104 protein-coding genes and 4 pseudogenes (1 of these 108 only partly in view) are annotated in these 113585 nt (G+C 72.1%); 49 read left to right on the top strand and 59 right to left on the bottom strand.

Annotated elements, in window-relative coordinates:
- Both OG917_RS04915 and OG917_RS04910 read left to right on the top strand, forming a co-directional pair.
- A protein-coding gene (locus tag OG917_RS04915; protein WP_328316290.1) for a helix-turn-helix domain-containing protein crosses the window boundary here: on the top strand, positions 1-1153 show its 3' portion. It extends 29 nt beyond the left edge of the window; 1153 of the gene's 1182 nt are visible here — the last part of the coding sequence; the start codon falls outside the window, past its left edge; it ends in the stop codon at positions 1151-1153.
- Between the two features lie 397 nt (positions 1154-1550).
- Positions 1551-2713 (top strand): IS3 family transposase gene (locus tag OG917_RS04910; RefSeq protein WP_328316289.1). Its coding sequence is split into 2 segments (ribosomal slippage): positions 1551-1835 and positions 1838-2713, totalling 1161 coding nucleotides; the frame shifts between segments, so codons are not numbered across the junction.
- A gap of 169 nt (positions 2714-2882) precedes the next feature.
- Here OG917_RS04910 and OG917_RS04905 read toward each other — a convergent pair.
- Positions 2883-4325, bottom strand: coding sequence for an MFS transporter (locus OG917_RS04905; RefSeq protein ID WP_328316288.1), 1443 nt, complete (start codon positions 4323-4325; stop codon positions 2883-2885).
- A gap of 156 nt (positions 4326-4481) precedes the next feature.
- Here OG917_RS04905 and OG917_RS04900 point away from each other — a divergent pair, with 156 nt between their 5' ends.
- Entirely contained in the window at positions 4482-5312 is an 831-nt protein-coding gene (locus OG917_RS04900) for a helix-turn-helix domain-containing protein (protein WP_328316287.1), read from the top strand.
- A gap of 110 nt (positions 5313-5422) precedes the next feature.
- Here OG917_RS04900 and OG917_RS04895 read toward each other — a convergent pair whose 3' ends face one another.
- The 10 genes from OG917_RS04895 to OG917_RS04850 form a co-directional block, all read right to left on the bottom strand.
- Positions 5423-6529: a zinc-binding dehydrogenase gene (locus OG917_RS04895; RefSeq protein ID WP_328316286.1), complete on the bottom strand. Its 1107-nt coding sequence runs from the start codon at positions 6527-6529 to the stop codon at positions 5423-5425.
- The gene (locus OG917_RS04890; RefSeq protein ID WP_328316285.1) at positions 6526-7344 is read right to left on the bottom strand and encodes a phytanoyl-CoA dioxygenase family protein; all 819 of its coding nucleotides are present in this window, start codon (positions 7342-7344) and stop codon (positions 6526-6528) included. The genes OG917_RS04895 and OG917_RS04890 overlap by 4 nt, the downstream gene beginning before the upstream one ends.
- A 58-nt stretch (positions 7345-7402) precedes the next feature.
- Complete coding sequence (locus OG917_RS04885; RefSeq protein ID WP_328316284.1) at positions 7403-8137, bottom strand: SDR family NAD(P)-dependent oxidoreductase; 735 nt, start codon at positions 8135-8137, stop codon at positions 7403-7405.
- Positions 8138-8168: 31 nt separating this feature from the next.
- A complete protein-coding gene (gene panD / locus OG917_RS04880; RefSeq protein WP_328316283.1) occupies positions 8169-8585 on the bottom strand; it encodes an aspartate 1-decarboxylase in 417 nt (138 codons plus the stop codon).
- 69 nt (positions 8586-8654) lie between these two features.
- On the bottom strand, positions 8655-9176 hold the full coding sequence (locus OG917_RS04875) for a flavin reductase family protein (RefSeq protein ID WP_328316282.1): 522 nt from the start codon (positions 9174-9176) through the stop codon (positions 8655-8657).
- A complete protein-coding gene (locus OG917_RS04870; RefSeq protein ID WP_328316281.1) occupies positions 9170-10360 on the bottom strand; it encodes an acyl-CoA dehydrogenase family protein in 1191 nt (396 codons plus the stop codon). Before OG917_RS04870 ends, OG917_RS04875 begins: the two co-directional genes overlap by 7 nt.
- 29 nt (positions 10361-10389) lie before the next feature.
- A complete protein-coding gene (locus OG917_RS04865; RefSeq protein ID WP_328316280.1) occupies positions 10390-11550 on the bottom strand; it encodes an acyl-CoA dehydrogenase family protein in 1161 nt (386 codons plus the stop codon).
- Positions 11547-11810, bottom strand: coding sequence for an acyl carrier protein (locus OG917_RS04860; RefSeq protein ID WP_164267140.1), 264 nt, complete (start codon positions 11808-11810; stop codon positions 11547-11549). Before OG917_RS04860 ends, OG917_RS04865 begins: the two co-directional genes overlap by 4 nt.
- Positions 11807-13462, bottom strand: coding sequence for an AMP-binding protein (locus tag OG917_RS04855; protein WP_328316279.1), 1656 nt, complete (start codon positions 13460-13462; stop codon positions 11807-11809). Before OG917_RS04855 ends, OG917_RS04860 begins: the two co-directional genes overlap by 4 nt.
- On the bottom strand, positions 13459-14262 hold the full coding sequence (locus OG917_RS04850; RefSeq protein WP_328316278.1) for an alpha/beta fold hydrolase: 804 nt from the start codon (positions 14260-14262) through the stop codon (positions 13459-13461). Before OG917_RS04850 ends, OG917_RS04855 begins: the two co-directional genes overlap by 4 nt.
- A 564-nt stretch (positions 14263-14826) precedes the next feature.
- Between OG917_RS04850 and OG917_RS04845 the strand changes: the two genes are divergently transcribed.
- Positions 14827-15681, top strand: a complete 855-nt coding sequence (locus tag OG917_RS04845; RefSeq protein WP_328316277.1) for a LysR family transcriptional regulator — start codon at positions 14827-14829, stop codon at positions 15679-15681.
- A gap of 77 nt (positions 15682-15758) precedes the next feature.
- Here OG917_RS04845 and OG917_RS04840 read toward each other — a convergent pair whose 3' ends face one another.
- The 9 genes and pseudogenes from OG917_RS04840 to OG917_RS04800 form a co-directional block, all read right to left on the bottom strand.
- A complete protein-coding gene (locus tag OG917_RS04840) occupies positions 15759-15995 on the bottom strand; it encodes a hypothetical protein (RefSeq protein ID WP_328316276.1) in 237 nt (78 codons plus the stop codon).
- A gap of 63 nt (positions 15996-16058) precedes the next feature.
- Complete coding sequence (locus tag OG917_RS04835) at positions 16059-16370, bottom strand: cation:proton antiporter domain-containing protein (RefSeq protein WP_328321660.1); 312 nt, start codon at positions 16368-16370, stop codon at positions 16059-16061.
- An 83-nt stretch (positions 16371-16453) separates the two neighbouring features.
- A complete protein-coding gene (locus OG917_RS04830; protein WP_443058910.1) occupies positions 16454-16900 on the bottom strand; it encodes a DUF6282 family protein in 447 nt (148 codons plus the stop codon).
- Positions 16901-16913: 13 nt separating this feature from the next.
- Positions 16914-17270: pseudogene (locus tag OG917_RS04825) on the bottom strand (methyltransferase, FxLD system); the annotation flags it as partial.
- A 23-nt stretch (positions 17271-17293) separates the two neighbouring features.
- Positions 17294-19256 (bottom strand): annotated as a pseudogene (locus OG917_RS04820) (ABC transporter ATP-binding protein).
- Positions 19257-19279: 23 nt separating this feature from the next.
- The gene (locus OG917_RS04815; protein ID WP_328316274.1) at positions 19280-19744 is read right to left on the bottom strand and encodes an NUDIX domain-containing protein; all 465 of its coding nucleotides are present in this window, start codon (positions 19742-19744) and stop codon (positions 19280-19282) included.
- Complete coding sequence (locus OG917_RS04810) at positions 19741-20628, bottom strand: aminoglycoside phosphotransferase family protein (protein WP_328316273.1); 888 nt, start codon at positions 20626-20628, stop codon at positions 19741-19743. The genes OG917_RS04815 and OG917_RS04810 overlap by 4 nt, the downstream gene beginning before the upstream one ends.
- Positions 20629-21047: 419 nt before the next feature.
- On the bottom strand, positions 21048-21182 hold the full coding sequence (locus OG917_RS04805; RefSeq protein WP_328316272.1) for a hypothetical protein: 135 nt from the start codon (positions 21180-21182) through the stop codon (positions 21048-21050).
- Between the two features lie 175 nt (positions 21183-21357).
- Positions 21358-21528, bottom strand: a pseudogene (locus tag OG917_RS04800) (class I SAM-dependent methyltransferase); the annotation flags it as partial.
- 398 nt (positions 21529-21926) lie between these two features.
- On the opposite strand from OG917_RS04800, the gene OG917_RS04790 reads away from it, so the two are divergent.
- The 6 genes from OG917_RS04790 (at position 21927) to OG917_RS04765 (ending at position 26336) form a co-directional block, all read left to right on the top strand.
- The gene (locus OG917_RS04790; RefSeq protein WP_328316271.1) at positions 21927-22778 is read left to right on the top strand and encodes a HipA family kinase; all 852 of its coding nucleotides are present in this window, start codon (positions 21927-21929) and stop codon (positions 22776-22778) included.
- Entirely contained in the window at positions 22775-23173 is a 399-nt protein-coding gene (locus OG917_RS04785; protein WP_328316270.1) for a DUF3037 domain-containing protein, read from the top strand. Before OG917_RS04790 ends, OG917_RS04785 begins: the two co-directional genes overlap by 4 nt.
- A gap of 145 nt (positions 23174-23318) precedes the next feature.
- Entirely contained in the window at positions 23319-24080 is a 762-nt protein-coding gene (fabG, locus tag OG917_RS04780; protein ID WP_328316269.1) for a 3-oxoacyl-ACP reductase FabG, read from the top strand.
- Between the two features lie 26 nt (positions 24081-24106).
- Positions 24107-24862: an SDR family oxidoreductase gene (locus OG917_RS04775; RefSeq protein ID WP_328316268.1), complete on the top strand. Its 756-nt coding sequence runs from the start codon at positions 24107-24109 to the stop codon at positions 24860-24862.
- Between the two features lie 138 nt (positions 24863-25000).
- Positions 25001-25684: a uracil-DNA glycosylase gene (gene ung / locus OG917_RS04770; RefSeq protein WP_328316267.1), complete on the top strand. Its 684-nt coding sequence runs from the start codon at positions 25001-25003 to the stop codon at positions 25682-25684.
- 196 nt (positions 25685-25880) lie between these two features.
- Complete coding sequence (locus OG917_RS04765) at positions 25881-26336, top strand: hypothetical protein (protein ID WP_328321658.1); 456 nt, start codon at positions 25881-25883, stop codon at positions 26334-26336.
- 94 nt (positions 26337-26430) lie between these two features.
- On the opposite strand, the gene OG917_RS04760 is transcribed toward OG917_RS04765, so the two are convergent.
- Together OG917_RS04760 and OG917_RS04755 are read right to left on the bottom strand one after the other, a co-directional pair.
- Positions 26431-26919 (bottom strand): hypothetical protein, encoded by a 489-nt coding sequence (locus tag OG917_RS04760; protein ID WP_328316266.1) that lies wholly within the window; start codon positions 26917-26919, stop codon positions 26431-26433.
- A gap of 74 nt (positions 26920-26993) precedes the next feature.
- On the bottom strand, positions 26994-27506 hold the full coding sequence (locus OG917_RS04755) for a DinB family protein (RefSeq protein ID WP_328316265.1): 513 nt from the start codon (positions 27504-27506) through the stop codon (positions 26994-26996).
- Between the two features lie 273 nt (positions 27507-27779).
- On the opposite strand from OG917_RS04755, the gene OG917_RS04750 reads away from it, so the two are divergent.
- Positions 27780-28685 carry a Gfo/Idh/MocA family protein gene (locus OG917_RS04750; protein WP_328316264.1) on the top strand — a complete coding sequence of 302 codons (906 nt, stop codon included), beginning with the start codon at positions 27780-27782 and terminating at the stop codon, positions 28683-28685.
- Here OG917_RS04750 and lnt read toward each other — a convergent pair.
- Positions 28609-30180 carry an apolipoprotein N-acyltransferase gene (lnt, locus tag OG917_RS04745; RefSeq protein WP_328316263.1) on the bottom strand — a complete coding sequence of 524 codons (1572 nt, stop codon included), beginning with the start codon at positions 30178-30180 and terminating at the stop codon, positions 28609-28611. The genes OG917_RS04750 and lnt overlap by 77 nt on opposite strands.
- A 125-nt stretch (positions 30181-30305) precedes the next feature.
- Complete coding sequence (locus OG917_RS04740; RefSeq protein WP_328316262.1) at positions 30306-30833, bottom strand: nuclear transport factor 2 family protein; 528 nt, start codon at positions 30831-30833, stop codon at positions 30306-30308.
- 159 nt (positions 30834-30992) lie between these two features.
- On the opposite strand from OG917_RS04740, the gene OG917_RS04735 reads away from it, so the two are divergent.
- The 5 genes from OG917_RS04735 to meaB all read left to right on the top strand — a co-directional run bounded on the left by OG917_RS04735 (position 30993) and on the right by meaB (position 40894).
- Positions 30993-31772 (top strand): crotonase/enoyl-CoA hydratase family protein, encoded by a 780-nt coding sequence (locus OG917_RS04735; RefSeq protein WP_328316261.1) that lies wholly within the window; start codon positions 30993-30995, stop codon positions 31770-31772.
- Between the two features lie 147 nt (positions 31773-31919).
- The gene (locus OG917_RS04730; protein ID WP_328316260.1) at positions 31920-35627 is read left to right on the top strand and encodes a S8 family serine peptidase; all 3708 of its coding nucleotides are present in this window, start codon (positions 31920-31922) and stop codon (positions 35625-35627) included.
- A gap of 165 nt (positions 35628-35792) precedes the next feature.
- On the top strand, positions 35793-37694 hold the full coding sequence (locus tag OG917_RS04725) for a methylmalonyl-CoA mutase family protein (protein WP_328316259.1): 1902 nt from the start codon (positions 35793-35795) through the stop codon (positions 37692-37694).
- The gene (gene scpA / locus OG917_RS04720) at positions 37694-39895 is read left to right on the top strand and encodes a methylmalonyl-CoA mutase (protein WP_328316258.1); all 2202 of its coding nucleotides are present in this window, start codon (positions 37694-37696) and stop codon (positions 39893-39895) included. The genes OG917_RS04725 and scpA overlap by 1 nt, the downstream gene beginning before the upstream one ends.
- 3 nt (positions 39896-39898) lie before the next feature.
- A complete protein-coding gene (gene meaB, locus OG917_RS04715) occupies positions 39899-40894 on the top strand; it encodes a methylmalonyl Co-A mutase-associated GTPase MeaB (protein ID WP_328316257.1) in 996 nt (331 codons plus the stop codon).
- Positions 40895-40978: 84 nt separating this feature from the next.
- On the opposite strand, the gene OG917_RS04710 is transcribed toward meaB, so the two are convergent.
- On the bottom strand, positions 40979-42376 hold the full coding sequence (locus OG917_RS04710; protein ID WP_328316256.1) for a hypothetical protein: 1398 nt from the start codon (positions 42374-42376) through the stop codon (positions 40979-40981).
- Between the two features lie 193 nt (positions 42377-42569).
- On the opposite strand from OG917_RS04710, the gene OG917_RS04705 reads away from it, so the two are divergent.
- The 3 genes from OG917_RS04705 to OG917_RS04695 are packed head-to-tail and all read left to right on the top strand — an operon-like array spanning position 42570 to position 45462.
- Positions 42570-43859 (top strand): molybdopterin-dependent oxidoreductase, encoded by a 1290-nt coding sequence (locus OG917_RS04705; protein ID WP_328316255.1) that lies wholly within the window; start codon positions 42570-42572, stop codon positions 43857-43859.
- Positions 43859-44353: a hypothetical protein gene (locus OG917_RS04700; RefSeq protein ID WP_328316254.1), complete on the top strand. Its 495-nt coding sequence runs from the start codon at positions 43859-43861 to the stop codon at positions 44351-44353. The genes OG917_RS04705 and OG917_RS04700 overlap by 1 nt, the downstream gene beginning before the upstream one ends.
- Positions 44353-45462, top strand: coding sequence for a slipin family protein (locus OG917_RS04695; RefSeq protein ID WP_328316253.1), 1110 nt, complete (start codon positions 44353-44355; stop codon positions 45460-45462). The genes OG917_RS04700 and OG917_RS04695 overlap by 1 nt, the downstream gene beginning before the upstream one ends.
- Positions 45463-45537: 75 nt before the next feature.
- Here OG917_RS04695 and OG917_RS04690 read toward each other — a convergent pair whose 3' ends face one another.
- The 3 genes from OG917_RS04690 to OG917_RS04680 form a co-directional block, all read right to left on the bottom strand.
- Positions 45538-46032, bottom strand: coding sequence for a nucleotidyltransferase domain-containing protein (locus OG917_RS04690; protein WP_328316252.1), 495 nt, complete (start codon positions 46030-46032; stop codon positions 45538-45540).
- A gap of 51 nt (positions 46033-46083) precedes the next feature.
- Positions 46084-46959 carry an undecaprenyl-diphosphate phosphatase gene (locus OG917_RS04685; protein ID WP_328316251.1) on the bottom strand — a complete coding sequence of 292 codons (876 nt, stop codon included), beginning with the start codon at positions 46957-46959 and terminating at the stop codon, positions 46084-46086.
- Between the two features lie 123 nt (positions 46960-47082).
- On the bottom strand, positions 47083-47787 hold the full coding sequence (locus OG917_RS04680; protein ID WP_328316250.1) for a TVP38/TMEM64 family protein: 705 nt from the start codon (positions 47785-47787) through the stop codon (positions 47083-47085).
- Between the two features lie 367 nt (positions 47788-48154).
- Between OG917_RS04680 and tuf the strand changes: the two genes are divergently transcribed.
- Both tuf and OG917_RS04670 read left to right on the top strand, forming a co-directional pair.
- Positions 48155-49354 carry an elongation factor Tu gene (gene tuf, locus OG917_RS04675; protein WP_328316249.1) on the top strand — a complete coding sequence of 400 codons (1200 nt, stop codon included), beginning with the start codon at positions 48155-48157 and terminating at the stop codon, positions 49352-49354.
- Positions 49355-49431: 77 nt separating this feature from the next.
- Complete coding sequence (locus OG917_RS04670; protein ID WP_328316248.1) at positions 49432-50277, top strand: spermidine synthase; 846 nt, start codon at positions 49432-49434, stop codon at positions 50275-50277.
- On the opposite strand, the gene OG917_RS04665 is transcribed toward OG917_RS04670, so the two are convergent.
- Together OG917_RS04665 and OG917_RS04660 are read right to left on the bottom strand one after the other, a co-directional pair.
- Complete coding sequence (locus OG917_RS04665; protein ID WP_328316247.1) at positions 50239-51660, bottom strand: MFS transporter; 1422 nt, start codon at positions 51658-51660, stop codon at positions 50239-50241. The two genes, OG917_RS04670 and OG917_RS04665, sit on opposite strands and share 39 nt — an antisense overlap.
- Positions 51661-51773: 113 nt before the next feature.
- Positions 51774-52811 carry a hypothetical protein gene (locus OG917_RS04660; RefSeq protein WP_328316246.1) on the bottom strand — a complete coding sequence of 346 codons (1038 nt, stop codon included), beginning with the start codon at positions 52809-52811 and terminating at the stop codon, positions 51774-51776.
- 110 nt (positions 52812-52921) lie between these two features.
- Between OG917_RS04660 and OG917_RS04655 the strand changes: the two genes are divergently transcribed.
- Together OG917_RS04655 and OG917_RS04650 are read left to right on the top strand one after the other, a co-directional pair.
- Entirely contained in the window at positions 52922-53359 is a 438-nt protein-coding gene (locus tag OG917_RS04655; protein ID WP_328321656.1) for a DUF4442 domain-containing protein, read from the top strand.
- A gap of 160 nt (positions 53360-53519) precedes the next feature.
- Positions 53520-54173 (top strand): DedA family protein, encoded by a 654-nt coding sequence (locus OG917_RS04650; RefSeq protein ID WP_328316245.1) that lies wholly within the window; start codon positions 53520-53522, stop codon positions 54171-54173.
- Between the two features lie 55 nt (positions 54174-54228).
- Here OG917_RS04650 and OG917_RS04645 read toward each other — a convergent pair whose 3' ends face one another.
- The 3 genes from OG917_RS04645 to OG917_RS04635 form a co-directional block, all read right to left on the bottom strand.
- Positions 54229-54579 carry a DUF190 domain-containing protein gene (locus OG917_RS04645; protein WP_328316244.1) on the bottom strand — a complete coding sequence of 117 codons (351 nt, stop codon included), beginning with the start codon at positions 54577-54579 and terminating at the stop codon, positions 54229-54231.
- Positions 54576-55067 carry a fluoride efflux transporter FluC gene (locus OG917_RS04640; RefSeq protein WP_328316243.1) on the bottom strand — a complete coding sequence of 164 codons (492 nt, stop codon included), beginning with the start codon at positions 55065-55067 and terminating at the stop codon, positions 54576-54578. Before OG917_RS04640 ends, OG917_RS04645 begins: the two co-directional genes overlap by 4 nt.
- A gap of 254 nt (positions 55068-55321) precedes the next feature.
- Positions 55322-55846 carry a gamma carbonic anhydrase family protein gene (locus OG917_RS04635; RefSeq protein ID WP_328316242.1) on the bottom strand — a complete coding sequence of 175 codons (525 nt, stop codon included), beginning with the start codon at positions 55844-55846 and terminating at the stop codon, positions 55322-55324.
- 160 nt (positions 55847-56006) lie between these two features.
- On the opposite strand from OG917_RS04635, the gene OG917_RS04630 reads away from it, so the two are divergent.
- A complete protein-coding gene (locus tag OG917_RS04630) occupies positions 56007-56729 on the top strand; it encodes an acyltransferase (RefSeq protein WP_328316241.1) in 723 nt (240 codons plus the stop codon).
- 132 nt (positions 56730-56861) lie between these two features.
- Positions 56862-57446: pseudogene (locus OG917_RS04625) on the top strand (YbaK/EbsC family protein).
- A gap of 39 nt (positions 57447-57485) precedes the next feature.
- Here the strand turns inward: OG917_RS04625 and OG917_RS04620 are convergent.
- Positions 57486-57893: a CoA-binding protein gene (locus OG917_RS04620; RefSeq protein WP_328316240.1), complete on the bottom strand. Its 408-nt coding sequence runs from the start codon at positions 57891-57893 to the stop codon at positions 57486-57488.
- A gap of 58 nt (positions 57894-57951) precedes the next feature.
- Between OG917_RS04620 and OG917_RS04615 the strand changes: the two genes are divergently transcribed.
- Positions 57952-58572, top strand: coding sequence for a YigZ family protein (locus tag OG917_RS04615; RefSeq protein WP_328316239.1), 621 nt, complete (start codon positions 57952-57954; stop codon positions 58570-58572).
- A gap of 287 nt (positions 58573-58859) precedes the next feature.
- The gene (locus OG917_RS04610; protein ID WP_443058909.1) at positions 58860-60101 is read left to right on the top strand and encodes an IS701 family transposase; all 1242 of its coding nucleotides are present in this window, start codon (positions 58860-58862) and stop codon (positions 60099-60101) included.
- Here OG917_RS04610 and OG917_RS04605 read toward each other — a convergent pair.
- Complete coding sequence (locus OG917_RS04605; RefSeq protein ID WP_328316237.1) at positions 60055-62064, bottom strand: helix-turn-helix domain-containing protein; 2010 nt, start codon at positions 62062-62064, stop codon at positions 60055-60057. The genes OG917_RS04610 and OG917_RS04605 overlap by 47 nt on opposite strands.
- A 465-nt stretch (positions 62065-62529) precedes the next feature.
- Between OG917_RS04605 and wrbA the strand changes: the two genes are divergently transcribed.
- The 8 genes from wrbA (at position 62530) to OG917_RS04565 (ending at position 71875) form a co-directional block, all read left to right on the top strand.
- Positions 62530-63147, top strand: a complete 618-nt coding sequence (gene wrbA, locus OG917_RS04600; protein WP_328316236.1) for an NAD(P)H:quinone oxidoreductase — start codon at positions 62530-62532, stop codon at positions 63145-63147.
- Positions 63148-63230: 83 nt separating this feature from the next.
- Complete coding sequence (locus tag OG917_RS04595; RefSeq protein ID WP_328316235.1) at positions 63231-64001, top strand: 2,3-dihydro-2,3-dihydroxybenzoate dehydrogenase; 771 nt, start codon at positions 63231-63233, stop codon at positions 63999-64001.
- A gap of 34 nt (positions 64002-64035) precedes the next feature.
- Positions 64036-64659, top strand: a complete 624-nt coding sequence (locus OG917_RS04590; protein ID WP_328316234.1) for an isochorismatase family protein — start codon at positions 64036-64038, stop codon at positions 64657-64659.
- On the top strand, positions 64656-66620 hold the full coding sequence (locus tag OG917_RS04585) for an anthranilate synthase family protein (RefSeq protein WP_328316233.1): 1965 nt from the start codon (positions 64656-64658) through the stop codon (positions 66618-66620). The genes OG917_RS04590 and OG917_RS04585 overlap by 4 nt, the downstream gene beginning before the upstream one ends.
- A 166-nt stretch (positions 66621-66786) precedes the next feature.
- Positions 66787-68361: a class I adenylate-forming enzyme family protein gene (locus OG917_RS04580; RefSeq protein WP_328316232.1), complete on the top strand. Its 1575-nt coding sequence runs from the start codon at positions 66787-66789 to the stop codon at positions 68359-68361.
- The gene (locus OG917_RS04575; RefSeq protein WP_328316231.1) at positions 68358-69956 is read left to right on the top strand and encodes an FAD-dependent monooxygenase; all 1599 of its coding nucleotides are present in this window, start codon (positions 68358-68360) and stop codon (positions 69954-69956) included. Before OG917_RS04580 ends, OG917_RS04575 begins: the two co-directional genes overlap by 4 nt.
- Before the next feature lie 166 nt (positions 69957-70122).
- On the top strand, positions 70123-70566 hold the full coding sequence (locus OG917_RS04570) for an Rrf2 family transcriptional regulator (RefSeq protein WP_328321654.1): 444 nt from the start codon (positions 70123-70125) through the stop codon (positions 70564-70566).
- A gap of 112 nt (positions 70567-70678) precedes the next feature.
- A complete protein-coding gene (locus OG917_RS04565; protein WP_328316230.1) occupies positions 70679-71875 on the top strand; it encodes an MFS transporter in 1197 nt (398 codons plus the stop codon).
- A 141-nt stretch (positions 71876-72016) separates the two neighbouring features.
- Here OG917_RS04565 and OG917_RS04560 read toward each other — a convergent pair whose 3' ends face one another.
- From OG917_RS04560 to OG917_RS04540, 5 genes are all read right to left on the bottom strand, one after another.
- Positions 72017-74080 (bottom strand): FAD/NAD(P)-binding protein, encoded by a 2064-nt coding sequence (locus OG917_RS04560; protein WP_328316229.1) that lies wholly within the window; start codon positions 74078-74080, stop codon positions 72017-72019.
- A 58-nt stretch (positions 74081-74138) separates the two neighbouring features.
- Positions 74139-75404 (bottom strand): FAD-dependent monooxygenase, encoded by a 1266-nt coding sequence (locus OG917_RS04555; RefSeq protein ID WP_328316228.1) that lies wholly within the window; start codon positions 75402-75404, stop codon positions 74139-74141.
- Positions 75401-76975: a class I adenylate-forming enzyme family protein gene (locus OG917_RS04550; RefSeq protein ID WP_328316227.1), complete on the bottom strand. Its 1575-nt coding sequence runs from the start codon at positions 76973-76975 to the stop codon at positions 75401-75403. Before OG917_RS04550 ends, OG917_RS04555 begins: the two co-directional genes overlap by 4 nt.
- A 108-nt stretch (positions 76976-77083) precedes the next feature.
- Positions 77084-77626 carry an SRPBCC family protein gene (locus OG917_RS04545; RefSeq protein ID WP_328316226.1) on the bottom strand — a complete coding sequence of 181 codons (543 nt, stop codon included), beginning with the start codon at positions 77624-77626 and terminating at the stop codon, positions 77084-77086.
- A gap of 88 nt (positions 77627-77714) precedes the next feature.
- Positions 77715-78155, bottom strand: coding sequence for a GNAT family N-acetyltransferase (locus tag OG917_RS04540; protein ID WP_328316225.1), 441 nt, complete (start codon positions 78153-78155; stop codon positions 77715-77717).
- A 159-nt stretch (positions 78156-78314) separates the two neighbouring features.
- Here OG917_RS04540 and OG917_RS04535 point away from each other — a divergent pair, with 159 nt between their 5' ends.
- From OG917_RS04535 to OG917_RS04525, 3 genes are all read left to right on the top strand, one after another.
- Complete coding sequence (locus OG917_RS04535) at positions 78315-79304, top strand: NADPH:quinone reductase (RefSeq protein ID WP_328316224.1); 990 nt, start codon at positions 78315-78317, stop codon at positions 79302-79304.
- A gap of 344 nt (positions 79305-79648) precedes the next feature.
- Positions 79649-80815 carry an exonuclease SbcCD subunit D gene (locus tag OG917_RS04530; protein WP_328316222.1) on the top strand — a complete coding sequence of 389 codons (1167 nt, stop codon included), beginning with the start codon at positions 79649-79651 and terminating at the stop codon, positions 80813-80815.
- Complete coding sequence (locus tag OG917_RS04525; RefSeq protein WP_328316221.1) at positions 80812-83823, top strand: SMC family ATPase; 3012 nt, start codon at positions 80812-80814, stop codon at positions 83821-83823. Before OG917_RS04530 ends, OG917_RS04525 begins: the two co-directional genes overlap by 4 nt.
- Positions 83824-84011: 188 nt before the next feature.
- Here OG917_RS04525 and OG917_RS04520 read toward each other — a convergent pair whose 3' ends face one another.
- A complete protein-coding gene (locus OG917_RS04520; protein ID WP_328316220.1) occupies positions 84012-85703 on the bottom strand; it encodes a DUF885 domain-containing protein in 1692 nt (563 codons plus the stop codon).
- 153 nt (positions 85704-85856) lie between these two features.
- Complete coding sequence (locus tag OG917_RS04515) at positions 85857-86330, bottom strand: Lrp/AsnC family transcriptional regulator (protein WP_328316219.1); 474 nt, start codon at positions 86328-86330, stop codon at positions 85857-85859.
- 59 nt (positions 86331-86389) lie between these two features.
- Between OG917_RS04515 and OG917_RS04510 the strand changes: the two genes are divergently transcribed.
- Positions 86390-87628 (top strand): trans-sulfuration enzyme family protein, encoded by a 1239-nt coding sequence (locus OG917_RS04510; RefSeq protein ID WP_328316218.1) that lies wholly within the window; start codon positions 86390-86392, stop codon positions 87626-87628.
- Here the strand turns inward: OG917_RS04510 and OG917_RS04505 are convergent.
- Both OG917_RS04505 and OG917_RS04500 read right to left on the bottom strand, forming a co-directional pair.
- Entirely contained in the window at positions 87519-88982 is a 1464-nt protein-coding gene (locus OG917_RS04505) for a GNAT family N-acetyltransferase (protein ID WP_328316217.1), read from the bottom strand. The two genes, OG917_RS04510 and OG917_RS04505, sit on opposite strands and share 110 nt — an antisense overlap.
- Before the next feature lie 388 nt (positions 88983-89370).
- Entirely contained in the window at positions 89371-90201 is an 831-nt protein-coding gene (locus tag OG917_RS04500) for an alpha/beta fold hydrolase (protein WP_328316216.1), read from the bottom strand.
- Between the two features lie 327 nt (positions 90202-90528).
- Here OG917_RS04500 and OG917_RS04495 point away from each other — a divergent pair, with 327 nt between their 5' ends.
- Both OG917_RS04495 and OG917_RS04490 read left to right on the top strand, forming a co-directional pair.
- The gene (locus OG917_RS04495) at positions 90529-91413 is read left to right on the top strand and encodes an RNA polymerase sigma-70 factor (protein WP_328316215.1); all 885 of its coding nucleotides are present in this window, start codon (positions 90529-90531) and stop codon (positions 91411-91413) included.
- 321 nt (positions 91414-91734) lie between these two features.
- On the top strand, positions 91735-92502 hold the full coding sequence (locus OG917_RS04490) for a GntR family transcriptional regulator (RefSeq protein ID WP_328316214.1): 768 nt from the start codon (positions 91735-91737) through the stop codon (positions 92500-92502).
- A gap of 121 nt (positions 92503-92623) precedes the next feature.
- Here OG917_RS04490 and OG917_RS04485 read toward each other — a convergent pair whose 3' ends face one another.
- From OG917_RS04485 to OG917_RS04475, 3 genes are all read right to left on the bottom strand, one after another.
- Positions 92624-93784, bottom strand: a complete 1161-nt coding sequence (locus OG917_RS04485) for an ROK family protein (RefSeq protein ID WP_328316213.1) — start codon at positions 93782-93784, stop codon at positions 92624-92626.
- A gap of 89 nt (positions 93785-93873) precedes the next feature.
- Positions 93874-94524 (bottom strand): response regulator transcription factor, encoded by a 651-nt coding sequence (locus tag OG917_RS04480; protein ID WP_328316212.1) that lies wholly within the window; start codon positions 94522-94524, stop codon positions 93874-93876.
- Positions 94525-94528: 4 nt separating this feature from the next.
- A complete protein-coding gene (locus OG917_RS04475; protein WP_328316211.1) occupies positions 94529-95653 on the bottom strand; it encodes a sensor histidine kinase in 1125 nt (374 codons plus the stop codon).
- A 107-nt stretch (positions 95654-95760) separates the two neighbouring features.
- On the opposite strand from OG917_RS04475, the gene OG917_RS04470 reads away from it, so the two are divergent.
- Genes OG917_RS04470 through OG917_RS04460 form a run of 3 tightly spaced genes read left to right on the top strand, consistent with a single transcriptional unit; the run spans position 95761 to position 97948 of the window.
- Positions 95761-96693, top strand: coding sequence for an ATP-binding cassette domain-containing protein (locus OG917_RS04470; protein WP_328316210.1), 933 nt, complete (start codon positions 95761-95763; stop codon positions 96691-96693).
- Between the two features lie 3 nt (positions 96694-96696).
- On the top strand, positions 96697-97440 hold the full coding sequence (locus OG917_RS04465; protein WP_328316209.1) for an ABC transporter permease: 744 nt from the start codon (positions 96697-96699) through the stop codon (positions 97438-97440).
- A 40-nt stretch (positions 97441-97480) separates the two neighbouring features.
- Positions 97481-97948 (top strand): hypothetical protein, encoded by a 468-nt coding sequence (locus OG917_RS04460; RefSeq protein ID WP_328316208.1) that lies wholly within the window; start codon positions 97481-97483, stop codon positions 97946-97948.
- A gap of 21 nt (positions 97949-97969) precedes the next feature.
- Here the strand turns inward: OG917_RS04460 and mug are convergent, their stop codons facing one another.
- The gene (mug, locus tag OG917_RS04455) at positions 97970-98527 is read right to left on the bottom strand and encodes a G/U mismatch-specific DNA glycosylase (RefSeq protein WP_328316207.1); all 558 of its coding nucleotides are present in this window, start codon (positions 98525-98527) and stop codon (positions 97970-97972) included.
- 7 nt (positions 98528-98534) lie between these two features.
- Positions 98535-99968 carry an adenylosuccinate lyase gene (gene purB, locus OG917_RS04450; protein WP_328316206.1) on the bottom strand — a complete coding sequence of 478 codons (1434 nt, stop codon included), beginning with the start codon at positions 99966-99968 and terminating at the stop codon, positions 98535-98537.
- Between the two features lie 117 nt (positions 99969-100085).
- Here purB and OG917_RS04445 point away from each other — a divergent pair, with 117 nt between their 5' ends.
- Together OG917_RS04445 and OG917_RS04440 are read left to right on the top strand one after the other, a co-directional pair.
- Positions 100086-100712 carry an alpha-ketoglutarate-dependent dioxygenase AlkB gene (locus OG917_RS04445; protein WP_328316205.1) on the top strand — a complete coding sequence of 209 codons (627 nt, stop codon included), beginning with the start codon at positions 100086-100088 and terminating at the stop codon, positions 100710-100712.
- 149 nt (positions 100713-100861) lie between these two features.
- Positions 100862-102397, top strand: a complete 1536-nt coding sequence (locus OG917_RS04440; protein ID WP_328316204.1) for an ATP-dependent DNA ligase — start codon at positions 100862-100864, stop codon at positions 102395-102397.
- A 57-nt stretch (positions 102398-102454) separates the two neighbouring features.
- On the opposite strand, the gene OG917_RS04435 is transcribed toward OG917_RS04440, so the two are convergent.
- The 4 genes from OG917_RS04435 to OG917_RS04420 all read right to left on the bottom strand — a co-directional run bounded on the left by OG917_RS04435 (position 102455) and on the right by OG917_RS04420 (position 106384).
- Positions 102455-103306, bottom strand: coding sequence for an SGNH/GDSL hydrolase family protein (locus OG917_RS04435; protein WP_328316203.1), 852 nt, complete (start codon positions 103304-103306; stop codon positions 102455-102457).
- A 33-nt stretch (positions 103307-103339) separates the two neighbouring features.
- Entirely contained in the window at positions 103340-104374 is a 1035-nt protein-coding gene (locus OG917_RS04430; protein ID WP_328316202.1) for a hemolysin family protein, read from the bottom strand.
- The gene (locus tag OG917_RS04425) at positions 104371-105720 is read right to left on the bottom strand and encodes a hemolysin family protein (RefSeq protein WP_328316201.1); all 1350 of its coding nucleotides are present in this window, start codon (positions 105718-105720) and stop codon (positions 104371-104373) included. The genes OG917_RS04430 and OG917_RS04425 overlap by 4 nt, the downstream gene beginning before the upstream one ends.
- Before the next feature lie 244 nt (positions 105721-105964).
- Positions 105965-106384 carry a GNAT family N-acetyltransferase gene (locus OG917_RS04420; protein ID WP_328316200.1) on the bottom strand — a complete coding sequence of 140 codons (420 nt, stop codon included), beginning with the start codon at positions 106382-106384 and terminating at the stop codon, positions 105965-105967.
- 147 nt (positions 106385-106531) lie between these two features.
- On the opposite strand from OG917_RS04420, the gene OG917_RS04415 reads away from it, so the two are divergent.
- Both OG917_RS04415 and OG917_RS04410 read left to right on the top strand, forming a co-directional pair.
- Positions 106532-106768 (top strand): antitoxin, encoded by a 237-nt coding sequence (locus OG917_RS04415; RefSeq protein ID WP_328316199.1) that lies wholly within the window; start codon positions 106532-106534, stop codon positions 106766-106768.
- Positions 106765-107136: a fic family toxin-antitoxin system, toxin component gene (locus OG917_RS04410; protein ID WP_328316198.1), complete on the top strand. Its 372-nt coding sequence runs from the start codon at positions 106765-106767 to the stop codon at positions 107134-107136. The genes OG917_RS04415 and OG917_RS04410 overlap by 4 nt, the downstream gene beginning before the upstream one ends.
- 29 nt (positions 107137-107165) lie before the next feature.
- On the opposite strand, the gene OG917_RS04405 is transcribed toward OG917_RS04410, so the two are convergent.
- From OG917_RS04405 to bioB, 4 genes are all read right to left on the bottom strand, one after another.
- On the bottom strand, positions 107166-107846 hold the full coding sequence (locus OG917_RS04405) for a class I SAM-dependent methyltransferase (RefSeq protein ID WP_328316197.1): 681 nt from the start codon (positions 107844-107846) through the stop codon (positions 107166-107168).
- A 154-nt stretch (positions 107847-108000) separates the two neighbouring features.
- The gene (gene bioD / locus OG917_RS04400) at positions 108001-108693 is read right to left on the bottom strand and encodes a dethiobiotin synthase (RefSeq protein ID WP_328316196.1); all 693 of its coding nucleotides are present in this window, start codon (positions 108691-108693) and stop codon (positions 108001-108003) included.
- Between the two features lies 1 nt (position 108694).
- Positions 108695-109966, bottom strand: coding sequence for an adenosylmethionine--8-amino-7-oxononanoate transaminase (locus OG917_RS04395; protein WP_328316195.1), 1272 nt, complete (start codon positions 109964-109966; stop codon positions 108695-108697).
- On the bottom strand, positions 109959-111020 hold the full coding sequence (gene bioB, locus OG917_RS04390; protein WP_328316194.1) for a biotin synthase BioB: 1062 nt from the start codon (positions 111018-111020) through the stop codon (positions 109959-109961). Before bioB ends, OG917_RS04395 begins: the two co-directional genes overlap by 8 nt.
- Before the next feature lie 143 nt (positions 111021-111163).
- Here bioB and OG917_RS04385 point away from each other — a divergent pair, with 143 nt between their 5' ends.
- Entirely contained in the window at positions 111164-112321 is a 1158-nt protein-coding gene (locus OG917_RS04385; protein ID WP_443058908.1) for an 8-amino-7-oxononanoate synthase, read from the top strand.
- A 38-nt stretch (positions 112322-112359) separates the two neighbouring features.
- On the opposite strand, the gene OG917_RS04380 is transcribed toward OG917_RS04385, so the two are convergent.
- Positions 112360-112599 (bottom strand): DUF397 domain-containing protein, encoded by a 240-nt coding sequence (locus OG917_RS04380; RefSeq protein WP_328316193.1) that lies wholly within the window; start codon positions 112597-112599, stop codon positions 112360-112362.
- Between the two features lie 9 nt (positions 112600-112608).
- Positions 112609-113466 carry a helix-turn-helix domain-containing protein gene (locus tag OG917_RS04375; protein WP_328316192.1) on the bottom strand — a complete coding sequence of 286 codons (858 nt, stop codon included), beginning with the start codon at positions 113464-113466 and terminating at the stop codon, positions 112609-112611.
- Positions 113467-113585 lie beyond the last annotated feature (119 nt).

Genomic DNA, 113585 nt, shown 5'->3' with positions numbered 1-113585 from the left:
AAAGTGCCTGGCGCGCCATACACAGGGCCTCACACGCCAAAACGACCTGCATCACCAGGGCAAGCCGGAACACCTGGGCACCACGGATATCCCGCAGTCTCCCGGCACGGTGGCGGCAGCCTTCACCCGCCTGAACGCCACAGCTGCCACACGGCTTGGGGTCAGCTCGGACAAGTACGCCGACCTGGTCGGCATGGCCCCCCAGTATCTGGCGAACGACCGCTACCGCACTCCGGCATCCACCAATGTTCGCATCTGGGAACTCATGACCCTGCAGGCCCCATGGCATGAGGTCTCAATGCACATGGCCTACCAGAGCCCTCTCGGAACCCTGGGGCTCTGGGACTACCTCATCACCCAGGCGCCAACACCGCTGGAAGGACTCCGCGACGCAGCTCGTTTCGTCGCGACGGTGGCTGACGCCGGCACCGAGGCCCTCCGTATCGAGGAAAAGGGGCAGCACATCACTCTCAGCCACATCAACGCGGCTGACCTCACCGACGATGTCGCATCCGCTATACGGGCCTACTCCCTGAGCCTGTTCCAACTTCGGATCAGCGAGAGCGCTCGCCGAGCCGTCATACCTACCAAGGTCTCCCTCGCTGCCCGAGCCCCCCGATCCCACCAAGGCCTCATACACCTCTACGGCACTAACGCCATCGACTTCGCCAGCCCCGTCAACTCCATCACCTTCAAGACCGCGGACCTCATTACGTCCCAGCCACACGCCCCCGGCCTGTCCTCCCTTCTTCGAAGACATGCAGAACAGCAGCTCGCTGAAGCTGTTCCGCTGCGCGACTGGCTCGACATATTCCGCGCTACCCTCCGGGCCGCCCAGGACTCCGAGATGCCCACCCTCAAGGATGCGAGCCGGCAGATGTCTCTCAGCACCCGCACACTCCAACGCCGCCTTGAGGAACATCAGACCACCTGGTCGCAAGAACTCCAGGCACTACGCCGCGAACACACACTCCGTCTGCTCTCCATAACCGGCTTGTCCCTCAGCTCCATCGCCGACCGAGTCGGCTATGCCGACACCGGCGGCCTGCGCCGTGCCGTCCAGCGCTGGACCGGGCAACCTGTCTCCGCGGTCCGTGACCACGACGCCGACTGCCATACGACGAAACCGTCAATCGCTCGAGACGGCTCCTGACATCAGCAAATGGGCAGGACGGCCCGGTGCAGGTTCCGGGGTGTACTGGCACGTGAGTTCATCAGGAGCGTGCCGAGCCCTCCACCCGCCTCGAACATGGACGACGCGGCAATGGCCCTGGGTTCGGTCGCGGGTGCGCGGCCCGATGTGGCGTGGGGCGCCCGCTCCGTGGTTCGGCGACGCCCGCCAAGACGATGTCCTATGTGGTGAGGCGGATGTTGGTCCGTTGTGGCCTCGTCGGTATCTCCGCACAGCCCAGCCTTTTCACCAGGAACCGCCCCCAGTCGATGTAGCGTCCACTCCTACGACAGGACGTGCTCGAAAAAACGGGTCTGATGCACGAATGGGTGACATCTGAACTGGCTTTCCCTGTAGGGCAGGTGGGAAGGATGTCGCTGTGCCCAAGCCTTATCCGGAAGAGTTCCGCGAGGATGTCGTACGGGTCGCAAGGAACCGTGGCCCGGGCGTGACGGTCGAGCAGGTGGCCGCCGACTTCGGCGTTCACGCGATGACGCTGTGGAAGTGGATGCACCGGGCGGACGTCGACGCCGGGACGAAGCCTGGTACGACCGGCCAGGAGGGCACGGAACTGCGCGAAGCACGTCGGCGGATCAAGCTGCTGGAGCAGGAGAACGAGGTCTTGCGCCGGGCTGCGGCCTACATGTCGCAGGCGTATCTGCCGGGAAAAGGATCTACCCACTCGTGAGAGAGCTGGCCGTGGACGGGGTGCCCGTCACGGTCGCGTGCCGGGTCCTGAAGCTTGCCAGACAGCCCTACTATCGCTGGCTTGGCAAGCCGGTGACCGACGCTGCGGTCGAGGAGGCGTATCGCTCAAACGCGTTGTTCGACGCCCACGGCGAGGGCCTGGAGTTCGGCTACCGCTTCCTGGCCGACGAAGCACGAGTCACGGGAGCCGGCATGGCGGACCGGACCGCGTGGCGAATCTGCCGGGACAACCGCTGGTGGAGTGTGTTCGGCAAGAAGCGCGGCAGGGCCAAGAAGGCCGGTCCACCCGTGCACGACGACCTCGTCCGCCGCGACTTCACCGCAGATGGCCCGAACAGGCTCTGGCTCACCGACATCACCGAACATCCCACAGCGGAAGGGAAGCTGTATCTCTGCGCGGTCAAGGACGTCTTCAGCAAGAGGATCGTGGGCTACTTGATCGACGAACGGATGAAGTCCCGCCTGGCCGTCGCCGCCTTGGACAACGCTGTTGCCCGGCGCGACAGTGTCGCCGGGTGCGTCCTGCACAGCGATCGCGGGTCGCAGTTCCGGTCCCGGAAATCCGTCCGCGCACTCGGCCGCCACCAGATCGCCGGCTCGATAGGGCGGGTCGGAGCGGCCGGCGACAACGCAGCCATGGAGTCCTTCTTCAGCCTGCTCCAGAAGAACGTCCTCGATCGCCGCACTTGGGCCACCCGCCAGGAACTGCGGACCGCCATCGTGACCTGGATCGAGAAGACCTACCACCGGCGCCGTCGACAAGCCGCACTCGGCCGACTGACACCCGTCGAATTCGAAACCGTCATGACCACACCGGCCCTCCAGGCCGCGTGACCAAACCTGTCACCCAACCTTGCATCAGACCCGTCCGCCGGCCTGGGACGTCATCCCGAGCGACCTCGTCAACGCCCAGTCGAAAGTGCTGGACGCTGCCGGCCGAAGCGCGGCGGACTGGCGGGCCGACGGAGCAGAAGCTCCGACCGCCACCGAAACGGCGCGGGCGTCAGCCCCGGTCCGGACGCGTCACCCGGTCATAGCGCGCCCGCCCCACCCCCGCCGCGACCGTCAGCGGGATCGTGAGGAGGGCGGCCGTCAGGAACAGGCCCCTGTACGCGTGGTGTTCCGCGGGGCCGGCGGCGATGGCGCTCGCCAGGGCGCTGCCGACGTAAAGGGCCAGGCCGAACATCGCCACACCGGTGGCCCGGGCCGCCGGGGACAGGCCGGTGGCCCAGGACTGGATCGTGGAGTGCATGAACGACCAGCCGCCGCCGAGCAGCAGCGTGCACACCACCAGCGCGGGCAGCGACCGGCTGGCCGCCGCGAGGCCGAAGGCCAGGGCCATCTGCGCCCCGCCGACCACCATCAGCCGCACCGGCGTCCAGCGCCCCACCAGCCGCTTCACCGTCTGGGCCGCAGCCATGGAGCCCACCCCGTACAGCGCGGACACCGCGCCGGCCAGCGTCGCCGACGCCCCCTGGGCCTCCAGGGCGGGCGCGATGTACGTCAAAAAGCCCAGCAGGACCGCGCCTTCGAGCATGGCCACCGCCATCACGTACCACTGCCAGCGCGAGCGCAGGACGACCTTGAACGGGGCGAGCAGCGCCCCCGGCGCCGCACGCGGCGGCTCCGGCAGGCGGCGCAGGGCGAAGGCCAAGTAGGCGGCGATTACGCCGGGCAGCGCGAAGACGAGACGCCAGCTCACGAAGTGCGCCAGGGCGCCGGCGACGACGGTCGCCACGGCCGTGCCCAGGGCGAACGCGGTCATCAGCTCGCTCAGCGGGCGCTGGCGGACCGCCGCGGGCACGGTGTCCCCGATGTAGGTGATGGACGCGGCGATGGACGCCGCGAAGAACGCGCCGGCCGCGGCCCGCGCCACGATCAGCACCGTCGCGTCGGGCGCGAGCACCGAGCAGAGCGCGGCGACCGCGGCGCCGGCCAGGGAGATCCGCATGACGCGCACCCGGCCGAGCCGGTCGCTGGCCAGTCCCCACACCGGCTGCATCAGACCGTAGGCGAGGAAGTAGCCGCTGGCCGCGAGCATCACCGTCGGCAGCGGAACGCCCAGCTGGGCGCCGATGAGCAGCAGCATCGGGGTGATGCAGAAGCGGTCGAAGTTGCTGACAAACCCGGCGGCCCGCAGCAGCCGTAATGAGGCGGCAGGCAGGGCCGGCAGCGCGGGCGGCACGGGCAGCGCGGGCAGCGCGGGTGCCTCCGGCGGCGATACGGGAGCCTCCCCGGGCGCAGGGGCTGCCGCGCCACGCGCCGCCGAAGGGGCGGCGGCGTGCCCGGCTCCCTCGGCGGACCCGGACGGGGCAGCGGACCCGGACGGGGCGGCGGGCCCGGATACGGCGGCTGGCCCGGCCGAGTCCGCGGACCCGGCCGAGTCCGCGGGCCTCGCCGGGCCGGCGGGCCCCGCTGAGTCGGTGGTTTCCGTATGGGCGTCCATGACGGCTCTCCTTTGTGGCAATCCTGCGGTGGTCGCTCGGTCCCGCACCAGACCCGGCCTGGCTGGTGGTTCCACCCCATCACCGCCGGTGAGCGGCGCGGCCCCGCAGCCGATTACCCTTGCTCACACCCTGGGAGTGCGGGGCGAGGGGGGATCATGAACGGCGGCGCGGGCAGCGTCCGGGACCGGGAACTGGGCGCGTTCCTGCGCTCGCGGCGTGAGCGGCTGACGCCCGCCGAGCTGGGGCTGCCCGGGTCCGTACGGCGGCGCACCCCGGGGCTGCGGCGCGAGGAGGTCGCGGAGCTCGCCGGGATCAGCAGCTCCTGGTACGCGTGGCTGGAGCAGGGCCGGGTGCGCACGTCGGAACAGGTGCTCCGGTCGGTGGCGCGGGCGCTGCGCCTGGACGCGGACGAGACCGCGCACGTGCTGTCGTTCCTGGAGCACGCCGCGCCGGACGAACACCCGCCGGGATGGGTCTCGCGCAACCTGCTGACCCTGGTGGAGGCGCTGACGCCCAACCCGGCCGTGGTGCTCGACCCGCACTGGGACCTGCTGGCCTGGAACTCGGGGTACGCAGCCCTGCTCACCGATCCGGCCAGGCTCGCGCCCAAGCAGCGCAACCTGCTGTGGCTGGTGTTCCGCTGGGCGCCCGCCCGTACGCTGCTGGCCAGTTGGGAGCCCGAGGCGCGGAGCCTGCTGGGTCAGTTCCGGGCGAAGGCGGCCCGACATCCCGAGGGCGGCCGGTACGCCGAGATCACCGCGGAACTGCTCGCCGACCCGGACGCGGCGCGCTGGTACGGCCGCCGGGAGACCTCGGCGTTCCATCCCGCCGTACGCCACTTCCGGCATCCGGCCGCCGGCGATCTGCGGCTGCGCTACGTCAAGCTCGCCGCCGTCGACGAGCCGGGCCACCATCTGCTCGCCTACCTGCCCGACGACCCGGCGACGCAACAGGCCCTGGGAACGCTGGGGGCGCCGGGCCGCTGAGCGGGATGCGGCGCCGCCCCGCGTACCGACGGCACGCGGGGCGAGGCGGGGCGAGGCGGGGCGGGCCCGGGCGCCCCCCCCGCCCCGGCGCCCTCAGGTGCGCGACCCGCTCAGGAGGTGAGCACCGCCTTCATCACCGACCCGTCCGCGACCGCCCCGAGCGCGTCGGCGTGCCGCTCCAGCGGGAACGGCATGACCAGGCTCGCCAGGTCGAAGCGGGCGGTGAGCGCTGGCAACAGGCGTACGTACTCGACGAGATGGGCTCCGGTGAAGGCCCAGGAGCCGATGACGTCCAGCTGCCGGTGCACGATCTGGTGCGGGTTGATCAGGGTGTCGCCGGCGTCGGTGTACTGGCCGATGATCAGGTAGCTACCGCCCCGGCGGGGCAGGCTCAGCCCCTGGCCGACCGCGGCCGGCACCCCGGCGCACTCGATGACCAGGTCGGCTCCGTCTCCCCCGGTGGCGTCCTTGACCTGGCGCAGGACGTCCGCGGGGTCGGCCGCCCCGGCGATGTCCAGGTGGATGTCACCGATGCCGGCCGCCGCCGCCCGTTCGAGCCGCGAGGCCGGGCCGCCCACGACAACGACCGCGGCCGCACCGGCCAGTTGGGCGAACGCCGCCGCCGCGAGACCGACCGGGCCGCTGCCCTGCACCACCACGGTCTCGCCCAGACGCACCGGCCGCCGCTCGTACAGGGCGTGCGCCACCGTGGGCCCGGCGCAGGCCAGCGACATGGCGGCGAGCGGATCGATGCCCTCGGGCACCTTGATGACGGCGGTGCCGGGCTGCAGCACGATGTGGTCGGCCCAGGCGCCGGAGAGCTCGGGGCCGCTGTCCAGGGCGCGGTTGACGCCGTAGGTGCGGCGCTGCTCGCACAGGGTCGGTTCACGGTGCAGTCGGCAGGGCGGGCAGACGCCGCAGGCGATGGAGGAAGCCCACATCACCGTGTCACCGGTCGCGAGCGGCGCCCCGGTGGCGTCGCGGTGCGTCCCGGCCCCCAACTCCCTTACGGTGCCCAGGCCTTCGTGGCCGAGGACCAGCGGGACGGGGATGTCGAGGTGCCCCTGCCTCAGGTGCAGGTCGGTGCCGCAGACGCCGCCGTATCCACAGGCGACGATCATGCCGCCGTCGGGAGCGGGCGGGATCTCGAACTCCCGCAGTGCAAGAGGCGAGTTGAACTTTTCCAGGACGACGGCGCGTCCGGTGCGGGGCGTCACGACGCCACCGTAGGCAGGGCGAGTGTCTCGGAGAAGGGCGCGTCCAGGGGGCGCAGCGGCTCGGTGTCGCGGCACACCACGTAGTCCGGACGCGGCTCGCCCACGGGCTGCGGCAGGTTGGCCGTGTCGTTGTAGGTGGCGATCAGCAGGCGGCGGGCGAACGGCGACATGTTGGGGGCCGAGCCGTGCACGATCTCCGGCGAGAACAGCACCACGGACCCGGCCGGCCCCTTGGGGCTGGTCATACCGTGCCGGTCTACGAGCGTGGCGAGCTGCTCCGGGGTTAGTGAGATGTCGTCGGGGTCGAGGTGCTGGTCGGACTTGGCGGTGGCCGAACGGCCCTCGCGGACGAGACCCTCGCGGTGCGAACCCGGCAGGAAGATGACGGGACCGTTGAACTCGGTGACGTCGTCGAGGAAGACGCCGATGCTGATTTGACGCGGCGCGGGCAGCCCGTCGGACAGCCGCCAGGCGAGGTAGTCCTGGTGCCAGGCCCACTTGTCGCCGCCGAAGGCCGGCTTGGCGTTGATCTTGAACTGGTAGATGTACACGTCGTCGGTGAGCAGCTGCTGCACGGCCGGCAGGATGCGCGGATCGCGGACCAGGCCGGCGTACTCGGGCTGGCGCTGGTGCGAGGAGTAGACCGCGCGCACCTCGGTGCCGCCGTCCTCGGTCACCAGCTGCGGTCCGGGGACCTTGGTGTCGCGGTCGAGGGCCGCCCGCAGCGTGTCCACCTCCCGGGGGTCGAGGAGGGCTTCCAGCGTCAGGAATCCCTGGTCGTGGTACTGGTCGACCTGGTGCCGGGTCAGTCGCATGGGTGTGTTCTCCTGAGTGTGGGGTGTGTCGGTGCGTGTGGGGTGCAGTGGGGCGTCCTCACCCCATGAAGTGGCCGCCGTCCACGACGAGTTGCTGCCCGGTGAGGTAGCCGCTGCGGGTGGTCACCAGGTACTCCAGGGCGTCGGCCATGTCGTTGGTCGTGCCGAGCCTGCGGGCGGGGATGGTGCCGAGGACGCTGGCCAGCCGCTCCGGGTCGTCCAGGCCGTAGCGCTCGGTGACCTCCTCGGTGTCGGTGAAGCCGGGCAGCAGCGCGTTCACCCGGACGTGCGGGGCCAGTTCGAGGGCCAGGCACTTGGTGAGCTGGATCAGACCAGCCTTGCTGGCGCAGTAGTTGGCGCCGTTGCTGCGGGGACGGATCGCCGTGGTGGAGGCGATATTGACGATGCAGGCGCCGCCGGCCTCCACCATCGCGGGCGCGAGAGCCCGGCTCAGGTGGAAGGGGCCGGACAGGTTGGTGGCCAGCACCGTGTCCCAGTCCTCGGCGGTCATGGACAAAAAGGGCCCGTCGCGGTTGACCCCGGCGTTGTTGACGAGCACGGCGGGCGCGCCGTACTCGGCGGTGATCCGGGCGCAGACCGCGTGGATCTCCTCGGGCCGGGTGAGGTCGCAGCGCAGCGCCGTGATCCGGCCCTCGCCGGCCTTCTCGGTCTGCTCGGCGGACTCGCCGTCACCGCGGTAGAGGGCGATCACCTCGTGTCCGAGCGCGGCGAGCCGCAGGCTCAGTGCGCGCCCGATGCCGCGGGTGCCCCCGCTGACCACGGAAACCGTCATGCCGACCCCCTGAACTGGCTTGTAAGCATGCTCAGTTGGCGACGAGGTCGCCGCGCTTGAGGCCGGAGCCCTCAGGCACCGCGGCCGGGTCGCAGCCGAGGTCGACGACCGTGTTCCGCTCGTCGACGAAGACGACGTGCGGGACGAAGCCGGCGGTCTCCTCGTCCGTCATGGCGGCGTACGCGATGATGATCACCCGGTCCCCGGGGCTGATGAGACGGGCGGCGGCGCCGTTGATGCCGATGACGCCGGAGCCGGCCGGGCCCTCGATGACGTAGGTGGACAGCCGGGAGCCGTTCTCGATGTCGACGATGTCGACCTTCTCGCCGGGCAGCAGGTCCGCGGCCCTCATCAGGTCGGAGTCGATGGTCAGCGAGCCGACGTAGTGCAGGTCGGCCTGGGTGACGGTGGCGCGGTGAATCTTGGACTTCATCAGGGTGCGGTACATGCGCATTCCTCGGGTTCGGGTGGGACGTGGATGGGGAGGTGGGGCGAAAGCCGAATCGGAACGGCCGGGTCAGCCGGCCGGCCAGGTGGCGTAGCGGCGCATGCCGTACAGGAGCGGCGCCGCGTCGGTCGCGGGTGCGTGGGTCTCGGTGTCCAGCACCTCGCCGATGACCAGGGTGTGGTCGTCGGCCGGGATGAGCCGGGCCACGCGGCACTCGGCGCTGGCGTGGGCGTCCTCGGCGAGGACGGGGAGGCCGGTGGCCGGCCCGGGCCGCCAGGCGACCGAGCGGAAGCGTTCGGCCGCGGGCCCCGCGAAGACCTCGGCCGCGCGACGGCCCGCACCGTGCAGGAAGTTGACGGTGAAGGCGCCGCGGGCGGCGAGGATCGGCAGGGTGCTGCCGGTGTTGGACACCGACACCAGGAGTTGCGGCGGGTCGAGGGACAGGGAGCACAGGGCGGTGCAGGTGAAGCCGTACGGCGTGCCCTGCGCGTCGGCGGTGGTGATGACGGCGACGCCGCTGGGGTGCGAGCCCATCAGGGCCCGGTAGGCGTCGCGGGTGACGGCGGGCGCGTCCTGGACCGGGATCACCATGCGAAGGCCCGGGCGTCGTAGAGGTTGACGCCGACGGCGGCCTTGCCCAGGTACTCCAGGCAGTCCTGCGGCTTGGCCGGCATCACGTGCGCGAAGGACGCCTCGCGGATCAGCCGCTCCAAGGGGTGGCTGCGGCTGACGGCGGCCGAGCCGCACAGCCGCAGCGCGTCCTGCGCGAGCTGCGGGCCCACCTCGCCGACGACGTACTTGGCCGCGTGCACCATGGCGTTGGCCTCCAGACTGCCGCGCTCGGCGGTGACGAGGTCACCGGCCTCGTGCACCAGGGCGCGGGCGGCCCGCAGCCGGGCCGACATGCGCCCCAACTCCTGCTGCACCACGGGTGAATGGGCCCGCTTGGGGGAGGCCGTGACATGGTCGACGGTGTGCCGGAAGAGTGCCTCGGCGATGCCGAGGTAGGCACCGGTGTAACCGGCGATCATCCAGTGCGGCTCGCGTACGACCTTGAACAGCGACATGCCCTCGACGCCCATGTAGAGCCGGGAGCGCGGCACCGGAACCTGGTCCAGGGCCATGGGGGCGGTGCTGGTGCCGTACATCGCGGACATGCGGTGGACGCTGCCGAAGCTGACGCCGGGGTCGTCCGCGGCGACGACGAAGTGCGAGACCTCGGCGGTGTCCTCCGCGGTGTCCTCGGCCACGGCCGCGACGACGTAGTAGTCGGCGGCGCCCGCCAGCGAAACGAACGACTTGTGCCCGGTCAGGATGTAGTGGGCGCCGTCGTCGGAGAGCCGGTAGCGGGTCCGCAGCCCGCGGAGCTTGGCGCCCCGGCCGGTCTCCGAGGTGGCGGAGGCGAACAGCTTGCGGCCGTGCACCACCTCGTCCAGCATCCAGGCGCGGAACGCGTCGGCGGCCGGGGAGAGACGGGTTCCTGCGGAGTCGGCGAGCGCGCCCATCACCACGTGGTGCATGTTCACGCCGAGGGCCGCGGCCCCGTTGTGCGCGCCGAGTTCGGCGAGCACACGCCAGTAGTCGCCGAAGCCGAGCCCCGCGCCGCCCGCCTCCTCGGGGACGAGCAGGGCGAGCAGGCCGGATTCGCGCAGGAGGCGGTACGTCTCGTGGCCGTCGGCGTGTCCGGCGTCCACATCGGCGGCGAGGGGGGCGAGCCGGGCGCCGGTCTCCGCGGCGAGTTTGAGGAGATCCTCGAGTTGGGTCGGCAGCGTCATCGATGTCCTTCGGTTCGGGTCTCGATCGGTCAGTTCTCGACCGGTAGGCCGAGTTGCCGTGCGACGCCCACGCGCAGCAGGTCATTGGGGCCGGCGTAGGTCAGGGCCGCCATCGGGCTCGCCAGGTCGGCGGCCAGGTCCAAGTCGGGCAGGAAGGCCCGTACGCCGGACAGCGCGGTGGCGTGTTCGGTCAGCCGGACGTAGTCCTCGGCGACGGAGATCTTGGTGAGGGCGGCTTCCGCGGCGAACTTGCGGGCCGGGACCCCGGCGTCGAGCCGGGCGGCCATCGCGTAGAGCTGGACGCGGGAGCGGTGCAGGGCCATGGCCATGTCGCTGACACGGGCGGCGACCTGGTGGCTCGCGCCCATGCGGCGGCCGAAGTGCTCGCGCTGTGCGGCCCACTCGACGGTACGGGCCAGGGTGCGGCGCATCGGGCCGAGTGCGTAGCCGAGGATGACAGAACGCTCCCAGGCGGTAGTGGAGGCCATCACCGCGAGACCGGAGCCCTCCTCGCCCAGCAGCGCCTTGGGCCCCAACCGCACGCCGTCGAAGAGGAGTTCACCCATCGGCACGCTCGGCAGCGCGGTCTTGGTGAAGGACTCTCCGCGCCGGACGCCGGGCAGGTCGAGCGGGAACAGGAACGCGGACAGCGCGAAGGGGGAGCGTCCTTCGGCGGTGCGGGCGAAGACGATCGCCCGGTCGGCGACGGGCGCGGCGGTGATGAAGGTCTTGGCGCCGTCCAGGACGAAGCCGTCGCCCTCCCGCCGGGCCCGCGTCGCCATGGAGAACGGGTCGCTGCCGCCGCCGCGCTCGGTCAGCGCGTGGCACAGCAGCACCTCACCGTCCTGGACGTCGGCGACCGCGCCCCAGGCGTCCGCGCCGAGGACGGCCCGCAGCGGGAACTGCATGCCGAAGAGCTGCGAGGCCAGCGCGTAGCACAGGCCCGGATCGGCGCCCGCGAGCCCGAGGCCCTCGATCGCGGCGAGCGAGCGGGTGACGGGGCCGGGTCCGGACGCGTCCGGGTCGGCGAGCCGCAGCACACCGAGGTCGGCCATGGCCCGCCACTGGGCGAGGAAGTCGTCGCCCGCGGTCTCTTCCAGGACCGGCGCCGCCAGGTCCCGGTAGGTGTCGACGAGCCGCTCCGTCTCGGGCGGGCCGGAGCGCAGGGCCGCCAGGGCCACCGCGGTCACTTGCCGCCCTCGGCTTCGAGACGCTCGATGGCGACCCAAAGGGCCTTGGGGCTGCGGAAGTTGGCGGCGACGATCTCGGTGTCGGGCAGGCTGATCCCGGCCTCGGCGTCGAGCGCCGAGACGATCTCCATGATCGCCAGCGAGTCGACCAGGCCCATCTCGAGGAGTGGGGTGTCCGGGGTCAGGGACTGCGGGTCCTCGCCCCGGCCCCAGGTGATCCGGCGGGCGATGAGGGTGCAGAGGTCTTCGACGCTGTTCATGCGGGGATCTCCTCGATGAGTACGGGGCCGGTGGGTAGGGCGCCGGGGGGTTCGGTGCTGGTGAGGACGGGGTCGCCGTCGCCACTCAGGGCGCGGCGGTCGACCTTGCCGCTGGTGGTGGTGGGCAACGTGGTGACCGGGACGATCCGGTCGGGCAGCATCCGCTTGGGCAGTACGTCGCGCAGCGCGGCCATGAGCTCCGGCTCGGTGGCGCCGGTCTGCGCGTAGGCCCATATCTGGCCCGCGTAGGGACTGTTCTTGGCGACGACCGCGGCGGTGGCGACCCGCGGCAGATCGAGAACGGCGCTCTCCACGTCCATCAGGTCGATGCGGTGGCCGCGCCGCTTGATCTGGGAGTCGCGCCGGCCCCGCAGGAAGACCCGGCCGTCGGCGGTGATCCGCCCGATGTCTCCGCTGGCGTAGGCGCGGCGTGCCACGCCGTCGCGGAAGGTGACGGTGCGGGTGGGGTCGCTCGGTTCGCCACCGCGCAGATATCCCTGGAAGACGGTGGGCCCGGCGATGTGGATCTCACCTTCGCCGTCGGTGGGCCGGCCGTCCTCGTCGAGCACCTCGATGTGGACGCCGCCGATGCCGCGGCCGATGGTCAGCTCCTGGTCGGCGGTCCAGTCGGAGGGCACTCGGTAGGAGGTGCAGGCGTTCGTCTCGGTGGGCCCGTACAGGTTGTAGAAGGGGACGTCGTCGAGTAAATCCAGGTAGCGCGCGAGGAGTTCGGGTGCGAAGGCCTCCCCGCCGAAGGCCGCGACGCGCAAGTGTGCCGGCGGGGTGTCGGCGATGCCGCCCTGCTGGAGCATGCCGTGGTAGAGCGAGGGCACGGCCACGAAGTGCGTGATGCGCTGTTCGGTAAGCCAGCCGACGACATCGCGCGGGAAGGCGCGCAGCAGGTCCGGCATCAAGACCGTGCAGGCGCCCGCGGCGGCGGCGCTGAACAGGTCGAAGGTGGTCAGGTCGAAGGTGAGGGCGGCCTGGGAGCCGATCCGGTCGTCGGGGGTGAGCCCGAACTCGCGGGCGGCCCACAGGGCGTAGTGGGCGACGTTCTCGTGCGAGAGCAGGACGCCCTTGGGCCAGCCGGTGCTGCCCGAGGTGAAGAGGATGTAGCCGCCGCGGTCGGTGGGCGCGGGCAAGGGCGCGGGCCGCTCCTCGGCGCCGAGGACGCGCAGCCGGTGCAGGCCGTGGTCCAGGGCGGACTCGTCGGCCGGGGCGCCTTCGCGGGCCCGGGCGGCGGCGCGGTGGGCCCCGGCCAGGGCGCGGTCGCTGGTGAACAGCAGGGACAGCCCGGCGTTGTGGATCATGCGGGCGGTGCGTTCCGGCGGGTCGGCCACATCCAGGGGCGCGGCCACCGCACCGGCCCGCAGGGCCGCGTACAGGGCGATGACGGTGGCGGGGGCCTTGGGCGCGTAGACACCGACCCGGTCGCCCGGAGCGAGCCCGTCGGCGGTGAGCCGGTCGGCCAACTCCGTTACAGCGGCGTCTAGTTGGGCATAGGTCCAGCTCTGGCCGGCACCTTCGAGGGCAGTGCGCCCGGGATGCAGGCGGGCGGATCGGGCCAGGAGGGCGTCGAGGCGCACGGGGGCCTCCGTGGTCGCGGGGGTGCTCGCCTGCGGGGGCGTCCGCGCGCTCGTCGGCGCGGTCATCGGACGGCCTCCGCGGCGGGGGCGCCGGTGGTGGCTGCGGCGGCGGGGTCGGTGTGCGCGGCGAGGAAATCGCAGACGCTCTCGATGACGAGGTCGGGGCAGACCAGGTAGGGGTAGTGGTCGCAGCCCTCGGGCACCAGGCGCTGGAAGAGGCCGCTTACCACGCGTTCGACGGCGTCGACCTGGCCGAGCGAGCCGTACTCGTCCGCGTCGCCCTGGATCATCAGCACCGGCGCGGTGACGTCGAGGTCGTTCTCGATGTTCCAGTGGCGGAACCCGGGCGAGAGCCAGACGCCGGACCAGCGGTCGAAGACTCCCCGGGGGTCGTCGTGCACCAGGGCCAGCTTCTTGGCGAGCGGACCGGCCTCGTAGGAGGCACGGGCGGCCTCGATGCCGAGGCGGTTCTCCTCCTCGAAGTACATGTGCGGCCCCATCCCGATGACGGCTTCCACCGGACGCACCGAGGCGTGCAGCAGGGCGATCGAGGCGCCGTCGCTGTGGCCTACCAGGACGGGGCGCTCCAGACCGAGGGCGTCGAGCAGGCCCGGCAGTACGTCCTGGGCGTGCTCGTGCATGTAGCGCGGGGTGCGCGGCAGCGGGTCGGGGCCGCTGCCGCCGTTGCCGTGCCGGGAGTAGACCAGGGCGCGGCGTCCGGTGGAGGCGGCGAGCCTGGCGGGAAAGCGGCCCCACGCGGCGACGCAGCCGAGTCCGCCGTGCAGGAAGACCAGCGGTGCCAGGTCCGGATCCCCGTCGACGATGACGTGTTCCACCGGACCGTTGCATGTATCAATTACCGGCACATCAATATCCTTCTCGGTGATTACGGCAGCGGAACAGGCATTCCGGAAGGGTCGGCCAGAATTACGTCACACCGATGTACCGCGCGGCGCGGAGTGAAATCCGCGCAGCCCGGACGGAAAGGCGGCGCAAAAAAGTTGAGAAAAGAACTTCCGCAGGTGACGGAGGTCACCGCCGAAGAAGAGACGCGAGGCCGATACCTCGTCGGAGATCACACCGCGCAGGCGTCCGCCGGAGCGGACGGCGCGGGCCATTGCCCTATCGACGACCCATGGGGCACCAGGGGCGCCGGGTCGGAACGGTGCCGGGAGCACACGTCCGCGGCACAGAGCTGTCCCCTGTGGATTTCTTTGCTGTTAGTTGAACCGGTTTTGGCGCCAGCCCGGTTGACGGCGCGCACCAGTATTCACTCATGACGTACCCCCGTTTGAGTGTATGGCAGCACACCAGCATTTCGCGAATGCCGGCCCTGCCGGTCATCCCGTCCGCTCGGTGACATCAAGCAGCCTATGCATACGATCGCGCCTTGAGAAATGACAGTGCGGAGCCACCTATAGGCTTCCCGAATGAATATAGATCTGCGTCACCTGAGATGCTTTCTGGCCGTCGCCGAAGAGGGGGGCTTCACCGCCGCCGGCCGCCGCCTGTACCTGGCCCAGCCGACCCTGACGCGCAACATCCGCACGCTGGAGGAGTCTTTGGGGGTGCGGCTCTTCGAACGCACCACGCGCCGAACGGAGTTGACCGAAAAAGGCGCCGCCTTGCGCAGGAAGGTCACCCCTCTGCTGCGTCAGCTCGACGCGGCGCTGCGGGAGGTGCAGGAGGGGGAGACCCTGCGCATCGGGTTCAGCTGGGGACTGCCCGAGGGGTTATCGCGGATCGCCGCGCGGTTCGGCGAGGAGGCGGGCGTGGCCGTCGAGTTCATCCGCTGCGACACCCCGCAGGCCGGGCTCGACACCGGGCAGGTGCATCTGGGTCTGCTGCGCTGTGCGGAACTGCCCTCGGGGCTGCGGGGCGTGCTGCTGTGCGAGGAGCCCCGCATCGCCGCGGTCCCCGCGAGCTGGCGACTGGCCGAGCGCACCGAGCTGGACTGGGCGGAGCTCGCGGAACTGCCCCTGATCATCAACACCGTGAGCGGCACCACGTTCCCGGACATGTGGCCGGACGGGAACCGGCCGGAGGTCGGGGCCGAGTGCCGCAACTTCGACGAATGGCTGGAGCAGGTGGCGGTCGGCCTCGGTGTGGGCACCGCGCCCGTCTCCGCGGCCCGCCGCTACACCCACCCCTTCGTCCGTCTGGTCCCGCTGACGGGGGCACCCAAGGTCCCCGCCTACCTCGCCCACCCCTCGCACGGCGCCCATCCCCAGGCCGTTCGCTTCGCCGACCACGCCTGTCGGGCGGCGGACGAGCTCCAGCTCTAGCCCGGCCGCGACAAAGCCCGCCGCGGGCGCCCACAGCACCCGCGGCGGGCCCGTCCCGCCTCTGCCCATCCGGCCCTCTACTCGGCGGTGTGGGTCGGGTAGACCCGCACGTCGGTGTACGCGCCCTCAACCGACGCCGAGCCGCCGCCGTCCGTCGTGGCGGTGCCGCCGGAGGGCGTGGAGGGCGCGGCCGTGGAGGCGGGGCTCTTGGCGGACGCGTCGCTGCCGGAGTCGTCGTTGCCGCCACACGCGGTGAGCGAGAGGGTGGCGGCGAGCCCGACGGCGGCCAGAGCGGCGATGCGGGTGTACTTCACGGTGTTCCCCCAGGAATGGCGGCGCGGTCCACGCGGTCAGAACTATTGGTAGCGCGCACCGAGTTACGGCAGGCTCCGTAGGGGCCCCACAGCACGAGCGTGAGGAGCAACTCCGCACACCAGGGGCACGATCAGGCCCGCCAGGCCCACCGTGAGGGCCGTGCCGCGCTCGCCGCGCACCTGCTTGGCGTCCAGTTCCCGGCCGAGCGGGAACATGAAGCACGGCAGGCCCAGTTGGCCGAGCGCGTCACGGACCGGGGCGAGATCGAGAGGGAAGAGGGCGGCCGTCCCCGCGGGCCACACACGGCCGAGCAGCGTCGGGCCGAGCAGGATGCCCGCGGCCATCTCCCCGATGACGGGGGGGGGCTGGCCCAGGCGCCACAGCGCTCACCCCGCCCAGCATGCAAGGAGCACGAGGGGCAGGGAGAGCAGCAGCGCCGACAGGACCGTCGGTGCGGTCAGAGGCTCAGCATCTTCAGCGGGCCGGTGTGAGTGATGTCGATGACGCGCTCGGACGCCAACCCGGCGTCCGAGTGAGCCTTCTGATTCCACGTCAGCCAGTCCGCGATGTCCATCTGGGACGGCTGTCCCAGGTCCGAGCTGCAGACGACGCGGGGCAGCAGGGACAGCACGTCGGCGAAGTCCGTCCAGTCCTGGTAGCCGAGGAGGCGGGTCAGCGCGGTCTGTTCGGTCCACACCTGCTCCGCCGCCGCCACCTCCACCAGGTCCTTGCAGCTGAGCCCGGTCATCGGGTTGGCGGGCTGGTTCAGCATCAGGCGCGGCACGTCGAGGCGTACGACCTCGTCGACGAGCAGCCGCACCTCGTGGCCGTCGGCGTGCCCGGTGGAGATGACCACCGGCAAGTCTCTTGCGACGCGCAGGAGTTCGGTGACCTCCGGGCGCAATGTCGAGGGTGGTGACGCTGCCGCCGGGGCCGACGAGTTCGGCGATCAGCGCGGCGTTGTAGCCGCCGGAGCCGATCTCCAGGACGCGGTGGCCGGGCTGGATGCGGGCTGCTTCGAGCATGTCGGCCTGCAGCCACGGCGCACTGATGGAACTGATGGTCCGCCCGTCTGGCGCGTAGCGGGTCGGAATGGTGTCGTCGGCGTACGCCTTCTCGACCGGCACTTCGGGGGCGAACGCGTGACGGGGCACGGTGCGGAAGGCGGCCTCGACCGCTGTGGTGCGGATGTGCCCGGCGGCCTGCAGTCGGTCGGCGAGCTGATGGCGCAGGGCGCTCGCTTCGTGAAGTGCGGTGGTGGGAGGAGTCGTCACGGAGGGCCTTTCGTCTTCAGGGGTCACGCGGGATCCGTGACGGTCGCAGAGGCGGGGCTCGGGATGTTCGGGGTGGGGGCGTACTGGTCTGCCTGTGCGCGGAACATGGATGCGTAGCGTCCCTGGGCTGTGATCAGTTCGTCGTGGTGTCCCTGTTCCGCGAGGCGGCCCCGGTCGAGGACGTAGATGTGGTCGGCGTGCCGTACGCCGGACATGCGGTGCGTGACGAGGACCACCGCCCGGTGGGGCCCGGCGAGCCTGCGGATGCGGTCGAAGGCGGCGATCTCCGCTTCGGGATCGAGGGCCGAGGTGGGTTCGTCGACGATGAGGACACTGTCCGCGTCCGATGTGGAGCTGCGCCAGTGGGTGCGGGCCAGGCCGATTTTCTGCCACTCACCGCCGGAGAGTTCCGTGGCGCCGCGGAACATCCGGGCCAGCAGGCTCCGCAGGCCGTCGGGCAGCTTCGCGATGACCGGGGGTGGCCCCGGCGTAGTCGATCGATGACTGCAGTTCGTCGTCGGTCGCCGGCTGTCCGGGGCGGCCGATGCGGATGTTCAGGGCGGCTGTCACCGGCCAGCGCTGGAAGTCCTGTGTCAGCAGCGAGACACGGTCGAATACCTCGGAGCGGTCCAGGCCGGAGAGCTCGGCTTCGCCCCAGCGCACGGTGCCGCTCTGCGGGAGGAGGAGGCCCGCCAGGACCTTCATCAGGGTGCTCTTACCCGTCCCATTTTCACCCACCACCGCCGTCACCGACCCCATGGGGAGGGTGAGCGAGACCCCGTCCAGTGCGGGTTCGTCGCGGTCCGGATAACGGTAGGTGACCTTGTCGAGGACGATCTTTCCGGCCTGGCGCGGTACCTGCCCGCCGCCTGCGGGGATGGCCCGCTGGGCGGCTACGTCCAGGAACCGGTCATGGTCCTGGACGTAGAGGGATTCCTCGTGGAGCTGGTTGACGTTCATGACCAGCGCGCCCAGGCTCGCCGAGCCTGAGCGGACGGCGATCACGGCGGTCCCGGCCACGGCGAGACTCATGCGCCCGGTCGTGACCAGCCAGAACATCACCGCGTACGTGCAGGCCATCGCCACCCCGGACAGGGCGGCGGCCACCAGCTCCGTGAGGGCCTTGCCGTTGGCGAGGCGCTTCTGCTCGTCCTCGGCGCTCTCGGCCATGTCACGGTACTTGTCGAGCAGGAACGGGCCGACCGCGTGGATGCGCACTTCCTGGGCCGCGGTCCGCTCGGTGAGCAGGTTGCCGATGAGGCGGCTGGCGCGCACGTGCTCGATCCAGTTCATCATCGACACGTAGCGCTCCTGGGCCACCCGCATGGCCCCCCAGCCGCGCGGGGCCGCGATGAGGATCAGCATCGGCAGCAGGGCGGGATGCAGCACGGTGAGGATGCTCGCCGTGGCGATCAGGGAGATCGTGCCGTTCAGTGCGGCGACGCAGGCACTGATCATCCGGCGGGCGGACGCTGCGCCGTACTGCGCGACGTCGATCAGTCGGCGGAACTCGGGGTCTTCGATGGCCTCCAGCTCCACCGCTGCGGCGGCGGCCAGGTACTCGGTCGTCGCGACCCGCTCCACCAGCGGCTCCAGGCGGCCGGCCCGGGAGGTGGACCAGCCGGCGAGGCCGGCGTTGGCGACCGCGACGACAGCGGCAGCGATCAGCGCGGGCAGTGCCTGGTGCAAGCGGGCGGCGGGTGTTCCGCCGCCGAGCAGGGCGTGCATAACGGAGTTGACGGCCAGCAGGCTGACGGCCGCGGCGATGCCCTGCCCGATTTCACTGAACCCGACGGTGAGCAGGGCCGGCCGGTCGACAGACCAGGCACGGCGCAGGGTGCCGCCCACCAGCCGGGGCATGGCCCGGATGGCGGAGAGCATCGTCAAGTCAAGCCGTGCGTGCTCGTGTTCGGCCCAGCCCATGTCGTAGCGCAGCGGGCCTCCGAACAGTTCCCGCTCTGCCTCCGACACCTTCGGCTCAGCCATCCGTACACGGCTTAGAAACCTTTTCACGAAGCACCTCCAGCAGTGGCTGCCGGTACCTGGGCGTAGAGCACTCCGGCGGCGAAGTTCTGCAGGACCGCCTCGGTGAACGGGTGGCAGTCGTTGGGGGGATTGCCGGGGTCGACCCAGACCAGCGCGGTGTGCTTGCCCTGCTCGCGGTTGTACGGCTCGCCCTCCCACCGCTGTGCGGTGAACGCCACACCGATAACGAGATCGTCCTTGGTGCGGAAGTGCGCAAGCTGACAGAACTCCAATGCCCCTTCGTCGACGTACACTCCGCTCTCCTCCAAGAGCTCGCGAGCCGCGCCCTCGTCGCAGAACTCTCCTTCTTCCAGGTGTCCGCCGATCACAGTGAGCCGCCCTGCTGAGTAGGAGGATGCCGGTCCGTGCCGCACGGTCAGGACCCTTCCGTCGCTGGGACGCTGGAGCAGGACCATGACGATCGCGATGCTGCGGTGCCGCTCAGTCACGGGTGGTCCCTCCGCATCAGTCGGTCAAGGGTGCGTTGTCCCCGTGCTGTGACCTCGTCATCCCCGTGTGGCGGGCCCCAGGCCAGGCAGCTCACTGCGTCGAGAACGACCAGGCACTGCAGCACATGTCGCTCCTGGCTGGTCAGTTGGCGGCCGTAGCCGTGGAAGAAGGCACGTTCGAGGGCGGGGGCCTCAAGCCATGCGGTCGCGGCCAGGATCACGAAATCTTTGACGAGCGGGGCGAACTGCGCGCGCTCGAAGTCGATGACCGCGAGCCCGGACCGGCTCTCCCAGAGCCAGTTGCGTTCCTGAGCGTCGCCATGGATGAAGCCCAGGGGCACCGGGCCCGCGGTCCGCAGCTGCACGGCGTAGCAGAGGACGAGTTCTCGTTCGGCCGCCGTGAGGCGGTCCGCTGCAGCGGCCAGGTGCTTGCCGACGCCGTTGGCAGTGGCCGTCAGGACGTCTTCGGCCTCACTGCGGGCCTCTCGGTCGAGGCCACCGGCTTCGTGGAGCCGGGCGTAGAGGGCTCCGGCCTGCCGGTGTACGGCGCGCTGCCCGGCGTCGACCAGCGGCAGCTGGGTGACAGGGCTGCCGGGGACGGCGGTGAGAAGGAGGGCCAGGGCCTCTGCGCGGCTGTCGACCAGCTGCGGTGCCCGGTTGCGGAGCAGGGCGGGGACGGCGTGGCGGTAGGCGAAGGTCTCGCGCCGGTAGAAGGTGACACTGGGGCTGATCTTGATGAAGTGGCGGGCGTCGGCGGTGCTGTGGAGCTCCCACACCTGCGAGTTCGGCCGGGGCTGCGAGGCGTCACGCACCCTGATGATCTCGCCGACTCGGTGCTGGGCCCAGATGCGCAGTGAGGGCGGGAGGGTCTTCGGCTCTGTCATGCCCTCCACCTCGTATCCAGGCGGGCTGAGCGGCGGACGACGGCGTCAACATGGTGCACGGCCAGCTTTGTGGACGTCGCGGCAGACTGGAGTCGTTCGATTACGGCAAGCGTATGCACAGGGGCAGGGGTGGGATTCACGGTGTCCTCCGGAAGGGCGGGTAAGGGGTACTGGTGCTCTAAGAACGGTGCCCGGGAGGACCCGTAACGGCCCATGTGGGGGCAGATTGTGGACGCATGTTCTAGGAACCTGCTGGGGTCAAGTGCGGCCTTCGCTGAGGGATTCGGCGTTCGCTCGAACAGGTCGGCTCACTCCTTCGGGGGGTTGCCGCGACGGGAGGTGACCGCCGGTCAGGTACCGGAGCTCGGCGGAATACTGGGACGTGCTGTTGCCAGCCCCTCGGGGCGGCCGGTCGCGCGTCAGTGCTCGGGAGCCAGCTCAAGGCGGCCCGGGGTGCTGTCGCACGGGAAGCTCTGCTCGGGGCCGGGTGTTCGCTGCTTGGTGTGTCCGCGTGCGGACACCTGGTTCCGGGGGCCGGGATCGATGGGTTGCATCTCGACGTGGTGTGCGGTGCCGGCTTCGGGGCCGGTCCAGCCAGCTCCGGGGCGGCTTCGCCGACCGGCTCGGTGGTGATGCGGATGAAGCGGGCGTTCTGGGGGAGAAGGCGGATGGTCACGTACGCGGGCAGGCCGGCGTCAGACTTCCCGTGCATGGCGGCCTGCGCGAGGGCTATTTGGTGGCGACGACGTAGATGCTGCCCCACTGCCGTTTAGGGTTAGCGATGTTGGGATCGAAATCCCACGGTTCCACTGTCCGGAATCCTGCCTCTGTGAACAGCTGTGTGAGCTTGCTTTGGTCGTAAGACCACAGGTGAGGTGTGTAGTTGGGAGTCCCGTCCTGAGGTGGCTGATCCGGTCGCGGACGAAGGCGCGGGCGTGTCCGGGATGCAGGGTGGTATATCCACCCTGTGGAGGAGCGCGTCGAAATCCCCGGGGGCGGGTCGGAACTTCGGAGGTCGAACTTCCCGGCCATGGCCGGGAAGCTGAGGATGACCTTGGCGCGATGGCTTGGGCATTCCTCGCCGGCGATCACCCTCGGTTACTATGCTCACTTCATGCCGGAGGCCGGCAACAAGGGGCGGGGCACCATCGACGGACTGCTTGGGGAGCGGGGAGAGCGGCACGCCAGTCGAAACTCCCCAGATTCGCCCCAGCATCGGTGGCGGCCGATTGTCGCCCTCGCGCCTCGGAGCGGTCGGCCGTGGATTGCAAGGCTGAAGAGATGGGTGGCCTGGGAAAGTGCTGGAAGAAGTCGTAGCGACCCGTTACATCACGCCTCTGCGTGAGGGTGGTTCGCTCCCCGGGATCGTCGAGGCCGATGATCTCGGTACGTACGTCATGAAGTTCACCGGCGCCGGACAGGGCCGCAAGACGCTCGTGGCCGAGGTCATCTGCGGTCAGCTCGGCCGCCGGCTGGGGCTGCGGGTGCCCGAGCTCGTGCAGATGCAGCTGGACCCCGTCATCGGGCTCTCCGAGCCCGATCAGGAGGTACAGGAGCTGCTGAAGGCGAGTGGCGGGCTCAACCTCGGCATGGACTTCCTGCCGGGGTCGATCGGGTTCGACCCGCTCGCCTACCAGGTGGGCCCCGCGGAAGCCGGGCGGATCGTCTGGTTCGACGCGGTGATCGACAACGTCGACCGTTCCTGGCGCAACCCCAACCTGCTCGTCTGGCACGGCGATCTCTGGCTCATCGACCACGGCGCCACCATGATCTGGCACCACAACTGGCCCTCCGCGCAGAACTACGGCAGCAAGCCGTACGACGCGTCCGACCACGTCCTGGCGAGCTTCGCCCCCGATGTGGCCTCCGCCGCCGCCGAGCTGGCGCCGCTGGTCACCGAGGAACTTCTCACCGAGGTCACCGCCGACGTCCCCGACGTCTGGCTGGAGGAGGAGGCCGGGTTCGGCACCGCCGACGAGCTGCGCCGCGCGTATGTCGAGGTGCTGCTGGAGCGGGCCGCCGGGGTGCACACCCGGATCGTCCTCGGGCCGCAGACGCCCACCGGCCCGTCCCGGGCCCCGGGCTGGCTCTCCGGACGCCTGACCCCCGCCGCGCAGCAGCCGGGCCGCAAGCAGGACGGCACCCGATGAGCGCGCGGGGCCCCGCGCGCCGGGACGTCTATGAGTACGCGCTGGTACGCGTGGTGCCGCGGATCGAGCGCGGCGAGATGTTCAACGCGGGGGTGCTGGTCTACTGCCGGGCCGAATCGTTCGTCGTCGCACGTACGCACCTGGACGAGGCGAAGCTGCGGCTGCTCGACCCGCACGCCGACGTGGTCGGGGTCCGTGCGGCGCTGCGGGCCGTGGAGGGTGTCTGCCAGGGCGGCGAGGCGGCGGGCCAGGCAGGCCCCGACGACGCGGGACGGCGCTTCCGCTGGCTGATCGCACCCCGTTCGACGGTCGTGCAGCCCGGCCCCGTGCATACCGGGCTGACCACCGACCCGGCCGCCGAGGCCGACCGGCTGTTCGAGCTGCTGGTGCGCTGAGAGGGTGGCGCCCGGTGTGACGTTCACTGCTGATCCCGTGTGCCGTTGACACCGGGTGCCAGGCCTTCTAGCGTCACGTCTGCTGAAGGTACTAAGCGGTCGCTCAGTGATCGAGGACCGCCATCCGAGGGCGAGGAGAGCCAGTATGTCCACCACCGAGCAGCGCGTTGCCATCGTGACCGGGGCTGCGCGCGGCATTGGCGCAGCCACCGCGGTACGTCTGGCGGCGGAGGGCCGCGCCGTCGCCGTACTCGACCTCGACGAGGCGGCCTGCAAGGACACCGTCGAGAAGATCACCTCCGCCGGCGGCCGTGCCATCGCCGTGAGCTGTGACGTCTCGGACAGCGCCCAGGTCGAGGCAGCGGTGGCCCGGGTCGCGGCCGAGCTCGGTGCCCCGACGATCCTCGTCAACAACGCGGGCGTCCTCCGCGACAACCTGCTCTTCAAGATGAGCGAGTCCGACTGGGACATGGTCATGAACGTCCACCTCAAGGGTGCGTTCCTGATGTCCAAGGCGGTCCAGAAGCACATGGTGGACGCCAAGTTCGGCCGGATCGTCAGCCTGTCCTCCAGCTCCGCGCTGGGCAACCGCGGCCAGGCCAACTACTCCGCGGTCAAGGCCGGCCTGCAGGGCTTCACCAAGACGCTCGCCAAGGAGCTCGGCAAGTTCGGCGTCACCGCCAACGCCGTCGCTCCGGGCTTCATCGTCACCGAGATGACCGCGCAGACCGCGGAGCGCGTCGGAATGGGCTTCGAGGAGTTCCAGGCCGCGGCCGCCACCCAGATCCCGGTGCAGCGCGTCGGCAGGCCCGAGGACATCGCCAACGCCATCGCCTTCTTCACCGGTGAGGACGCAGGCTTCGTGTCCGGCCAGGTCATGTACGTCGCCGGCGGCCCGCTCAACTGATCAGGGAAGCAAGGGGAACAACGGACATGACTGCACAGGACAGCGGGAAGGTCGCGCTGATCACCGGCGCGAGCCGCGGTATCGGATACGGGATCGCCGAGGCGTTCGTCGCCCGGGGCGACCGGGTCTGCATCACCGGTCGCAACGAGGACGCGCTCAAGGCGGCGGTGGAGCGGCTCGGCGCCGACCGGGTGATCGGTGTCGCGGGCAAGGCCCATGACGAGGCGCACCAGGCGGCGGCCGTCGAGCGGGTCATGGAGGCGTTCGGCAGGGTCGACCACCTGGTCAACAACGCCGGTACCAACCCGGTGTTCGGCCCGATGGCCGAGATGGACCTGAACGTGGCGCGCAAGGTCTACGAGACCAATGTCATCTCGGCACTCGGCTTCGCCCAGCAGACCTGGAAGGCGTGGCAGAAGGAGAACGGCGGCGCGATCGTGAACATCGCGTCCGTCGCCGGGGTCTCCGCCTCGCCGTTCATCGGTGCGTACGGCATGAGCAAGGCCGCGATGGTCAACCTCACCCTGCAGCTGGCGCACGAGTTCGCCCCGGCGGTACGGGTCAACGCCATCGCGCCCGCCGTGGTGAAGACCAAGTTCGCCGAGGCGCTGTACGAGGGCCGCGAGGCGGAGGCAGCCGCCGCGTACCCGCTGGGCAGGCTCGGAGTCCCCGAGGACATCGGGGGCGCCGCCGCCTTCCTCACGTCCGGCCAGTCGGGCTGGGTCACCGGTCAGACGCTGGTCGTCGACGGCGGGATCTTCCTCAACGCCGGCGTCGGCTGAGCCGGCCCGCAACCCGGTCCACCGGCGGACGCCCCGGCCCCGCCCACCGCACGGCCCCGGACATCCGTCCGGGGCCGTTGTCAGTGGCCGCGGGTAGGTTCTGGAGGAAGAACGAATCGCACACCGGAGGTTGTTGACGTGACCGGAACCGACATGCTGCCCGCGTCGTGGCGCGGCGTCCTCGGCGATGAGCTGGAGAAGCCCTACTTCAAGGAGCTCACGGCTTTCGTCGAGGAGGAGCGGGCCAGGGGACCGGTCTACCCTCCGCGCGATGAGGTCTTCGCCGCCCTCGACGCCACACCGTACGACAGGGTGAAGGTGCTGATCCTCGGCCAGGATCCGTACCACGGGGAAGGACAGGGGCACGGGCTGTGCTTCTCGGTGCGACCGGGCGTCCGTACACCGCCCTCCCTGCGGAACATCTACAAGGAGATGAAGGAGGAGCTCGGCCACCCGGTCCCGGACAACGGCTATCTGATGCCGTGGGCCGAGCAGGGTGTCCTCCTGCTCAACGCGGTGCTCACGGTGCGCGCGTCGGAGGCCAACTCCCACAAGGGCAAGGGCTGGGAGCGGTTCACGGACGCAGTGATCAGCGCGGTGGCCTCGCGGCCCGACCCGGCGGTCTTCGTGCTCTGGGGGAACTACGCGCAGAAGAAGCTTCCGCTGATCGACGAGGAGCGCCATGTGGTGGTGAAGGGAGCCCACCCGTCGCCGCTCTCCGCGAAGAAGTTCTTCGGCTCGCAGCCCTTCACCCGGATCGACAAGGCAGTGGCCGGTCAGGGGCACGAGCCGATCGACTGGCGGATCCCCGACCTGGGCTGACCGGAGTCGCCCCGTGCGTCCGGCGGGCCCGTCGCGGTGGTGGTGCCCGCCGCCGTGCGGGGCACCGCACCGGACGCCACGGGCCGGTCCGTGAAGATCCGGCGGACAGGGCCTAGCGTCGGCGGTACGCCGGGGAGACCGCTCGCGGGCGTGCGCACGGGTACAGGAGGCAGTGGTGAAGGAGTCGCAGCAGGAGATGTCGGGGGACGCCGTCATGGGCAGGATCGGTCAGGTGATCATGCTGCTGCACGGAGGGGACCGGGAAGAGGCCCGGAACCGGTTCGCCGGGCTGTGGGAGGAGATCGGCGCGGCAGGCGACGCCCTGCACCGCTGCACCCTCGCGCACTACATGGCAGACACCCAGGACGACCCCGAGGACGAGCTGCTCTGGGACCTGCGGGCACTGGCCGCGGCCGAGAGCCTGGACGACGCGCGAGCCGGCCGCCATGACGCCACGGTCGCGGTCCGCGGCTTCTATCCCTCCCTGCACCTCAACCTCGCGGCGGACTACCTGAAGCTGAGGCGCAGGGAGGCCGCGCGCCTGCACCTGGGCCGTGCGCGGTCCGCGACGGGTGCGCTCGCGGACGATGGCTACGGGGACGGCGTGCGGGCGGCGATCGACCGCCTGGAGTGGAGGCTGGACGAGGGGTAGCGGCCTTGCCGCAGCCCGCTCGTCACGGCCTCCGGCCACCGTCCGCGCTCCGCGTGGGGGGCCTGCCCGGCTCGTACCGGCACCGGCGCCGGTGTCACCGCCCGTAGGTCTGGTGGCAGATCCGTGCCTGGGGGCTGTCCGGCCGCCAGCCTCCGTAGCCTTCGCCGAGCGCGCAGACATCCGCCGTGGCGCCGGAGGGGTGGGCCGCGTGTCCGCGACGGTGCCGTGGGGCCGGCTGTGCGGGGCGCGCGATCCGCGGGGCCGCGCGGGGGCGGGCGGGCCGGACCACGACGCCGGTCCGGGCGGAAGCCGTACCCGCACCGGACTCCGGAGCGCCGCCGGTGGGGTGCCCCGCGGGCGGGGCGGCGCCCCGGCGGGCCGTCCCCGGTCCGGGACCCACCGTCTCCAGCGCTTCGACCGGGGGGCCCTGCGCGATCTGGGGGCCGGCGCCCCGCGCGTGGTGGGCGGGTGTCCGTACCGGCCCGGACGGGGATTCCGCCGCCGGCGGGACGGCCACACAGCCGGAAGCGGCCGAGACGGCCACCCCCAGCAGGGCTAGAGCAATGATCTTCGTTCGGTGCACCCGCCCAACTCTGCTGCCGCACAGCCCGTTCCGGGTGGCAGAAGCACGGACAGGCCCCGCACGGGTGAGTGGGGCTACTCGCCGGTGACGCCGTCGATCCGCTCCCGGATCAGATCCGCGTGGCCGTTGTGGCGGGCGTACTCCTCGATCATGTGGGTGTAGATCCACCGCACACTGAACTGTTCGCCCCGGCGGCTGCGCCCCTTGGAGAGGTCGTCCAGCGCGTACCCGGCCGCCAGCTCACGGGCGTAGGCGATCTCCCGCTGCCAGGTGGTGTTCGCCTCCTCCCAGGTGTCCGCATCGGTGACATGGAAGTCCCCGTCCGGATCCTCCTCGCTGAAGTACAGCGGCGGGGTGTCCTCGCCCGCCAGCACCTCGCGGAACCAGCCCCGCTCCACCTCGACCAGATGCCTGACGAGCCCGAGCAGCGACAACTCCGAAGGCGGAATGGGTGTTTCGCGCAGCTGTTCGTCGTTCAGGCCCGCGCACTTGAGGGCCAGGGTGGCGCGGTGGTAGTCCAGCCACCCTTCGAGCATGGCGCGTTCGCCGGCGGTGAGCGACGGCTCATGGCGTTCCGGTGTTGTCATGCGGAGCATCATCACCCACCGGCCGGTGACCCCGCCACGCGATATCCGTGCGGCGGACGTGGGGCGCCGGGGGAGTGCAGGACCGGAGCCCCGCGGTGCGTCTCCCCGACAGCGAGGCTCTGTTCCGCGCTGCTCGGGGGCCCGCCGCCGCCGTGGCGCACGTATGCTGCCCAGCGCGGGACCAGGACACGACAGGCCGGGCGCTGGTCACCGGGCCGGTCATGAGTCCGGCGGACAGATCGGCACACCGGCGTACGGAAGAGAGAGATCCCTGTGAAGGTCGGCTGCATCGGGCTCGGGGACATCGCGCAGAAGGCATATCTGCCGGTACTGACGACCCTGCCCGGGATCGAACTGCATCTCCAGACCCGGACCCCGGCCACTCTCACCCGCACCGCTGACGCGTTCCGTATCCCGGCGGACCGGTGCCATCCCGATCTGGACTCGCTGCTCGGGCAGGGGCTCGACGCCGCGTTCGTCCACGCCCCGACCGGTGTGCACCCCGAGATCGTCACCCGGCTGCTCCAGGCGGGCGTGCCGGTCTACGTCGACAAGCCCCTCGCCTACGAGCTCGCCGACTCCGAGCGGCTGGTGGCTCTCGCAGAGGACCGCGGGGTGAGTCTCGCCGTCGGCTTCAACCGGCGGCTGGCACCCGGCTACGCCCAGTGCGCCGACCACCCACGCGACTTGATCCTGATGCAGAAGAACCGGACGGATCTCGCGGAGGACCCGCGCACCCTGGTGCTCGACGACTTCATCCACGTCGTCGACACCCTGCGGTTCCTGGCGCCGGGCCCGGTCGAGCAGGTCGACGTGCGGGCCCGGATCCGTGCGGGGTTGATGCACCATGTGGTGCTGCACCTCTCCGGTGACGGCTTCTCCGCGATCGGCTCGATGAACCGGGTGAGCGGCTCAACCGAGGAGATTCTCGAAGTCTCGGGCGGCGGCACCAAGCGGCAGGTCCTCAATCTCGCGGAGGTCGTCGACCACAAGGGGCAGCCGACGGTCCGCCGCCGCGGCGACTGGGTGCCGGTGGCCCGCCAGCGCGGGATCGAGCAGTCCGTACTGACCTTCCTCGAAGCCGTGTCGGCGGGCAGGCTGCTCAGCGCCAGGGACGCCCTGCTGACCCATGAGCTCTGCGAGCGTGTGGTCCTGCGGGCTCAGGAGCAGGCCGTCTGACCGATCGCACCCCCTCGACCGCGCACAGCACGGCGAGCACCCCGAGCGCACCCTGCACCGGCCAGTCGCCGAATCTGACGTAGAGCGTCGTGCCGTGGGCCAGCGGGATGTCGTACACCTGCGACGCGATGAGGCCCGTACCCAGCTGGGGGCCGACGCGCTCGCCTCCGGGGCCGTACACGGCGCTCACCCCGGTGAGCGTGGCGTGCACCATCGGGCGGCCGGTCTCGGCCGCCCGCAGCGCGGCCAGTGACGCGTGCTGCCCGGGCGCCCAGCTGTGCTGGAACGACGAGGTCGACGACTGCGCGACGAGGAGCTGTGAACCGTCCCTGGCCAACTGCCTGCTCATGTCAGGGAAGGCCGTCTCGAAGCAGATCAGCGGCCCCACCCGGAGTCCGCCCGGCAGCTTCATGACGACCTGGCGCGTGCCGTGCCTGCGGTCCTCGCCCGCTGCCCGGCCCACCGATGTGGCCCAGCCGAGCAGGGAACGCGCCGGGATGTACTCACCGAACGGGACCAGCCGCATCTTGTCGTAACGGTCACCGGTCAGCCCGGCAGGCCCGACGAGCACGGAACTCTTGTAGATCCCCGGTGCGTCGGATCGCCTGGCATCCACATTGACCAGGATGTCCGCGCCTGTCTCCCGGGACAGCCGGGCGATCCGGGCCGTCAGATCCGGACGGGCCGCCAGATCCTGGCCCACACTGCTCTCGCCCCACACCACCAGGTCGACATGGCTGCCGGCCAGCCGGCGGGTCAGGGCCTCGCTGCGGGCGAACCGGGCGTTGATGCCCCGGATGATCCCCGGCTGGACGACCGCGACCCTGGTCCCTCCGGCCGTCCCGGGGCGCGGCGCCCACACCCAGACGGCCCCGGTGAGAACGGCGCAGGCCAGTACTCCGGCCACCCCTGTCGTACGGGCCGACTCGACCACCAGCAGCGCCACGGCGCCGGTGTTGAGTGCCACCACGAAGAGGCTCACCAGCCAGACCCCGCCGACCGACGCCAGCCGGAGGGCCGGGGCGACCTGCCACTGGCTGGAGCCGAGCAGTCCCCAGGGCCCGCCGAGCCCCTGCCAGGACCTGACCAGCTCGACCATCAGCCATCCGGAGGGCACCACGACCAGGGCGGCCGCAACCCGCGCGGCGCTCGCCGCGCCGCCCAGCATCCACCGGACCAGCCACCCCCAGGGGGCCCAGAGCAGCCCGAGCAGCGCGGCCAGGATCACGATGAAGACATTCAGGCTGGGAATCAGCCAGTGGTGCACGGAGACCATGAACCCGGTACCGCCGAGCCAGCCGTCCAGCGCCGCCCGACGCCCCGTCGGCGCCCCGCGCGCCAGCAGCATCCAGGGCACCAGGGCCACATAGGCGAACCACCAGAGGGACGGTGCCGGGAAGGCGAGCGCCGGCAGCGCCCCGGCCAGCAGCGCCGCGGCGCCGCGCCACCAGGGCGAGCGGACGGCCCCTCGCAGCCGCTCCAGCGGAATCTGCATCCAGCGCCTCCTCGCTCCCGCCCCGTGAGCAGCCACGTGCGAACGGTCTCCGCCCGGGTTGTCGCTTCACACAGTGTGGGGGAGCGGGACCCTCACCGACAGTGCGCCCGTACGCGCACGGCGTGTCAGATCCCGTCCCGCGCCCCGGGAACGCGCCGCCACTTCTCCCGCACCACGACCCCGCGCAGCCGCCATCCCTCCTCCGTCCTCACCAGCGTGAAGACGTAGCGGCCGCCGGAGACGAAGTCCGGTGCGGCCGGGCCGGCGGTGGCTCCGGAACCGGGGGCGTCCGTACCCGTCCCGGCGCCGGTGCCCGTCGGCCCGGATCTCAGCAGCATGGGGTTGAGGTAGTCGGCCTGCAGCTCCGCCCGGTCTCCCGGGTAGCCGCCCAGGTCCTGGAACCGCAGCCGCCGGTTGACGATCAGGTGCTGGCGCACCGGAAAGAGCCGCATCGTACCGGCGAGCCAGCCCGCGATCTCCGCCGCCGGACCCTCCACTCCGCCCGCCGCGCGGTAGTCGGCCCGGCCGTCCGGTGCGAACAGGGCCCGGTAGCCGTCCCAGTCGCCGTCGTCCACGGCCACCGCGTAGCCGGTGATCAGATCGTCGATGTCCAGCCGGTCCATCACGGTAGCGAGTTCCACGCGCTGAGTCATCGCCTCAGTCTCCGGCAGCCGGCGCCCCTGGCCAAGGGGTCTGCACGACCGCCCGGGACGGCACCGCCGTGCTTGTGGGGCTGCCGGACCGCGTGCTAGAGCTGCTCGCCCGGACGGAACCCGGCCGGACCTGGCCGGAAGAAGAGGAGCGTGGCCCGGATGTCCGTACGCAGTGAACGCAACGGCGCTGTCACCACCGTGGTGCTCGCACGCCCCGGGGCGCGGAACGCGGTGGACGGCCCCACGGCTCTCGCGCTGGCCGACGCCTTCCGCGCGTTCGACGCCGACCCCGGTGCCTCGGTGGCCGTGCTCTGGGGCGAGGGAGGCACCTTCTGTGCGGGGGCCGACCTGAAAGCCATCGGCACCCCGCGCGGCAACACCGTCGCCGCGACCGGCGGCGGGGACGGCCCGATGGGGCCGACCCGGATGCGGCTGAGCAAGCCGGTGATCGCGGCCGTCTCCGGCCACGCGGTGGCCGGCGGGCTCGAACTGGCCCTCTGGTGCGATCTGCGGGTGGCCGAGGAGGACGCCGTGTTCGGGGTCTTCTGCCGCCGCTGGGGCGTCCCGCTCATCGACGGCGGCACCGTGCGGCTGCCCCGCCTCATCGGTGAGAGCCGGGCGATGGACCTCGTACTGACGGGCCGTCCGGTCGGTGCCGCCGAAGCGCACGCCATCGGACTGGCCAACCGCGTCGTCCCCACCGGTACCGCGCGGGAGGCCGCAGAGGAACTCGCCGCCTCCATCGCCGCGTTCCCGCAGACCTGCCTGCGGCAGGACCGGCTCGCGCTGCTGGAGCAGAGCGGCCTGTCCGAGGCCGACGCGCTCGCGGGTGAACTGCGGCACGGCCGGGTCTCGCTCGCACAGGCGCAGCGCGGGGCGGACGAGTTCGCCGCGGGAGCGGGGCGCCACGGCGCGTTCGGTCCGCCGCCCGGCCCCTGACCTGCCCGCACGTCTCCCCCTGGCAGTTAGCCGCCATGGCGCCTATCCGCCAGCGCATTCACCACACGGCCGCCGCGAGCGCCCCGAGACTCTTCGCAGTGCCCGGGACCACCCCCTTCAGCCCGGGCCACCGGAGAGAGGGGCACCATGACCAGAGCACCTGCGTGGCGCAGAGCCAGATGGCTCTCCGCCGGACTGGCACTCGTACTGCTCCCGGCAGGACAGGCGCTCGCGGCGACAGGAGCGGGCGGTACCCCCGCTCCGTCCCGCACCGCTTCGTCCGCCACCGCACACGCGGCGCACACCGTCACCCTGATCACCGGCGACCGGGTGTCCGTCACCGACCTCGGCGGCGGCCGCAGTACGGTCTCCGTGCAGCGGCCCAGGGGCGCGACGGGAGCAGTCCGCAGCCAGACGTCCGACGGCCGGGTCAGCGTGGTGCCCGACGAGGCCCTGCCCTATCTGCGCTCGGGCGTCCTCGACAAGCGGCTCTTCGACGTCACCGGTCTCGTCGAGCAGGGCCTCGGCACGGACAAGGCCGGCGGAGTCCCGCTGATCGTCACGTACGGCAAGGGTGTCCGCAGCGCCGCACCGCGTGGTGCCACGACGGTGCGTTCCCTGCCGAGCGTGGGCGGCGCCGCCGTGCGGGCCGCCGCATCCGGCGCCTTCTGGAAGTCGCTCACCGACTCCCGTACCCGGCAGGCCGGTTCCTTCGCCGGCGGCGTCAGTAAGGTCTGGCTCGACGGCCGGGTCAAGGCCGACATGGCGGAGAGCAACGCCCAGATCGGGACCCCCGAGGCCTGGCAGGCCGGACTCACCGGCAAGGGCGTCAAGGTCGCCATACTGGATACCGGTGTGGACTCCGACCACCCCGACCTGAAGGGCCGGATCAGCGCGTCCAAGTCCTTCATCGCAGGTGAGGAGACCACCGACCGCAACGGCCACGGCACCCACACCACATCGACCGTGGGCGGCAGCGGTGCGGCCTCCGACGGCAAGGAGAAGGGCGTCGCTCCGGACGCCGACCTGGCCGTCGGCAAGGTGCTGTCGGACGAGGGCTCCGGCACCGACTCCGAGATCATCGCGGGCATGGAATGGGCCGCCAAGGACATCCACGCCAAGATCATCAGCATGAGCCTGGGCTCCCAGGAGGCCAGCGACGGCACCGATCCCATGGCCGCGGCCGTCAACACCCTCTCCAAGGAGACCGGGGCGCTGTTCGTGGTCGCCGCGGGCAACACCGGGTCCCCCACCTCCATCGGCTCGCCCGGCGCGGCCGACTCGGCGCTCACCATCGGGGCGGTCGACTCCGCCGACCAGCCCGCCTACTTCACCAGCCAGGGCCCGCGGCTCGGCGACAACGCGCTCAAGCCCGACCTGTCGGCGCCCGGCGTGGACATCCTCGCCGCCCGCTCGCAGTACGCCGAGGGCAGCGGCTCGTACCAGACCATGAGCGGGACCTCGATGGCCACCCCGCATGTCGCGGGCGTCGCGGCGCTGCTCGCCCAGAAGCACCCCGACTGGACCGGACAGCAGCTGAAGGACGCGCTGATGTCGACGTCCAGGACGCTGCCGGACCCGGTGTACACGCTGGGCGCCGGCCGGGTCGACGTCCCCGCGGCCACCACCGCGAGCATCACCGCCACCGGCAGCGCCGACCTCGGCTTCTACTCCTGGCCGTACGAGGACGACAAGCCGGTCACCCGCACGGTGACCTACGCCAACTCATCGGACACCCCGGTGACTCTGGCGCTCGCCGCCGACGGGGCAGCCGACGGCGTGGTCGAGCTCGCCGACACGAGCCTCACCGTGCCCGCGCACTCCACCGCGCAGACCACCGTCACCGGTGACGGCGCCAAGGCCCCCGTCGGCAACACCTCCGGGCAGATCACCGCGAGTACCGGCGGCAAGATCGTCGCGCACACCGCCTTCGGCCTGGTCAAGGAGGAGGAGCGGTACACCCTCACCGTCCATGTGAAGGACCGGGACGGCGCACCGGCCGCCGCCGACCTCGCCGTGCAGGAACTGGCCGCGGGGACCGAGGCGTACAGCGCGGCCGTCGGCGAAACCGGCACGCTCACCCTCCGGCTGAAGCCCGGCACCTACTCGGTGGCGTCCTTCCTGGACGTACGCGGCGCCGGGGGGAAGGACTCGCTCGGCCTCGGCTTCCTCACCGACCCGCAGATCGCCATGGACCAGGACCGTGAGATCACCCTGGACGGAAGGCAGTTGCACCAGATCAAGGCCCAGGTGCCGCGGCGCACGGAGACCCGTCAGCTGCTGATGGAATTCGACCGCAAGGCCGGCGGCGCCGACTTCGGCGGCGCGGTGCAGGTACCGGTCACCTACGACAGCATCTTCGCCGCGCCCACCAGGAAGGTCACCGACGGGACCTTCGAGTACCGGACGGTCTGGCGCCTCGGCAAGCCCCTGCTCGAAGCGGTCGCGGGCGGCAAGCGCCTCGGCGCAACCGTCGTACAGGGCGGTTCCACCCTGCTGGAAGGCCGCCACAAGGCCGCCGTCGCCGACCTCGGGAACGGCACCGCCGCCGACTTCGAGGGCAAGAACGTACGAGGCAAGGCCGTCCTGGTCCGCGCCACGGCCGGTGTCACCCCGCAGCAGCTCGCCGCAGCCGCGCAGCAGGCAGGAGCGGTCTCGCTCCTCGTCACCGACGACACGCCCGGAAAGCTCAGTACCTGGTTCGGCGCGGACGACGGATCGGACATCCCGCTGCAGGTGGCATCCGTGAACGCCGCGGACGGCGCCCTGCTGGCCGCCACCGCGCGCCGCCACGGCACGGTGGAGCTCACCGGCACCCGTTACACGCCGTACGTCTACGACCTCTCCGACGGCCACCCGGGCGCGGTCCCGAAGGACCTGACGTACAAGCCGGGCACGAAGGATCTCGCCACCCTGGACACCACGTTCTACGCCCCCAAGCCCGTCGACGGCGGTGAGTTCCGCTACTCGATCACCGGCACCTTCCCGGTCGGCTTCGGATTCGCGGAGAGGACCCACTACCCGGCCGGGCGTACCGACTACGTCAGCACCGGCAAGGGCCAGACCTGGATGCAGTCCGTCACCGCCGGTCCCACCCTGTCGCTGGAGGAGCGGAGCGGCCTCGTCGCCTACAAGGGCGGCAGCCGCAGCGCGCTCGACTGGTTCAAGCCCGTGCTGCACCCCTGGCTGGGCACCGGACTGGGCTGGGGCCAGCAGCGGTCCGGCAACGACCTCCAGTTCAACACCCCGGGCTGGGGCGACTCCGGCCCCGACCACACCGGCTTCGGTGACGTGTGGGGCGACGACTCCATGACCCAGACCACCGATGTGTACGCGAACGGCGTCCAGGTCGACCACGCGACCAGCTCGGGCGCGTACGCCTGGGACGCCGACCCGGCCGAGACCACGTACAAGGTGGTCACCGACACCACACGCGACCCGGGCACCTGGGTGCTCTCCACGAAGGGCCACTCCGAGTGGACCTTCCGGTCGGCGCAGACCCCGGCGGACCGCTACACCTATCTGCCGCTGCTCAACCTGGGCTTCGACGTGGACACCGACCACGCCGGTGACGTCCGGGCCGGGCGCACCCTGCCCGTCGCCATCGCCGCCGAGTACGTCAAGGGCGCGGCGGGCACCGGAAAGATCAAGTCCGGGACGCTGGAGGTCTCGTACGACGACGGCAAGACCTGGAACTCCGTCGGGCTCAGCGCGGTCCACGGCCAGTCCGCCGGCTGGAAGGGCTCGCTGCGGGTCCCCAAGGACGCCGGGTACATCTCGCTGCGCGCCTCCGCCACCGACGACCGGGGCGGCTCGGTGAAGCAGGAGATCATCCGGGCCGTGGGGGTGAAGTAGCCGCAAGCGGGAGCGAAACAGCAGAACCAGTACATCTCCGGGCCGCCGGCCCGGACCGGGAGCCCGGTACGGCAGGCCGTGCCGGGCTCCCGCACGAACGAGAGAGTCCAAGGTCACAGTGGTTCTCTCAAGTGCACACCTGTCCCCCTCGCCTAGCATCTGAGCATGACGGTCCTGCCCGACAACGGGTTCCCCCTGGCCGCCGGATTCCCGCATGCGACCCATGAGCAGTGGCAGAGCCTTGTGGAAGGCGTGCTGCGCAAATCGGGTAAGGATGTCGCGGGTACGGCGGCGGAAGCAGCGCTCTCCACCGAACTGGACGACGGCCTGGTCGTCCGGCCGCTCTACACCGCACCGGACAGCGGCGGCGTACCGCCGGCGCCCGCGGGGCCCGCAGGGCTCCCCGGGTTCGCCCCGTTCACCCGTGGCAGCGCCCCGGCCGGCCGGGTGGCCGGTGGCTGGGACGTACGCCAGCGGCACAGCCGGCCCGACCCGGCGCGCACCAATGCGGCGGTAATCGCCGACCTGGAGAACGGCGTCTCGTCCGTATGGCTCACCGTGGGCGACGCGGGTGTCCCGGTGTCCGGGATCGGCGCGGCTCTCGAAGGTGTCCATCTCGACCTGGCACCGGTCGTCCTCGACGCGGGCGCCGAATCCGAGAGTGCCGCGCGGGAGTTGCTCCGGCTCTTCGACGAGCGCGGAGTCGCTCCCGGCGCCGCGCTCGGCACGCTGGGCGCCGATCCGCTCGGCCACACGGCCCGTACCGGCGCGCACGACGGCGTGGCGGAGCACACCGCGCAGGCCGCGGCCCTGGCGCACCTGTGTCACCAGCGGTACCCGCAGGTCCGGGCGCTGGTCGTGGACGCGCTGCCCTACCACGAGGCGGGCGGGTCGGCCGCGCAGGAGCTGGGCTGTTCGCTCGCCACCGCGGTGGCGTATCTCCGCGCACTGACCGCCTCCGGGCTCGATGTCGCGGCGGCCTGCGGACAGCTGGAATTCCGCTACGCGGCCACCGCCGACCAGTTTCTGACGATCGCGAAGCTGCGCGCGGCGCGCCGTGTCTGGGCCCGGGTGGCCGAGGCGTGCGGCGCCCCGGCGGCCGGGGCGATGCGCCAGCACGCGGTGACCTCGCCGGTGATGATGGCGCGCCGCGACCCGTGGGTGAACATGCTCCGTACGACGGTGGCCTGTCTGGCCGCCGGGACCGGCGGTGCGGACGCGGTGACCGTACTGCCCTTCGACCACACCCTCGGGCTGCCGGACGACTTCGCCCGGCGCATCGCCCGGAACACGTCGACCATCCTGGTGGAGGAGTCCCATCTGGCGCGGGTGATCGACCCGGCAGGCGGCTCCTGGTACGTGGAGCAGCTCACCGACGAGCTCGCGCAGGCGGCCTGGCAGTGGTTCCAGGAGATCGAACGGGCCGGCGGCCAGGAAGAGGCGCTGCGGTCGGGGCTGATCGCGGGACGGCTGGCGGAGACCTGGGAGCGGCGCAGCGAGAAGCTGGCCGGCCGGAGCGAACCGGTCACCGGGGTCAGCGAGTTCCCCCAGCTCGTCGAACGTGCCGTCGTCCGGGACCCGGCGCCCGCCGCCGCCGGTGGCGGCCTTCCGGTGGTCCACCGCGACGACGCCTTCGAAGCGCTGCGGGCCCGCTCGGACGCCCATCTGGCGGCGACCGGCGCCCGGCCGCGGGTGTTCCTCGCCTCGCTGGGCCCCGCTGCCGCGCACACCGCACGGGCCACCTTCGCCTCCAACCTCTTCCAGGCGGGCGGCATCGAACCGGTCCACGGGCCGGTGCCGGGCGCCCCCGGCACGGCCGCAGCGGCCTTCGCCGCATCGGATACCACCCTGGCCTGTATCTGTTCCAGCGACGCCGTCTACGCCGAACAGGCGGCGGACACCGCCACCGCGCTGAAGGCCGCCGGAGCGCGGCAGGTGTTCCTTGCCGGCCGCCCCGGCGACCGCCGGGACGCGTATCTGGAATCCGGGGTCGACGGTTTCGTCTTCGCCGGGGAAGACGTGGTGGCCGTGCTGACCTCCGTCCTCGACCGTATGGGAGTGGCGTAATGCAGATCCCGGACTTCACCGAGACCGACCTGGGGTCGGGTTCCCCCGGCGCGGCCACCGACGAGCAGTGGCGGGCCGCCGTGAAGGAGGCCACCGGCCACAGCGTCGACGAGCTGGTCTGGCAGACCCCCGAGGGCATTCCCGTCAAGCCCCTCTACACCGGACAGGACACCGAGGGGCTCGACTTCCTCGGCACCTACCCGGGGATCGCGCCGTATCTCCGCGGCCCGTACCCGACGATGTACGTCAACCAGCCCTGGACCATCCGGCAGTACGCCGGATTCTCCACCGCCGAGGAGTCGAACGCCTTCTACCGCCGCAATCTGGCGGCCGGTCAGAAGGGCCTGTCGGTCGCCTTCGACCTGCCGACCCACCGCGGGTACGACAGCGATCACCCCCGCGTCACCGGCGACGTCGGCATGGCGGGCGTGGCCATCGACTCGATCTACGACATGCGCCAGCTCTTCGACGGCATTCCGCTGGACCGCATGTCGGTCTCGATGACGATGAACGGGGCGGTGCTCCCCGTGCTGGCGCTGTACATCGTCGCCGCCGAGGAGCAGGGCGTACCGCCGGAGAAGCTCGCGGGGACCATCCAGAACGACATCCTCAAAGAGTTCATGGTCCGCAACACCTACATCTATCCGCCGAAGCCCTCCATGCGGATCATCTCGGACATCTTCGCCTACACCTCGCAGAAGATGCCGCGCTACAACTCCATCTCCATCTCCGGCTACCACATCCAGGAAGCCGGAGCGACGGCGGACCTGGAGCTCGCCTATACGCTGGCCGACGGCGTGGAGTACCTGCGGGCCGGTATCGCCGCCGGGATGGACGTGGACTCCTTCGCGCCCCGCCTCTCCTTCTTCTGGGCGATCGGCATGAACTTCTTCATGGAGATCGCCAAGCTGCGCGCGGCCCGGCTCCTCTGGGCCAGGCTGGTCAAGGAGTTCGATCCGAAGAACGCCAAGTCCCTCTCGCTGCGGACCCATTCGCAGACATCCGGCTGGTCCCTCACCGCGCAGGACGTCTTCAACAACGTCACCCGCACCTGCGTCGAGGCGATGGCCGCCACGCAGGGACACACCCAGTCGCTGCACACCAACGCACTCGACGAGGCGCTGGCCCTCCCGACCGACTTCTCGGCCCGGATCGCCCGCAACACCCAGTTGCTGCTCCAGCAGGAGTCGGGCACCTGCCGGGTCATCGACCCGTGGGGCGGCAGCGCTTACGTCGAGAAGCTCACCCACGATCTGGCGCAGCGCGCCTGGCAGCACATCGAGGAGGTCGAGGCGGCCGGAGGCATGGCGCAGGCCATCGACGCGGGCATCCCCAAACTCCGCGTGGAGGAGGCGGCGGCCCGCACCCAGGCCCGGATCGACTCCGGCCGCCAGCCCGTCGTCGGCGTCAACAAGTACCGCGTGGAGACCGACGAGGAGATCGACGTACTCAAGGTCGACAACTCCTCGGTGCGCACCCAGCAGATCGCCAAGCTGAAGCGGCTGCGCGAGGAGCGCGACGAGACGGTCTGCCAGGAAGCGCTGCGGGCACTGACCGACGCCGCCGGCCGCGCCCCGGGGCCGGACCTCGACGGCAATCTGCTGGCGCTGGCGGTCGACGCGGCGCGGGCGATGGCGACCGTCGGCGAGATCTCCGACGCCCTGGAGAAGGTCTACGGGCGGCACGCGGGACAGATCCGTACGATCTCCGGTGTGTACCGGACCGAAGCAGGGGAGTCGCCCTCCGTGGAGCGCACGCGCACGCTGGTGGACTCCTTCGAGGAGGCCGAGGGGCGCCGTCCGCGCATCCTCGTCGCCAAGATGGGGCAGGACGGCCACGACCGGGGCCAGAAGGTGATCGCCACCGCCTTCGCCGACCTGGGCTTCGACGTGGATGTCGGCCCGCTCTTCCAGACGCCCGGTGAGGTGGCGCGGCAGGCGGTCGAGGCCGATGTGCACATCGTCGGTGTCTCGTCGCTGGCAGCGGGGCACCTCACGCTGGTGCCCGCGCTGCGGGAGGAGCTGGCGGCCGAGGGCCGGGAGGACATCATGATCGTGGTCGGCGGGGTCATCCCGCCCCAGGACATCCCCGCCCTGCACGAGGCCGGCGCCGCCGCGGTCTTCCCGCCGGGCACGGTGATCCCGGACGCGGCGTACGACCTGGTGGTCCGGCTCGCCTCCGCCCTCGGCCACGAGCTGTAGCCGATGGCACCTCACATCGATCCCGACCGCTACGCCCAGGGCGTCATCGACGGGTCGCGGGCCACCGTCGCACGTGCCATCACCCTGGTGGAATCCACTCGTGCGGACCACCGGGCCCTCGCCCAGCAGCTCCTGACCGCCCTGCTCCCGCACGCGGGGAAGGCGCGCCGGATCGGGATCAGCGGGGTGCCGGGCGTCGGGAAGTCCACCTTCATCGACGCGTTCGGCACGCTGCTCACGGGTCTGGGCCACCGGGTGGCGGTGCTCGCCGTCGACCCGTCCTCCAGCAGGACCGGCGGCTCCATCCTGGGCGACAAGACCCGGATGGAGCGGCTGGCCGTGGACCCGGCCGCCTTCGTCAGGCCCTCCCCGACCGCCGGGACCCTCGGCGGGGTGGCCCGCGCCACCAGGGAGGCCATGGTCGTGGTGGAGGCGGCCGGCTACGACGTCGTGCTCGTCGAGACCGTCGGTGTCGGCCAGTCCGAGACCGCCGTCTCGGACATGGTGGACTCCTTCCTGCTGCTCACCCTGGCCCGCACCGGCGATCAGCTGCAGGGCATCAAGAAGGGGGTACTGGAGCTGGCCGACGTCATCGCGGTCAACAAGGCGGACGGCCCGCACGAACGCGACGCACGCTCGGCCGCCCGTGAACTCGCGGGCGCCCTGCGGCTGATGCATCCGTCCGACGCCGCCTGGACCCCGCCGGTCCTCAGCTGCAGCGCCCGGGAGTCACTCGGCCTCGACACCGTGTGGGAGCGGCTCGAACAGCACCGCAAGGTCCTGGACGGGTCGGGCAGGCTGGCAGCCAAACGCCGTGACCAGCAGGTCGACTGGGCCTGGACCATGGTGCGCGAGGGGCTGCTGAAGGAGCTGCAGGACCATCCGGACGTCAGAAGGCTCGCCCCGCAGCTCGAACAGGAGCTGCGCGACGGCACACTGACGCCGACCCTCGCCGCCGGGCGGATCCTCGGCGCGTTCCGCGGTACACCGCCTGCCTGAGCCGCCGGTACCCGGGTGAGCCGCCGGTACGAGGAGGGCGGCCCGGTGCGGAACTCCGCACCGGGCCGCCCTCTCCGCCCGCTATCACCAGGTGGTGAGCAGCAGATGGTTGACGAGCAGGGCGAGGACCGCCTGGAGCGTCAGCCAGCGGCGCCGGTCCGCGCCCGGCAGCAGCGCCGCCGCGGGCAGCAGCCAGAGCGCGAAGGGGATCCAGATCCGTTCCGTCTCCGCCTTGCTCATGCCCGACAGGTCCGCGGCGAGCAGTGCGAGCAGGACGGTCAGGACGAGGATGCCCAGCCGGTCGGCGGCGTCGTCCCGTCCGCCGTACCAGCGGCGGGCCGCACCCGGGACCGCGGCCCCGGCACGCCGCAGCCCCGCCACGGAGGCCAGACCGGTGATGATCACGGCGCAGGCCAGGTTGCCCCAGACCCAGTAGCTCTGCGGCCGGTCACCGCCCACGCCCTGGTAGTAGCGCTCGACCAGCAGGCCGTACGCCTCCCACCAGTCGAAGCCCGCGAGCGTGAACGCCAGGGCGACGAGGGCCACTCCGGACAGCGCGGGTGCCAGCGGGCGAGCCGAACGGGCGAGGAGCAGGACCGCCACTGCGGGCACCGCGAACAGGGCCAGCCCGTACGAGAGATAGAGGGCCCAGCCGAACAGCAACCCCGCGGACAGGGCGACGAGTGCGGGGCGGCGGACCGCGCGGGTTGCCGACAGGGCCAGCAGGGCGACCGCCCAGGCGGCGACCGCCGCGAAGTACCCGTCGGCGGATGTCCCGATCCAGACGGCGGCCGGTGCCAGGACGAGGAAGGGCGCCGCCCGGCGCGCGGTCCGCTCGCTCGTCAGCGCGCGCAGGGCCACCAGCACGGCGACCGCGGCCGATCCGCCGACCATGATGCACCAGGTGCCCGCCCAGCCCCCGCCGCCCAGCCCGATCCGGTCAAGCCAGACGAAGGTCAGCGTGGCGCCCGGCGGATGCCCCGCCACATGGGCGGGCCAGTTGTGGGGATGGCCGATCAGGATGTGCTGGTCGAAACCGCGCAGCGTCGGACCGATGTGCGCGAACCGGTCGATGACGCTGAGGTATTCGTTCCGGTTCGTGAGCCGGTTCGCCACGCCCCGCTGCCAGCCGTCGACCAGGGCCAGCGACCAGATCCAGGCGGTCGCCGCGCCCCAGACCGTGAGGGTCAGCGACCGCCAGGACAGCCGGCCGGCGAGCGCGGGACCGTGGACGACCGCCCCGGCCGCGACGGCCACGGCGGCGGGCGTGCCCGGCCCCGCATGCGGGAACCACGCCGCGAGCAGCGGCGGCCATGCCACGTGCAGGGTGCCGCCGGCGTTCTGGATGGCGGTGCCGACGACGGCGGCCACAGCGACGAGCAGCGCCCCGGCGAGGGCGGCGACGGCGTCCGGGCGGCGTCCCCGGCGTGCCGGAGGAGCAGGCTCGGCGGATGTCCGGGCGAGGGGGGCGGGGGCTGTCACGGCTCCACGCTAGGCCGCCAGGGGCCGGGCGGGGCGGGGACGCCGCCGTCCGTCACCGAACCGTCAGATTCCCGCTCCGGTCCTGGGACGTCAGCGTTTCGTCATCAGTCGCAGCCCCCGATCGGCCGCCGCGGCGGCTTAACGTCGGGGCGCGGCAGTGGACGACCACCGCCGGAACCGGCTGGGAAGTGCCATGCGCGACAAGCAGAAAGCCTCGCAGATCCTCTCACCCGCCGCGCCCGGGTTCTGGCGCAGTCCGCTGCGCGGCCCGTGGCTGACTGCGCTGCTGGGCCTCGTCCTGCTGGGCGGCATCACGGTGCTGGTCGTGACGGGCCTGCTCTCCTACGCCGCCTACAACCCGGATCTCGCCCCGGTCAACGACAAGACGCCGGGCAAGGGCCTGCTCGGCTTCTACCTCTTCCCGTGGCCCACCGGCCCGCACTGGCTCTACCGCCTCACCCAGGGTGTGCACGTGACGCTCGGTGTCGTGCTGGTACCGGTGCTGCTGGCCAAGCTGTGGTCGGTCGTCCCCAAGCTCTTCGCGCTGCCGCCGGCCCGGTCGGTGGCCCACGCACTGGAGCGTGTCTCGCTGCTTCTGCTGGTCGGCGGGGTCCTCTTCGAATTCGTCACGGGCCTGCTCAACGTCCAGCTCGACTACCTCTTCCCCGGGTCGTTCTACCCGCTGCACTTCTACGGCGCGTGGGTGTTCACCGGCGCCTTCGCCGCGCATGTGATCCTGCGCCTGCCCATGGCTCTGCGAGTGGTACGCGAGCGGGGGCTGCGGGCGCCACTGCGTGAGCCCGCGGCCCGGCAGCAGGAGCCACCGGACGGATCCGGGCTCGTCGCACCGCACCCGGCCGCGATGACGCTCTCCCGGCGGGGCCTCGCCGGGCTCGTCGGCGGGGGGTCTCTCCTGCTGCTGGCGGTGACGGCGGGCCAGAGCGTCGGAGGGCCCCTGCGCCGGGTGGCGCTGCTCGCCCCGCACGGCGGCGCGGAACCAGGACGCGGCCCGAACGGTTTCCAGATCAACAAGACCGCAGCGCTCGCGGGCATCCGCCCCCGGGTCACCGGCGCGGGCTGGCGCCTGGAGGTACGGGGCCCCGGCGGCTCGGTGCGGCTGTCCCGCGAGGAGCTGCTGCGACTGCCGCAGCACCGGGCACGCCTCCCCATCGCCTGCGTGGAGGGGTGGTCGACACCGGACCAGAGCTGGCAGGGGGTCCGGCTGCGGGACCTGGCCGCGCTGGTCGGCCCGGCGGACCGGGCGCCGGACGTGCTCGTACGGTCACTCCAGCTCCACGGTTCCTTCCGGGAGGTGGCGCTGCGGGACAACCAGGTCCGCGACCCGCTCTCGCTGCTGGCCCTGCGGGTCAACGGCGCCGCACTCTCGCTCGACCACGGCTACCCGGCGCGGATCATCGTCCCCGCCGCTCCGGGCGTCCTCAACACCAAGTGGGTTGCTTCGCTGACCTTCGGGGCGCTGTGATGCGGCGGCTCCGGCGCTTCTACGGGGCCGGCCCGCTTCAGCTCACGACGCTGCTCGGCTCCTTCGCCGTGGCGGGATACGCGGGGGTGCGGCTGCTGGCGGGCGACTGGTTCGCGATCGCCGCCTGGTTCGTGGGCGCCGCGCTGGTCCAGGACCTGGTGCTGATCCCGCTGTACTCGCTGGCCGACCGGGCCCTGCGCGGGCTGCCCGGAGTGGCCGGCAGGGGGTGGACCCGCACCCTCAGGATCCCGGCCGCCCTCTCCGCGCTGCTGCTGCTCGTCTGGTCCCCGCTGATCCTCGGCCCGCCTGAGCGGTACGCGAGCGCCACCGGTCTGCCGGGCGGAGTGTTCCTGACCCGCTGGCTGCTGATCACCGCCGCGCTTCTCGCACTCGCCCTGCTCTGGAGAGCCGCCCGGTTCCTGCGCGATCGTCGGAAAAGGCATTCGGGGCATATCGTAGGAAAGGTAAACGACTCGGGCGCTAGGGGGTCGTGATGGTGGAAGCAATTCTGACAGCGGTCGTGGTGATCCTGTGCCTCGCCGCGGTGTACGGACTCTCCGCGGCCCGCGTGGTCAAGCAGTACGAACGCGGCGTCGTCTTCCGCTTCGGCCGGCTGCGCGAGGCGGAGCGGCTTCCGGGATTCACCACGGTGCTCCCCGGCGTGGACAAGCTCCGCAAGGTGAACCTGCAGATCGTGACGATGCCGGTCCCCGCGCAGGAGGGCATCACGCGCGACAACGTGACGGTGCGGGTGGACGCGGTCGTCTACTTCAAGGTGGTCAACGCGGCCGACGCGATCATCGCCGTCGAGGACTACCGGTTCGCTGTCTCCCAGATGGCACAGACGTCGCTCCGCTCGATCATCGGCAAGAGCGATCTGGACGATCTGCTGTCCAATCGCGAGAAGCTGAACCAGGGTCTTGAGCTGATGATCGACAGCCCGGCGATCGGCTGGGGTGTCCAGATCGACCGGGTGGAGATCAAGGACGTGTCGCTGCCCGAGACGATGAAACGGTCGATGGCACGACAGGCCGAGGCGGACCGTGAGCGGCGGGCCCGCGTCATCAACGCGGATGCCGAGCTCCAGGCGTCGAAGAAGCTGGCCCAGGCCGCCGAGGCGATGTCCGAGCACCCGGCAGCTCTCCAGCTGCGTCTGCTGCAGACGGTGGCCGAGGTCGCGTCCGAGAAGAACTCCACGCTGGTTCTGCCGTTCCCGGTCGAGCTGCTCCGGTTCCTGGAGCGTGCCCAGCGGTACCCGCAGGCGCCGGGGGCGCAGCCTCCCGGGAGCGGGGAGGACACGGCGGTCACGCAGCGGACCGGACCGGACACAACCGGCGCGACCACCGGGGCGGAGGCCCTGGAGTCCGCCGTGCCAGGGCTCTCCGCCGACGAGGTCGAGGCAGCGAAACAGGGCCTGTCCGCGCTGGGGATACCCCTGCCGGGGATGGAAGCCCTGGAGCAGCCCAGGTCTTCGGAGCCCGGCGCGTCCGCCGGACCGGAGACGGATCCGTCCGCCCCGGAACAGGAGCCGCCCGCCCCGGAGGCCGGTCCGCCCGCTGAGCCGCCCGCGGGCCGGGACAAGAGGCCCGGGCCGGGCACGTGACACGCGCCGACAGCTCCCCGTACGGCGGCGGCATCGCCGCCCCGGAGCCTGGCCGCTCAGGACGGCGCCGCCCGCTCAGTACGGCGTGACGATCCCGCGGACGCGGCGCAGCCGGGCCATGTCGTGCCGGTCCCGGCCGGTCGGCTCGTACCCCTGGTGCAGGAGCGCCTGCTGCCCGGCGGAGATGCAGCCGACGGCCGTACCGGCGACGGTGCCGGTGACGAAGCACTCCGCGGGGTAGCGGAACGGCTCCGCCGGATCCAGTGACTGCTGCAGGGCCGAACCGTCCGGGGCGAAGACCAGGGGGTGGAGGTCGATCTCGCGCCCCGAAGGGTGGGTGTACACGAAGCGGGCCGGGCGCCGGTCCAGCGTCTCGGCGAAACCGGCCGCCGACAGTGCGGCCAGCAGGGCCGGTTCCTGCTCCTCGCGGTGCAGGAGGTCGATGTCGCGGTGGTCCCTGGTCTGTTCGCCCACGAGCGCGTCGACGCCCCAGCCGCCCGCGAGCCAGACCTCGGCGCCCGCTCCGCGCAGCAGGGCGACGACGTCCAGCAGGTCCTGAGCGGTCATCATGACCGGCACGGTAGCGCGCGGCTTCGCCGGCCGTGCGGAGTTTCCGCCGCCTCAGCCCCCGGCCGGACCCGCGTCGGGGCTCAGCACGCCCGTTCCGACCAGGAAGAACAGGGCGATGCCCAGCAGGACCCGGTAGACCACGAACGGCATGAAGCTCCTCGACGAGATGAATCTCATGAACCAGGCGATGACCGCGTATCCCACGGCGAACGCCACGACCGTCGCGAGCAGCGTCGGTCCCCACGCCGCGCGGCCGTCGCCGCCCGCGTCCTTCAACTCGAAGGCCCCGGAGGCGAGGACCGCGGGGATCGCCAGCAGGAACGAGTACCGGGCCGCCGCTTCACGCGTGTACCCCATCAGCAGGCCGCCGCTGATGGTGGCGCCGGAGCGGGAGACGCCCGGGACCAGCGCGAGCGCCTGGCAGAGCCCGTAGACCAGGCCGTCCCGGACGCTCAGCTCCTGGAGGGACTTGCGCTCCCGGCCCGCCCGGTGCCGGCCCCCGCTCTCGTCGCGGGCGGCCAGCCGGTCGGCGGTGCCCAGCACGAGGCCCATCGCGATCAGGGTGAAGGCGATGACCCGCAGGTCACGGAAGGTGGTGTCGATCTGGTCCTTCAGCAGAATCCCCAGGACACCGATCGGGATCGTCCCGACGATGACGAGCCAGCCCATCCGGGCATCGTGACCGCCGCGCAGCGAACGGTCGGTGAGCGAGCGGAACCAGGCCGAGACGATCCTGGCGATGTCCTTGCGGAAGTAGATGATGACCGCGGCCTCGGTGCCGATCTGCGTGATCGCCGTGAAGGCGGCGCCCGCGTCGGGCCAGCCCGCGAAGGCCGAGGCGAGCCGCAGATGGGCGCTGGAGGACACGGGCAGAAACTCCGTCAGCCCCTGTACGAATCCGAGGACGAACGATTCGAACCAAGACATGGGTGAGGGCCGTCCAAAGGATCAAGGGGCTGATGCGCAAGGAACGTAACCGGCGAAGGTGTACGGCCGGTGACCCTCGCCCGTACGGCCGGCCAACTGCCCCCGCCGCGGGCCCCCGGGCCGTCAGCGCCCGCGCAGCCGGTGCCGCTTGCGCCAGGCGACCCACGCGCCCCCGGCCCCCGACACCACGATGAAGCCCATCGAGAAGAGGAAGGCCGGTGACGTGGGGGACGAGGCCTCGCTGCCCGCCACCACGTACGCCGCCGTGTTCGGGACCGAGCCGAGCCCCGTCGCCAGCAGGAACGGCAGCCACCCCATACGGGAGACCGCGGCGCAGTAGTTGGCCGCGGCGAACGGCACCCCGGGGAAGAGCCGCAGCGCCAGCATCGAACGGAAGCCGTGGCTGCTCAGCTGGGCATCGGCCGCCTTCAGCCAGCGTCCGCGCAGCATCGGCCGGAGCGCGCTCTGCCCGAGCAGCCGACCGAGGCCGAAGGAGATTCCGGCCCCCAGCACCGTACCGGCGACGGCGGCGGCCAGTCCTGCCTGACTGCCGAAGAGGGCGCCCGCCGCGAGGTTCAGCAGCGGACGGGGCACGAAGGCGGCCGTGCAGGCGCCGTACGCGGCGGAGAACAGCACGACCGCGGAGACACCGCTGAGCTCCGGCGGCCAGCCCGCCGAGAGGAGCCGCTGCGGCTGGAAGAGGAGCATCAGCGTCGCGGCGGACACCAGCAGGACGACGAGCAGGGACAGCCGGGACCAGGGCGAGGCAAGTGCCCTGGCACAGCGTGCGGTCAGGCCTGCGGACGAGCGGGTGGCGGGCTCCAGCATCCGGGGAGACTAGCCGACACCGGTGTGTGATCGCCGTAATGGCCCCCGGGCCTCCCGCGCGCGGAGAAGGCCCGGGGAGGTTCCGGGCGGAAAAGCGGTCGACGCGGCGAGGGCTCCGGGGGCAGGATCAGCGGCATGTTCCGGTACGCCTTCCTCTCAGCGCCGTCCGCAGTCGCGGACGCGCCGGAGGCTGCCGGTGTCCCCGCGTCCGCGGCAATGGCCGCGCACCGTGCGGCTGTTGCCGCAGCGCCCCTCGGCGGCGCCCGAAGCTGACTCTTCCCGGACAGTCCGGCGGACCCCGCAGGGGGAGGGTCGGCCGGAACGAGGGGTCCCGTCACGCTTCGACACTCCCGAGGAAGAAAAGGCCATGCCCAAGACGGCATACGTGCGCACCAAGCCCCACCTCAACATCGGCACCATGGGCCACGTCGACCACGGCAAGACCACCCTGACCGCGGCCATCACCAAGGTGCTCAGTGACCGCGCCGACAGCACGACCTCCTTCGTCCCCTCCGGCCGGATCGACCGGGCGCCCGAGGAGACACAGCGCGGCATCACCATCAACCTCGCGCACGTGGAGTACGAGACGGACACCCGCCACTACGCCCACGTGGACATGCCGGGCCACGCGGATTACATCAAGAACATGGTCACCGGAGCCGCGCAGCTCGACGGGGCGATCCTCGTCGTCTCCGCGCTCGACGGGATCATGCCCCAGACTGCCGAGCACGTCCTGCTGGCCCGCCAGGTCGGCGTCGACCACATCGTGGTCGCCCTCAACAAGGCGGACGCGGGGGACCCGGAGCTGACCGACCTGGTCGAGCTGGAGGTCCGCGAGCTGCTCTCCGCCCACGGGTACGGCGGGGACGCCGTCCCGGTCGTACGGGTCTCGGGGCTCAAGGCGCTGGAGGGCGACCCGCGCTGGACCGCCTCGGTCGAGGCGCTGCTCGACGCGGTGGACACCTATGTGCCGACGCCCGAGCGGTACACCGACGCGCCGTTCCTGCTCCCGGTGGAGAATGTGCTCACCATCACCGGACGCGGCACGGTCGTCACGGGCGCCGTCGAGCGCGGCAGGATCCGGGTGGGCGACCGGGTGCAGCTGCTGGGCGCCGGCGCTCCGTCCAGCACGGTCGTCACCGGTCTGGAGACCTTCGGCAAGCCGATGGACGAAGCGGAGGCGGGCGACAACGTGGCGCTGCTGCTGCGCGGGGTGCCACGCGACGCGGTGCGCCGCGGGGACGTGGTGGCCGCGCCGGACAGCGTCGGCCCCCGGCGCCGCTTCACCGCCCGGGTGTACGTCCTGTCGGCGGCCGAGGGCGGACGGACCACCCCGGTCGCCACCGGGTACCGGCCGCAGTTCTACATCCGTACCGCGGACGTGGTCGGTGACGTCGGTCTCGGCGGCCGCGGCGTCGCCCGGCCGGGAGAGACGGTCACCATGACCGTCGTACTCGGCCGTGGCGTACCGCTGGAGCCCGGCCTCGGCTTCGCCGTCCGTGAGGGCGGCCGCACGGTCGCCGCCGGTACCGTCACCGAGGTCATCGGCGACAGCGCCGCCGGGTGAACGATCCGCCCCGGCGCCGCCTCCCCGCACAGGGGGAGGCGGCGCCGGTCCGTGCCCCCGGACGGCACAATGGGACGGTGAACGAGGCGATACCGGTGATCCGGGACGTGGACCAGGGCACCGCGAGGCTGCTGCCCGACATCGACCGGGAGCGGGCCTGGCTGCTGACGGTCGACGGCGCACCGCAGTCGTATGTGGACCTGGACCACCCGGAGTACCTGGAATTCGAGTACGCCCGCAGGCTCGGACACGTCGTCGACTGCGCGGCCGGGCCGGGCGAGCCCCTCGACGTCGTGCATCTCGGCGGGGGCGCCCTCACGCTGCCCCGCTACGTGGCCGCGCTCCGGCCGGGCTCACGGCAGGACGTGGTGGAGGCCGACCGGGGACTGCTCGCGCTGGTCGGGGAACATCTGCCGCTGCCGCCCGGTCCGGGCATCACCGTGCACGCCCTGGACGCCAGGGCGTGGCTGGACGGCAGGCCCGCGGCGTCGGCCGATCTCCTGATCGCCGACGTCTTCGGCGGCTCACGGGTGCCGGCCCATCTCACGTCCGTCGAGTACGCACGGTCCGCCGCCCGGGTACTTCGCACCGGCGGGGTCTACGCGGCGAACCTCGCCGACGGAGCGCCGTTCGGCTTCCTGCGCACCCAGCTCGCCACGTTCCGGGAGGTGTTCACGGAGGTCGCGCTCATCGCCGAGCCGTCCGTGCTGCGCGGCCGCCGTTTCGGGAACGCGGTCCTCGTCGCATCGGACGCCGGACTGGACATCGCGGCACTCAGCCGCCGTACGGCATCCGACGCCTTTCCCGCACGCGTCGAGCACGGCGCGTCGCTGGCCAGGTTCACGGGCCCGGCCCGCCCGGTCACGGACGCGGAGGCGGTCGCCTCACCCGAGCCGCCCGACGGTGCCTTCAGCATCGGCTGACGGTCCGGCGCCGGGGGAGTCCTCGGCGGCGAGGCGGCCCACGGGCACGTGGGCCGCGGGGGTGCTCACCGCACCCGTGTCCACACCGGCCGTACCCACCGGGACGGTCCCGTCCGGCATCCCGGGGGCGGCGGACGCACCGTCCCCGGCCGTGCGGCGGGTCAGATTCCGGACCCCGGGCACACACAGCACAGCGGCCGTCAGCAGCACCACGAGCCCCGCGCACCCCCACAGCGACGCGGTCCTCCCGAAGGTCTGCTCGGCGGGGCCCGCCAACGCCGTGGCCAGCGGGAGCATGGCGAGCGAGCCGAGCCAGTCGTAGGCGCTGACCCGGGAGAACTTGTCCTCCGGGATCTCCTGGTGCAGCGCGGTCATCCAGGAGACACCGAAGGTCTCGACCAGGACGCCGCTGAAGAACATCACGCCCACCAGGGCGGCGAACGGCACCGGCACGGCAAGCGCCGCGGACGGCAGCGCCAGCGGGAAGACGCACAGCGCCCCGGTCAGCAGCAGCCTGCGCGGCTTCCAGCGGGTCATGATCAGTGCCCCGATGACGGTGCCCGCGCCGAAGGCAGCCAGCGACAGCCCCCACGGGCCCGCGCCGCCCAGCGAATCCCGGGCGACCAGCGGCCCGTACACCGCCTCCGCCGCGCCGATCACGGCGTTGACGACGGCGAACTGGAGAATGATGCTCCACAGCCAGGGCCGCCCGGTGACCTCACGCCAGCCGTCCCGCAGATCGGCCAGCATCCCGCCGCCCGGTACGCGGGGCGGGATATGACTGACGTCCAGGAAAGCCCGGAAGGATCCCGCGACGGCGAAGGCCGCAGCGTCGACGGCGAGGACCCAGCCCGGCCCGATGGCGGCGATCAGCGCGCCGCCCAGCGCGGCACCGCCGATCCCCGCACCCTGCATGGCCATCCGGTAGAACGCGAAGGCCCGGCCCGCTTCCTCGCCCTGGACGCTGGAGAGCAGCATGCCCTCCGACGCGGGCGAGAAGAACGCCTGGCCCGTGCCGCACAGCGCGGTGAGCGTCATCATCTGCCAGAGCGGCGGGTGACCGGTGAGGACCAGGACGGCGAAAGCCGCCTGGGAGACGCAGTTCAGGGCGTTGGCCGCGACCATCACCCGGTGACGCGGCAGCCGGTCCGCCAGCGCGCCGCCGATCAGCAGGAAGAGCACCAGCGGCAGCGTGCGGGCCGCCGCGAGGAGGCCCACGTCGCTGCTGCTGCCCCCGGTGTCCAGCACCGCGAACGCCGAGGCGATCAGAGCGCCGTTGCTGCCCAGGCTCGTCACCACGGCGGCGGCTGTGAGCAGGGTGTAGTTGCGCCCGGCCCACGCGGGGCGGCGGGAGTGCGCCGGGGCGGCGGCAGGAGTCGTCACTCAGGGACTATCGCTGCCGCCGCCCCTCCATGCCAAACGCCGAAGCGATGGAAAATCGGCTTGAAACGGGCACAACCGACCGGATCGGGTCGGATTGCGCCGGGTTTTGAACCTCAGCTGTCACTTCCGCCGGTGGGCGCGCCTGCCAGCCGTACCGTGCTCAGGATCTTGTCGACCGTCGCCTGGGGGAGGGCCCCGGGGACGCCCGTGCTGTTGTAGAGCGAGAACGCGACGAAGTCGCCCTTGGAGTTCTTGAAGCCGAAGGTGATGGCCTGGCCGTCGGTGGTGCACTTCGACTTCTTCGGCACGCCGGTCGCCCAGGCGCGGGCGAGGCTGCCCTTGACCCCGGATGTGGTCGTGTACGGCTTCGCCTTGGAGGTCTTCACCAGCTTCCTGTCCGGCTGCGTGTAGGCGCCGTAGACCCACCAGGGCACCTGGTTCTCGGCGACCTGCTGGGTGTCCTTGGCGCCGTCCGCCCCCTTGGTCCCCGCCCCGCCGAGGCCGGTGTCCTCGGTGTAGCCGTCCTTGTCGGAGTCCTCCGTGCACCACTTGGACTTGTAGAACGCGGGCGCCGACTGGCCGATCAGTGTCTTGCCCTTGTCGTCCTCGAAGCCGCTGAACGTGCCGGACGACGCCACTTCCCACTCCGGCGGTACGTCGAAGGCCGTGCCCCACTTCGGGTTCACGACGACCTTCCACCCGGCGACGACGGGCTTGGCCGCCTCGCCCCCTGCGCGCGGGTTGGCCGCAGGCGACGAGCTGCCCCGGCTCGCGGAGGGGGAGGGCGACTTCTTGCCGGCCTGGACCGTGCCGCCCTTGTCCCCGTCGTCCTTGAGGACGACCACACCGGTGATCACCGCGGTGGCGACGACCGCCGTCGCGGAGATGATCGCGATGACCGTCGTCCTCCTCTTGTCCTGAGGCGAGCGGGGTCCGCCGGGCGGTGTTCCCACCGCGTACTGCGGCGCCGTCGGCTGCTGGTACGGATTGGGCTGCTGGTAACCCTGCGGGGCTCCCTGCTGCGGAGGGCCGGGCTGAGGTTGTCCCTGCTGGTAAGGGTTCGGCTGCTGGTACCCCGGCTGCTGATAGGGATTCGGATTCTGGTCCTGCGGGTTCTGCTCGCCCCCGGGCGGCTGCTGTCCTGGCCACATGGCGAGTAACCATAGAGGTGACAGGGTCACGTCGCTACGGCCGCCCCCGGACGGGGATGGCCAACCGGGCCTACTCGCGGGTAACCTGCCGTTCCATGACCGCAGACCAGATGTCCGCAGGCGAACTGCTCGCTGCCACCGTCCCCATGGCCAGGACCCTCGACCTGGAGTTCGTCGAGACGACGACGGAGCGGGCCGTCGTCCGGCTGCCGGACCAGCCCGACTACCACAACCACGTCGGCGGCCCCCACGCGGGCGCCATGTTCACGCTCGCGGAGTCGGCGAGCGGCGCGATCGTCATCGCCGCGTTCGGCGACCTGATGACGCGCGCCGTACCGCTCGCGGTCCGGGCCGAGATCGCCTACAAGAAGCTCGCGATGGGTGACGTCACGGCGACCGCCACCCTGGGCCGCCCGGTGGCCGATGTGGTGGCGGAACTGGACGCGGGGGAGCGTCCCGAGTTCCCGGTCCACATCGAGATCCGGCGCGCGGACGACGCCGTCACCGGTGAGATGACCGTGGTCTGGACGCTGCGCCCGAACTCCTGACACCCGGCTTCGTGAGCGAAGGATCCGCAGGGCGCCCCCGGACGCGGGGGCGCCTCCTGCTGTCCCGGGGCGTTCCCGGGTGAGCGGGTAGGCTTTCCGCAAGGTGGCGCGGGGGGCGTGCCTCCCGTCAGACGGGTACTTCGAAGGGCAGGGGCCGGCGTTGCACGTCCAGGCATGGCTGGAGACGATTCCGGCACTGAGTATTTATCTTCTGGTCGCGGTGGTCATCGGGGTGGAGAGCCTCGGGATCCCGCTGCCCGGGGAGATCGTTCTGGTCAGCGCCGCCCTGCTGGCCTCGCAGCAGGGCCATATCGACCCACTGGTGCTGGGCATCTGCGCCTCGGCGGGCGCGGTCGTCGGAGACTCGATCGGTTACGCGATCGGCCGCAAGGGCGGACGTCCGCTCATCGCCTGGCTCGGCCGTAAGTTCCCCGGGCACTTCAGCGGGGCGAACATCGCCATGGCCGAGCGGTCGTTCGAGAAGTGGGGCATGTGGGCGGTCTTCTTCGGCCGCTTCATCGCCCTGCTCCGGATCTTCGCGGGGCCGCTCGCCGGCGTACTGCACATGCCGTACTGGAAGTTCCTCACCGCCAACATGCTCGGCGGGATCCTGTGGGCGGGCGGCACCACCGCCGCCGTCTACTACGTGGGTGTCGTCGCGGAGTCGTGGTTCAAGAACTTCTCGTACGCGGGCCTCGCCGTGGCCGCCGTGCTCGGGGTGGCCTCGATGCTCGTCATCAAGAACCGGGCGAAGAAGGCGCACGCGAGGGCCGAGGCGGCTGCCGAGCAGCCGGACTCCGTACCGGCCGACTGAGCCGGCACGGACCGGTCCGGCCGGACGGGCCCGCGCCCGGTCACGGGCCGGCGGCTCAGCGGTCCGGCGGGGCCGCCGGGTAGTGGATGACCTCGCACGCGTCCAGGGTCACCACGCCTTCGGTGATGAGCTCGCCGAGCTGGGGCAGGAACGCCCGGATCCTGTCGGCGGTGTCCACGATCACCACGGCCACCGGAAGGTCCTCGCTCATCGACAGCAGCCGCTGGGTATGGATCAGCGACGAGGCGCCGAACCCCTCGATACCGCGGAAGACGCTCGCACCGGCCAGCCCGGCGCGGTGGGCCCGGTGCACGATCTCCGAGTACACCGGCCTGTGGTGCCAGAGGTCGGACTCCCCGACGAAGACGGTCGCCCGCAGGGCGTCGGTACCACTCGGCCCGGTCATGTCTGCCTCCATGCGACGGCGCGGCGGGTCGCCCACACCGCGCTCCACACCGCCGCGAGAGCCGCGAGCAGCGTCAGCCCCAGATATGCCAGACCGGTACGGACATGCCCGTCCGCCACCAGCCGCTGGATGTCCACCGCGTAGGTGGAGAACGTGGTGAAACCGCCGAGCACCCCGGTGCCGAAGAACGGCCGCACCAGGCGGTGAGCCGCCCACACATCGGTGATCACCACCATGAACACACCGATCAGCGCACACCCCACGGCGTTCACCAGCAGTGTCGTCCAGGGGAAACCGCCGGGCGCCGTGGGCCAGAGCAGACCGGCGCCGTACCTGGCCGACGCTCCGGCGACACCGCCCAGCGACACGGCGGCGAGGACCGGCCAGGGGCCGGACAGCGGACCGCGCCGCCGGGTGCGCCCCGTGGTGCGCACCGGAGGCGGGCCGCCCGGCACGGCCGGTGGCTCCACAGCGCGGTCCGCACCCATGGACTCCGTCTCCTGGTCACAGGCTCCCGCGCGGGGCGCGCGGCCCTTTCCAGGCTAAGGGCTGTCCCGTCGTTCCTGGTGGATCAGCGCGCGGCGGACCGCGAGACGGAGGCCGCTCGCACACGGGAGGCATCGGGGTGCCCGGGCAACGCTGCGTGGGCCCCCGGCCGGAGGCTGGGAAGCGCCCTGGCTGTCGCGGCGCCCCCAGGACCTCAGCCTCGGGCAGCGGGGCGCCGCACCCGGGCGCGGCCCGCTCAGCCCACCTCGCGGTGGCCCTTCACCAGCTCCAGGTACATGGCCGCGTTGAGCTTGATGCCCTCGCGTTCCTCGTCGGACAGCTCGCGCCTGACCTTCGCCGGGACCCCGGCGACCAGTGAGCCCGGCGGGACCCGCATGCCCTGCGGCACCAGCGCCTGGGCGGCGATCAGGGAACCGGCGCCGATGTGCGCGCCGTTGAGGACCGTCGCGCCCATCCCGACGAGTACGTCGTCCTCGACCGTGCACCCGTGCAGGACCGCGTTGTGCCCGACGGACACCCGCTCGCCGACCGTGACCGGGAAGCCCGGGTCCACATGCACCGTGCAGTTGTCCTGGATGTTGCTGTCCGCGCCGATCACGATCGGCCCGCAGTCGGCCCGCAGCACCGTGTGGTACCAGACGCTGGCACCCGCGGCCAGCGTCACATCGCCGACGACGACGGATGTCGGCGCCGTGAAGGACTGCGGATCGACCACCGGCTCCCGGCCGCCGACACCGCTGATCAAGGCCTGCTCCGCCACTGCTGTCTCCTTGCTTCCCGCATCGCTTCCCGCGTCACAGGGCCCGCGGGTTCGCTCCGTGTGTGCCGCGCCGCGCCCCCCGGCACCGTAAGCGACGGTGGGTCGAAGATCACAGCCCGCCCCTCTGATCGCTGCCCGGCCTGCTGAGTACGGTGTGGGGGTGGCCCGGAACAGAAACACGTTCTCTTCGCTGACATCCCGTGTCCTGCACGCCGGATGGCAGTGGACGCAGCGGGCGGGCGCGGTGACGGCGGAGCGGCCGGGGAAACTGCGTTTCCGCCGGATCGGCGCCGGTACGAGGCTCGCCTTTCCCCAGGGGGCCGTCTTCGGGGAGCCGTGGATCGAGCTGGGCTCGCACTGCATCATCGGCGAGCAGGTCACGCTGACCGCGGGGATGATGCCCGATCTGGACCTCGGGCCCGACCCGATCCTGACGCTGGGCGACGGCGTGGTGCTCGGGCGCGGCAGCCATGTCATCGCCGACACCCGGGTCACCGTCGGATCGGACACCTACTGCGGGCCGTACGTCTACATCACGTCCACGAACCACAGCTACGACGATCCGCACGAACCCGTCGGCCGGCAGTGGCCGCGCACCGAGCCGGTCGAGATCGGCCCCGGCTGCTGGCTCGGTACGGGCGCGGTGATCCTTCCCGGGGCCCGGCTCGGCCGCAACGTGGTGGTCGCCGCGGGCGCGGTGGTGCGCGGCGAGGTGCCCGACCACTCGGTGGTCGCCGGTGCGCCCGCGCGGATCGTGCGGAGCTGGGACGCGGAGAACGGGTGGCAGCCCCCGCTGCGGACGCCCGCCCCGGTCCCCATCCCGGCGGGTGTCACCCCGGAACAGCTCATCGCCCTCGGAAGCCTGGAGTCCGGCCCTTCCTGACGGCTCCCGGGCGCCGCCCCTCCTGGCCGGCACGCGCCCCGCGTCCCACGGACGAGCCGCATGGAAGAGGCGGACGGTGAGGGCTGCCCGGCCGCAACCGGGGCACGGGCGGCGGCTGTCGGCGTGAGCCGTATGCGTGCTCCCGTCGGCTCCTTCGACGACGTCCGCCCCGCCCGGGACTGCCTCGGCCTGCTCACCGCGCCGGTCGCCGACGCGGTCCGGAACCGGCAGGGCGACGTCCCGCTCCACGACCTCGTCCACGTGGACAGCGACCCGGAGATCGCCGATACGGCCGCCTTCGTGGAGCACTACGGGCAGGAGCTGCTCGGCGTATCGGCGAACCGCGTCGTCGCCGGCAAGCGCGGCGGTGAGACCACGCTCGCCGCCCGTCCGGTGCTCTCCCGTACCCGGCTCGATGTGAATGGCGCCGTCCGCAGGCAACTCGGCGTGCGCAAGGCGTCCTTCGCCCCCAGGGGGACGGCCACCGGCGGGACGGGCATGGCGTAGGGGGGGGAATCACCCCCGTCGGACTGCCCGCCGCCCGGCCGCTGCTCGTGGACCCGGCCGTCGTGGACCCGGCCGTCGTGGACCCGGCCGTCGTGGACCTGGACCGGGTGCTGGTCGGCAGTGGCCGCCGCAGCGGCAAGGTTCATCGTCCCCGGGAGGACGTTCGCAGGGCTGCCGGGCGCTGTCGTCGTCGAAGGGCCCGGCGGCTGACGCGAGCACAGCCGTCCCGGGCGCCGGACCGCGTACGCGTCAGCCCAGAGCGGGGATCTCTATGGCCGGGCACCGGTCCATGACCATGTCGCGGCCCGCTGTCCTGACCCGGCCGTACGCCGCCTCGTCGATCACACCGAGCTGGAACCAGACGGCTTTCGCGCCGATGGCCACCGCCTCGTCGGCCACCGCGCCCGCCAGATCGCTGTTCACGAAGACATCGACGACGTCCACCGGGAAGGGGACGGCGGAGAGCGACGCGTACCCCTGTTCGCCGTTGACCGTCTCGGCCTTGGGGTGCACCGGCACGACGCGCTTGCCGAAGCGCCGCAGCACCCCGGCCACCCCGTAGGCGGCTCGTGCCCTGTTGTTCGACAGACCCACCACCGCCCAGGTGTCGCCGGTCGCGGTGAGGATCCTCCTGATGGTCTCCGTGTCTGCGTCCATGTCAGGACAACGGCGCACCCGCGACGACCATTCCCGCCACGCCGCATAGGCTGGCCCGATGCAGGAGCAGTACCGGACAGTCGCCCGCGAGGGTGTGCACGAGACCGAGATCAGCCGATCGCGTTTCGTCTGCGCACTGGCGCCCGCCGCGACCGAGGAGGAGGCACAGGCCTTCCTCGCCCGCATCCGCAAGGAGCACCCGGGCGCGTCCCACCACTGCTTCGCCTACGTCATCGGCGCCGATGCCTCCGTACAGAAGGCCGGCGACGACGGCGAGCCCGGCGGCACCGCCGGTGTGCCGATGCTCCAGATGCTGCTGCGGCGCGAGACGCGGTACGCGGTCGCCGTCGTCACCCGCTACTTCGGCGGGGTGAAGCTGGGAGCGGGCGGGCTGATCCGGGCGTACGGCGGCGCCGTCGGAGAGGCCCTGGACGCGCTCGGCACCGTCGTCAGGCAGCGCTACCGGCTCGCCACGGTCACCGTCGACCACCAGCGCGCGGGCAAGCTGGAGAACGATCTGCGGGCCACCGGGCGCGTCGTGCGCGCGGTGCGCTACGCGGAGGCGGTGACGATCGAGATCGGGCTGCCGGACGCCGATGCCGGGGACTTCCGGGCCTGGCTCGCCGACAGCACGGCGGGGACCGCCACGCTGGAGCTCGGCGAAGAGGCGTACGGCTGAGCGGGAGCGCCGCCCTCTCCCGGGCGTATGCCGGGAACGCGGGCGCCGGGCCCCCCGCCGTACCCCCGGTGGAGGGGGCACACCCCGACCGGGCCACGCCGCCGTCCCGGGGCGCCGTCGCACGGCGGTGACCGGGTCACCGGAGCCCGCCACAGCAGTGTGTCCTGCATACCTATGAGCTACCAGGCAGTACCCCCCACCGTTGAGGCACAGCGTCGAGCACGGTCGTCCGTGCGGGAGCGGGATGGGGGAGATCAATGTCCGGTGTTGCCCTGTGCGCGCAAGACATGCAGAGACAAGACACGCAGAGACGAGACACGCAGAGACAAGACGTGCAGAGACAGGTGCACGCGGCCGACCATGCCGGAGTCCGGGAGGAGGTCCTCACCGAACTGTGCTCGGTGCTCTTCGCGTCCCTGCCGCGGCGGGACCAGCGCAGTCGGGGAGTGGAGTACGTCCGCGGGCTGCTGGCGGCGGAGGGACGCAAATCGATCCGCAACATGGCCGCGCTGACCGGCGGGGCCACCACCGAGCAGGGGCTCCACCACTTCGTCAGCAGTTCCACCTGGGACTGGGCGCAGGTGCGCGGGCGGCTGGCCCAGTACCTTGCGCGGGTCGCCCTGCCCCGTGCGTGGGTGGTGCGCCCGATGATCGTTCCGAAGGCCGGTGAGCACTCCGTCGGCGTCGACCGCCGGTACTTCCCGGCCCTCGGTCAGGTGCTCAACGCCCAGCAGGCCTTCGGGGTCTGGGCGGCATCCGACCGGATGAGCAGCCCGGTCAACTGGCGGCTGCACCTGTCCGGGGCGTGGCTCGACGACGGCCGCCGCAGGACCCGCGCCTCGATACCGGAGACCCTGAGCCCGGAGGAGACACTGGGCGAGTGCGCGATCGAGGCATGCCGGGAGCTGCTTGCGGGACACCGGCTGCCCCTCCTGCCGGTGGTGCTGGACGCCCGCGAGGCGGAGGCGGCCACCACGGTCCGGCAGCTGCGCGCCGCGGGCCTGCCGTTCCTGATCAGGGTGAACGGCACCCAGCTGCTCACCAGGGCGGACGCCACGGCCTCCGTGCGGGGCGGCGAGCGCCCGGCGCATCAGATCATGGGCGCGGCGCGGGAGCTGCGGCGGCAGGCCGTCTGGACCGATCACGGTGCGGTGCCGGTGACCCGGACGAGCCTGGTGGCGGTCCTGCGGGTCGGACTGCCCGGCCGCTCGTCCCGCTGCGATCCCCCCGGGCAGGCCGGTGACCTGAGCGGTCTGCTGCTGCTCGGTGAGTGGCGGGACGGCGGGCGCTGGCCCGCGGCGCTGTGGCTCACGGACCTGACCGGCGGCCGGCCCGGCGCCCTGCTGCGGCTGAGCAAGCTCATCGGCCGGGTCGACCGCGACTGCGCCGAGATCGCCGATCAGGTGGGCGTCCGGGATTACGCGGGGCGCTCCTTCGGCGGCTGGCACCGGCACATCACCCTCGCCTCGGCCGCCCACGCGATCACCGCCGTGGCCGGCTCGGCAGAACGGGCGTCCCGGGCTTCGTGACGTCCCGCGGGCGGCGGCGCGGCGGGCGCCAGCCGTCCGGGCCTGTGGGAGCGGCGCCGGCGGGCGACGGGCTCCCGCCCCGCAGCACGTGGCGGATGCGGGAGAGGCGGAGGGCCAGCTGCACTTCGAAGGCCCGCTCAGGCTGCTGCCACCCGGAGCCCAGCAGCTCGCTGATGCGCTCCAGCCGGCGGGTGACCGTATTGGGGTGCACGTGCAGCCGCTCGGCCGCGTACGTCGGGCTTGAGCCGGTGTCGAAGTACGCCTCCAGAGTGGGGACGAGCTCGGTGAGCCGCTGCCGGTCGTAGTCGGCCACCGGTCCGATCGTGGCGTCTATGAACGCGCCGGTGTCATGGCTGCCCGACAGCAGGGCGCCCAGGCCGCCCAGTTCGCGTGCGGAGGCGGCCCGGCCGACGGCGCCGAGCGCGGTCATGGCGTCGGAGCAGCGCTGGGCCTCCTGGTGGGCGCCGGCGAAGGACAGTGCTCCGGTCACCGGTCCGGCCGAGGCCACCGTCACGCGCTGGCCGAGCAGGGGGGAGAGTTCGTCGTGGACGGCCCGGGCCGCGCCTCCCGCGTCGTCGCCCGCGAGGAGGAGCACGGCGCAGTCCTCGCGCAGGCTCACGAGACCGTTCGTGCGCCGGGTGTACGAGGTCGCCCAGGAGCCCAGCTCGCTCCCGTACGCCCGCTCGGGGCGGACGACGACCACGAGATGGGGCCCGTCCGGATCGATGCCGCAGCGCCGGGCCCGCGCCTCCAGGAGAGGGTCCGGGCGCCCGGAGAGCGCGAGCAGGTCGTCCAGGAGGCTGTGCCGCACCTGGCTGTGGACTCGCGCGTTGCGGCCCGCCTCCAGCAGCAGCGAGATGGCGGTGAAGCGGGCACCCAGCCCCAGTAACCGCTCGTCGAACTCGGTGAGCCGGTGCCCCGGGAACATCAGCAGGGTGCCGAGGTGCTCGTCGCCCGCGACGACCGGCGCGGCCCACGAGCCGTCGGCCAGGGAGACCGGCTCACCGGCGGCCCGTGCCCCGGACGCGGCGGGCCGCAGGGCGCTCTCGCCGATGTCCGGCGGGTCGCCGGCCGCGGCGAGGAACGTTCCGTCCAGGGCGAGGACCCGGACCGCTCCGCCCAGCCGGCGGGCCAGCTCAGCGACCAGGGTCTGCGGGCCTCCGCCGTTCAGTACCAGAGCGGTGAACCGGTGGTGTGTGTCGCCGAGTTCGCGCTCCAGGCGCAGGGCGGGCCCCCGCAGCGCGGCCACCGTCGCCGTGGCCGCGTCGAGCAGGCGTGCGCTCTCGATGGCGGCGCCCGCGAGGTCGCCGAGAGAGCTCATGAGCGAGATCTCGTCGGCGCTGAAGTGGCGTACGTTCCGGTCGGCGGCATAGAGGGCGCCGGCCGGCCGGGTGCCCTGGCTCAGCGGTACCGCCACGAGGGCGCGCAGCGCCTCGGCCTCGACCGCCTCGTCGAAGGCGGGGTGGTGGCGGAAGCGCTTGTCCGCCGGGTAGTCGGGGGTCCAGAACGGGGCCGAGTCGACGAGGGCCTCGCCGACCGGCCCGGCGTCGGCCGGCAACCGCAGACCCATCGTGCCGGTCGAGGTGTGGCCGTCGGAGCTGCGGACCCGGACGATTCCCTGCTCCTCGGCAGGGAAGCTGATGAAGGCCATGTCGAGACCGAGCAGCAGTCGGGCCCGGCGTGTGACGACCTTGAGGACGGCGTCCAGCTCCTGGGCCGCGGCGAGCTCGCGTGCGGTGTCGACGAGGGCGGACATCCCCATCTCCCGCTGCTGGCGCCGGCCCGCCTGTGCGTGGATCCGCAGAGCCAGGCCCCTGGCCCGCGTCAGCGCGTCCCGCTCGGCGTCGGCGACACCTTCCTCAAGGGCTTGCGTCACCAGTGCCTCCACCTGCTCCACCGGTGCCTCGCCGGCCAGTAACTCCAGCACGGCGAGCGCGTCGGACCCCACCCTGATCTTCGACACGATGCTCCTTTTGTCATGTTCTCGCAGCTGCGTTCCCCTTTGCGCAGCCCCTCGGAACCTACGCAGACGACCTGACGGAGTCAACAGTTTGTTGAACGATGGTCGGAGGTGTGCGCCGGTCCGTCGCTGCGGCGACCGCGCCGCCCCGGGAGGGCCGGGACGTGCCACCGCAGGGCCCTCCCGTCCGGCCCGCCCCCTCGGCCCGGAGGAACGGCCATCGCGCAGAGGGGAGCTGACGGCCCGGCCGGCCCTGCCGCCCGGGGCGGTACCGGAGCGCCGCCCGCCCGGGGACCTGATGGAGTACCGGCCACCTGACGGATTGCACCGGCGGCCCTTGGCGGGTCTTCCGTGCGCGTCACAGGATCGGGGCATTGCGAAGCGGGCCTGCGCCCAGGCCGGGCGGGCCCCGCCGGTCCTGTGCAACCTCCGAGTGCCCGTCCTGTGCAACCTCCGAGTGGGAGCGCCATGTTGAACGTCGCTGTTGTCTATTACTCGGCAACCGGGAATGTGCACCGGCTGGCCGATGCGGCGGCCGTCTCCGCCAGGAAGGCGGGCGCCGATGTGCGCCTGCGCCGCGTGGCGGAGGTGTTCCCGCCGGCGCAGGTCGCCGCGGACGACGCCTGGGCCGCGCACCTGGCGGCCACCCGTGATGTGCCGCAGGCCGCCCTGGGGGACCTGGAGTGGGCGGACGCGATCCTGTTCGGCACCCCGACGCGCTTCGGCCTCCCCGCCGCGCAGCTCAAGTACTTCCTCGACACCACTGTGGGGCTGTCGCTCCAGGGCAAGCTGGTGAACAAGGTCGTCTCCTCGTTCACCTCGACGGCGGCCGGGCACAGCGGGCAGGAGAGCACCATCCTGGCGCTGAACAACACCTACTACCACTGGGGCGCGCTCATCGTGCCGACGGGCACTGCCGACCCGGTCCTGTCCACGCCGGGCAACGGCAATCCGTACGGCGTCAGCAGCGTCTCCGGTGCCCGGCCGGGCAACGTCAGCGAGGAGAACCTCGCGGCCATGGAGTTCCAGGCCCGGCGGGTCGCCGGGATCGCCGGCGCCCTCAAGCGGGGCTTCCGGGCCGGCTGACGTCCGCGCCGCCCCGGGCCCTGCCCCACGCGTCACGAGTACAGACCGAGTCAGCACGCATGCCAGCACAGGAGGTCCGACGCATGGAGAGAAAGATCGCCCTGGTCACGGGGGCAGCCGGCGGAATCGGTGAAGCCGTCGTCCGGGCACTGGGAGAACGCGGCGTGCGCGTCGCCGCCGTCGACCTGGACGGCGAACGTCTCCGGCGCACGGTGGACGGCATCGTCGCGGACGGGCTGCGGGCCGAGGCGTTCACCTGCGACGTGACGAACAGTCAGGCCGTCGAATCAACTGTCGGGCGGATCGAGTCCGGGCTGGGGCCCGTGGACTATCTCGTCAACGCGGCCGGTGTGCTGCGCCTCGGCGAGGTCCGCAGCCTCACCGACGAGGACTGGACATCGACCTTCGCGGTCAACACGACCGGCGTCTTCCACATGTGCCGCGCGGTGGCCAGGCGGATGCTTCCCCGCTCGCGCGGCGGCATCGTCACCGTCGCCTCCAACGCGGCCGGCACCCCCCGTACGGAGATGGCCGCGTACGCCGCGTCCAAGGCGGCGGCGTCCCTGTTCACCAAGAGCCTCGGACTGGAACTGGCACGGCACGGCATCCGCTGCAACGTGGTCGCCCCCGGCTCCACCGACACCCGGATGCTCACCTCGATGTGGCACGACGAGAGCGGACCGCGGGGCACCGTCGAGGGCCGTCCCGAGGCCTTCCGTGTGGGCATCCCGCTCGGCAGGGTGGCGCGCCCGTCGGACGTCGCCGACGCCGTCGTCTTCCTCCTCTCGGACCAGTCCTCGCACATCACCCTGCACGACCTGACGGTCGACGGGGGTGCCGCGCTCGGTGTCTGACCGTCCCACTGACTCCAACCAGCGGAGAAGGACCTTGCCCGGCATACCCCGTATCGAGCCCTACCCGATGCCGACCTCCACCGAGCTCCCCACCAACGTCGCGCAGTGGACCGCCGACCCCGAGCGGGCCGTGCTGCTCGTCCACGACATGCAGCGCTACTTCCTGCAGCCCCTGCCCGCCACCCTGCGCGACGAGCTGGTCCGCAACGCGGCCACGCTGCGCGACCGGTGTGCCGCGCTCGGCATCCCCGTGGCCTACACGGCGCAGCCCGGCGGGATGTCCGAGGACCAGCGCGGTCTGCTCGCCGACTTCTGGGGGCCCGGCATGCGCACCGACCCCGCCGACCGGGCGGTCGTCGGGCCGCTGGCCCCGGTCCCCGGCGACTGGGTGTTCACCAAGTGGCGCTACAGCGCCTTCTTCCGCTCCGACCTGCTGAAGCAGATGCGCCGGGCCGGCCGCGACCAACTGATCATCTGTGGTGTCTACGCCCACGTGGGCGTGCTCATGAGCGCGGTCGACGCGTTCACCAACGACATCCAGGTGTTCCTGGTCGCGGACGCCGTCGCCGACTTCTCCGAGCAGCAGCACCGCCAGGCCGTCGAGTACGCGGCGAGCCGCTGCGCGATGGCGGTCACGACCAAGGAAGTCCTGCTGTGACCGGAACAGAGGACCGCGCGCCCCTGCGTACGGACGGCCCGGACCTGCTCGGACAGGTACTCGGCCGCACGCCGCCACCGTTCGCGCTGCTGCACCGCCCCGGGTCCACGGGCCCCGGAACGCTTGACGTGCTGATCGGTGCGGTCACGACGCCCGCCACCCTCGCGGACATCCCGCTGCCGGACGCGACCGCACTGCCAGGCGCTCCCCGCCACGAGATGCTGGTCCTCGTCCCCTACCGCCAGATCACCGAGCGCGGCTTCGTCTGCACCGACGACGGTGCCCCGCTGATCGCCATGGCGGTGGCCGGGCAGACGACGGCTCCGCTCAGCGACGTACTGGCCCGGATCCCCGACACCGCCATCGAACTGTCCGGCGGGCACTTCGACATCGACGACGCCGCCTACGCGGAGACCGCGCGCCGGGTGATCGCCGACGAGATCGGCCAGGGCGCGGGGGCCAACTTCGTACTCAAGCGCACCTTCGTGGCCGACATCACCGACTACACGCCGCGCAGCGCGCTCACCCTCTTCCGGCGGTTGCTGGTGGGTGAGACCGGCGCCTACTGGACGTTCATCGTCCACACCGGGTCGCGTACGTTCGTCGGTGCCACACCGGAGTGCCATGTCGGCCTGCGCGACGGGACCGCCGTGATGAACCCCATCAGCGGCACCTACCGCTATCCGCCCTCCGGCCCCACCCTCCCCGGCGTCATGGAGTTCCTCTCCGACCAGAAGGAGGCCGACGAGCTCTACATGGTCGTCGACGAGGAACTGAAGATGATGGCCCGGATCTGCGCGACGGGCGGCCGGGTGACAGGCCCCTACCTCAAGGAGATGGCGCGCCTCGCGCACACCGAGTACTTCATCGAGGGCCGCAGCACCAGCGACCCGCGCGCGATCCTGCGCGAGACGATGTTCGCCCCCACGGTCACCGGGAGCCCGCTGGAGAACGCCTGCCGGGTCATCCGCACGTACGAGCCGCACGGACGGGGCTACTACAGCGGGGTCGTGGCGCTCATCGGGCAGGACGCGGCGGGGGCCCGCTCCCTGGACTCCGCCATCCTCATCCGCACCGCCGACATCGGCCAGGACGGGCGGGTGGGGATCAGCGTCGGCGCGACGCTCGTACGCCACTCCGATCCGGCCTCCGAGGTGGCGGAGACCCGGGCCAAGGCCGCAGGGCTGCTCGCGGCGCTGGAGGCCGACGCGCCGGTCACCCTGGCCTCGCACCCGCAGGTGAGAGCGGCGCTGGAACAGCGCAACGCGACCATCGCCGGTTTCTGGCTGGCCGGTACGGGGACACCCCCGGCCGGCGAGCACCCCCGGGCTACCGGTGCGCCCGGCGGCGGTGGCCCCACGGTGCTCGTCATCGACGCGGAGGACACCTTCACGGCGATGCTCGCCCATCAACTGCGCTCGGTGGGGCTCTCCGTGACGGTACGGCGGTTCGACGAGCCGTACACCTTCGACGGCTGGGACCTCGTCATCATGGGGCCGGGGCCGGGTTCCCCGCACGACAGCGGCCACCCCAAGATCGGACACCTGCGGGGGGCGATACGGACCCTGCTCGCCGGGCGGCGGCCCTTTCTGGCCGTCTGCCTCAGCCACCAGCTCCTCAGCCGCGAGCTCGGCTTCGACGTCGTCCGCCGCGACGTGCCGAACCAGGGAGTGCAGCGCGAGATCGACTTCTTCGGCCGCCGGGAGCGGGTCGGTTTCTACAACACGTTCGCCGCGGTCTCACCCCACGACACGGTGGAGTGCGGTGCGGCGGGAGCCGTGGAGGTGAGCCGCGACGACGCCACGGGGGAGGTGTACGGCCTGCGGGGCCCCCACTTCGCCTCGATGCAGTTCCATGCCGAGTCCCTGCTCACCCAGGACGGCGTACGCATCCTGGAACGGCTCACCGCCGAGGTGCTGAGCCGTTCCGGAACGCCCGCGGCGGAAGTGCTGAGCGCATGACCCGGCGGGCCCGGACCCGCACGGGCCGGTGACACACGCCCCGCCCCGCCGCCGGGTCAGATGACGGACTCCGGGCCGGTTCCTGTACGCGGGTCCGCCCCGGCGGTGTCATCTACTCCGGACCCCAACCCACCTTGCAGCCGCAGCCAAAGCCGAGGACATCCTGATGTTACGGATACCCGCCAGCAACAACGGCCTCTATCTCGGGACGGTGCCGCAGTCCGCCGCCGCGAAGAACGGCGGCACACTGATCACGCTCGACCATGTGATGGAGACCCTTCCCGGCGTCGGCCGCACGCTGACCGTGGCCGAACTCGCCGAGCACGTCGACGACATGGCGGGCCGCCTGTGGGCCGCCGGAGTCCGGCCCAGCGAACATGTCGCGATCCACCTGAGCCCGGGGTTCGACACCTATGTACTCGCCACGGCAGCGGCCCGTATCGGCGCGGTGCCGGTCATGCTGTCGCCGGCGCTGGAGGCCGGATGCGTCACCGCGCTGCTCGGCCGGCTCGACCGGCCGCATCTGCTCACGGACGGAGCCAAACTGGACGGGCCGCTCTCCGCCGTCCCGTCGGCCGGTCTCACCGGCAGCATCATCGTCACCACCGGCTCAAGGCCCGGCACGGTGTCCCTGGCCGGGCTGGCCGGAGCGCCGCGGCAGCGTCCCGTTCTCCTCCACCCCGACCAGCCCGCGCTGATGACCCACACCTCCGGTACCACCGGGCTGCCGAAGCTCGTCGTGCACTCAGCGCGCACCCTGCGCGGCCGGTTCCGCCCCCAGGAACGGCTCGCATCGCTCGTGCGCAGGCGCGAGACCGTGGCCATCCATGTGTCGTACGTGCACTCCCGGATGTACCTGGCGCTCGCGGTGCTCCTGCCGCGCGCCATGCCGCTGGTCATCATGAACGACTCGGACCCCGCAGGTGTCGCGGAACTCTTCGCCGAGACACGGCCCGGGTTCATCGAGACCCACCCGAACTCCTTCATGGAGTGGGAGGAACTCGTCGATCACCCGCGCAAGCCGCTCGCCGGTGTCCGTTACTTCAGCAGCACGTTCGACGCCATCCACCCGAGCACCATGGACCGGCTGCTCCGGGCGTCGGAGCGCCGTGCCCCGCTGTTCTTCCAGATCTACGGGCAGAGCGAGTGCGGGCCGCTGGTGGGCCGCGGCTACACGCGGAAGAACGCGCACAGGGCCGACGGCCGCTGCCTGGGGTTCGCCCTGCCGGGCGTCACGAACTTCCGGCTGGTCTCCCGCAACGGCGCCCGCCCGTCACGGGAGACCCCCGGGTACATCGAGGTGAGCACCGCCGGCCGTGCCCTGACCTACTTCGGCGAGGGGGAGCGCTTCGACCGGCAGGTGTACGGGAGCTGGTGGCGCGGTGGTGATGTCGGGTACCGCTCCCGGCTCGGCTGCCTGCATCTGCTGGACCGTGAGGTCGACGTCATCCCGACCATCCACAGCACCCTGGAGGTCGAGGACACCGTGCTGGCCCGGCTGGAGGAGCTGACGGAGCTCGTCGTGGTCGCGGGCCGGGACCAGGAGCCCGTCCCGGTCGTGTGCACCAGGGACGATCTCCCGCTGGACCCCGGGCGGTGGCAGGCCGCGGTGGCCGGCCTCGCACCGATGGCGGCTCCGGTCCGGATGCCGCTGGCGGAACTGCCCCGTACGGCCACCATGAAGATCAAGCGCGTCGAACTGTCCCAGCGGCTGCGGACGCGGGAAGGCCGGGCATCATGACACAGCAGGCGACCGGGGGCGACGGCCCGGCTCCCCCGGCGGACTTCGACGTGCTGGTGGTCGGCGCAGGGCCGAGCGGGCTGATGGCGGCCATCGAGCTGCTGCGGCGCGGAGTCCGGGTGCGCGTCATCGACCGGGCGCCGCATCCGATGCGGGCCCCCAAGGCCCTCTCGCTGTGGCCACGCGCGCTCGACATCCTGGAGGACGTGGGCCTGCGCGAGGAGATCCGGCGCGGTTCCACGCGGATCGACGCCTTCAGCTACTTCTCCGACCGCCGGCTGCTCGCCTCCTTCGGCTTCCCGGAGGACCTGGCGTCCCGGATCCTCCCGCAGTACGAGACCGAACAGGCCCTCACGGGGCGGCTGGAGGGCCTCGGCGGCAAGGTCGAGCGCGGCGTACGGCTCCTGGCCCTGGACGGCGTCGATCACTCCGGGGACATCGGGACCAGCGACAGCGTCACCGCCGTCCTGGAGCATGCCGGCGGGGAAGTGGAGCGAGCCCGGGCGCCCTTCGTCATCGGCGCCGACGGAGCGGGCAGTTCCGTGCGCGGCCAGCTGGGGGTCGGCTTCGGCGGCAACACGTACGAGATGGCCTTCGCGCTGATCGACACACGCATCGAGGGCAGCCTTCCGCAGGACGAGATCGCCTACTACCAGTCCCCGGCGGGGACGCTCGTGATCGTGCCGATGCCGGACGGCGTCTTCCGATTCCTGTCCGTGATGTCCGGCGGCCAGGAGGTGAGTGTGCCGATGATGCAGGCGATCCTCGACGAACGCGGGCCGCGCGGGGTGCGGATCACGGAACCGGTCTGGCAGACGGTCTTCCGGGTGCACGCCCGGCACGCGGGCGACTTCCGGCGCGGACGCGTCTTCCTCATGGGTGACGCCGCGCATGTGCACAGCCCGGCGGGCGGCCAGGGCATGAACAACGGCCTTCAGGACGCCAACAACCTCGGCTGGAAACTGGCTGCCGTGATCCACGGGCGGGCGCCGCACTCGCTGCTGCTGAGCTACGGTCCCGAACGTTCCGAGGCGACGCGCCGCATCGTCCGTGACACCGATCTCCAGACACGGGCCTGGATGGTCGGCGGCCAGGTGCGGATCCGGGCCCGCGACGCCGCCTTCCGGCTGCTCGACCGGACCGGCGCCGTGTCCCGGCTCTACGCGCCGGTGATGGCGGGCCGGCGGCTCGCGTACACCCCGGCCCGCGACACCCAGTTCCCGGCGCGCAGGCAGGGCTGTCCGCCACGGACCCGTCTCCCCGGCGGTCTGAAGGTGGGCGCGGTCTTCCCCCGGGAACCGGCGGTCTCCCTCGGTCTCGCGGGCCCGGACGTGGACCCGTCGGCCTGGGCCCTCGTCGTCCTCCCGCCCCGGGACGGCTCAGCCTGGCTGACCGAGGCCGGGCATCTGGCCGCCCGGTGGCCGCTGGTGCGGGTGGTGCGTCCGGCGCGGGCAGATGTCGCGGCGCACGGCGGCTGCGGCAGGCCGGGCTACTACCTCGTCCGCCCCGACGGGCATGTCGCGGCCCACGGACACGCGCGCGACCTGAACCGGCTGGAGGCCGAGCTCGGCGCGGCGCTCCTGCCACGCGGTTGACCATCTCCCCCCGGGGAGAGGGCCGTTGGGGTTGCGTCCTTAGATCCTCGACATTTAGTATCCAGGATGTGAGGATGTATCAAGGCGTGGAGTGGGCACCGCACAGCTGCCTGAATCCGGCGTGGGCGGGGCCCGATGACGTGGTCACGGCCGCCCGGCTCGCGGCCTGCCGGCGCCCTGCCTCAACAAGCAGCCTCAGGCACTCGCCCGGGCAGGCATCGTCTCCTCCGTGCCGGGCCCGCGGGGCGGCTTCCGGCGGGCCCGCGGGCCCGAGGACGTCACCCTGACGGGCTTGGCGGCGGCGGCCGAAGGGCCGGATCAGGCCTTCCGCTGCGCCGGGATCCGGCAGCAGGGGCCGGGCGCGGGAACGCCGGACGGCTACCGCGGTCCGTGCGCCGTCTCGCAGGCCATGCGCACGGCCGGGCCCGCCCGGCGGCGCGAGTCGCGGGGCAGACCCTCGCGGAGATCAAGGCCACGGCCGAGTGCACTGCCCGGGTGTACCCGCCCGTGTGCGCCGCTGGTTCGCCGCCGCCCGCGGCTGACCCACGCGGCCCCGCGGTACCGGGCGGGGCGTACGCACCCTGCAATCCTGGACAATTTTTTATCCTGATACCAAGGGGTTGAACCATGACCGATCATCCGGAACTCAGTTGCAGGCGCGTGGTGTTGCGCCGGCGGCCGGCGGGTTCGCGACCGTGCGGGCACGGGACCGGGGGCACGCCGTGACGGCCGTCGAATCTCCCGCGCCCACGGCCGGCACCGGCCGGTCACCGCTGAAGGGCTGGCTCGCGGTCTCCGCTGTCACCCTGGGGATCTTCTCCCTGATGACGTCCGAACTTCTGCCGGTCGGTCTGCTCACACCGGTGGGATCCGAGCTGAACGTCTCGGAGGGGACAGCCGGTCTGATGGTGACGGTGCCCGGCCTGGTGGCCGCGGTGTCGGCGCCACTGATCACCGTGATGGCGGGCCGGGTGGACCGGCGGCTGGTCCTGGCCGTGCTGCTCGGCCTGGTGGGCGCGGCCAACCTGGCCTCCGCCGCCACCCCGAACTTCGCCACCCTGCTCATCGCCCGCTTCCTCATCGGCGTGAGCGTCGGCGGCTTCTGGGCCATCGCGGGCGGTCTCGCCCTGCGGCTGGTGCCCGGGAAACACGTTCCCCGGGCCATGTCGGTGATCTTCGGCGGCGTGTCGACCGCATCGGTCCTCGGCGTGCCCACCGGCACACTGCTGGGCGACATGAGCGGCTGGCGCACCGCGTTCGCCGCGGTCGGGGTGCTCGGCCTCGCGGCGCTGGTCTGTCTGGTGCTCATGGTGCCGCCGCTGCCCGCCACCCGGACGATCACCTTCCCCGAACTGCCCCGGCTGCTCCGGGACAACGCGGCGATCCGCATCGGCGTACTCGCCACCTTCCTGCTCATCACCGGTCACTTCGTCGCGTACACGTTCGTCCGCCCCGTTCTCCAGGACATCTCCGGTTTCGACGGCAACATGACCAGTTCGCTCCTGCTCGTCTACGGAGTGGCGGGCATCGCAGGCAACTTCGTGGCCGGTTCGCGGGCCGCGAAGCACATCCGGGCGACCCTGTTCTCCATCGCGATCGTGCTGACGGCCGCCATGGTGCTGATCCCCGTCCTCGGTACGGGCCGTGCCGGAGGAGCCGTCCTCCTCGTCGTCTGGGGTCTCGGGTACGGGGGAGTCTCGGTGAGCCTGCAGACCTGGATGCTCAAGGCGGCCCCGGAGGCGAACGAGGCCGCCTCGTCCCTCTTCGTCATGATGTTCAACCTGTCGATCGCCCTCGGAGCTCTGATCGGAGGCCTCGTCGTGGACGGTTCGACGTCCGGTGTCCTGTGGCTGGGTGGCACTCTTGTCCTGCTGACAGCGGCAGCGGTGGCGACGTCACGGAAGGCGCAACTCGCCTGACGGCGACCCGCACCCCCATGAACCGCCGCGTTGCGCCGGCCGTCCTCGGCGCGACGTGGCCGGCACACAGCCCCCGTGCGTCACTCCGGTGCGCGGGGGCTGTCCTGTGCCGCGGTCAGGCCACGGGGCCCTGTGCCCCGCTCATACGATCACCCCGACGAGGCCGGCGTCGGTCGCCACGGGGCGTACCGCGGCCGGTACATGGGCGACCGGGGGCAGCGCGAGCACGGCTCGGGCGATCCCGTCCGAGTCGCCCAGCGTGACGGAGTCCACCCCGGGGCGGATCCCGGCCGCGGTCACCCAGTGCACGGACTCCGTGGGGACCCCGTACGCGAACCGGCGCGGGTGGGCGTGGCCCTGCGGGCCGAGGACGTGGTAGGGCCGCGGTGTCACGGCGAGCCCTCCGGTCTCGTAACCGCCCCCCTGGCCACCGGGGATGCGATAGGTGGTGCACTGGCCGGTGTTGAGCAGGTGCCGCAGCAGCGGGTCAGCGGTGCGGCGCAGATCCGGCTCCGGCAGCCGGGCCTCGATCAGCGCCTGGGCGCGTACCGGGGGGCCGGGCACGAGAGCGGAGTCCGCGACGAAGGCGGGGTCGCCCGTGTCGATGCGGATGCGGGTGCCGGGACCTGTGACCTCCAGGACGCCCGCTTCGATGAGGGCGATCATCTCCTCGATGCGGGAGGCCGGCGGTCCGATGGAGAGGTAGGCGTTCAGCGGGGTGTACCAGCCTTCGAGGTCGTCCCGGTGCGAGTCGCCGTCCAGCCCTCCGTGATCGACCGCGAGCCGGACTTCGTTCCTGAGGTCCCGCAGCACGTCGAGCGCGGCCTTGAGCGGGCCGCTGACATTGCCCGCGCGTGCCTGCCGCACGTCGTGTGCCAGGTGCTCCAGCAGCCATGTCCGGAACCCGTCGCGATCGGCGAAGACCCGGTCCCCGTACGGCTGGGTGAGCCGTTCCCAGCTCCACCTGTCGGCGGGGCCGATACCCCAGGCGTCCAGCAGGGCCGACGGGTCTCCTCCCGGCGGAAGGGTCAGGTACTGCCCGACGAAGGACTCGCGGTCCGCGCCGCGTCCGCGGGCTTCGAGCAGGGCGCCGTAGTAGACGCTCTCCACCTCCCGCGAGATGACCGGCCAGAGCTCCGCGGTGAACCGGACGCCTGCGTCCGATGGCCGGCTGCGGAGCTCGCCGATCAGGGCAGGGGTCAGCAGCCGGGGGAAGTACCGTCCGTGAGCGCCCTTCTCGTTCTCCCCGCGCGCCTGGTACGGCACACCGCGGCGCGAACTCGCGCAGAGCAGCGGCTCCTGTCCCGAAGGCCGGTAGACCAGCCGCTCGTCCTCCCGGACGAACGTGCCTCCCCGCCCGGCGGTGAACAGCGCCATGTGATCGAAGAAGTTGAGCCCCAGACCTCGGAGCAGCACCGGGCGGCCCGGTTCGATCCCGCTGAGGTCGAGGTCCGCCGGGTTGGCGGGGGTGATGTACGTGAGGTGGTGGATACGGGCGAGACTCGCCGTCCGCTCCTCGTGCGGGGTGAGGCGGGCCGCGACGTGACCGAGCGCGAGGACGATGGCGTCCAGGTGGTCGAGGCGCGTACCGTCCTCCAGCCGGACGCCCTGCGGCCCACCGGGCACCCCGTGCGTATCGGCCATGGCGACCGCGCGCGAACGGTGCACACGAACCGTCACATGGGCCGGCGCGTGGGCGACCATGTGGCGGAAGCGATCGGCCAGATAACTGCCGTAGAAGGCGCGGGTGGGATAGGTGTCCGGCCCCAGTGCCCTGGCCTCGGCGAGGGCCGCCGCGCCGACGCCACCCGGGCCGCCGCCATCGCCCCGGCCACCGCCGTGCGTGTCGCCCGCGCCGCCCGCCCGGAAGCCGCCGTCCGCCCTGGAGCCCGCACCCGCCGGGGCCGCCCGGACCAGGTCCCGGGCCCACTCGTGGAGGCTCGGGCCCGGTTCGACCGGCCCGTCGATCCGTGAACTGTCGTCGGTGTAGACCGTGATCTGCGACGCCACCGTGTTCATCAGCAGGTGGCGGGATTGTCCGGTGCGCCATACGGCGCCGGCGCCAGGGGCGGCCGGGTCGACGACGTGCACCGTCACCGACGGGTGCGAGGGCGACCTCCGCTCGTTGGCACACAGCCGCTCCAGCACGGACAGTCCGCGGGGGCCGGCCCCGACGATGCAGACCTCGATACGGCTGCTGCTCACAGTGGGCTCTCCGATCTCACAGGGACGGGGGTGATCAGGGGGGCGGGCCGCGGTGCGGTCATGCTTCCGCCTGCCGGGCGGTGCGTGCGGCCGGATCCCGGCCTTGCGGCACGTCCGCCGAATCGAAGGTCCTGGCGCCGTGCATCCAGGCCACCTGGTCGTGCAGCTCGGCCTCCGACAGGGCGGACAGCATCGTGTTCCTCGCCCGGGCCGCCGGGCCCGCCGGGTGCCACAACCGCGTACTCCGGCGGGCGAGAAGCTGGATCTGCGCCGTCCGCTCGCGCCGTTCCGCGTTGTACGTCCGCAACCGCGCGGGAAGATCGCCGCCGGGAGCGCCGAGCAGGCTCCCGAGCAGCACGGCGTCCTCCAGCGCCTGGCAGGCGCCCTGCGCCGCGTAGTGCAGCATCGGATGGGCGGCGTCCCCCAGCAGGGCCACCCGCCCGTCCGTCCAGTCGCGCACCGGTTCGCGGTCCACGAGCACCCAGGACCGCCACTCCTCGCCCAGGTCGAGGAGCCGGTGAGGCACTTCGCCCAGGTCCGTGAACTCCCGCCGGACGCGCTCCCGCGTCACGGGCACCCCCGCGAACGCCTCCGCCGCTCCGTCGTCCCGGCTCGCGGCAAGGTTCAGGTATTTCCCGCCGGCGATGGGATAGTGCACGAAGTGGCAGCCTGGCCCGGCCCACCAGGTCACGGTGGGGGAGCGGAGCTCATCGGGCACACGGCTCATCTCGATGACGGCCCGGTAGACGGTGAGTCCGGACACCACCGGCGGCCCGTCGCCGACCAGTTGCCCGCGCAGCGCCGAGTGGATGCCGTCGGCGCCGATCACCCCGTCCCCGCTGACCCTCCGGCCGTCGTCGAGGACGACCGTGACGCTCGCCGCGTCCTGTTCGTACCCCACGACACCACTGCCGCCGCGCAGTTCGACCGCGCCGTGGCGGCGGCAGGCGTCCAGCAGCAGGCCGTGCAGTTCGGCCCGGTGCACGACGACGTACGGGTTGCCGAAGCGGCGCCGGTAGCGGGAGGTGAGGGGCATGCTCGCCACGTGTTCGCCGCTCACCCCGTCCATGAACCGCAGCGCTTCCATCCGTACGGCGGTCTCCCGGACCGCGTCGCCAAGACCCGGGCCGAGCCGGTCGAGCGCGTGCAGACCGTTCGGAGCCAGCTGGATTCCCGCGCCGATCTCGGCGAAACGGCCGGCCCGTTCCAGGACGAGCACCTGATGTCCCTGCCCGGCCACGGCGAGTGCGGCGGCCAGTCCGCCGATGCCGCCGCCGACGACGACGACCGTCTTCGCCGACCCGCTCCCTCCGTTCTCCCTCACCGGCGCAGGCCTTCCGCCGAGAGGAGCCGCGCGAGCTCCAGTCTCTTGATCTTGGTCGTGGCCGTCTGCGGCAGATCACCCAGACGCTGCTGCACCGGTGGGGCCATCGGCGGCAGTCCGGCCGCCGCGGCCTCCCAGGCCGCCGCGTCCAGCGGTCTGTCGTCCTTGGTGCACACGACGGGCACAGCCGTGCCGTCCGCGCCGCGCACGATGACGACCTCGTTCAGCTCCGCCAGTCTGCCCAGCAGGGTGTCCTCGGCGGCCAGAGTGCTGCCGAACCCCTCGATCAGATCCACCTCACGGTCGAGGAGGTGGACGCATCCCCACTTCGTGCGGTAGCCGACATCGCCCATCCGCCACCATCCGCCGTCGGAGAGCTGCTGCTCATAGCGGTCGTGCTCGCCGAGGTAGGTCACGATGCGGCCCTCGCTGCGCACCTCGATGTACCCCGGGCTCGACTCGGACGGCGCCCTGCCGTCACGGCTGACGACGCGGACCTCCGTCATGCCGGGAAACGGCATTCCGACGCAGCGTCCGTCCGCATCCGGGCCCCGCCGCCGGGTGAACGCACGCACCACGGCCGGGCCCACCTCGCTCTGTCCGTAGAGCTGGCCGAAGACCGGGGCGGTACGCCGGGTGGCCCGCAGCAGCCGGTGCACGGTCCGCGGGTGAATGGCGTCGAAGGTACTGCTGAAGAGTTTGACGTTCGCCAGCGGTCCCCTCGGATCGTCCGCCAGCTGCTCCCACTCCATGAAGGAGTTGGGGTGCGCCTCCAGGACGCCGGGGCGCAGGCGGGCGAAGAGATCACCGACCCGCCCCGCGTCGGAATCGGCGAGGACGACGATCGGGAACCCGCGCAGCAACGAGATGGCGAGCGCGGTGAACAGCCTGGAGTGCACGAACGACACATGCAGCGCAATGGTCTCGCGCCGCACCAGGATGGGGGCGACCGCCAGCAACTGGGGCCGGTAGCGCGCCTGGAGGCTGTGACCGGTGTGGACGGCGAGCTTCGGTGTCCCGGTGGTCCCCGAGGTGTGCGTGATGAGCGCCGGACGCCCGGGAGGCAGCGTCACCGGAGCGACACGGCCGGCCCCCGCCAGCGAGGCCAGGGAGGTGGCGCCTTCGTGGTCCCCGCTGGTGAGCAGTACGCGTTCGGCCAGCTCGAAGACGGTGTCGGGCAGCTCGTTCCCGAGCTTCTCCGCGTCGGTGACCAGGAAGGGCCTGCCCACCCGCCGGATCAGTTCGGCGACCGTGGCGCCGTCCAGCGACGGGGAGAGCAGCACGGGCACGGCGCCGATACGCGCCACCGCGCAGGCGAGGAGGACGATGTCGAACCCGTCGGACTTGTGGATGACCACTTTCTGACCGGGCCGCACCCGCGCGGCCCACAGCCGGGAGGCGAAGTCGTCGACGATGTCCGCCACTTCGGCGACGGTCGTCCGCATCCCCGCCGAGGGGGCGATGCCGAGTTCGTGGTCGAGTATCAGAACATTCGCCGGGTGCCGGGCCGCCGCCCGCTCGAAAAGCGTTCCCAGCCGGAATCCGTGATTTCCTGTGCGCTGTAGAAGCATGCCGCCAAAGCTCTCGTCGGTGGACGGAAGAATCCGGCCGTCGCATGGATACCGCTGCTTCGGCCGGAGAGTTGAGGAGATGAGTCGATGAGGTGAACGCGGAGCTTTTCAGCCCTTGTCGACGACGGCCTTGACGCGCTGGAGCGTTGCCGCCAGATCGCCTTCCACCTTGGCGCCCCATTCGATGAAGAACCGGCGCCTCTCCTGCTCGTCCATTCCGGCGACAATGCCGCGAATTCCCTCGGTCGCCTTGTCCATACGGAAATGGTGGGTGAGGGTGCAACCGCCTTCGGTGGGTTCGATGTCGAAGCCCCAGACGCTCTGCTGCCTGCGCCCCGCGGTGTCGCGCATGGCCCAGCGGAAGGTCAGGCCGGGCTCCGCCGCGACGACCTCCGAATGAGTGGTCCACTTTCCCCGTACGACCGGCGCCCAGGAGACGACGCTCTCCTCGCGCAGGTTCTCACCGCGGAACACCGCGCCGACCGATGACGGCGCCCCGGAGGCCCATTCGCCGCCCAGGCATTCCGGGCTCCATTCGCCGCTGCGCGGCAGATCACTGACGATCGCGTACACATCGTCCGGCGCCGCGGAAACATCCACACGGGCGCGGAGTTCGAAGAGCGGGGATTCATCACTGATGCTTCGGTCCATGCCCGGAAGCTTGCAGATGCCCCGTGCCGCGGGTCAAAGGCCGGGGCGCGGGTCCGTCAAGTCGTCGCGCAGGCCCGGTTCCGGGCGCTCATTCCGGGATGATGTCCCGGGCGAAGTGATGGGCGGCGATCACCATCCGGTGGGCGTGGTAGAAGCGGTGCGCCCCGTGATTGGCCACCCCCGAGTCGAGCTCGATGCGGGTGCACCCGGTGCGCCGGGCCCGCGCCTCCAGCTCCTCCATCAGCCGGCTCCCGACGCCGCCCGACCGCACCCGGGAATCGGTGACCAGGTCATCGACGAAGAGCAGCCGGCCGCGGCTCGTCGCCAGCGTCCGGTGCGTCGCCACACCCACGCACCGCCCCTCCGGGTCGTAGGCGGCGGTGAAGACGAGCCCCTGCCGGTGTGCCTCCCCGGCGAAGGCCGTGAACGCCGCTTCGGTGAGGCCGGGCCGCAGCATCCGCAGGAGCGGGCCTATGTCGGTGCGCAGGGCGGCCTGTCCGGGCACGACGTCAGCTGTTGTCAGTTCCACACCGGGAGCCTAAGGGTGTCCGGGTGAGCGCCGGGGCCGTTCAGCCGGCCGGCCCGCGGGCGGGCCGCGTGGCCCGGAATGCGTTGCGGAGGGGCCGAGTTGACGGACATCGGCTGCGGTCCACGGCGGTCCGTGCCCGCCGTGCCAGGATCCGTGGCCATGCACGCCGCCTACATAGAAGAGCTCGGTACGCCGGACGTCATCCGCTACGGCGAGCTGCCGCCGCCCCTGCCGGGCCCGACCGACGTCCTCATCGATGTGCTCGCCACCACGGTCAACCCCGTGGACACTTTCGTCCGCTCGGGAGCCTTCCGTACCCCCGTCGCCTTCCCGTTCGTGATCGGCCGGGATCTGGTCGGCCGGGTCTCCGCCCTGTCCGTGAGCGGTTGCGGAGCACCGGGCTTCGCCGCGGGCGACCTGGTGTGGAGCAACAGCCTCGGCCACGGGGGCCGGCAGGGGGCCGCCGCCGAGCAGGCCGTCGTGGCGGCCGACCGGCTCTACCACCTGCCCGCGGACGCCGACCCGTACGAGGCGGTGGCCGTGGTCCACCCCGCCGCGACGGCCTATCTCGCCCTGTTCACCCACGGCAGGATGCGCGCCGGTGAGACGGTCCTCGTCGCCGGCGCCGCGGGGAACGTCGGGAGCGCGCTGGTGGTCATGGCCGTCCGGGCGGGCGCCCGGGTCGTCGCCACCGCCGGCGCGCGGGACGCCGCGTACTGCCGCTCGCTCGGCGCGTCGGAGGTCCTGGACTACCGGGACCCCGGCCTCTTCGAGCACATCCGGGCCGTCACGCCGCGGGGCGTGGACGTATACCTCGACACCGCGGGTGAGAACGACCTGACGCACGCGGTGGGCCTGATGGCGCGCCGCGGCAGGATCGTGCTGCTCGCGGGGGCCCGGTCGCGGCCGGTGCTGCCGGCGGGCCCGCTCTACATGAAGGACTGCTCGGTCGTCGGATTCGTCATCTCCCACGCCACCGCGGCGGAGCTGGCCGAGGCCGCCGTCACGGTCAACAGCTTCCTCGGCGGCGCCCGCCTGCGCCCCCGCGCCGCCGAGACGCTTCCGCTGAGCTCCGCAGCGGAGACCCACCGCCGGATGGAAGCCGGCCGGCTCCACGGCAGAAGGGTCGTTCTCCGCCCGGACCACTGACCCGCACCCGCGGTCCTTCTGGGGTGCAGGGCCGCCGTGCACCGGTTGGGGCGCAGGGCCGCCGTGCACCGGTGGTCCGCGCCGGCGCCGGCGGCATTCGCGCGGCCCGGAGCACGGCTGCCGCACGCCTCGCCGGGGGTTGCCGAGTGGCCGGGGCACTGCCCGTCCGGAGCGCTTACCCCCGTGCGGGCGCATCGCCCCGGATGCCGGTGGCAGACTGAGGTCCGTGAGGGGCTGGGTGCCGGAGGGGCCCGGCGTGGTCGGTGATACCGGCGGGGCCCGGCGTCGTACCGGCGCAGGTTCCCGGGTGGAGTGAGGGAAAGAATGCAGGTCGGAGCGGCGCTGTGAGGCTTCTGCACACATCGGACTGGCACCTGGGCCGGTCCTTCCACCGCGTCGGGCTCCTCGACGCCCAGGCCGCGTACCTCGACCATCTGGTGGCGACGGTGCGGGAGCGCGAGGTGGACGCGGTCCTGGTCGCCGGGGACGTCTACGACAGGGCGGTGCCTCCGCTCGCCGCGGTGGAGCTCTTCGACCGGGCCCTGCACCGGCTCGCCGACGCGGGCGTCGCGACGGTGATGATCTCGGGGAACCACGACTCGGCCCGCAGGCTCGGCGTGGGCGCCGGCCTCATCCGGCTGGCGGGGATCCATCTGCGGACCGATCCGGCCGGCTGCGCCACCCCGGTGATCCTCTCCGACCGGCACGGCGATGTGGCGCTCTACGGGCTGCCCTACCTGGAACCAGCCCTGGTGCGTGATGAGTTGAAGGCGGCAAGGACGGGACACGAGGCCGTGCTGACCGCCGCCATGGACCGGGTGCGCGCCGACCTCGCGGGGCGGACCCCCGGCACCCGTTCCGTGGTCCTGGCCCATGCCTTCGTCGCCGGCGGAGAGCCCAGCGACAGCGAGCGGGACATCACCGTCGGCGGGGTGTCCGCCGTACCTGCCGGAGTCTTCTCCGGTGTCGACTACGTGGCCCTCGGCCATCTGCACGGCAGCCAGCGGCTCACCGAGCGCGTGCGCTACTCGGGCTCCCCCCTCGCCTACTCCTTCTCGGAGGCCTCCCACCGCAAGACGATGTGGCTGGTCGATCTGGGTCCCGGCGGGGAGATCACCGCCGAACGGACCGACTGCCCCGTCCCCCGGCGGCTCGCCCGGATCCGGGGCCGCCTCGACGCACTGCTCGACGACCCGGCGCTGGACCGGCACGAGGAGTCCTGGGTCGAGGTCACACTCACCGACCCGGTGCGGCCGGCCGAGCCGATGGCCAGGCTGAGCGCGCGCTTCCCGCACACGCTCAGCCTGGTCTTCGAACCGGACCGGAGCACCGGCGACGCGCCCGCCTCGTACGCCCGGCGTCTGGAAGGGCGCACCGACCAGCAGATCGCCGAGGACTTCGTGGCCCATGTACGGGGCGGCGCCGGACCCGACGCAGCGGAGCGCGGCGTACTCTCCTGCGCCATCGACGACGTCCGGGTGGACGAAGGGGCGAACGAGGTGGCGCGATGAGGCTGCACACCCTGCGTATCACCGCCTTCGGCCCCTTCGCCGCCCGCCAGGAGGTCGACTTCGACGCCCTCTCCGCCGGCGGGCTCTTCCTCCTCCACGGGCCGACCGGAGCCGGCAAGACCTCGGTGCTCGACGCCGTGTGCTACGCGCTCTACGGAGCGGTGCCCGGTGCGCGGCAGAGCCCCGGGGCCGCCCTGCGCAGCGATCACGCCCCGGCCGGCGATCCCACCGAGATCTCCCTGGAGCTGTCCGTCGGCGACCGGCGCCTGGAGGTCACCCGGCTGCCCGCGCAGCCCCGCCCCAAGAAGCGCGGTGACGGGTTCGTCACCGAGAAGGCGCAGAGCAGACTGCGCGAGTACGACCGGCAGAGCGGCACCTGGAAGTCGCTGAGCAAGTCCCATCAGGAGATCGGTGAGGAGATCACCCAGCTCCTCGGCATGAGCCGGGAGCAGTTCTGCCAGGTGGTGCTGTTGCCGCAGGGCGACTTCGCCCGTTTCCTGCGCGCGGACGCGGAGGCGCGCGGAAAGCTGCTCGGGCGGCTCTTCGACACCCGGCGCTTCGCCGCGGTCGAGGAGCGTCTCGCCGTGCTCCGCCGCGCGGCCGAGACCCAGGTGCTGGCCGGCGACGAGCGGCTGCTGACCCTCGCGCACCGGATCGCGGAGGCCGCGGGCCCGGCTGCCGACGAGTGGCCGCTGCCCGTCGACCGGCCCGGCGAACCGGGGCTGGCCGAGGCCGTCCTGGCGTGGGCGGCGGTGGCACGCAGCGGAGTCCGCGAGCGGCTCGGTATCGCACAGGTGTCGCGGTCCGCGGCGGAGAGCAGGCAGGCCGCGGCGCGGACCGCACTGGAGGACCAGCGCGAACTGGCCCGGCTCCAGGACCGGTTCGAGCAGACGCGCCGCCGCGCCGGGGAGCTCGAAGCCCGCCGGGGCGAGCGTGCGGAGGTACGTGCCAGGCTGGACCTGGCACGGAGGGCGGAGCGGATCGCCGACGCGCTGGCCCAGCGCGACGAAGCCGTGCGGGAGCACCGCGGGGCCGTCGGCGCCAGGCAGCGCACCCAGCAGGATCTCCCCGCCGAACTGGCCGACGCCGGAGCCGGCCGGCTGGCCGCCCTGGAGCGCCGTCTCAGCCAGGAGCTCGGCGCGCTGGACGCGGCGCGGCGGGCCGAGCGGCGCAGCGCGGAGATCACCGCCGAGCGCGCGGAGCTGGACCGCCAGGCACACGCCGACAACGAGCTGATCCGTGAGGCCGGTGACTGGCTGGCCGGCTGGGACGCCGTGCTCCGCCGCTGCCAGGACCGTATCGACGCCGCCCAGGACGCCGCGACCCGCGCCGAGCAGCTGGCCGGGCAGCTCGAACCTGCCCGCCGGAGTCTGGCCGCGGCCCGCGACCGCGACCGGCTCATGGCGGACGCCACGGCCGCGGAGAGCCGGCTGGGCGCGGCGCGCGAGCGGACCAACACGGCGCACGAGGCCTGGCTCGACCTGCGGGAGCGCCGTCTGCGCGGTGTCGCGGCCGAGCTGGCTGCCGGGCTGCGGGACGGTGAGCCGTGCGCGGTGTGCGGCGCGGCCGAGCACCCGGCGCCCGCCAGGACCGGGGCGGGCCACGTGGACCGGGCAGCGGAGGAAGCGGCGTACGGGACGTACACCCGCGCCGACCGGGAACGAGCCGAGGCGGAGGGCGCGCTCGCCGGCGTCCGCGAGGCGGTCGCGGAGGCACGTGCGGGCGCGGGCACCGCGTCCACCGGTGAACTCGCCTGCCTGGTCGAGCAGGTGCAGCGCGACCACGCCGGGGCGCACCGCACGGCAGCCGGGATGCACGCCGCCCGTGAGGAGCGCGACCGGGCCGGGCGCGAACACACCGAGCGGACCGCGGCGCAGCAGCAGGCGGAACGCCGCTCCGCCGCCCGCACCTCCCGGCTGGAGGCGCTGGAGCGGGAGCAGTCGGCGATCGAGGAGGAACTGGTGCGGGCCCGCGGCGGTGCGTCCTGCGTCGCCGAGCACGCGGCACGGCTCGACGAGCGGATGCGGCTCCTCGACCGGGCGGCCGACGCTGTCCGGGCGGTCGACACCACCGCCCAGCGGCTCAAGGAGGCCGACGGCCGGCTCGCCGACGCCGCCTTCCGGGCCGGATTCGACACCCCGCAGGCCGCCGCGGCCGAACTGACGGGGGAGAGCGAACAGCGCCTTCTGCAGCACCGTCTGGACGCCTGGCAGGCCGAGGAGGCCGCTCTCGCCGAGCGCCTCGCCGAGGAGGACGCGGCCGGCGCCGCCGCCCGGCCTGCGGCCGACCCCGACGGGGCGCTGGGGGAGTTCGACGCCGCGGAGCGGGCCTTTCTGCAGGCCTCGTCGGTCCTGGACGCGGCAGCCGGGCGCTGCACCACGCTCGGGCGCCTCTCGCAGCAGGCAGCAGGCGAGCTGACCGGCCTCGGTCCGCTGCGTGCCGAGTACGACAGGGTGGCCCGCCTCGCCACGCTCACCGCCGGGACGTCGGCCGACAACGAACGGAAGATGCGCCTGGAGTCCTACGTCCTGGCCGCCCGTCTCGAACAGGTCGCCGCCGCGGCCACCGTACGGCTGCAGACCATGTCGTCCGGCCGCTACACCCTGGTCCACTCCGACGCCCGGGCCGGCGGCCGGGGCCGCTCAGGGCTCGGGCTGCATGTCCTGGACTCCTGGACGGGGCGGGAGCGCGACACCGCGACCCTGTCCGGCGGCGAGACGTTCTTCGCCTCGCTCGCCCTCGCGCTGGGCCTGGCCGACGTGGTCACCGACGAAGCGGGCGGCGTACGGCTGGACACCCTCTTCATCGACGAGGGCTTCGGTAGCCTCGACGAACAGACCCTGGACGACGTGCTCGACGTCCTGGACTCGCTGCGCGAGAGGGACCGCAGCGTCGGCATCGTCAGCCATGTCGGCGACCTGCGCCGCCGGATCCCGGCCCAGCTGGAGATCGTCAAGGAACAGAGCGGCTCGGCCGTCCGCCACCACGCCGCGGGAGCCGCCCGCTGAGCCGGGGGCAGGACGGCACGGGGCTTCCCGTACGGGACGGGGCACAGCCAGAGAAAGCGCGCCCACTGACCGCTCCGGCGTGCGCGGGGAGTGCGGACGCCGCCAGGCGCCCGGACCCGCGCTGCACGCGCGGGCCCGGCCACCGTCCCACCGCGCCGGGCGGTGCGTCCCGGCGCAGCCGCGCCGGACTAGAGCTTCGAGATCTCGTCCACCAGGTCGTCAAGACCGAGCGATCCCTGCGACAGCGCCGCCATGTGCCAGGCCTTGGCGTCGAAGGCGTCACCGTGCGCCGCGCGGGCGTTCTCCCGGCCCAGCAGCCACGCCCGCTCACCGAGCTTGTAGCCGATGGCCTGCCCCGGCATCGACAGATAGCGGATCAGCTCGCTCTCCACGAAGTCCGCGGGGCGCCCGCTGTGCTTCCCGAAGAACTCCTGAGCCAGCTCCGGCGTCCAGCGGTCGCCAGGACGGAAGGGAGAGTCGGCCGGGATCTCCAGTTCCAGGTGCATGCCGATGTCCACGATCACCCGGCAGGCCCGCATCATCTGGGCGTCCAGATATCCGAGCCTGCGCTCGGCGTCCGGCAGGAAGCCGAGCTCGTCCATGAGCCGCTCGGCGTAGAGCGCCCAGCCCTCCGCGTTGGCGCTGACCATGCCGACGCTCGCCTGGTAGCGGGAGAGCCGGTCGGCCACATGCACCCACTGCGCCAGCTGGAGATGGTGCCCCGGCACGCCCTCGTGGTACCAGGTGGAGACGAGGTCGTACACCGGGAAACGGGTCTCGCCCATGGTCGGCAGCCAGGTGCAGCCCGGCCGCGAGAAGTCCTCGGACGGGGGCGTGTAGTACGGCGCGGCGGCCCCGCCGGGCGGTGCGATCCGGGACTCGACCCTCCGTACCCGTTCGGCGAGTTCGAAGTGGGTGCCGTCCAGCGCGTCCATCGCCTCGTTCATCAGCCCCTGGAGCCACTTCTGCACCTCGTCCACCCCCTCGATGTGCGTACCGTGCTCATCGAGGTGCGCCAGCGCCTCCCAGGGCCCGGCGCCCGGCAGGATCTTCTCGGCCTCGGTCTTCATCTCGGCCAGCAGCCGGTGGTATTCGGACCACCCGTACGCGTACGCCTCGTCCAGGTCCAGGTCGGTGCCGTTGAAATACCGTGACCAGCGGGCGTAGCGCTCGCGGCCCACCGTGTCCGGTGCGTCCTCGACGGCGGGCGCGTAGACATCGCGCACCCAGTCGCGCAGCGCGGCCACCGCGGCCGTCGCCGAACGGGCCGCGGAGTCGAGCTCCTTGCGCAGCGCCTCCGGGCCCGCAGCGGCGAACTCCTCGAACCAGCCGGTCCCGTCGGCGCCGGTGCCCGCCCACTCCGTGAGCTGGCCGACGAAGGTCTCGGTGGCACGCGGACCACCGAGCAGGCCCCGCTCCAGGCCGAGCGCCAGGGACTGCCGGTACCCGTCGAGGGCCGCGGGCACACCACCGAGGCGGCCGGCCACGGCAGCCCAGTCCTCATCGGTCTCCGTCGGCGTCACGGTGAACACCTCGCGCACGGCATGGGCCGGGGAGTGGATGTTGCTGACGGCGCGCAGCGCCTCATCGGCCTCGTGGACGGCCAGTTCGGCGTTGAGCCGCTCGCGCAGCAGCCTGCCGCACCGCCGCTCGGCGTCGCTGTCCCCGCCCGGCCTGAGCTCCGCCTCGTCGAGTGCGGCGAGCGTCGTCCGCGCGAGCGCGGCGAGGGCCGCCTGCCCGGCGGGGGAGAAGTCGGGAAGCCCGGCGGAGCTCTCGCGCACGCCGAGGTAGGTACCGGTGATCGGGTCGAGAGCGATCAGGGAGTCGACGTACGCGTCGGCGACCTGGCGGGGCAGTGGGCTGTTGAGAGTCTGTGACATGCGGACATCTTCGTACGGCGGGGAGATCCGCGCCATCACTCTCCGGCGCTTCTCCGGTCCGCACGCTCCGGCCCCGGTGCTTCTCCGCCCCGCGTGCTCCGATTCCGGCGGTTCTCCGGCGCCCCGGGCTCCCGGCCGGGGCGCCGGGGCAGCTCACACCGGGGGCAGCAGCGGCCCGCAGTCCCACTGCTGGAAGATCAGCCGGGTCTCCACCCGGGCGACTTCGCGGTGGGCCGTGAACTCGTCCAGAACCAGCCGTTGGAGGTCCGCGGCGTCCGCCACCGCCACATGCACCAGGTAGTCGTCGGGCCCGGTGAGATGGAAGAGGGCCCGTGACTCGGGCAGTGCGCGGATCCGCTCCACGAACGGACCGACCAGCTCCCTGCGGTGCGGTCTGACCTGCACCGAGAGCAGCGCTTCGAGTCCCCGCCCCAGTTTGGCCGGATCGAGGCGGAGTTGATGGCCGAGCACCACCCCGGAGCGGCGCAGCCGGGCCACCCGGTCGAGACAGGTCGACGCGGCGACCCCGACCTCGGCCGCCAGCTCCCGGTAGGTGGTCCGGGCATCGTTCTGCAGGAGGCGGAGCAGATGCAGATCGACCGGGTCCAGTACGACAGATTCGGCCATCGGCCGAACGTAACACGGGGTGGGGCCCGAACTCCCCGGCAGGTGTTCAGGGTTCCCCCATGGAAACCGACGCCACGACCACATCCCGGGCCCTGGCCACCGAAGCGGTGCACGCCGGACGCGAGGACCTCGCCGGTCTCGGCCTGCACGCGGTGCCGATCGACCTGTCGACGACGTACCCCTCGTACGACAGCAGACAGGAGGCGGCCAGGATCGACGAGTTCGCCTCCACCGGCGCCCGCCCGCAGGGGCCGCCCGTCTACGCCAGGCTCGACAACCCCACCACCGCGCGCTTCGAGACGGCGCTCGCCCGGCTGGAGGGCGCCGCGAGCGCCGTCGCCTTCGCCAGCGGCATGGCCGCGCTCAGCGCGGTTCTGCTCGCACGGGCGAGCCAGGGGCTGCGCCACGTCGTCGCGGTCAGGCCGCTGTACGGATGCAGTGACCATCTGCTCACAGCGGGGCTGCTCGGCACCGAGGTGACCTGGACCGATCCGGCCGGGGCCGCCGACGCGATCCGTGCGGACACCGGTCTGGTGATGGTCGAGACACCCGCCAACCCGACGCTCGCCGAGACCGACATACGGGCGCTCGCGCACTCGTGCGGCGCGGTGCCCCTGCTCGTCGACAGCACGTTCGCGACGCCGGTGCTCCAGCGGCCCCTGGAACACGGGGCGCGCATCGTCCTGCACAGCGCGACGAAGTACCTGGGCGGGCACGGCGATGTGCTGGCCGGTGTGGTGGCATGCGACGAGGAGTTCGCAGGGGTGCTGCGGAGGGTGCGCTTCGCGACCGGTGGCGTCCTGCACCCGCTGGCCGGCTATCTGCTGCTGCGCGGGCTGTCGACCCTGCCGGTCAGGATGCGGGCGGCCGCCGGCACGGCGGCGGAGCTGGCCGGCCGGCTGACCGCCGACCCCCGGGTCGCGGCGGTCCACTATCCGAAGCTGGGAGGCGCCATGGTGGCCTTCGAGGTGCATGGTGATCCGCACCGGGTGATCGCGGGGGTGCGGCTGATCACCCCGGCCGTCAGCCTCGGCAGCGTCGACACCCTCATCCAGCACCCCGCTTCCATCAGCCACCGCATCGTGGCCGAGGGGGACCGCCGGTCCGCAGGGGTGAGTGAGCGATTGCTGCGGATGTCCGTGGGTCTGGAGGATGTGGAGGATCTCTGGGACGACCTGGACGGGGCCCTCAGTGGCCGTTCTGCTCGTTCGGGCCGTGCGGCAGGTCACGGGGAAGGCCGTACGGCAGCTCATGTGCCGGACCCGAGTGCGCGGGTGTCGTCGCCAGCCGTGCCGTGATCACCAGTGTCCCCTCCTCGATCTGGTAGTCCAGGGGCAGCCCGAGGCCGCGCATGGCCGCCACCATCCCGGTGTTGGAGGCCTGCGTCACCGCGTACACGCTCTCGCACCCGGCCTCCCCGGCCAGCGCGACCAGCCGCCCGAGCAGCTCGGAGCCGATGCCGCGGCGCTGCCAGGCGTCCTCGACCAGCAGCGCGACCTCGGTCTCGTCGCCGTCCCAGAGCAGGTGGCCGAGAGCGACGATGCGGCCCGACGCGGTCTGCACGGCGAGGGTGCGGCCGAAGCGCGGGCTCAGCAGATGTCCCAGGTAGCGGTCCGCGTCCCCCACGGGGCCGTGGTAGCGCAAGCCGAGGGTCCGGTCACCGCAGCGGTCGTGCATCGCCTTGGCGGCCTCCGCGTCGTCGGGCCCCGCCCTGCGCACGGTGATCTCGTTCCCCTCGGGGAGGGTGAGGACATCCTGACTGCGGGGCAGCCGCGGGCCGAGGCGCGCGTCGAGCTCGACGAGAGCCCGGGCACGGGCGAACTCGGTGGGTGTGAACGGCAGATGGGGCCGCTCGACCGTGATCGTCCCGCCGGAAGGGTCGCGCAGCCGCATCACACGCTCCTCCAGCACGCCCTCCGCGGGCGTGGACTCCCCGGTGGGTGCACCGCTGACGGACACCGCGGGCAGCGAGTGGATGGTGCAGCGGCCGAGCAGCTGGCGCAGGGTCAGCGGCAGTTCGGCGGCGTCCAGGGCGGTGCGGGTGGCGAGCCCCAGGACCCGGGTCGGTGTGTCGACCAGGTCGTGGGCGTCCGCGCGCTCGATCCAGGTGCTGTGCCCGCCTGCCGCGGCGACCTCGTGGCCGAGCTGCCGCGCCTGGAGGGCGGCGGGGGCACGCAGCAGGAACTCGTCGACCGTGCCGTCGGCGAGCGGGTGCGTCTGGAGCGTCAGGATGTCGATCCGGTGGCTGGCGAGCGCGGTGCACAGCGCGGCCAGGCTGCCCGGCTCGTCCCGTACGGTCGTGCGCATCCGCCACAGCGTCGTCTCCGACCGCTCGATGCCGGTGGCGTCGGCGGCGCCGCTCCCTTGCACGCCGCCGTCCGCACCGGCCGTGGCGGCTTCGCCGGGTGCGCGGTCCCGCCCGGGCGGGGGTGCGTGACTGTGGCGCTGGGCCCACCAGAGGTGGAACGCCGCCGTGCCGGTCAGTGCCACCGCCGCGGCGACCAGGAGGAAGGGCCCGTCGGGTCCGTGCGCGACGAGATCGGCGATGGCGTCGGCGAGGGCGACGGCGGTGAACAGGGCGGCCAGTTCGATGAGGTCCCGGCGCCAGTGGTGCGGGCGCCGGGCGCTCTTCGCGGGATTCACATCGGTCATGACCTCACTGTGACCGAGCGGTGTTGCGTGATCACGAACGTCCTGTGACTGATGGGTTAAGTATGCTTTTGGTTGATTGGGAACCTTTTTCCTCGCGTCTTTCCCCCAGAAAGAACGCCATGCGTCCGGTCCCCTGCCCCACGGTGATGCAGCTGCCATCGAACGTACCCCCTCACCCCAAGTGAACCGATGCGGAGCTCAATTGGTTCCTGCCGGCGGCCGGACGCCACGCTCGGCCCCTCACGCGGCGCCGGATGCGCGCATCCGGGCACCGGAGGTAGGACGCCGTCGCGGGGGCGGACGGTTCCGCGGCCGGCGGGCGGACGCGCGGCGGCCGCGCCGGCTGCCGGTGGGGGTGGTTCTCGGTTCCGGGGAGCCCCGGCGCCGCTCAGCGGCTGGTGTCGAGGATGACGCGGGCCACCAGGGCGGGGTCGTCGTTCATCGGGACGTGACCGCACCCGGGCAGCCGCACCAGTCGCGCACCGGGCATGACCCGCTTGGCCCTGATGCCCTGGCGGCGCAGGAGGAGCCGGTCCTTCGTGCCCCAGGCCACGGTCACGGGGACGTCGCTCACCTCCGAGGTGAACAGCACCTCCCGCCCGGCGGCGAGAGTCGCGTCGAAGCCGGTCGCCCCGCGCAGCGCCAGGGTCTCGGCGACGACAGCCTCCGGCGAACGACGCCCCGGCCGCGCGTAGATGGTGCCGGTGAGAGCCGCCCGGCCGGCCGCCGTCCGCGACAACCGCTCCACCGCGGGGAGCGGCAGCAGCCGGGCGCCCTGCCGCATCGCGGCCAGCGCCGAGAATGCGTAGCGCCGCTCGGCCTGGGTCCAGAAACCCGCCGGCGAGAGCGCGGTGACCGACCGCGCGAGCCCCCTGCTGCCCAGCTCCAGTGCGAGAAGACCGCCGAGCGAGTTCCCCGCCACGTGAGGCCGCTCCACACCGAGCGCCCCGCACAGCGAGCCGAGGACCGGGACCACGGAGGCCAGGTCGTACGCCACACCGTCGGGCAGGGCGGGGGAGGCGCCGAATCCGGGCAGGTCCACGGCGATCACCTCGCGTTCGGCCGCCAGGATGTGGACCACGGGGTCCCAGGCCTGCCGGTGGTGGCCGATGCCGTGCAGCAGCAGGAGCGGTTCCCCGGACCCGGTGCGCTCGTACGCGACCGAGACCGGCTGCTGCCCCGTGGGGGTGTCGATCGTGAAGGAGGCCTGGGCGGTCATGCTGTTGCTCCTGGGGGTAGGGCCACCGAGGGCCGGTGCCAGTACTTAGACGCTGCGTCAGTAACAATTACCCTTCAGTAGCTTGTACTTCAAGGGGGCGGCGCAGAAACCGGGTGGCGCGCGGCAGGGGCGGCCCGGGAGAGAGCCGGGGCGCAGCAGGAGGGGGCGCGGTGGAGGCCGGCGCGCGGGCGGCCCGGCGGCTTCCCCGCCCGGCTCCCGCGCGGAACCGGCCGAGCCGTCGTCCCCCCGGCCGTCCGGTGGCCGCCGGGGGGCTTCTTCCGGCGATTCCTTCTGGACAGCGGCGGCCCGGTCGGCTGGGATGGGGGAGTGGCGACCGACACGGTGACCGATCTCTTCGAAGAACACCGCTCCGTACTGACCGGGGTGGCGTACCGCATGCTCGGCCGGGTGGCCGACGCGGAGGATGTCGTCCAGGATGCCTGGCTCCGGTGGTCGGCCGCCGACCGCGATGACGTGCGTGAACCGCGCGCCTACCTCGTGCGCATCACCACCCGGCTGGCTCTCGACCGGCTGAGGCAGGTGCGGTCGCGGCGCGAGGCGTACGTGGGGCCGTGGCTTCCCGAACCGCTCGCCACCGACTTCGGGCCGGCCGTGCCCGACTCGGCCGAGCGGGCGCTGCTCGCCGAGTCGGTGTCGTTCGCCGTTCTGGTCGTACTGGAATCGCTCTCCCCACTGGAGCGCGCGGTGTTCGTACTCCGGGAGGCCTTCGGTTTCCCGTACTCCGAGATCGCTGTCGTGCTCGACCGCGGTGAGGCGGCCGTGCGCCAGCTCGCAGGCCGGGCCCGGCATCATGTGGAGGAGCGCAGGCCGAGGTACGACGTCGATCCGTCCGAACGCCGCGATCTGACCGAGCGGTTCCTCGCGGCGGCGTCCGGGGGAAATCTGGACGAGCTGCTTGCCCTGCTCACGCCCGGGGTGCGTCTGGTGGGCGACAGTGGCGGCAAGTCCAGGGCGCCGCTGCGCGTCATCGAGTCCGCGGACAAGGTGGGCCGCTTTCTGCTCGGGGTCGCGGGGAAGGGCGTCGAGGGCGCCGAGTTCCGGATCAGGGAACTCAACGGGGCCCCGGCGATCGTGGTCGTCTCCGGCGGAGTGGTGGACACCGTGGTCCAGGCGGAGGTCAGGGACGGCCGGATCGCCGAGATCTACGTGGTGCGCAACCCCGACAAACTCCTGCTGCTCTCCGTCGAGTAGGGGCATCTGCCTCCGCGGGACCGGGGTGCGCCCTGATGCGGAATGAGCTCTCGCCCCCGGCCCCGCGCGCCGTCTGCGCCGCGGGGCTCCTCGCTGTACGGGCCCGGCTGGTTCCGGCTGTCCGGGCCGCAACACGCGGACCCGGCCGATAACTTCCCGTGAACGCTCTGTGTAAGTGCCCCACTGCGCTCCGCGATCGGGTGAGGATTGGTCTTGACCAAGATGAGGTGCCGCCCTACTCTCGCAGAGTTAGTGCAGGAACCTTTAATAAACAAGGGCACAGAAAACCCGCCGGGGACACGGCGATTGCGGAGGATCAGGGTGGGGACCACGCAGCTGGAATCGGTGCCGGAGCCGAAGTACTGGCACCTCAAGACCGTGCTCACCGACGCGCTGGACTCGGAGTTCGCGGTCGGGGAGATCCTCCCCAACGAGCGTGAGCTGGCCGCCCGTTTCGGTGTCGCGCGGGCCACGCTGCGTCAGGCTCTGGAGCAGCTCGAACTGGAGGGTCGCCTGCAGCGCCGCCGGGGGGTCGGCACCACGGTCGCGCCGCCGCGGGTCGGTGTCGACGTATCGACATCACAGCAGACCTGGCCGGGCGCGTCGGACGATTCCTGGCAGCCCGTGGAGTGCGGCAGTGCCGCCCCGCCGGCCGCGGTCGCCCGGCTCCTCGACACCGTCGGCGACGACACGGTCCACACCGTACGCAGGATCCGGGTGACGCAAGGTCAGTCCGTCGCCGCTGAGCTGGTGTACGTGCCGGTCGGGTCCGTGCCCGGTCTGTCGGCCATAGAGGCACCGTCGGGGCCGGCACGTGCCCGCGCCGTCCTGCGTGAGCTGCAGCACCTGAGCCTGGAAGGCCAGGACCGCGCGGTCGAGCTCGGCTCGGCCCGTGCCGACGACGCCAAGGAGCTCGACCGGCTGCCCGGCGCTCCGGTGCTGGTCGTCACCACCCGGTACATCGCGGAAGGCAGGACCGTCGCGGTATCGGTCGCCACCTACCGGGCCGACACCTGCCGGCTCACCTTCGGCGACTCGGGCGACCTGGAGATCAGCGACGAACTGCCCGGCGGCAAGAAGGCCTCCTGACCCGGGACGCACACAGCCCCGGCCGGAAGCAGGCCGCCGCGTCCTCCGGCTCCGGCCGCGGCTGTGACCCTGTTCCCGGGTCCCTGTTCCCGGGGCACGGCACGACGGCCCGCCGCCGCGCTCAGCGGCGGGCCGTCCCCGTGCCCTCCACGGCGAACAGCTCCTCCTCCAAGTGGTCGAGCGCCAGCCGCAGCGCACCGGTCGCCACGGCGGCCTCACCCAGTACGGAGAGCGCGACCCGCGGCGGGCGCAGACAGTAGCGTGCCAACTCGCCGCGCAGCGGTTCCAGCACCCCGTCGAGTCCGGCGGCCCAGCCCCCGACCACCACCAGCTCGGGATCGAGCGCCAGGACCAGCGCCGCCACATCGTGGACCAGCCGCTGGATGAACCGCTCGACAGCGGCCCGCGCCCCGGTGTCGCCCTCCTTGGCGTGCGCGAAGACCTTGGCGACCGCGGGTTCGTCCAGCGGATGGAGCGGCTCGTCCGTCGTGGACAGCAGCTTCTCGGGAGTGACGCCGCGGCCCAGCAGGTGCAGCGCGCCGATCTCGCCCGCGGCGCCGCCGAACCCCCGGTGCAGCCGCCCGCCGATCAGCGCTCCCGCCCCGGGGCTCAGCCCGGCGAGCACGAAGACGATGTCGTCGGAATCGGTCGCGGCCCCCTTCCAGTGCTCGGCCAGGGCTGCCGCGTTGGCGTCGTTCTCGACCAGTACGGGGCAGCGGAACGACCGGCGCAGCCGCTCGCCCAGCGGGAGCCCGGTCCACCCGGGAAGCGCCGTGCCCAGCCGGACGGTGCCGTCGGCCTCCACGATCCCGGGGCTGCCGACCCCGACCGCGCGCAGCGAACTGCGCGCCACCCCGGCCCGGCGCAGTACATCGGCCACCGTGCTGCGCACCCGGTCGAGGCGCTCGTCGGCGGACGCGGCCTCCGTCACCTCACGGGAACCCGCACCGATGATCTCTCCGTCGAGGCCCGAGAGCAGGGCGGCGACCCGGTGCGGCCCGATCTCGATACCGAGCAGATGGCCGGCCTCCGCACGGAACCGGAACCGCCGTGCCGGACGCCCCTGGCGCCGGGTCTCGCCCTCCTCCTCGGGTGCGTCCTCGACGACGAGGCCGGCTGTGATGAGGCCGTCGATGACGCCTTCGACCGTCGGCCGCGACAGGCCGGTGATACGGGTGAGATCCGTCAGGGTCGGGAACACCTCACCGCGCAGTGCGTGCAGCACCACGGAGGAGTTGATCCGTCGCAGCAACGAGGGATCCCCGCCGGTCAGCTGCCCCAACGTCTGTCCTCCCAGCTCAGCTCATGCGTGTGTGCCGGATGGTACCGGGTGACAGGTCGGGCGGCGAGTGGCCGCCGGGACGGTGGCCCTCAGCCGGGCACGACCAGCCCCGCCTCGTACGCGGCGATCACCGCTTGCGTACGGTCCCGGGCGCCCAGCTTCGCGAGCACGGCGCTGACGTGGGACTTCACCGTCTCGGTGCCGACGATCAGCTGGGCGGCGATCTCCGCGTTCGACAGACCACGTGCCATCAGCCGGAGCACCGCGGTCTCACGTGCGGTGAGAGCAGCCCGGTCCAGTGCCTTCCTGGCCGCGCTGGTGCCGTACTCCGCGGCGAGTGCACGGACCGCTGCCGGAAACAGCAGCGACTCCCCCTCGGCGATGAGCCGCACCGCATGCACGATCTCGGCCGGGCGTGCCCGCTTGAGCAGGAATCCGTCCGCACCGGCGCGCAGCGCCTCGTAGACGTATTCGTCGTTCTCGAAGGTGGTCACCACGAGGATCCTCGGAGGCTGCTGCACGGTCCGCAGTACTGCCCGGGTTGCCTCGATGCCGTCCAGCAGCGGCATCCGCACATCCATGGCGACGACATCGGGGCGCAGCTGCCGCACCAGCGGTACTACGGCCGCACCGTCGGAGGCCTCGCCGACCACCTGGATGTCGCCCTGGGCCTCAAGAATGGCGCGCAGTCCGGCACGTACGAGCGGCTCGTCGTCCACGAGGAGCACAGAGATCGGCACCGGGTCAGCCTAGGCCGTCGAGTGGCAGCCGTGCGTACACCCTCCAGTCGCCCTCGTGCGGTCCTGTCTCCGCCGTTCCGCCGAGCAGGGCCGCACGCTCCCGAATGCCGCGCAATCCGCTCCCGCCGGGCGGGTGTTGTACGGCTCCGTCCAGCGGATTGGTCACCTCCAGACTGAGCTGGCCGGCGACGACAGCGATCCGTACCCGTACAGGGACAGTGCCCGCGTGGCGCAGCACATTGGTCAGCGCCTCCTGGAGTATCCGGTAGCCCTCCCGGGAGATCGCACCGGGTACGAGCTCGACCGGACCGCTGACCTCCGCATCCACCTTCGCACCGGAGCTGCGCGCTGATTCCAGCAGGCGGTCCGCCTCGCTGAGCGACGGCCGCTGAGCCAGCGGGGTGGCCGACTCGCGCAGGATGAGCAGCACTCGCTCCAAGTCGTCCAGCGCCTCGCGTCCGGTGTCCTCGATGGCAGCCAGCGCGCGGTCGGTGAACGCCGGGTCGTTCGCCGCCCGGGCGGCCCCTGCCTGCACGACGGCCACGGTCAGGGCGTGACCAATGGAGTCGTGCAACTCCCTCGCGATGCGGTTGCGTTCGAGGAGCTGCTCCGTCCGCTCCTCCAGCTCCGTGAGCCGTTGTGCACGGGACGGGCCAGGTGGCCGGCGAGCGACGGCGGTGATCAGCGTGCCCGATGCGACCATGCAGACAGGTATCGCCACGAACGGCAGTGAGGCGAGCGGCGCGCACCACCAGGGCGCCGCATCGAGCAGCCTGATCCCGAGGCTGAGGAGTTGTACGGGTGCGAGGACGCCCAGGACACCGGATGCCAGCCGGGCTTCGAGCCAGAGCACGGTGCGCCAGCGGTCCGTCCATGTCAGCGAAGGGACGACCGCGATGGAGGCCCGGGGCCGGCCCCGTTCGTCGGGCGTCAGCAGCAGTTGGGCCTGGATCGCCTCCTCCAGCCGCACGGCAGGCACCAGTCCCAGGGGGACGACCAGGAACACTGGTACATAGAAGTGCTCCATATCGATGAACAGCCATACGGCGACGAACGCGAGCGGAACGCACACATGCAGCCATCGCGTGTAGACGACCGGGCGTAACAGAGGCTGGACGAAGCGGTACATGCGGCCATGGTGCCAGCGGCTCAGGACCCGGCGGCTCCCCCGTGCGGGGGAGCCGGTGCCCCCGTCCGGGGGAGGCCCCCGGCGGGATCAGCCAGGAGGGTGGAGCCATGACCAGCATCGAAGTTCGTGAACTCACCAAGGATTACGGAATGAACCGGGCAGTGGACCGGCTCTCGTTCACTGTGCGGCCGGGCCGGGTCACCGGGTTTCTCGGGCCCAACGGCGCGGGCAAGTCCACCACCATGCGGCTCGTCCTCGGCCTCGATCGCCCCACCTCCGGCGCGGCCGGAATCGGCGGCGCCCGGTATGCGTGCGCGGCCCGGCCGCTGCGGCTGGCCGGAGCCCTGCTCGACGCGAATGCCGTGCATGCGGGGCGAACGGCCCGCGACCATCTGCGGACACTGGCCGCAAGCAACCGCATCGGGAAGCGCCGGGTGAACGAGGTACTTGAGGCAGCCGGGATCGCGAGCGTGGCGGCCGGCCGGATCAGAACGTTCTCGCTCGGAATGAGGCAGCGACTGGGCATAGCGTCCGCGCTGCTGGGAGACCCGCCCGTGCTGATGCTGGACGAGCCTTCGAACGGTCTGGACGCGGAGGGAATCGTCTGGGTGCGCGGGCTGATGCGACGGCTGGCCGCGGAGGGCAGAACTGTCCTGGTGTCCAGTCATCTCATGAACGAGACAGCCCTGTTCGCGGACCACCTCCTCGTCCTGGGCCGGGGCAGGCTGCTCGCCGACACCTCGATGCAGGGCTTCATCGATTCACGGATCCGGCCACGAGTGCGGCTGCGGAGCACCAACGGGGTCGGACTGGCTGCCGCGCTGCGTGCCAAGGGCTTCACCGCTGTGCAGAGGGAGGGCCCGACATGGGTGGTCGAAGGCGCGCGGGTCGAGGACATCGGGCCTGTCGCGGCTGAAGAGGGCATCGCGATTCTCGAACTCGCCGGCGAAGAAGCGACCCTTGAGGAGGCGTATCTCGATCTCACAGCGAGGGAGACCCCGTTCCGGTCCTGCGGTGTGCCCCTCGCTCGGGGGGTGTGAGCCATGCCGTTCTCCGCTGTGATCCACTCGGAATGGATCAAGATCCGTTCGGTACGGAGCCTGATCGGGCCTCTGTTTGCTGTCCTGGTGGCCACGGTGGCGTTCTCCCTGCTCGGCAGCGCGACCATAGGCAGCGAAGAGGCCGGCAGGCGGGGCTTCGATCCGCTGCTTGCCTCGTTCTTCGGCCTCAACTTCGGTCAGATCGCAGCCATCTGGTTCGGAGCGACGGCTGTGACCGCCGAATACGGCACGGGCGCCATCCGTGTCTCGCTGACCGCCGTGCCTCGCAGGGGTCTGTTCTACTCGGCGAAACTCGCAGTCGTCGGAACTCTCTCCTGTGCGGTCGGGGTGGTCACGGGCCTCACCTGTGTGGTCGCCTGCCGGGCCCTCATCGGTGATTCCGCCTCAGGTGTCACGGAGGTCGCGGAGCTGCGAGCCGCAGTCGGCTGCGGGCTCTATCTGACGCTGATCACGCTTTTCGCGGCAGGCCTGGCGACCGTGTTCCGGAGCGGCCCCGCCGTCATGGGAGTCCTCATACCCTTCCTTCTCCTGGTGTCTTTCGTGATCGGCGATCTGAACCAGGCTGCGGGGTTCGCCGACTTCCTGCCGGACAGGGCCGGACAGCAGGTTCTGCTCCTGCACCCGGGCGGTGCGCTGGGGCCGTGGAGCGGACTGGCGGTGGCGGCAGGGTGGGTGGCCGTCGCGCTGGGCGCCGGCTGGCTGGCGCTGTGCCGGCGTGATGCCTGACCCGTGCCCAACTGTCAGTGCGGGAAGGTTTACTGAGGGGATGACCACCGCTCAGTACGTCGCTGTCATCGACCGGCTGCGGGCCCGCGCGTTCCCCGTGCGGCCTGGCTGGTCGGACACGGGGCGCGGCGGCCCCGGCTACCACCTCGCGGCCCTGGTCACCTGCGACGCACTGCTGAGCGGCGAGGACGACGCCGCTCCGGAGGGGGCGGATCAGCTGGCGGCCGAGTGCGAGGCGCTGGTGGGCCTGCTCGGTACCCGCTGGGGCGAGGCGCAGACATTCAGTCTCTGGAGCATGCTCGTCCGGTACAGGGGCGGAGAGGAGATACCGCCGCCCTGGGACGAACTGTGCACCACCATGTCGTCTCTCTGCCTCTGGAGAGCTGACGGGCGCTGGATAGGAGTCGGGGCGGTACCGGGGGGCGCCCCGCAGGGCGCCGCCGCAGGCGCAGACCCGGGGCAGGAGTCGCAGTTGGTCGCTGTCGTCACCGATGTGGATCCGCCGTAGCACGGAGCCGCACGGCACGGGTCAGGGTGTGGCCTGCCCGGGCACGGACTGTGCCGCTTCGCGCAGCCTCCCGTACTCCTCGGCCATCGTCTGCGCGGTCCAGTGCGCGTTGAGGCCGCTCGGGTTCGGCAGAGCCCAGATCCGGGTGGAGCCGATCGTCCTGGTCTGCGGACCGATCTGTGCCCTGGGTTCACGGAACGCCATGCGGTAGGCGGTGACTCCCACGACGGCGAGCCACCGCGGTCGCAGCCTCTCCACCTTGGCCGTCAGGACGCGGCCGCCCTCGCGGTACTCCTCGGTGCTCAGTTCGTCGGCGCGGGCCGATGCCCGGGCCACCACGTTGGTGATACCGAGACCGAGGGCGAGAAGGTCTCCCTGCTCGGACGGGTCGAGTCTGCGGGGCGTGAATCCCGACAGGTGCAGCACCGGCCAGAAGCGGTTGCCCGGACGGGCGAAGTGATGGCCCGTCGCGGCGGTCATCAGGCCCGGATTGATCCCGCAGAACAGCACGTCGAGGCCCTCCGCGACCACATCCGGGACGATGCGGTCGCGGGCGGCTTCGAGCTCTTCGGGCTTCACCGGCACCTCAGAGGATCGAACCGGGCGTGTAGGCGGCGGCTTCCGGGTGCTGCTTGGTGATCTCCTCGATCCGCGAGACCACGGCGGCCACCTGGGCGCCCGCAGCGCCGGTGAAGGAGAGCTTGTCGGCCATCAGGGCGTCCAGCTGTGCCCGGTCCAGGGGCATCCGCTCGTCGGCCGCCAGCTTGTCCAGCAGCTCATTGCGCTCCGCACCCTGCTCGCGCATGGCAAGCGCGGAGGCGACGGCGTGCTCCTTGATGACCTCGTGTGCGACCTCCCGGCCGACACCCGCCCGTACGGCACCCATCAGTACCTTGGTGGTCGCCAGGAACGGCAGGTAGCGGTCCAGCTCGCGGGCGACGACGGCGGGGAAGGCGCCGAACTCGTCCAGGACCGTGAGGAAGGTCTCCAGCAGCCCGTCGAAGGCGAAGAAGGCGTCGGGCAGCGCGACGCGGCGGACGACCGAGCACGACACGTCGCCCTCGTTCCACTGGTCACCGGCGAGTTCGCCGGTCATCGAGGCGTAGCCGCGCAGGATCACCATCAGACCGTTGACGCGTTCGCAGGAGCGGGTGTTCATCTTGTGCGGCATCGCGGACGAGCCGACCTGACCCGGCTTGAACCCCTCCGTGACCAGCTCGTGCCCGGCCATCAGCCGCACCGTCTTGGCCAGCGAGGAAGGAGCTCCCGCCAGCTGGACCAGCGCGGTCACCACGTCGTAGTCGAGCGACCGGGGGTAGACCTGGCCGACCGAGGTGAAGGCGTGCGCGAAACCGAGGTGGCCCGCGATCCGGTGCTCCAGACCGGCCAGCTTCGACTCGTCCCCGCCCAGCAGGTCCAGCATGTCCTGGGCGGTGCCGACGGGACCCTTGATCCCGCGCAGCGGGTAACGCTCCAGCAGGTCTTCGAGCCGCCCGTACGCCACGAGCAGCTCGTCGGCGCTGGTCGCGAATCGCTTGCCGAGCGTCGTCGCCTGCGCGGCCACATTGTGCGAGCGCCCGGCCATCACCAGCTCCGCGTGCTCGCCGGCCAGACTGCCGAGCCGCGCGAGTACTGCCACGGTCCGGTCCCGCACCAGCTCCAGCGAGAGACGGATCTGCAGCTGCTCGACGTTCTCGGTCAGGTCACGGGACGTCATGCCCTTGTGGATCTGCTCATGGCCCGCGAGGGCGTTGAACTCCTCGATCCGCGCCTTCACATCGTGCCGGGTGATCTTCTCCCGCTCGGCGATCGAGGCCAGGTCGACCTGGTCGAGCACCCGCTCGTAATCGGCGAGCGCGGTCCCGGGCACCTCGATCCCGAGGTCCTTCTGGGCACGCAGCACGGCGAGCCAGAGCCGGCGCTCCAGCTTGACCTTCTGCTCGGGGGACCAGAGGACGGCGAGCTCCGTGGAGGCGTAGCGGCCGGCCAGGACATTGGGGATGCGAGGCTTTGCAGTCACGTGACGTGATTCTACTGGCGGTTTCTGCAGGTCGGTGCCCCGGATGTCTTTGTAGGTTGCTACGGCCCGTGGGTCGGTGCACGGTGTTCGAATACGTGTTCGGGTACCCTGTCCGGTATGGCTGTCCACCTGCAGAGTTCTCTCTTCGACCAGGACGATGCGACCGCTCTGCTTCCACTGGCCGGGCTGCGCCGCCGGCACCTGGGGCAGGGAGCCTGGATCGACGTGCTGCCGCAGTGGCTCGCCGGTGCGGACGCGCTCTTCGACGTCCTGGTCCGCGACGTCCCCTGGCGCGCGGAACAGCGCGTCATGTACGAGCGAGTGGTGGAGGTGCCACGACTGCTCTCGTTCTTCAGCGCGGACGACCCGCTGCCGCACCCCGTACTCGACGAGGCCCGTGACGCGCTCGGGCGCCACTACGCGCAGGAGCTGGGTGAGCCCTTCACCACGGCCGGTCTCTGTTTCTACCGCGACGGACGGGACGGTGTCGCCTGGCACGGGGACACCACCGGCCGGGGCAGCAGTCAGGACACCATGGTCGCCATCCTCTCCCTCGGCGCCCCCCGGAGCCTGGTGCTCAGGCCGCGCGGCGGCGGCGCCACCCTCCGCACACCGCTCGGGCACGGCGACCTCATCGTGATGGGCGGCAGCTGCCAGCGCACCTGGGAGCACGCGATTCTCAAGACGGCGCGTCCCGTGGGCCCGCGCATCAGCGTGCAGTTCCGCCCGCACGGGGTGCGCTGAGCAAAACGGGGACGAGTCCCCGGACCGCGCGGTACCCCACTGGACCCTGCCGGACCCGACTGGACCCCACTGGACCCCGCCGGACCGGGACGGCGCCGGGGAAACGGGTACGGATTCCTCACCGTCGTCGACCCGGCCCGGAGACCGCCATGCTGCTGTACGAACTTGCCGCCACCTCCAGCGCCGTCGGCTCGGAATCGGCCAGGAACGCGAAGACCGCCCTGCTCGCGGAGTATCTGAGGAGTCTGGGACCTGACGACCTGCCCGCGGCGGTGGCGCTGCTCTCCGGCGAGTCACGGCGGATGCGGATCGGGGTGGGGCCCGCGGCCCTGCGGGACCTGCCGGAGCCCGCGGCCGGCCCGTCACTCGGCGTGCGGGAGACCCAGGGCGTCCTGGCCGCACTGGCCGGCGTGCACGGCCCCGGATCGCAGCAGGAACGGCGAGCCCTCCTGCAGGACCTGTTCGCCCGGGCCACCGCGTCGGAGCAGTCCTTCCTCGCCGCTGTCCTCGTCGGTGAGCTGCGGCAGGGCGCCCTCGACGCCGTGGTCGCGGACGCGGTGGCGAAGGCCGCCGGGGTGCCCGCGGCGGACGTTCGCCGGGCGCTGATGTTCCGCGGCTCGGCCCGCGCCGTCGCCGCCGCTGCCCTGACGGGTGGACAGGAGGCGCTGCGCGCCTTCGGCCTGGAGCTCGGGCGGCCGGTCCGGCCCATGCTGGCCGCGGCCGCGCCGGACGTGGCCGCGGCCCTGGAGCGGGTCGGGCCCGCTGCCCTGGAGTGGAAGCTGGACGGGATCCGGGTGCAGGTCCACCGGAACGGGGACGAGGTGTCCGTGTTCACCCGGAGCCTGGACGACATCACCTCACGGGTCCCCGAAGTGGTCGAGGCGGCAGCGGGGCTCCCGGTGCACGCGGCCGTGCTCGACGGGGAGGCCATGGCGGTGGGGCCGGACGGGCGCCCGCTGCCCTTCCAGGTGACGGCCGCCCGTACCGCTTCGCGTCAGGACCCGGAACGGCTGCGCGCCGAAGTACCGCTGCGGGTGTACTTCTTCGACCTGCTGCACCGCGACGGCGCCGACCTCGTCGACCTGCCCGCCCGCACCCGGTGGGAGGCGCTCGACGCGGTGGTGCCGGAGGAGCTGCGGGTCCCGCGGACGGTCACCGGGGACGCGGACGAGGCCGGGCACTTCTTCGCGGACGCGGTCGCCCGCGGCCAGGAGGGGGTGGTGGTCAAGGACCCCGCGGCGCCCTACGCGGCAGGGCGCCGCGGGGCCGGGTGGATCAAGGTGAAGCCCCGGCACACCCTGGACCTGGTGGTCACCGCCGCGGAGTGGGGGCACGGCAGACGGCAGGGCGTGCTCAGCAATCTCCACCTCGCCGCTCGCGGAGAGGCGGATGACCCCGGTCCCTGGGTGATGCTCGGCAAGACCTTCAAGGGCCTCACCGACGAACTGCTGGCCTGGCAGACCCGCGAACTGCTGGCGCGCGAGGTGAGCAGGGACGGATACGTCGTACGGGTCAGGCCCGAGCTGGTGGTGGAGGTGGCGTTCGACGGGCTGCAGCGGAGCACCCGCTACCCGGCGGGCCTCGCCCTGCGCTTCGCGCGCGTCCTGCGCTACCGCGAGGACAAGGGCCCCGGCGACGCCGACACGGTGGCCGCGGTCCGCGCACTCGCCCCTGACGTCCTGTGACCCGTGCGGGGCGCGAGCCGGCCGCCGTGTGGCGTGGGCCCGGCGCGGCGCGCCCGCCTACGGCACGTCGGGCGAGGGCTCCAGCCGGTGCCAGCCGGTCACCGGGCCGGGGTCGCCGTCGTCCGCGGGCGTGATCCAGAACGCCTTGCCGCTCCTGGCGCAGAACTGGGCACCGCTGCGCCCGTCACCCGACGAGCGCCCCGTCAGCCGGCGCCCTATCCACGGCCCCAGATGCTCGCGCGCGAAGCGCACGTCCGTGCCCCGCCGGACCGCCCAGCCGGCCGCAGTGGCCGGGGGCAGCGGCGCCCGCCAGTCGTCCCCGGCCGGCAGGCCCAGCGTCTGCCACACGGCCTCGGCCACCCGGCGGTGACCCTCGGCCGTCAGGTGCAGCCGGTCCACGTCCCACATCCGCTGGTCCCCGAGCACCGGAGCGCTGTAGAGGTCGACCACCAGGGCGCCGTGCCGCGCCGCCAGCTCGTCGATGAACGTGAAGAGCTCCTCCATCCGCGGACGGAAGCGGTCCAGCACCGGCCCGTTGCGGGCGGGACTGCGCATCAGGACCAGCTGTCCGCAAGCGGGGGCCAGCCGCCCGGCCGCCTCTTCCAGCCGCCCGCGGACCAGCCCCATGTCGCAACTGGGCCGCAGCGTGTCGTTGAGCCCGCCGACCAGCGTCGCGACATCGGGCCGCAGCTCCGCCGCCGCTCGCGCCTGCTCGTGGGCGATCTGGCCGATGAGCTTTCCGCGTACGGCGAGATTCGCGTACCGGAATCCGGGGACCCGGGTCGCGAGGCGCGCTGCGAGGAGGTCGGCCCAGCCGCGGTACGAACCGTCGGGGAGTCCGTCCGACATTCCCTCGGTGAAGGAGTCGCCGATCGCGACCAGACTTGTGTAGGAGGCATTCAGTTTCATCGCCGGGCGATCCTACAGCGGCAGGGCACGCGGTCAGTCGCCCGCTCCGGCCTGCGCCGCCGGGCGGCCGACCAGCTCCCGCAGGACGTCCTCCATCGTCACCAGGCCGGCGAGGGTGCCGTCGTCGTCCGTCACCGCCGCCAGATGCGTACGGCTGCGGCGCATCGCCGTCAGTACGTCGTCCAGCGGGTCGGCGGCGCGTACCCGGGCGATGGCCCGCATCGCGGGGACCGAGAACGGCAGGTCGCGTGGCATGGCGTCCAGCGCGTCCTTGACGTGCAGATAACCCAGGATCCGCCGGCCGTCGTCGACCACGGGGAAACGTGAGAAGCCGGATTCGACCGACAGCTGTTCCAGCTTCTCCGGGGTCGTCCCGAGGCGTGCGTACACCACCTGTTCGAGCGGCACGATGACATCGCGCACCGGCCTGCGGCCCAGCTCCAGGGCGTCGTGGAGCCGTTCGCTCGCCCGGTCGTCGAGCAGCCCGGCCGCCGAGGCGTCGGTCACCAGGCGGGCCAGTTCGTCATCCGTGAAGGTGGCCGCCACCTCGCTCTTCGCCTCGACCCGCAACAGCTTCAGCAGGGCGTTGGCGAAGGAATTGATCGCGAAGATCACCGGACGCAGCGCCCGGGCCAGCGTGACCAGCGGCGGGCCGAGCAGCAGAGCCGTGCGGACCGGTCCTGCCAGCGCGATGTTCTTCGGGACCATCTCCCCGAAGAGCATGTGCAGATACGTGGCCACGGTGAGACTGATGACGAAGGAGACAGGATGGATCAGCCCGCCGGGCACCCCGGCGGTGTGGAAGAGAGGCTCCAGCAGATGGGCGATGGCCGGTTCGGCCACCACACCGAGCACCAGCGTGCAGAGAGTGATGCCGAGTTGCGCCGCCGCCATCAGCGCCGCCAGGTGTTCCAGCCCCCACAGCACGCTGCCCGCCCTGCGGTCGCCCTCCTCGGCGGCCGGTTCGATCTGGCTGCGCCGGACCGAGATCAGGGCGAACTCGGCGCCCACGAAGAAGGCGTTGACCACCAGGGTCAGCAGCCCGATGAACAACTGGACCGCCGTCATCGCACGTCCTCCGTGTCGTCGCTTCCTTCGTCGCCCCCGGCAGTCACCGGTGCGTGCAGCAGCAGCCGGGCGGCGCGCCGCCCGCTCGCGTCCACCACATCGATCCGCCACCCGGTCAGTTCGAGAGTGTCGCCCTCGGCCGGGATCCGCCCCAGCTCGGTGGCGACCAGGCCCGCCAGGGTCTCGTAGGGACCCTCCGCCACCCGCAGTCCGATCGCCTCCAGCTGATCGGTCCTGGCGGATCCGTCGACCGAGTAGACCGGACGGCCTTCGGCGTCCTCGCCGGCGCCGGCGAGGTCGGCGGTCTCGTGCGGGTCGTGCTCGTCGCGTACCTCTCCGACGACCTCCTCGACGATGTCCTCCAGCGTGACGACACCGGCCGTACCGCCGTACTCGTCGATCACCACGGCCATCGTGCGCTTGCCGTACATGCGGTCGAGCAGCCGGTCCACCGTCAGGGTCTCCGGTACGAGCAGGGGCTCGCGGAGCAGCTCGGAGACGGGGAAGCGGGGCCGGCGCTCCGCGGGGAGCACCAGGACGTCCTTGATGTCGGCGACTCCGACGACCTGGTCGAGGCTTCCCCGGTAGACGGGGAAGCGCGACAGCCCGGTGGCCCGGGTGGCGTTGGCGACGTCCTCCGCGCAGGCCTGTACATCGAGCGCCACCACCTGGACCCGGGGGGTCATCACGTTCTCGGCGGTGAGATCGGCCAGGTTGAGCGTGCGCACGAACCGCTCGGCGGTGTCCTCCTCCAGCGCTCCCGCTTTCGCGGAGTGCCGGGCCAGCGCGACCAGCTCCTGCGGGGAACGTGCCGACGCCAGCTCCTCCTGCGGTTCCATTCCGAGCCTGCGCAGCAGCCGGTTGGCGGTGTTGTTGAGATGGCTGATCAGCGGACGGAAAAAGGCGCTGAAGTACCGCTGGGGAGTGGCCACCACCTTCGCCACGGCCAGGGGGGAAGAGATCGCCCAGTTCTTCGGCACCAGCTCGCCGACCACCATCAGGAAGACAGTGGAGAGAGCGGTACCGATCACGAGCCCCGCCGAAGAGGCCGCACCGGACGGCAGGCCCGCCGACTCGATGGGGCCGCGCAGCAGCTTCCCGATCGAGGGCTCGGCGAGCATACCGATGACCAGGTTCGTGACGGTGATGCCGAGCTGGGCGCCGGACAGCTGGAAGGTGAGGCCCCGCACCGCCTGCAGCGCGCTCGCGGCGCCACGCTCACCCCGTTCGGCGGCCTGTTCGAGCTCGCTGCGCTCGACTGTCGTGAGCGAGAACTCCGCCGCCACGAAGGCCGAGCAGGCCAGCGAGAGCAGCAGGGCCACGATGAGCAGAAGCACTTCGGTCATCGGTTCACCTCCGTCCCATGATCGGCCAGGGAGGGGAGGAGCGCGCGATGTCGGCTGGGGAGTGGTTCGCCCATGGGCGGACGTTCACACCTTTCGGTCGGCGGTACGACGGACACCAATAGTAAAGGACAGGCAAAGATCCGGCCCGGCCGACCCCCTTCCGGCTCCGCTTCCTCCCGTGCCCGGGCCGGCGGGCCGCAACCGCCCGGCGCCTCTGCCCGTGAAGGCGTGGTCGCGCCGGTGGCTACAGCGGTTTGACCCACCGTCGCCAGTGGTCCTCGCGATGGTAGCCAGCCGCGGTCCAGGTGCGGTGGGCCCGTTCGTTGTCCTCCAGCACCATGGCGTCGCCCCGGCGCCCGCCCAGGGTGGCGAAACGCTGCTCCGCCGCGTCCAGCAGGGCCGTGCCGATGCCCTGGCGGCGGCAGTCCGGCCGTACGGCCAGTCGGTAGAGGGAGCACCGCCATCCGTCGAATCCGGCTATCACGGTCCCTGCGACGATGCCGTCGCGCTCGGCGACGAGGAGGGCTCCCGGGTCGGTGGAGAGGAGGCGTGCCACTCCGTCGTGGTCGTCGCTGACGCTGGTCCCCTCGGCGGCCAGCCGCCAGAACCGCAGTACGGCGCCGATGTCCGGCAGGGTGGCGCAGCGGATGCTGAAATCGTTCATGAGGCGAGCCAATCAGGCCGCCCGCAGGTCCGGCGAGCGTTTTCCGCCGGGGGCGCCGCCACGCGCCGGGGCGCGGGTGCGCCGTCCTCCCCGTACAGCGCCGGGGGGCTCTTGCCGGTGCTAGCGCCCACGCGCTAGCGTGGTGCAGTGGCCAAGACTCAGCTGAACGTACGCGTGGACGAAGCGACCGCGGAAGCGGCCCGGCAGCGGGCTCTCCAGCGAGGGGTGAGCGTGAACCGCTATATCGAGGAGCTCGTCAACCGGGACGCCGGCGAGGTGGGACACACCTTCGTCGAGGCGGCCGCCGACTTCATGAAGCAGTACGCCTCGGTGTTCGCGGACGAATCCGCAGCCGAGGACGAGCGCCGCCGAGGAAGCCGTTGAACCTCAGGATCGATCTGGCCTGGCTGCTGATGGTGGCCGAGCACAAGACGCCCGGCGATCCGCCCGTCATCGACTGGGGCGCCCTGGTGGCCGCCGTCAGCCGCCACGAGGCAGAGGTCTTCGGGATCCCCGTCTACAAGGATCCGTACACCCGGGCCGCCGCTCTGCTGCAACTGCTGCTCCACGTACCGGCTCTGGAGCACTCCAACGCGATGTTCGCGTCGGCCGTCGCCTACGGCTACCTCGTTGCCTGCGGACTGAAGGTCGTCACCTCGCCCGAGCAGGTCAGGGACCTGGCGCGACTGGTGAAGCAGGAGAAGGCCGATGTCCGGGCCATCGCGGACGAACTGCGCCAGTGGAGCCTCTGAGGCCGCGTGGAGCCCCTTCGCAGGTCACCTCACGAGGGCCCGGGAGCCTCCGGCCACCGGGCCCTGCCCAGCACACAGGGTGAGGAAGGCAGTTGCAGGCCGCTCTCCGGCACAGTCAGCCGCCGGTACGGGCCGAGCTCGAAACCCGCCGCCGCGATGGCGGCCGTGGCGTCGCGCGCCGTGTGGCATCCGCCGAAGAGCCTCGGCCAGACCGTGCGGTCCAGGGTCCGCTGGGCCGCCGCCATCGCGCGCCCCCGGGCCGGGACGTGCTCGAAGAACCGCAGCTCACCGCCCGGCCGCAGTACGCGTCCGATCTCGGCGACCGCTCCCGGCAGGTCCCGGACGGAGCACAGCACCAGCGAGACCACCGCGGCGTCGAACGTCCCGCTCGGCACGGGGAGATCCTCCGCCGTCCCCGGCAGCACGTCCACCGGGACGGTGGCGTTCATCGCCGACCGCACCGCCAGCTGCCGCAGGGTCCGCTCCGGTTCGACGGCGACCACCTCGGAGACCGCTTCCGGGTAATGGGCGAAATTCAGCCCGTTGCCCGCGCCGATCTCGACCACCCGTCCGGAGAGACCCGCGAGCAGTTCTGCGCGGTGGGCGGCCACCCCCGCCCTGCGGTCGGCGCTGACACTGAACCGGGCGTAGAAGCGGGCGAAGAGCGGGTGGTGCACGGTGTCGCGTGGGGTTCTGCTGCGCAGCGGCATCGCGGGCCTCCTCCGGCGGACGGGACGGCAGGGGGCGCAGGCCTTCTCGCCCCCTGCCCGTCCGGCTCGTGCCCCCGATGGCCGCGCGCACTCCCCGGGAAGGCCCTGGGCAAGCGGTGACCGCGCCCCCGCCGGACACCGCGTCCGGGGTGGGTCAGCCCTGCGCGGGGCCCCAGGAACCGCCGAGCGGGGGCGCGAGCCAGCTGGGCGCCGCTTCCCTGAAGGCGGCGGGCGCCAGCCGTCCCGCGCCCTGCGGCACCGCGCCGAGCAGCGGAGCCCCGGCCACCTCAGGGAGATCCACCAGATTGCACCGGGCGTCCAGCCCGGGCTCGGCCGGCCAGCTGCCGATCACGACCCCCGCACACTCCAGCCGCCGTGCGCGCAGCGCTTCGGTGGTGAGCGCGGTCGAGTTCAGCGTGCCAAGACCGGCGGGGGCCACCACCAGGACCGGAGCCCCCATCATCAGCGCCGCGTCAGCCAGCGTGCCGCCCACGGCGTCGAACCGTACGAGCAGCCCGCCCGCGCCCTCGACCAGCACCAGATCGTGGTCGGTGGCCAGTTTCAGTGCCGCGTCCGCCACCTCCCGCGGGCCCAGCGGGGGCAGCCCGGCCCGCCGTGCGGCCGTCGCGGGGGCCAACGGGTCCGGGTACCGCGCCAGTTCGACGGCCGTCACCTCACCGGCCAGCCGGGCCACCTCGGCCGCGTCGCCGTGCTCCCCGGGGAGCAGCCCGGTCTGGGCGGGTTTGAGGACGGCGACGGACCGGCCGCGCGCAGCCGCCGCCACCGCCGCGGTCACCACGGTCTTGCCGATCTCCGTGCCGGTCCCCGTCACCACGAGAATGGTCATGTCACGCCTTCCGTGCCACCGCGCACACCGCGCGGCAAATCCGGGCCACATCCTCATCGCCGGTGATGTACGGCGGCATCGTGTACACGAGGTCGCGGAAAGGCCGCAGCCAGACGCCCTCGCGCACCGCTGCCCGTGTCGCCTCCGCCATGTCCACCTCGTGGTCCAGCTGGACCACTCCGATCGCACCGAGGACCCGGACATCCCGGACGCCCGGCAGCTCCGCCGCCCCGGACAGACCGTCCACCAGAGCCGTCTCCAGACGGCTGACCTGCTTCGCCCAGTCCTGCCCGAGCAGCAGGTCGACCGAGGCGCAGGCCACCGCCGCTGCCAGCGGATTTCCCATGAAGGTCGGCCCGTGGGCCAGCACCGGTACCTCGCCCCGCGCGATGCCCTCGGCCACCCGGGGGGTGCAGAGGGTCGCCGCCATGGTCAGGTAGCCCCCGGTCAGGGCCTTGCCCACGCACATCACATCCGGCGAGACCCCGGCGTGTTCCGCCGCGAAGAGCCTGCCCGTACGGCCGAAGCCGGTGGCGATCTCGTCGAGGACCAGCAGCACCCCGTGGGCGTCGCACGCCTCCCGGAGCACCCGCAGATACGCGGGGGAGTGGAAGCGCATCCCGCCCGCGCCCTGGACGACCGGCTCCACGATCACGGCGGCCAGCTCGTGGGCATGACGGCCGATCAGGTCGTGGAGGTGGTCGGCGTACCCCTGCTCGTATCCGGCCGGAGGCGCGTCCGCGAAGACCTGCCGGGGCAGTACCCCCGACCACAGGTCGTGCATCCCGCCCTCCGGGTCGCACACCGACATGGGCTGCCAGGTGTCCCCGTGGTAGCCGCCCCGCCAGGTCAGCAGCCGCTGCTTGGCGGGACGGCCCACGGAACGCCAGTACTGCAGGCACATCTTGACGGCGACCTCGACGGACACCGAACCGGAGTCGGCGAGGAACACGTGCTGGAGCGGCTCCGGGGTGATCTCCACCAGCTTCGCCGCGAGCCGGACGGCGGGCTCATGGGTGAGCCCGCCGAACATCACATGGCTCATCCGGTCCAGCTGACCGCGAGCGGCCGCGTTGAGCACCGGATGGTTGTACCCGTGGATCGCCGACCACCAGGACGACATGCCGTCCACCAGCTCGCCGGCTCCGGCGACCCGCAGCCGGACGCCCGACGCCGACTCGACGAGCAGCGGCTCCTGCCGGCCCGGCATCGGCCCGTACGGATGCCAGACATGGCGCCGGTCGAGGTCGAGCAGCTCGGCGGGGTCAGGCATTGGGCGCGAGATCCGTGCCCGCGCCCCGGCGGCGCACCGACACGAGCCCCTCACGGTGTTCGGGCAGCGTCGTCGTGTCCGAGCCCTCCACCTCGAAGCCGGCGTCCGCGATCATGTCCAGGTCGGCCCGGCCCGCCTGGCCCTCACTCGTCAGATAGTCGCCCAGGAAGATCGAGTTGACGAGGTGCAGGGCGAGCGGCTGCAGCGAGCGCAGGTGGACCTCGCGCCCGCCCGCCAGTCGCACCTCCGCGTCCGGGCAGACGAACCGCACCATCGCCAGGACGCGCAGACAGCGCTGCGGCGTCAGGTGCCAGTCCCCGGCCAGCGGGGTGCCCTCCATCGGGATCAGGAAGTTCACCGGTACCGAGTCCGGGTCGAGGGCACGCAGCGCGAAGACCACGTCGACCAGGTCGGCGTCGCTCTCGCCCATCCCGGCGATCAGCCCCGAACAGGCCGAGAGACCGGCGGCCTGGGCGTGCTGGACCGTCTCCACACGGTCGGAGAAGTCGTGGGTGGTGCAGATGTCGGCGTAGGTGGCCTCCGACGTATTGAGATTGTGGTTGTACGCGTCGGCGCCCGCCGCCCGCAGCCGCTCCGCCTGTCCGTCCTTGAGCAGTCCGAGGCAGGCGCACACCTCGACGTCCTCGTTCTGCTCCTTGATCGCCTCGATCGTTTCCGACACCCGGTCGACGTCACGGTCCGACGGCCCGCGGCCACTGGCGACCAGGCAGACCCGCTTCGCCCCGCCCGCCACTCCGGCCGCCGCGGCCTTCGACGCCTCGTCCGGCTTCAGCCAGGTGTACTTGAGGATCTCCGCTTTGGAGCCCAGCCGCTGCGAGCAGTACGAGCAGTCCTCCGGGCACAGGCCCGACTTCAGATTGACGAGGTAGTTGAGTTTCACCCGCCGCCCGAACCACTGGCGGCGCACCTTTCCGGCTGCCGCCACCACGTCCAGCAGTTCGTCGTCGGTCGTCGCCAGCACGGCGAGCGCCTCTTCGCGGGTCGGCAGTTCGCGCCGCAGCCCCTTGTCCACCAGCGTGTTCAGCAGGTCCATAGGGGTGATCCTGGCCTACGGCACCACCTCTGGCCAAGGAGGAACCGAACAACACCACCGACCTGGGGTGTGTGCATTGCCACACCCTGACCCCGCATGGCCCCGGCTAGGGTCTGTGAACTGCCTACAAAAAGGGACCGATCATGCCACCAGCCGTGCCCCGTGAGCCGTTCGAGTGGACCGACACCGCGGCGCGCCGCCGGGCCGGCGCCGGGCTGGTGCGCGCGATCCGGCCACGGGCCGCGGACCCGGACCTGCTGGACCTCGCGAGCAACGACTACCTGGGACTGAGCCACCGGCCGGAGATCACCGGGGCAGCGGCCGACGCCGCGCACCGCTGGGGGGCCGGTGCCACGGGGTCTCGGCTGGTCACCGGCTCCACCGCGCTCCACGCCGAACTGGAGCGCGAGCTGGCGCTGTTCAGCGGTTTCGAGGCCGCGCTCGTCTTCTCCTCCGGTTACGCGGCCAATCTCGCCGTGCTCACCGCGCTGACCGGCCCTGACGCGCTGATCGTCTCGGACGCCGCCAACCACGCGTCGATCATCGACGGCTGCCGGCTCTCCAGAGCGGTGACCGAAGTCGTCCCGCACAGCGATCCCGAGGCCGTCGGCAAGGCGCTCGAAGCCCACGGTGGCGGCCGTGCGGTCGCCGTCACCGACTCGGTCTTCTCGGTGGACGGGGACGCCGCTCCCCTCCCGGAACTGGCCTCGGTCTGCCGTACGTACGGAGCGGCACTGATCACCGACGACGCCCACGGCCTCGGCGTGCTCGGCGATGGCGGGCGCGGCGCCGTGCACGCGGCGGGGCTTGCGGGCGCCCCCGACGTGGTCTCCACGGTCACCCTGTCCAAGTCCCTGGGCAGCCAGGGCGGCGCGGTGCTGGGGCCGGCCCGGGTCATCACCCATCTGGTCAATGAGGCACGCACCTTCATCTTCGACACGGGCCTGGCGCCTGCCGCCACGGGCGCCGCCCTGGCGAGCCTGCGGCTGCTGCGGGACGAGCCCCAGCTGGCCGGGCGTACCCGCACGGTGGCGCAGACGCTGTACACGCGTCTGACGGCGGGCGGCCTCACCGCGGTCCGCCCGCAGGCCGCGGTGGTCTCCGTCCTCGCCCCGTCGCCCGGCCAGGCGGTGCGCTGGGCGGCCGACTGCCGCGAGGCAGGCCTGGCGGTCGGCTGCTTCCGCCCGCCGTCGGTGCCGGACGGCGTGTCGCGGCTGCGGCTCACCGCACGCGCCGACCTGACGCCGGAACAGGTCGAGTGGGCGGTGGACACGGTGCTGCGCACCGCGCCCACCGGATGACCGGAAGCCGGTCGGTCACCGACCGGCCGGGCCGCGGCTCACCTGCTTCCCGGCTTCGGGACCCGGCCCTGAACCGAGGCCAGGAAGCCGGTCCACGCGTCCGCCGCGAAGAGCAGCGCCGGGCGTTCCACCCGCTTGGAATCACGGACGGCCAGCAGACCGCCGTCGAGTAAAGCGGTCTCGACACAGTTGTTCATTCCGGTGCTGCGGCTGCTGCGCCGCCACCGTGCGCCGTTCAGAGAAGTACTGGAAGGGACGTTCGCAGGATGTGCGGACATGATGCCTCCCTAGACGCCGTCACCGATCCCGGCGATGAGATCCAACGATTCCTGCTGCGGAAGGGCGCGCGCCTGGATCCTGCGGAACGCGGCGCCGTACGCCCTGAGGTCTTCTTTCCGCTCCAGATAACGGCTACTCATCAAATGGTCGAGAACGACCACATCCAGATCAACGATGCTCGAAAAAGAGAAGATTGTGAAAGAGCCGGTGAGCCCGAGATGCCCGCCTGCGGCGAACGGCATGACCTGCAGCCGCACATGGGGCAGCCGGGCGATCTCCCGTACATGGCGCAGCTGTTCCGCCATCACGCCGCGTCCGCCCATCCGCCGGTGCAGGGCCGACTCGTCGACCACCGCGCTGAGTTCCAGCGGAGGATCCGCCTCCAGTACCCGCTGCCGCGCCAGCCGCACATCGACCAGTGAGTCCACCGTCCCGGGCGGAAGACCGTCGAGGGAGGCCCGGGTGACCGCCTTCGCGTATCCGGGGGTCTGCAGGAGGCCGGGCACCACCGAGGTCTCGAAGGTGTGCGCGGTGCAGGCCTGGGACTCCAGCCTGATGAAGTCACGGTAAGGGGCGGGCAGCAGGCTCCGGTAGGCATGCCACCAGCAGGCGCTCTCGTCGGCCCCCGCCCCGCACAGCGCCGCCAGCAACTCGCGCTGCGGCGCGTCCCGCACCCCGTACGCATCGAGCAACAGGGCCACGTCCGAACGCTTCACACCGCTGCGCCCGGTCTCGATCCTGCTGACCTTCGACTGGTGCCAGCCCGCAAGCCCGGCCGCTGACGCGCTGGTCAGACCCGCCAGGACCCGCAGCCGGCGCAGCTCCGCGCCGAGTTTGGCGCGGCGCACCGCCGGGCTGCTCGACACCGCGTTCTCCTTCCGGTCGGCCGTCCCTCTCAACGTGCCAGCCCGGCCGCCAAATACGGTCTCCCGTCGCAGAGTTCATCACTTTGAGCGACAGATATATGCACATCTTGGTAGATCGC

It is taken from the genome of Streptomyces sp. NBC_00388 (assembly GCF_036061255.1).
In the GTDB taxonomy this organism is placed as follows: Bacteria; Actinomycetota; Actinomycetes; order Streptomycetales; family Streptomycetaceae; genus Streptomyces.
The sequence above is the reverse complement of the archived record's forward strand: the minus strand, read 5'-3'. Positions and strand labels throughout refer to the sequence as shown.

What these genes read in the sequence shown, in the direction of transcription:
- OG917_RS04905 (WP_328316288.1), bottom strand. Translation starts at nt 4,325, where the DNA reads ATGGACGCCCATACGGAAACCACCGACTCAGCGGGGCCCGCCGGCCCG.
- OG917_RS04900 (WP_328316287.1), top strand. Translation starts at nt 4,482, where the DNA reads ATGAACGGCGGCGCGGGCAGCGTCCGGGACCGGGAACTGGGCGCGTTC.
- OG917_RS04890 (WP_328316285.1), bottom strand. Translation starts at nt 7,344, where the DNA reads ATGCGACTGACCCGGCACCAGGTCGACCAGTACCACGACCAGGGATTC.
- OG917_RS04885 (WP_328316284.1), bottom strand. Translation starts at nt 8,137, where the DNA reads ATGACGGTTTCCGTGGTCAGCGGGGGCACCCGCGGCATCGGGCGCGCA.
- panD (WP_328316283.1), bottom strand. Translation starts at nt 8,585, where the DNA reads ATGTACCGCACCCTGATGAAGTCCAAGATTCACCGCGCCACCGTCACC.
- OG917_RS04875 (WP_328316282.1), bottom strand. Translation starts at nt 9,176, where the DNA reads ATGGTGATCCCGGTCCAGGACGCGCCCGCCGTCACCCGCGACGCCTAC.
- OG917_RS04870 (WP_328316281.1), bottom strand. Translation starts at nt 10,360, where the DNA reads ATGACGCTGCCGACCCAACTCGAGGATCTCCTCAAACTCGCCGCGGAG.
- OG917_RS04860 (WP_164267140.1), bottom strand. Translation starts at nt 11,810, where the DNA reads ATGAACAGCGTCGAAGACCTCTGCACCCTCATCGCCCGCCGGATCACC.
- OG917_RS04855 (WP_328316279.1), bottom strand. Translation starts at nt 13,462, where the DNA reads ATGACCGCGCCGACGAGCGCGCGGACGCCCCCGCAGGCGAGCACCCCC.
- OG917_RS04845 (WP_328316277.1), top strand. Translation starts at nt 14,827, where the DNA reads ATGAATATAGATCTGCGTCACCTGAGATGCTTTCTGGCCGTCGCCGAA.
- OG917_RS04810 (WP_328316273.1), bottom strand. Translation starts at nt 20,628, where the DNA reads ATGACAGAGCCGAAGACCCTCCCGCCCTCACTGCGCATCTGGGCCCAG.
- OG917_RS04805 (WP_328316272.1), bottom strand. Translation starts at nt 21,182, where the DNA reads ATGCAACCCATCGATCCCGGCCCCCGGAACCAGGTGTCCGCACGCGGA.
- OG917_RS04785 (WP_328316270.1), top strand. Translation starts at nt 22,775, where the DNA reads ATGAGCGCGCGGGGCCCCGCGCGCCGGGACGTCTATGAGTACGCGCTG.
- fabG (WP_328316269.1), top strand. Translation starts at nt 23,319, where the DNA reads ATGTCCACCACCGAGCAGCGCGTTGCCATCGTGACCGGGGCTGCGCGC.
- OG917_RS04775 (WP_328316268.1), top strand. Translation starts at nt 24,107, where the DNA reads ATGACTGCACAGGACAGCGGGAAGGTCGCGCTGATCACCGGCGCGAGC.
- OG917_RS04765 (WP_328321658.1), top strand. Translation starts at nt 25,881, where the DNA reads ATGTCGGGGGACGCCGTCATGGGCAGGATCGGTCAGGTGATCATGCTG.
- OG917_RS04755 (WP_328316265.1), bottom strand. Translation starts at nt 27,506, where the DNA reads ATGACAACACCGGAACGCCATGAGCCGTCGCTCACCGCCGGCGAACGC.
- lnt (WP_328316263.1), bottom strand. Translation starts at nt 30,180, where the DNA reads ATGCAGATTCCGCTGGAGCGGCTGCGAGGGGCCGTCCGCTCGCCCTGG.
- OG917_RS04740 (WP_328316262.1), bottom strand. Translation starts at nt 30,833, where the DNA reads ATGACTCAGCGCGTGGAACTCGCTACCGTGATGGACCGGCTGGACATC.
- OG917_RS04735 (WP_328316261.1), top strand. Translation starts at nt 30,993, where the DNA reads ATGTCCGTACGCAGTGAACGCAACGGCGCTGTCACCACCGTGGTGCTC.
- OG917_RS04730 (WP_328316260.1), top strand. Translation starts at nt 31,920, where the DNA reads ATGACCAGAGCACCTGCGTGGCGCAGAGCCAGATGGCTCTCCGCCGGA.
- OG917_RS04725 (WP_328316259.1), top strand. Translation starts at nt 35,793, where the DNA reads ATGACGGTCCTGCCCGACAACGGGTTCCCCCTGGCCGCCGGATTCCCG.
- scpA (WP_328316258.1), top strand. Translation starts at nt 37,694, where the DNA reads ATGCAGATCCCGGACTTCACCGAGACCGACCTGGGGTCGGGTTCCCCC.
- meaB (WP_328316257.1), top strand. Translation starts at nt 39,899, where the DNA reads ATGGCACCTCACATCGATCCCGACCGCTACGCCCAGGGCGTCATCGAC.
- OG917_RS04705 (WP_328316255.1), top strand. Translation starts at nt 42,570, where the DNA reads ATGCGCGACAAGCAGAAAGCCTCGCAGATCCTCTCACCCGCCGCGCCC.
- OG917_RS04700 (WP_328316254.1), top strand. Translation starts at nt 43,859, where the DNA reads ATGCGGCGGCTCCGGCGCTTCTACGGGGCCGGCCCGCTTCAGCTCACG.
- OG917_RS04695 (WP_328316253.1), top strand. Translation starts at nt 44,353, where the DNA reads ATGGTGGAAGCAATTCTGACAGCGGTCGTGGTGATCCTGTGCCTCGCC.
- OG917_RS04690 (WP_328316252.1), bottom strand. Translation starts at nt 46,032, where the DNA reads ATGATGACCGCTCAGGACCTGCTGGACGTCGTCGCCCTGCTGCGCGGA.
- OG917_RS04685 (WP_328316251.1), bottom strand. Translation starts at nt 46,959, where the DNA reads ATGTCTTGGTTCGAATCGTTCGTCCTCGGATTCGTACAGGGGCTGACG.
- OG917_RS04680 (WP_328316250.1), bottom strand. Translation starts at nt 47,787, where the DNA reads ATGCTGGAGCCCGCCACCCGCTCGTCCGCAGGCCTGACCGCACGCTGT.
- tuf (WP_328316249.1), top strand. Translation starts at nt 48,155, where the DNA reads ATGCCCAAGACGGCATACGTGCGCACCAAGCCCCACCTCAACATCGGC.
- OG917_RS04660 (WP_328316246.1), bottom strand. Translation starts at nt 52,811, where the DNA reads ATGTGGCCAGGACAGCAGCCGCCCGGGGGCGAGCAGAACCCGCAGGAC.
- OG917_RS04655 (WP_328321656.1), top strand. Translation starts at nt 52,922, where the DNA reads ATGTCCGCAGGCGAACTGCTCGCTGCCACCGTCCCCATGGCCAGGACC.
- OG917_RS04645 (WP_328316244.1), bottom strand. Translation starts at nt 54,579, where the DNA reads ATGACCGGGCCGAGTGGTACCGACGCCCTGCGGGCGACCGTCTTCGTC.
- OG917_RS04640 (WP_328316243.1), bottom strand. Translation starts at nt 55,067, where the DNA reads ATGGGTGCGGACCGCGCTGTGGAGCCACCGGCCGTGCCGGGCGGCCCG.
- OG917_RS04620 (WP_328316240.1), bottom strand. Translation starts at nt 57,893, where the DNA reads ATGGACGCAGACACGGAGACCATCAGGAGGATCCTCACCGCGACCGGC.
- OG917_RS04615 (WP_328316239.1), top strand. Translation starts at nt 57,952, where the DNA reads ATGCAGGAGCAGTACCGGACAGTCGCCCGCGAGGGTGTGCACGAGACC.
- OG917_RS04610 (WP_443058909.1), top strand. Translation starts at nt 58,860, where the DNA reads ATGCAGAGACAAGACACGCAGAGACGAGACACGCAGAGACAAGACGTG.
- wrbA (WP_328316236.1), top strand. Translation starts at nt 62,530, where the DNA reads ATGTTGAACGTCGCTGTTGTCTATTACTCGGCAACCGGGAATGTGCAC.
- OG917_RS04595 (WP_328316235.1), top strand. Translation starts at nt 63,231, where the DNA reads ATGGAGAGAAAGATCGCCCTGGTCACGGGGGCAGCCGGCGGAATCGGT.
- OG917_RS04580 (WP_328316232.1), top strand. Translation starts at nt 66,787, where the DNA reads ATGTTACGGATACCCGCCAGCAACAACGGCCTCTATCTCGGGACGGTG.
- OG917_RS04575 (WP_328316231.1), top strand. Translation starts at nt 68,358, where the DNA reads ATGACACAGCAGGCGACCGGGGGCGACGGCCCGGCTCCCCCGGCGGAC.
- OG917_RS04550 (WP_328316227.1), bottom strand. Translation starts at nt 76,975, where the DNA reads ATGCTTCTACAGCGCACAGGAAATCACGGATTCCGGCTGGGAACGCTT.
- OG917_RS04545 (WP_328316226.1), bottom strand. Translation starts at nt 77,626, where the DNA reads ATGGACCGAAGCATCAGTGATGAATCCCCGCTCTTCGAACTCCGCGCC.
- OG917_RS04535 (WP_328316224.1), top strand. Translation starts at nt 78,315, where the DNA reads ATGCACGCCGCCTACATAGAAGAGCTCGGTACGCCGGACGTCATCCGC.
- OG917_RS04525 (WP_328316221.1), top strand. Translation starts at nt 80,812, where the DNA reads ATGAGGCTGCACACCCTGCGTATCACCGCCTTCGGCCCCTTCGCCGCC.
- OG917_RS04520 (WP_328316220.1), bottom strand. Translation starts at nt 85,703, where the DNA reads ATGTCACAGACTCTCAACAGCCCACTGCCCCGCCAGGTCGCCGACGCG.
- OG917_RS04515 (WP_328316219.1), bottom strand. Translation starts at nt 86,330, where the DNA reads ATGGCCGAATCTGTCGTACTGGACCCGGTCGATCTGCATCTGCTCCGC.
- OG917_RS04510 (WP_328316218.1), top strand. Translation starts at nt 86,390, where the DNA reads ATGGAAACCGACGCCACGACCACATCCCGGGCCCTGGCCACCGAAGCG.
- OG917_RS04505 (WP_328316217.1), bottom strand. Translation starts at nt 88,982, where the DNA reads ATGACCGATGTGAATCCCGCGAAGAGCGCCCGGCGCCCGCACCACTGG.
- OG917_RS04500 (WP_328316216.1), bottom strand. Translation starts at nt 90,201, where the DNA reads ATGACCGCCCAGGCCTCCTTCACGATCGACACCCCCACGGGGCAGCAG.
- OG917_RS04475 (WP_328316211.1), bottom strand. Translation starts at nt 95,653, where the DNA reads ATGTACCGCTTCGTCCAGCCTCTGTTACGCCCGGTCGTCTACACGCGA.
- OG917_RS04470 (WP_328316210.1), top strand. Translation starts at nt 95,761, where the DNA reads ATGACCAGCATCGAAGTTCGTGAACTCACCAAGGATTACGGAATGAAC.
- OG917_RS04465 (WP_328316209.1), top strand. Translation starts at nt 96,697, where the DNA reads ATGCCGTTCTCCGCTGTGATCCACTCGGAATGGATCAAGATCCGTTCG.
- OG917_RS04460 (WP_328316208.1), top strand. Translation starts at nt 97,481, where the DNA reads ATGACCACCGCTCAGTACGTCGCTGTCATCGACCGGCTGCGGGCCCGC.
- OG917_RS04445 (WP_328316205.1), top strand. Translation starts at nt 100,086, where the DNA reads ATGGCTGTCCACCTGCAGAGTTCTCTCTTCGACCAGGACGATGCGACC.
- OG917_RS04440 (WP_328316204.1), top strand. Translation starts at nt 100,862, where the DNA reads ATGCTGCTGTACGAACTTGCCGCCACCTCCAGCGCCGTCGGCTCGGAA.
- OG917_RS04435 (WP_328316203.1), bottom strand. Translation starts at nt 103,306, where the DNA reads ATGAAACTGAATGCCTCCTACACAAGTCTGGTCGCGATCGGCGACTCC.
- OG917_RS04430 (WP_328316202.1), bottom strand. Translation starts at nt 104,374, where the DNA reads ATGACGGCGGTCCAGTTGTTCATCGGGCTGCTGACCCTGGTGGTCAAC.
- OG917_RS04425 (WP_328316201.1), bottom strand. Translation starts at nt 105,720, where the DNA reads ATGACCGAAGTGCTTCTGCTCATCGTGGCCCTGCTGCTCTCGCTGGCC.
- OG917_RS04420 (WP_328316200.1), bottom strand. Translation starts at nt 106,384, where the DNA reads ATGAACGATTTCAGCATCCGCTGCGCCACCCTGCCGGACATCGGCGCC.
- OG917_RS04405 (WP_328316197.1), bottom strand. Translation starts at nt 107,846, where the DNA reads ATGCCGCTGCGCAGCAGAACCCCACGCGACACCGTGCACCACCCGCTC.
- bioD (WP_328316196.1), bottom strand. Translation starts at nt 108,693, where the DNA reads ATGACCATTCTCGTGGTGACGGGGACCGGCACGGAGATCGGCAAGACC.
- OG917_RS04395 (WP_328316195.1), bottom strand. Translation starts at nt 109,966, where the DNA reads ATGCCTGACCCCGCCGAGCTGCTCGACCTCGACCGGCGCCATGTCTGG.
- bioB (WP_328316194.1), bottom strand. Translation starts at nt 111,020, where the DNA reads ATGGACCTGCTGAACACGCTGGTGGACAAGGGGCTGCGGCGCGAACTG.
- OG917_RS04385 (WP_443058908.1), top strand. Translation starts at nt 111,164, where the DNA reads ATGCCACCAGCCGTGCCCCGTGAGCCGTTCGAGTGGACCGACACCGCG.
- OG917_RS04380 (WP_328316193.1), bottom strand. Translation starts at nt 112,599, where the DNA reads ATGTCCGCACATCCTGCGAACGTCCCTTCCAGTACTTCTCTGAACGGC.